The 115,343-nt window shown below is 68.6% G+C and carries 93 protein-coding genes and 1 pseudogene (1 of these 94 only partly in view); 44 read left to right on the top strand and 50 right to left on the bottom strand.

Annotated features, from left to right (window positions below; all coding sequences use genetic code 11):
- Positions 1 to 235, top strand: the 3' portion of a protein-coding gene (locus CAL29_RS13175) for an SDR family NAD(P)-dependent oxidoreductase (protein WP_094853452.1). It extends 746 nt beyond the left edge of the window; 235 of the gene's 981 nt are visible here — the last part of the coding sequence; its start codon lies off the left edge, out of view; the stop codon is at positions 233 to 235.
- Between the two features lie 81 nt (positions 236 to 316).
- Here the strand turns inward: CAL29_RS13175 and CAL29_RS13170 are convergent, their stop codons facing one another.
- A complete protein-coding gene (locus CAL29_RS13170) occupies positions 317 to 1,261 on the bottom strand; it encodes a LysR family transcriptional regulator (protein ID WP_094853451.1) in 945 nt (314 codons plus the stop codon).
- 138 nt (positions 1,262 to 1,399) lie between these two features.
- Between CAL29_RS13170 and CAL29_RS13165 the strand changes: the two genes are divergently transcribed.
- Complete coding sequence (locus tag CAL29_RS13165; protein WP_094853450.1) at positions 1,400 to 2,395, top strand: Bug family tripartite tricarboxylate transporter substrate binding protein; 996 nt, start codon at positions 1,400 to 1,402, stop codon at positions 2,393 to 2,395.
- A gap of 120 nt (positions 2,396 to 2,515) precedes the next feature.
- Positions 2,516 to 3,679, top strand: coding sequence for a mandelate racemase/muconate lactonizing enzyme family protein (locus CAL29_RS13160; RefSeq protein ID WP_094853449.1), 1,164 nt, complete (start codon positions 2,516 to 2,518; stop codon positions 3,677 to 3,679).
- Positions 3,680 to 3,773: 94 nt separating this feature from the next.
- On the opposite strand, the gene CAL29_RS13155 is transcribed toward CAL29_RS13160, so the two are convergent.
- Positions 3,774 to 6,245 carry a phosphocholine-specific phospholipase C gene (locus CAL29_RS13155; protein ID WP_094853448.1) on the bottom strand — a complete coding sequence of 824 codons (2,472 nt, stop codon included), beginning with the start codon at positions 6,243 to 6,245 and terminating at the stop codon, positions 3,774 to 3,776.
- A gap of 178 nt (positions 6,246 to 6,423) precedes the next feature.
- Between CAL29_RS13155 and CAL29_RS13150 the strand changes: the two genes are divergently transcribed.
- The 3 genes from CAL29_RS13150 to CAL29_RS13140 all read left to right on the top strand — a co-directional run bounded on the left by CAL29_RS13150 (position 6,424) and on the right by CAL29_RS13140 (position 9,779).
- A complete protein-coding gene (locus CAL29_RS13150) occupies positions 6,424 to 7,329 on the top strand; it encodes a glycosyl transferase (RefSeq protein ID WP_094853447.1) in 906 nt (301 codons plus the stop codon).
- 212 nt (positions 7,330 to 7,541) lie between these two features.
- On the top strand, positions 7,542 to 8,459 hold the full coding sequence (locus CAL29_RS13145) for an amidohydrolase family protein (protein WP_094853446.1): 918 nt from the start codon (positions 7,542 to 7,544) through the stop codon (positions 8,457 to 8,459).
- Between the two features lie 90 nt (positions 8,460 to 8,549).
- Positions 8,550 to 9,779: an MFS transporter gene (locus CAL29_RS13140; protein ID WP_094853445.1), complete on the top strand. Its 1,230-nt coding sequence runs from the start codon at positions 8,550 to 8,552 to the stop codon at positions 9,777 to 9,779.
- 32 nt (positions 9,780 to 9,811) lie between these two features.
- Here the strand turns inward: CAL29_RS13140 and kefC are convergent, their stop codons facing one another.
- Both kefC and kefF read right to left on the bottom strand, forming a co-directional pair.
- Entirely contained in the window at positions 9,812 to 11,683 is a 1,872-nt protein-coding gene (gene kefC / locus CAL29_RS13135) for a glutathione-regulated potassium-efflux system protein KefC (RefSeq protein ID WP_094853444.1), read from the bottom strand.
- Positions 11,676 to 12,236, bottom strand: a complete 561-nt coding sequence (kefF, locus tag CAL29_RS13130; RefSeq protein WP_094853443.1) for a glutathione-regulated potassium-efflux system oxidoreductase KefF — start codon at positions 12,234 to 12,236, stop codon at positions 11,676 to 11,678. The genes kefC and kefF overlap by 8 nt, the downstream gene beginning before the upstream one ends.
- A 73-nt stretch (positions 12,237 to 12,309) precedes the next feature.
- On the opposite strand from kefF, the gene rocF reads away from it, so the two are divergent.
- The 5 genes from rocF to CAL29_RS13105 all read left to right on the top strand — a co-directional run bounded on the left by rocF (position 12,310) and on the right by CAL29_RS13105 (position 16,815).
- The gene (gene rocF / locus CAL29_RS13125) at positions 12,310 to 13,227 is read left to right on the top strand and encodes an arginase (RefSeq protein ID WP_094853442.1); all 918 of its coding nucleotides are present in this window, start codon (positions 12,310 to 12,312) and stop codon (positions 13,225 to 13,227) included.
- Between the two features lie 154 nt (positions 13,228 to 13,381).
- Positions 13,382 to 13,786, top strand: a complete 405-nt coding sequence (locus CAL29_RS13120; RefSeq protein ID WP_094853441.1) for a DoxX family protein — start codon at positions 13,382 to 13,384, stop codon at positions 13,784 to 13,786.
- A 281-nt stretch (positions 13,787 to 14,067) separates the two neighbouring features.
- Positions 14,068 to 14,208: a hypothetical protein gene (locus tag CAL29_RS31590; RefSeq protein WP_179284006.1), complete on the top strand. Its 141-nt coding sequence runs from the start codon at positions 14,068 to 14,070 to the stop codon at positions 14,206 to 14,208.
- An 83-nt stretch (positions 14,209 to 14,291) separates the two neighbouring features.
- Positions 14,292 to 16,112 carry a YXWGXW repeat-containing protein gene (locus CAL29_RS32000; protein WP_256977437.1) on the top strand — a complete coding sequence of 607 codons (1,821 nt, stop codon included), beginning with the start codon at positions 14,292 to 14,294 and terminating at the stop codon, positions 16,110 to 16,112.
- Between the two features lie 151 nt (positions 16,113 to 16,263).
- Complete coding sequence (locus CAL29_RS13105; RefSeq protein ID WP_094853440.1) at positions 16,264 to 16,815, top strand: peroxiredoxin; 552 nt, start codon at positions 16,264 to 16,266, stop codon at positions 16,813 to 16,815.
- A 12-nt stretch (positions 16,816 to 16,827) separates the two neighbouring features.
- Here the strand turns inward: CAL29_RS13105 and arsC are convergent, their stop codons facing one another.
- From arsC to CAL29_RS13090, 3 genes are all read right to left on the bottom strand, one after another.
- Positions 16,828 to 17,181 (bottom strand): arsenate reductase (glutaredoxin), encoded by a 354-nt coding sequence (arsC, locus tag CAL29_RS13100; protein WP_094854068.1) that lies wholly within the window; start codon positions 17,179 to 17,181, stop codon positions 16,828 to 16,830.
- A 143-nt stretch (positions 17,182 to 17,324) separates the two neighbouring features.
- Positions 17,325 to 18,776 (bottom strand): CoA transferase, encoded by a 1,452-nt coding sequence (locus CAL29_RS13095; protein ID WP_094853439.1) that lies wholly within the window; start codon positions 18,774 to 18,776, stop codon positions 17,325 to 17,327.
- Between the two features lie 259 nt (positions 18,777 to 19,035).
- The gene (locus CAL29_RS13090) at positions 19,036 to 19,383 is read right to left on the bottom strand and encodes a hypothetical protein (protein WP_179284005.1); all 348 of its coding nucleotides are present in this window, start codon (positions 19,381 to 19,383) and stop codon (positions 19,036 to 19,038) included.
- Positions 19,384 to 19,662: 279 nt separating this feature from the next.
- On the opposite strand from CAL29_RS13090, the gene CAL29_RS13085 reads away from it, so the two are divergent.
- Positions 19,663 to 20,157 carry a glutathione peroxidase gene (locus CAL29_RS13085; protein ID WP_094853438.1) on the top strand — a complete coding sequence of 165 codons (495 nt, stop codon included), beginning with the start codon at positions 19,663 to 19,665 and terminating at the stop codon, positions 20,155 to 20,157.
- A 119-nt stretch (positions 20,158 to 20,276) separates the two neighbouring features.
- Here the strand turns inward: CAL29_RS13085 and CAL29_RS13080 are convergent, their stop codons facing one another.
- The 3 genes from CAL29_RS13080 to CAL29_RS13070 all read right to left on the bottom strand — a co-directional run bounded on the left by CAL29_RS13080 (position 20,277) and on the right by CAL29_RS13070 (position 23,248).
- Entirely contained in the window at positions 20,277 to 21,305 is a 1,029-nt protein-coding gene (locus CAL29_RS13080; protein WP_256977436.1) for a Bug family tripartite tricarboxylate transporter substrate binding protein, read from the bottom strand.
- A gap of 160 nt (positions 21,306 to 21,465) precedes the next feature.
- Positions 21,466 to 22,179 carry an RraA family protein gene (locus CAL29_RS13075; protein WP_094853437.1) on the bottom strand — a complete coding sequence of 238 codons (714 nt, stop codon included), beginning with the start codon at positions 22,177 to 22,179 and terminating at the stop codon, positions 21,466 to 21,468.
- Between the two features lie 73 nt (positions 22,180 to 22,252).
- Positions 22,253 to 23,248, bottom strand: coding sequence for a hydroxyacid dehydrogenase (locus CAL29_RS13070; RefSeq protein ID WP_094853436.1), 996 nt, complete (start codon positions 23,246 to 23,248; stop codon positions 22,253 to 22,255).
- Positions 23,249 to 23,432: 184 nt separating this feature from the next.
- Here CAL29_RS13070 and CAL29_RS13065 point away from each other — a divergent pair, with 184 nt between their 5' ends.
- Positions 23,433 to 24,341, top strand: coding sequence for a LysR family transcriptional regulator (locus tag CAL29_RS13065; protein ID WP_094853435.1), 909 nt, complete (start codon positions 23,433 to 23,435; stop codon positions 24,339 to 24,341).
- A 73-nt stretch (positions 24,342 to 24,414) separates the two neighbouring features.
- Here the strand turns inward: CAL29_RS13065 and CAL29_RS13060 are convergent, their stop codons facing one another.
- The 3 genes from CAL29_RS13060 to CAL29_RS13050 all read right to left on the bottom strand — a co-directional run bounded on the left by CAL29_RS13060 (position 24,415) and on the right by CAL29_RS13050 (position 27,741).
- Positions 24,415 to 25,335 (bottom strand): SMP-30/gluconolactonase/LRE family protein, encoded by a 921-nt coding sequence (locus CAL29_RS13060; RefSeq protein WP_094853434.1) that lies wholly within the window; start codon positions 25,333 to 25,335, stop codon positions 24,415 to 24,417.
- A 29-nt stretch (positions 25,336 to 25,364) separates the two neighbouring features.
- On the bottom strand, positions 25,365 to 26,351 hold the full coding sequence (locus tag CAL29_RS13055) for a Bug family tripartite tricarboxylate transporter substrate binding protein (protein ID WP_306430685.1): 987 nt from the start codon (positions 26,349 to 26,351) through the stop codon (positions 25,365 to 25,367).
- A gap of 115 nt (positions 26,352 to 26,466) precedes the next feature.
- Positions 26,467 to 27,741, bottom strand: coding sequence for an RNA-guided endonuclease InsQ/TnpB family protein (locus CAL29_RS13050; protein WP_094853433.1), 1,275 nt, complete (start codon positions 27,739 to 27,741; stop codon positions 26,467 to 26,469).
- 86 nt (positions 27,742 to 27,827) lie between these two features.
- Here CAL29_RS13050 and tnpA point away from each other — a divergent pair.
- The 5 genes and pseudogenes from tnpA (at position 27,828) to CAL29_RS13025 (ending at position 31,595) form a co-directional block, all read left to right on the top strand.
- Positions 27,828 to 28,197, top strand: a pseudogene (gene tnpA, locus CAL29_RS13045) (IS200/IS605 family transposase).
- A 264-nt stretch (positions 28,198 to 28,461) separates the two neighbouring features.
- The gene (locus tag CAL29_RS13040; RefSeq protein WP_094853432.1) at positions 28,462 to 28,743 is read left to right on the top strand and encodes a biotin--protein ligase; all 282 of its coding nucleotides are present in this window, start codon (positions 28,462 to 28,464) and stop codon (positions 28,741 to 28,743) included.
- A 41-nt stretch (positions 28,744 to 28,784) separates the two neighbouring features.
- Positions 28,785 to 29,561 carry a lipoate--protein ligase family protein gene (locus CAL29_RS13035; RefSeq protein ID WP_094853431.1) on the top strand — a complete coding sequence of 259 codons (777 nt, stop codon included), beginning with the start codon at positions 28,785 to 28,787 and terminating at the stop codon, positions 29,559 to 29,561.
- A gap of 176 nt (positions 29,562 to 29,737) precedes the next feature.
- A complete protein-coding gene (locus CAL29_RS13030; protein WP_094853430.1) occupies positions 29,738 to 30,562 on the top strand; it encodes an RsiV family protein in 825 nt (274 codons plus the stop codon).
- 301 nt (positions 30,563 to 30,863) lie between these two features.
- Positions 30,864 to 31,595: a DUF2239 family protein gene (locus CAL29_RS13025; RefSeq protein ID WP_256977434.1), complete on the top strand. Its 732-nt coding sequence runs from the start codon at positions 30,864 to 30,866 to the stop codon at positions 31,593 to 31,595.
- 109 nt (positions 31,596 to 31,704) lie between these two features.
- Here CAL29_RS13025 and CAL29_RS13020 read toward each other — a convergent pair whose 3' ends face one another.
- The 8 genes from CAL29_RS13020 to CAL29_RS12985 form a co-directional block, all read right to left on the bottom strand.
- On the bottom strand, positions 31,705 to 32,994 hold the full coding sequence (locus CAL29_RS13020; RefSeq protein WP_094853428.1) for a Glu/Leu/Phe/Val family dehydrogenase: 1,290 nt from the start codon (positions 32,992 to 32,994) through the stop codon (positions 31,705 to 31,707).
- A 316-nt stretch (positions 32,995 to 33,310) separates the two neighbouring features.
- Positions 33,311 to 34,018, bottom strand: a complete 708-nt coding sequence (locus CAL29_RS13015) for an ABC transporter ATP-binding protein (protein WP_094853427.1) — start codon at positions 34,016 to 34,018, stop codon at positions 33,311 to 33,313.
- Between the two features lie 4 nt (positions 34,019 to 34,022).
- Positions 34,023 to 34,745, bottom strand: coding sequence for an ABC transporter ATP-binding protein (locus CAL29_RS13010; RefSeq protein WP_094853426.1), 723 nt, complete (start codon positions 34,743 to 34,745; stop codon positions 34,023 to 34,025).
- Positions 34,732 to 35,730, bottom strand: a complete 999-nt coding sequence (locus CAL29_RS13005) for a branched-chain amino acid ABC transporter permease (protein WP_094853425.1) — start codon at positions 35,728 to 35,730, stop codon at positions 34,732 to 34,734. Before CAL29_RS13005 ends, CAL29_RS13010 begins: the two co-directional genes overlap by 14 nt.
- A 1-nt stretch (position 35,731) precedes the next feature.
- Entirely contained in the window at positions 35,732 to 36,583 is an 852-nt protein-coding gene (locus CAL29_RS13000) for a branched-chain amino acid ABC transporter permease (RefSeq protein ID WP_094853424.1), read from the bottom strand.
- Positions 36,584 to 36,690: 107 nt separating this feature from the next.
- A complete protein-coding gene (locus CAL29_RS12995) occupies positions 36,691 to 37,941 on the bottom strand; it encodes an ABC transporter substrate-binding protein (protein WP_094853423.1) in 1,251 nt (416 codons plus the stop codon).
- Between the two features lie 300 nt (positions 37,942 to 38,241).
- Positions 38,242 to 39,051 (bottom strand): putative hydro-lyase, encoded by an 810-nt coding sequence (locus CAL29_RS12990; RefSeq protein ID WP_094853422.1) that lies wholly within the window; start codon positions 39,049 to 39,051, stop codon positions 38,242 to 38,244.
- 225 nt (positions 39,052 to 39,276) lie between these two features.
- Entirely contained in the window at positions 39,277 to 40,212 is a 936-nt protein-coding gene (locus CAL29_RS12985) for a LysR family transcriptional regulator (RefSeq protein ID WP_094853421.1), read from the bottom strand.
- Between the two features lie 242 nt (positions 40,213 to 40,454).
- Here CAL29_RS12985 and CAL29_RS12980 point away from each other — a divergent pair, with 242 nt between their 5' ends.
- Positions 40,455 to 41,429, top strand: a complete 975-nt coding sequence (locus CAL29_RS12980; RefSeq protein WP_094853420.1) for a DMT family transporter — start codon at positions 40,455 to 40,457, stop codon at positions 41,427 to 41,429.
- Here CAL29_RS12980 and CAL29_RS12975 read toward each other — a convergent pair.
- From CAL29_RS12975 to CAL29_RS12965, 3 genes are all read right to left on the bottom strand, one after another.
- On the bottom strand, positions 41,426 to 41,782 hold the full coding sequence (locus CAL29_RS12975) for an HVO_A0114 family putative DNA-binding protein (protein WP_094853419.1): 357 nt from the start codon (positions 41,780 to 41,782) through the stop codon (positions 41,426 to 41,428). The two genes, CAL29_RS12980 and CAL29_RS12975, sit on opposite strands and share 4 nt — an antisense overlap.
- Before the next feature lies 1 nt (position 41,783).
- Entirely contained in the window at positions 41,784 to 42,152 is a 369-nt protein-coding gene (locus CAL29_RS12970; RefSeq protein WP_256977432.1) for a toxin-antitoxin system TumE family protein, read from the bottom strand.
- 117 nt (positions 42,153 to 42,269) lie between these two features.
- Entirely contained in the window at positions 42,270 to 42,947 is a 678-nt protein-coding gene (locus CAL29_RS12965) for an ABC transporter ATP-binding protein (protein WP_256977430.1), read from the bottom strand.
- On the opposite strand from CAL29_RS12965, the gene CAL29_RS12960 reads away from it, so the two are divergent.
- Positions 42,946 to 43,626: an arylesterase gene (locus CAL29_RS12960; RefSeq protein ID WP_256977429.1), complete on the top strand. Its 681-nt coding sequence runs from the start codon at positions 42,946 to 42,948 to the stop codon at positions 43,624 to 43,626. The genes CAL29_RS12965 and CAL29_RS12960 overlap by 2 nt on opposite strands.
- Before the next feature lie 36 nt (positions 43,627 to 43,662).
- On the opposite strand, the gene CAL29_RS12955 is transcribed toward CAL29_RS12960, so the two are convergent.
- Complete coding sequence (locus tag CAL29_RS12955) at positions 43,663 to 45,630, bottom strand: SurA N-terminal domain-containing protein (protein WP_094853418.1); 1,968 nt, start codon at positions 45,628 to 45,630, stop codon at positions 43,663 to 43,665.
- Positions 45,631 to 45,909: 279 nt separating this feature from the next.
- On the opposite strand from CAL29_RS12955, the gene ugpQ reads away from it, so the two are divergent.
- Positions 45,910 to 46,671 (top strand): glycerophosphodiester phosphodiesterase, encoded by a 762-nt coding sequence (gene ugpQ, locus CAL29_RS12950; protein WP_094853417.1) that lies wholly within the window; start codon positions 45,910 to 45,912, stop codon positions 46,669 to 46,671.
- Between the two features lie 12 nt (positions 46,672 to 46,683).
- Complete coding sequence (locus CAL29_RS12945) at positions 46,684 to 47,541, top strand: 23S rRNA (adenine(2030)-N(6))-methyltransferase RlmJ (RefSeq protein ID WP_094853416.1); 858 nt, start codon at positions 46,684 to 46,686, stop codon at positions 47,539 to 47,541.
- Positions 47,542 to 47,586: 45 nt separating this feature from the next.
- Here CAL29_RS12945 and CAL29_RS12940 read toward each other — a convergent pair whose 3' ends face one another.
- The 3 genes from CAL29_RS12940 to CAL29_RS12930 are packed head-to-tail and all read right to left on the bottom strand — an operon-like array spanning position 47,587 to position 53,548.
- Positions 47,587 to 49,098 carry an efflux transporter outer membrane subunit gene (locus CAL29_RS12940; RefSeq protein WP_094854061.1) on the bottom strand — a complete coding sequence of 504 codons (1,512 nt, stop codon included), beginning with the start codon at positions 49,096 to 49,098 and terminating at the stop codon, positions 47,587 to 47,589.
- A 26-nt stretch (positions 49,099 to 49,124) separates the two neighbouring features.
- Positions 49,125 to 52,325 carry an efflux RND transporter permease subunit gene (locus CAL29_RS12935; RefSeq protein ID WP_094853415.1) on the bottom strand — a complete coding sequence of 1,067 codons (3,201 nt, stop codon included), beginning with the start codon at positions 52,323 to 52,325 and terminating at the stop codon, positions 49,125 to 49,127.
- A gap of 11 nt (positions 52,326 to 52,336) precedes the next feature.
- The gene (locus CAL29_RS12930; protein WP_094853414.1) at positions 52,337 to 53,548 is read right to left on the bottom strand and encodes an efflux RND transporter periplasmic adaptor subunit; all 1,212 of its coding nucleotides are present in this window, start codon (positions 53,546 to 53,548) and stop codon (positions 52,337 to 52,339) included.
- 242 nt (positions 53,549 to 53,790) lie between these two features.
- On the opposite strand from CAL29_RS12930, the gene CAL29_RS12925 reads away from it, so the two are divergent.
- Complete coding sequence (locus tag CAL29_RS12925) at positions 53,791 to 54,681, top strand: LysR family transcriptional regulator (protein ID WP_094854060.1); 891 nt, start codon at positions 53,791 to 53,793, stop codon at positions 54,679 to 54,681.
- 143 nt (positions 54,682 to 54,824) lie between these two features.
- Here the strand turns inward: CAL29_RS12925 and CAL29_RS12920 are convergent, their stop codons facing one another.
- Positions 54,825 to 55,556 carry a pseudouridine synthase gene (locus CAL29_RS12920; RefSeq protein WP_094853413.1) on the bottom strand — a complete coding sequence of 244 codons (732 nt, stop codon included), beginning with the start codon at positions 55,554 to 55,556 and terminating at the stop codon, positions 54,825 to 54,827.
- Positions 55,557 to 55,646: 90 nt separating this feature from the next.
- Here CAL29_RS12920 and CAL29_RS12915 point away from each other — a divergent pair, with 90 nt between their 5' ends.
- Entirely contained in the window at positions 55,647 to 56,309 is a 663-nt protein-coding gene (locus tag CAL29_RS12915; protein WP_094853412.1) for a chorismate--pyruvate lyase family protein, read from the top strand.
- Between the two features lie 19 nt (positions 56,310 to 56,328).
- Here the strand turns inward: CAL29_RS12915 and CAL29_RS12910 are convergent, their stop codons facing one another.
- From CAL29_RS12910 to CAL29_RS12885, 6 genes are all read right to left on the bottom strand, one after another.
- A complete protein-coding gene (locus CAL29_RS12910) occupies positions 56,329 to 56,868 on the bottom strand; it encodes a YaeQ family protein (RefSeq protein WP_094854059.1) in 540 nt (179 codons plus the stop codon).
- A gap of 92 nt (positions 56,869 to 56,960) precedes the next feature.
- The gene (locus CAL29_RS12905) at positions 56,961 to 58,919 is read right to left on the bottom strand and encodes a dipeptide ABC transporter ATP-binding protein (RefSeq protein WP_179284004.1); all 1,959 of its coding nucleotides are present in this window, start codon (positions 58,917 to 58,919) and stop codon (positions 56,961 to 56,963) included.
- The gene (locus CAL29_RS12900; RefSeq protein WP_094853411.1) at positions 58,920 to 59,798 is read right to left on the bottom strand and encodes an ABC transporter permease; all 879 of its coding nucleotides are present in this window, start codon (positions 59,796 to 59,798) and stop codon (positions 58,920 to 58,922) included.
- Entirely contained in the window at positions 59,795 to 60,739 is a 945-nt protein-coding gene (locus CAL29_RS12895; protein ID WP_094853410.1) for an ABC transporter permease, read from the bottom strand. Before CAL29_RS12895 ends, CAL29_RS12900 begins: the two co-directional genes overlap by 4 nt.
- A gap of 72 nt (positions 60,740 to 60,811) precedes the next feature.
- Entirely contained in the window at positions 60,812 to 62,326 is a 1,515-nt protein-coding gene (locus CAL29_RS12890) for an ABC transporter substrate-binding protein (RefSeq protein ID WP_094854057.1), read from the bottom strand.
- Between the two features lie 54 nt (positions 62,327 to 62,380).
- Positions 62,381 to 64,009 carry a gamma-glutamyltransferase family protein gene (locus CAL29_RS12885; protein ID WP_094853409.1) on the bottom strand — a complete coding sequence of 543 codons (1,629 nt, stop codon included), beginning with the start codon at positions 64,007 to 64,009 and terminating at the stop codon, positions 62,381 to 62,383.
- 259 nt (positions 64,010 to 64,268) lie between these two features.
- On the opposite strand from CAL29_RS12885, the gene CAL29_RS12880 reads away from it, so the two are divergent.
- On the top strand, positions 64,269 to 65,159 hold the full coding sequence (locus CAL29_RS12880) for a LysR family transcriptional regulator (RefSeq protein ID WP_094853408.1): 891 nt from the start codon (positions 64,269 to 64,271) through the stop codon (positions 65,157 to 65,159).
- Positions 65,160 to 65,284: 125 nt separating this feature from the next.
- Here CAL29_RS12880 and CAL29_RS12875 read toward each other — a convergent pair whose 3' ends face one another.
- Together CAL29_RS12875 and CAL29_RS12870 are read right to left on the bottom strand one after the other, a co-directional pair.
- Positions 65,285 to 65,623: a P-II family nitrogen regulator gene (locus CAL29_RS12875; protein WP_094853407.1), complete on the bottom strand. Its 339-nt coding sequence runs from the start codon at positions 65,621 to 65,623 to the stop codon at positions 65,285 to 65,287.
- Between the two features lie 32 nt (positions 65,624 to 65,655).
- Positions 65,656 to 67,290 (bottom strand): NAD+ synthase, encoded by a 1,635-nt coding sequence (locus tag CAL29_RS12870; protein ID WP_094853406.1) that lies wholly within the window; start codon positions 67,288 to 67,290, stop codon positions 65,656 to 65,658.
- 83 nt (positions 67,291 to 67,373) lie between these two features.
- On the opposite strand from CAL29_RS12870, the gene argH reads away from it, so the two are divergent.
- Positions 67,374 to 68,807 (top strand): argininosuccinate lyase, encoded by a 1,434-nt coding sequence (argH, locus tag CAL29_RS12865; RefSeq protein ID WP_094853405.1) that lies wholly within the window; start codon positions 67,374 to 67,376, stop codon positions 68,805 to 68,807.
- Positions 68,808 to 68,948: 141 nt separating this feature from the next.
- Here argH and rlmD read toward each other — a convergent pair whose 3' ends face one another.
- From rlmD to surE, 7 genes are all read right to left on the bottom strand, one after another.
- Positions 68,949 to 70,337 (bottom strand): 23S rRNA (uracil(1939)-C(5))-methyltransferase RlmD, encoded by a 1,389-nt coding sequence (gene rlmD, locus CAL29_RS12860; protein ID WP_094853404.1) that lies wholly within the window; start codon positions 70,335 to 70,337, stop codon positions 68,949 to 68,951.
- A gap of 135 nt (positions 70,338 to 70,472) precedes the next feature.
- Complete coding sequence (locus tag CAL29_RS12855; RefSeq protein ID WP_094853403.1) at positions 70,473 to 71,231, bottom strand: TorF family putative porin; 759 nt, start codon at positions 71,229 to 71,231, stop codon at positions 70,473 to 70,475.
- Positions 71,232 to 71,755: 524 nt separating this feature from the next.
- On the bottom strand, positions 71,756 to 72,400 hold the full coding sequence (locus tag CAL29_RS12850; protein ID WP_094853402.1) for a hypothetical protein: 645 nt from the start codon (positions 72,398 to 72,400) through the stop codon (positions 71,756 to 71,758).
- 134 nt (positions 72,401 to 72,534) lie between these two features.
- Positions 72,535 to 73,314: a 3'-5' exonuclease gene (locus CAL29_RS12845; protein ID WP_094853401.1), complete on the bottom strand. Its 780-nt coding sequence runs from the start codon at positions 73,312 to 73,314 to the stop codon at positions 72,535 to 72,537.
- Positions 73,311 to 74,216, bottom strand: coding sequence for a peptidoglycan DD-metalloendopeptidase family protein (locus tag CAL29_RS12840; protein WP_094853400.1), 906 nt, complete (start codon positions 74,214 to 74,216; stop codon positions 73,311 to 73,313). The genes CAL29_RS12845 and CAL29_RS12840 overlap by 4 nt, the downstream gene beginning before the upstream one ends.
- A gap of 17 nt (positions 74,217 to 74,233) precedes the next feature.
- The gene (locus CAL29_RS12835) at positions 74,234 to 75,073 is read right to left on the bottom strand and encodes a protein-L-isoaspartate(D-aspartate) O-methyltransferase (RefSeq protein WP_179284002.1); all 840 of its coding nucleotides are present in this window, start codon (positions 75,071 to 75,073) and stop codon (positions 74,234 to 74,236) included.
- Entirely contained in the window at positions 75,058 to 75,819 is a 762-nt protein-coding gene (gene surE, locus CAL29_RS12830) for a 5'/3'-nucleotidase SurE (protein WP_094853399.1), read from the bottom strand. Before surE ends, CAL29_RS12835 begins: the two co-directional genes overlap by 16 nt.
- A 127-nt stretch (positions 75,820 to 75,946) precedes the next feature.
- On the opposite strand from surE, the gene plsY reads away from it, so the two are divergent.
- Positions 75,947 to 76,594, top strand: coding sequence for a glycerol-3-phosphate 1-O-acyltransferase PlsY (plsY, locus tag CAL29_RS12825; protein WP_094853398.1), 648 nt, complete (start codon positions 75,947 to 75,949; stop codon positions 76,592 to 76,594).
- Here the strand turns inward: plsY and tsaD are convergent.
- A complete protein-coding gene (gene tsaD, locus CAL29_RS12820) occupies positions 76,591 to 77,631 on the bottom strand; it encodes a tRNA (adenosine(37)-N6)-threonylcarbamoyltransferase complex transferase subunit TsaD (RefSeq protein ID WP_094853397.1) in 1,041 nt (346 codons plus the stop codon). The two genes, plsY and tsaD, sit on opposite strands and share 4 nt — an antisense overlap.
- A 148-nt stretch (positions 77,632 to 77,779) precedes the next feature.
- Between tsaD and CAL29_RS12815 the strand changes: the two genes are divergently transcribed.
- From CAL29_RS12815 to queD, 3 genes are all read left to right on the top strand, one after another.
- Complete coding sequence (locus CAL29_RS12815) at positions 77,780 to 79,072, top strand: NCS2 family permease (RefSeq protein ID WP_094853396.1); 1,293 nt, start codon at positions 77,780 to 77,782, stop codon at positions 79,070 to 79,072.
- Between the two features lie 149 nt (positions 79,073 to 79,221).
- Positions 79,222 to 79,854, top strand: a complete 633-nt coding sequence (gene queE / locus CAL29_RS12810; RefSeq protein ID WP_094853395.1) for a 7-carboxy-7-deazaguanine synthase — start codon at positions 79,222 to 79,224, stop codon at positions 79,852 to 79,854.
- 28 nt (positions 79,855 to 79,882) lie between these two features.
- Positions 79,883 to 80,326, top strand: coding sequence for a 6-carboxytetrahydropterin synthase QueD (gene queD, locus CAL29_RS12805; RefSeq protein ID WP_094853394.1), 444 nt, complete (start codon positions 79,883 to 79,885; stop codon positions 80,324 to 80,326).
- Positions 80,327 to 80,345: 19 nt separating this feature from the next.
- On the opposite strand, the gene pdeM is transcribed toward queD, so the two are convergent.
- From pdeM to CAL29_RS12785, 4 genes are read right to left on the bottom strand one after another with little or no spacing between them, the layout of a single operon-like run.
- Positions 80,346 to 81,068, bottom strand: a complete 723-nt coding sequence (gene pdeM / locus CAL29_RS12800; protein WP_094853393.1) for a ligase-associated DNA damage response endonuclease PdeM — start codon at positions 81,066 to 81,068, stop codon at positions 80,346 to 80,348.
- Positions 81,049 to 83,643 carry a ligase-associated DNA damage response DEXH box helicase gene (locus CAL29_RS12795; RefSeq protein ID WP_094853392.1) on the bottom strand — a complete coding sequence of 865 codons (2,595 nt, stop codon included), beginning with the start codon at positions 83,641 to 83,643 and terminating at the stop codon, positions 81,049 to 81,051. The genes pdeM and CAL29_RS12795 overlap by 20 nt, the downstream gene beginning before the upstream one ends.
- Positions 83,640 to 85,313: an ATP-dependent DNA ligase gene (locus CAL29_RS12790; protein WP_094853391.1), complete on the bottom strand. Its 1,674-nt coding sequence runs from the start codon at positions 85,311 to 85,313 to the stop codon at positions 83,640 to 83,642. The genes CAL29_RS12795 and CAL29_RS12790 overlap by 4 nt, the downstream gene beginning before the upstream one ends.
- Complete coding sequence (locus tag CAL29_RS12785) at positions 85,310 to 86,371, bottom strand: ligase-associated DNA damage response exonuclease (RefSeq protein WP_094853390.1); 1,062 nt, start codon at positions 86,369 to 86,371, stop codon at positions 85,310 to 85,312. Before CAL29_RS12785 ends, CAL29_RS12790 begins: the two co-directional genes overlap by 4 nt.
- A 427-nt stretch (positions 86,372 to 86,798) precedes the next feature.
- On the opposite strand from CAL29_RS12785, the gene glgA reads away from it, so the two are divergent.
- From glgA to CAL29_RS12740, 9 genes are all read left to right on the top strand, one after another.
- Entirely contained in the window at positions 86,799 to 88,415 is a 1,617-nt protein-coding gene (gene glgA / locus CAL29_RS12780; RefSeq protein ID WP_373559780.1) for a glycogen synthase GlgA, read from the top strand.
- A 64-nt stretch (positions 88,416 to 88,479) separates the two neighbouring features.
- Complete coding sequence (locus CAL29_RS12775) at positions 88,480 to 91,839, top strand: maltotransferase domain-containing protein (protein WP_094853388.1); 3,360 nt, start codon at positions 88,480 to 88,482, stop codon at positions 91,837 to 91,839.
- A 53-nt stretch (positions 91,840 to 91,892) separates the two neighbouring features.
- A complete protein-coding gene (gene treS, locus CAL29_RS12770; protein ID WP_094853387.1) occupies positions 91,893 to 95,237 on the top strand; it encodes a maltose alpha-D-glucosyltransferase in 3,345 nt (1,114 codons plus the stop codon).
- A gap of 18 nt (positions 95,238 to 95,255) precedes the next feature.
- Positions 95,256 to 97,499 carry a 1,4-alpha-glucan branching protein GlgB gene (glgB, locus tag CAL29_RS12765; protein ID WP_094853386.1) on the top strand — a complete coding sequence of 748 codons (2,244 nt, stop codon included), beginning with the start codon at positions 95,256 to 95,258 and terminating at the stop codon, positions 97,497 to 97,499.
- A 7-nt stretch (positions 97,500 to 97,506) separates the two neighbouring features.
- Positions 97,507 to 99,618 carry a glycogen debranching protein GlgX gene (gene glgX / locus CAL29_RS12760; RefSeq protein ID WP_094853385.1) on the top strand — a complete coding sequence of 704 codons (2,112 nt, stop codon included), beginning with the start codon at positions 97,507 to 97,509 and terminating at the stop codon, positions 99,616 to 99,618.
- Positions 99,615 to 101,411 (top strand): malto-oligosyltrehalose trehalohydrolase, encoded by a 1,797-nt coding sequence (gene treZ, locus CAL29_RS12755; protein ID WP_094853384.1) that lies wholly within the window; start codon positions 99,615 to 99,617, stop codon positions 101,409 to 101,411. The genes glgX and treZ overlap by 4 nt, the downstream gene beginning before the upstream one ends.
- 36 nt (positions 101,412 to 101,447) lie before the next feature.
- Entirely contained in the window at positions 101,448 to 103,586 is a 2,139-nt protein-coding gene (malQ, locus tag CAL29_RS12750) for a 4-alpha-glucanotransferase (protein WP_094853383.1), read from the top strand.
- A 146-nt stretch (positions 103,587 to 103,732) separates the two neighbouring features.
- Entirely contained in the window at positions 103,733 to 106,516 is a 2,784-nt protein-coding gene (treY, locus tag CAL29_RS12745) for a malto-oligosyltrehalose synthase (protein ID WP_256977423.1), read from the top strand.
- Positions 106,517 to 106,871: 355 nt separating this feature from the next.
- Complete coding sequence (locus tag CAL29_RS12740; RefSeq protein ID WP_094853381.1) at positions 106,872 to 107,855, top strand: Bug family tripartite tricarboxylate transporter substrate binding protein; 984 nt, start codon at positions 106,872 to 106,874, stop codon at positions 107,853 to 107,855.
- 22 nt (positions 107,856 to 107,877) lie between these two features.
- On the opposite strand, the gene CAL29_RS12735 is transcribed toward CAL29_RS12740, so the two are convergent.
- Positions 107,878 to 108,819: a LysR substrate-binding domain-containing protein gene (locus CAL29_RS12735; protein ID WP_094853380.1), complete on the bottom strand. Its 942-nt coding sequence runs from the start codon at positions 108,817 to 108,819 to the stop codon at positions 107,878 to 107,880.
- Positions 108,820 to 108,996: 177 nt separating this feature from the next.
- Here CAL29_RS12735 and CAL29_RS12730 point away from each other — a divergent pair, with 177 nt between their 5' ends.
- Genes CAL29_RS12730 through CAL29_RS12710 form a run of 5 tightly spaced genes read left to right on the top strand, consistent with a single transcriptional unit; the run spans position 108,997 to position 115,267 of the window.
- Positions 108,997 to 110,619: a hydantoinase B/oxoprolinase family protein gene (locus CAL29_RS12730; protein WP_094853379.1), complete on the top strand. Its 1,623-nt coding sequence runs from the start codon at positions 108,997 to 108,999 to the stop codon at positions 110,617 to 110,619.
- 14 nt (positions 110,620 to 110,633) lie between these two features.
- Positions 110,634 to 112,793, top strand: coding sequence for a hydantoinase/oxoprolinase family protein (locus CAL29_RS12725; protein ID WP_094853378.1), 2,160 nt, complete (start codon positions 110,634 to 110,636; stop codon positions 112,791 to 112,793).
- A complete protein-coding gene (locus CAL29_RS12720) occupies positions 112,777 to 114,000 on the top strand; it encodes a CaiB/BaiF CoA transferase family protein (RefSeq protein ID WP_094853377.1) in 1,224 nt (407 codons plus the stop codon). The genes CAL29_RS12725 and CAL29_RS12720 overlap by 17 nt, the downstream gene beginning before the upstream one ends.
- Before the next feature lie 14 nt (positions 114,001 to 114,014).
- Positions 114,015 to 114,461 carry an acyl-CoA thioesterase gene (locus CAL29_RS12715; RefSeq protein ID WP_179284001.1) on the top strand — a complete coding sequence of 149 codons (447 nt, stop codon included), beginning with the start codon at positions 114,015 to 114,017 and terminating at the stop codon, positions 114,459 to 114,461.
- A gap of 14 nt (positions 114,462 to 114,475) precedes the next feature.
- Entirely contained in the window at positions 114,476 to 115,267 is a 792-nt protein-coding gene (locus tag CAL29_RS12710; protein WP_094853375.1) for an enoyl-CoA hydratase, read from the top strand.
- Positions 115,268 to 115,343: the final 76 nt, after the last annotated feature.

Raw genomic sequence — 115,343 nt, 5'->3', positions numbered from 1 at the left:
GACGCCGCAACAAGGCGCCGCGACGCAGGTATGGGCCGCGACGTCGCCGCGGCTGGCGGGCATGGGCGGCCTGTATTGCGAGGACTGCGACATCGCGCGGATGGACGACGGCGAACCGCCCTCCTTCACCGGCGTGCGCCCCTACGCCGCCGACCCGGAGCAGGCCGAACGCCTCTGGGCGCTGTCCGCGCGCCTCACCGGCATCGACGCCTTCCGCGACTCACCAGGTGGTTGACGGGAAAAAAAGCCGCCCACTGCCATGAGGCCACGCCGGCCTGATCGAGCCTAGTCCCGCGTCGTCCCGCCTCACCCGGCCTCACCCCGCCTCACTCGGCCGCGCGGGCGGCGCATGCAGCGGCCCGCGCGCATTCGCGAAGGCCTCGCGCAGGAAATCGACGAAGGCGATGACGCGCCCCGCGTACTGGTGCTGCGGCGAATACACCGCATAGATGTCCGCCGGCGGCGTGCGATAGCGGCCCAGCACCTGGCGCAGCCGCCCCGCGGCCAGGTGCTCCGCGATGTCCCATTCGGCGCGCAGGATGATGCCGTGCCCGTCCAGCGCCCAGTCCACCGCGATCTCGCCGTCATTGGTGCTCATGTGCACGTCGACCTTGACGGCGTGCTCGCGCTTGCCTTGCCGCAGCCGCCACACGCCGTGCGTCTCGCTGCCGTGCCGGATATCGATGCAGACATGCCGCGCCAGGTCCGCCGGCTGCAAAGGCTCGCCGTGCTTCGCCAGGTAGGCCGGCGCCGCGCACAGCAGGCGCCGGTTGGCCGCGATGGGCCGCGCGATCACGCGCGCCTCGGGCGGTTCGCCGAAACGCACGCAGACGTCGAAGGCGTCCTCGGTCAGCGGCAGCGGCGCCACCGTCAGTTGCAGTTGCACGTCCACCTCGGGATAGCGCCGGCGAAAGCGCGACAGCAGCGGCGCCACGTGGTTGCGGCCGAACCCCAGCGTGGCATTCACGCGCAGCAGGCCCTTGGGCTCCTGCCGCGCGCGCGACACGTGGCGCTCCATGTCCTCGATGTCGGCCAGGATGCGCCGCGCGTGCATCAGGTAGATCTCGCCCTCCTCCGTCAGGTGCATGCGGCGCGTGGTGCGCGTGAGCAGTTGCACGCCCAGCCGCGCCTCCATCTGCGCCAGCCGCTTGGTCACGGCGGGCGGGCTGACGCCCATCTCGCGCGCGGCCGCGGCCAGGCTGCTGCAACGCGCCAGCATGCTGAAGAACGCCATTTCGGTGGGGGCCAGGGGCGTGCTCATTATTAACCAGAAAGAAATGATGGAATTACTTCGGCCTTGTTCCTTGCCATTCTAGCTGGCTTAGAGTGGCCCCTTCCCCTCGGGAAGCCGCGTCCGCCGCTGCGGCGGGCCATCCATAACAAAGACCAAGGAGACTCCATGTTCACCCCTCGCCTGCCGCGGCATGCCCGCGGCCTGCTCGGCGCGCTGGCGCTATTGACCTTGCCATTGGCCGCGCTGGCGCAGACCGCCTACCCGGGCGACCGGCCCGTGTCCATCCTGGTGCCCTACTCGCCGGGCGGCGCCACGGACGCCGTGGCGCGGCTGCTCAGCACCAAGCTCACCTCCGGCATGAAGGGCACCTTCATCGTCGAGAACCGGCCCGGCGCCAGCGGCACCATCGCCATGTCCTCGGTGGCGCGGGCACGGCCCGACGGCTACACGCTGTTCATGAACGAGATCACCTCCACGGTGGTGTCCGAACTGGTGCCCAACCTGACGTTCGACCCGGTCAAGTCGCTACAGCCGGCGGTGCTGGTGGCCGAGACGCCTTTCGTGCTGGTGATCAACAGCGCCGTGCCGGCGCATTCGCTGCGGGAGTTCGTGGACTATGCGCGCGCCAATCCCGGCAAGATCACCTACGGCTCGGGCGGCGTCGGCAGCGGCCCGCACCTGGCCGGCGAACTGTTCAAGCAATTGACCGGCGCGGACATCCTGCACGTGCCGTATCGCGGCTCGGGCCCCGCGCTACAGGACCTGCTGGGCGGCCAGATTCAGATGCTGATCACCGCCGCGCCCACCGTGGCGCCCTTCATCAGCGAAGGCCGGCTGCGCGCGCTGGCCGTGGCGCGCGGCGAACGCATCAAGGCCCTGCCCAACGTGCCCACCGCCAAGGAAGCGGGCCTGCCGGGCTTCGAGATCAGCAACTGGTTCGGCCTGGCCGCGCCGCGCGGCACGCCGCAACCCGTGCTGGACGCCATCGCGCAGGGCGTGAACCAGGCGCTGAAGGACCCGGACTTCCTGGCCAGCCTCGAAACCGCGGGGGCCGTGCCGCTGGGAGGCACCTCGGCCGCGGCGCGCGAACGGGTCGCGCAGGAAACCCGGCGCTGGAGCGCGATGCTGCAGGCCAGCGCGACGCAGGGCGCGAAGCATTGACAAGGCAGGAAGGCGCGTGCCCGCACACGGGCGCAAATACAGGCGCAAACACAGGCACGAGCACCGGCACGCGTTTCGGCACAACCGCCATATCCATGGCTGCAACAGAGAAGGAAAGCAATGAAGATAAAGCGCATCGTCCCACTGCACGTGGGCCAGTTCATGTATGCCCGGGTCGAGACCGATTCCGGCCTGGTAGGCATCGGCGAGGCCGGCACCTGGGGCCACCTGCAGGCCGCCGGCGCCGCCATCCAGCGCTTTGCCGAATACCTGGAGGGCAAGCCCGCCTTCGACATCGAGCATCACTGGAACGTGATGCACCGCTTCAGCTATTTCCAGGGCCTGGCGATCAACGCCGCCATCTCGGCCATCGATATCGCGCTGTGGGACATCAAGGGGCAGGCGCTGGGCGTGCCCATCTATGAGTTGCTGGGCGGCGCCGTGCGCAAGAAGGCGCGCATCTACGGCCACGTCTACGAAAGCTCCATCGAGAAGATCCTGGTCGAATGCCAGGCCAAGATGGAAGCGGGCTTCAACGCCTTCGGCCACCTCAATCCCTTCCTGGACGAGGGCAACGACCAGGTCTGGTTCAAGACCCACGTCAAGAAGATGCGCGACGCCATCGACAACGTGCATCGCATGCGCGAAGTGGTGGGCGACCGCGTGGACCTGCTGATCGAGCTGCACCGCCGCCTGACGCCGCCCGAGGCCATCACCTTCACCAATGCCATCGAGGACACCTACCCCATGTTCGTCGAGGATCCCATCCGCCCCGAGGGCCCGGATGCGATGGCGCGCGTGGCCGGGAAAATCAACGTGCCCATCGCCACCGGCGAGCGCTTCGCCACCATCTACGAGTTCCAGGCGCTGCTGGCCCGCGACGCGGTGGAGTTCGCGCGCGTGGACCTGTGCCTGTGCGGCGGCATCACGGGCGGGCGCAAGGTGGCGGCCATGGCCGAGGCGCACCACGTGCAGATCGTCCCGCACAACCCGCTGTCGCCCATCGGACTGGCCGCCTGCCTGCAGTTGGCCGCGGCCGCGCCCAACTTCGCCATCCAGGAATACGCGACCGGCTTCGAGGCCGGCATCTTCGAGTCGAGTCCCATCCACCTGGGCAGCGACGTGGTCGACGAGGTGCCGCGCCCGAGCCAGGGTTTCGTCGACATCCCCAGCCGGCCCGGCCTGGGCATGTCGCTGCTGCCGGACGCGCAGAAGATCCGCCCGCCGCTGTCCAAGCCCATCTCGATGCGCCCGCACCTGGACGGTTTCGTGATCGACCAGTAAGCAGCGGCCAGGCGGGCCGTGGCGGCGGGCGGCAGAACAGTCCCTGCCCCACCGGCACGGCCCGGGCCGAACGCGCGCGGCGTCAGCCGCGTCCTCAGCGCCCCATCGCCGGATCGGTCGACCCCGGCTTGCCGGTTTCGATCCGCCCCGCCAAGGCGTACATCAGCTCGGCGTCCGCCGGGCTGGTGATGGCGACGTCGTACCACATCGCCGTGGGCGCCAGGTCGAACACGGCTTCCTGCGTGCTGCCCGGCGCCAGGCGCAACACGCGCGTCTCCTGTCCGGCCATGGCGCAGCGGACCTCGATGGTCCGGGGCCCATGCTGGGTCAGCCGCAAGGCCAGGCCGTGTCCGTCCGCGGGCGCGGCGGCGCATGCCACGTCGAGGGCGAGGCCCGTGCGCCGTCCCTTGAAACGGCGATAGAAGCCATTGGGCGCATGGACGATCACGTCGTAGCGGCCGGCCGCGAATTCGGCGGCGTCGAAGGCCACGTCCAAGGCATCGCCGGCCGCCACCGCATAGGTCCCGGCCTGCATGCCGCCCTCCCGCGACAGGCCATGGCGATGGACATTGAACGGCGCCCCGGCCGACCGCTCGCCGAAGATCGCCCGGCCCGCCTTGAAGCGGAGCCGGACCTGGCGGCCATCGGGCGCCAGGCCGCCGTCGGCATACAGCTCGTAAGGCAGCGCGCAAGACGGACGCGTTCCGGGCTCCTGCCTGACGGTTTCCCGCAGCCGCCCGGGTTGCGCGCGCAGCGCGGCGACGGCTTCGGCGTCCAGCGCGCGGAAGCCGCCCGGCAGGGGCTGCTCGCGCGCGTCTTCGATTTCCTGGAAATAGGTGTCCCGGTCCAGCACGGGCAGTTTCGGATCCCGGCCGTCGTAAGGCCGGAAACAGGAAGTGAGATCGCCGCTGATGGCGCGGCGCCAGGGCGAGATATTCGTCTCCGTGACCTGCTTGCCGAATTTGCGCGCGATGAACGTTTCCAGGAAGCGCAGCGTGGACGTGTGTTCGAAAAGCTGGGAATTGACCCATCCGCCCCGGCTCCACGGCGAGGCCACGATCATCGGCACCCGGAAGCCCAGCCCGATCGGGCCGCCGCGGGCCAGCCGCGCCGGCACGCCGAGGGCGATCTCGTCCTCGCGGCCGGTGTATTCCAGGCCGTCCGGCCCGATCGCGGCGGAAGACCGGCCCGTTTCCGGGCGGCGCGGGTCGGGCGCGGCATACGTGCAGCCATGGTCGAAATACCCGTCGTTTTCGTCGTAGGCGATGATGAAGATGGTCTTCTTCCAGATCTCCGGATCGGCGGTCAGGATGTCCATCACCGCCGAGACGTACCAGGCGCCGTACCACGGCGATTGCGGATGATCCGAGAAATGCTCGGGGGCCGCCAGCCAGGATACGGTGGGCAGCTTTCCGTTGCGCACATCGTGGCGGAACTGGTGCAGGACGTCGCCGCGCGGCGCCTCCATGCTTTTGCCGCCGCCGGGCAGGGATATCTTCTCCAGCTTGCGGTAGTGCTTGTCCGCCCGGTTGCTGACGAAGGCTTTGTCGAACAGCGCCCGTTGCCTGGGCGTAAGCTGCGCCGGCGTGCGCAGGGGCGCGTTCTTCTCGCGCATCAGCGCGTCCAGCAAGGCATGCGCCTCGGCAAGCTGTTCGGTCCGCGTCCCGGCATCCAGCATTTCCTGCTTCGCCAGCTTTTCGAGGTGGTCCTGGCCGTCCTTGATGTGCTCGTCCAGCCAGTCCCGGAAGCCGGGATAGGCCGCCACCTGGTAGTTGTCGAAGCACTCCAGCACGTTGCAACTGAAATTGGACAGCCAGGCGCGTTCGTGGCCTTTCATGCCGCCGGTGCGCGAAATCTCGTTCTGGTAGAACTTCCAGGAAACGCCGGCGTCTTCCAGGCGTTCCGGGAAGGTCGTCCACTTCATGCCGCCGCGCAGGATCTCGGCGTTGCGCATGTAGACGGACGAGTCCGCCGCCTGCCTGTCGCGCACCGTTCCCGTCCAGAAGATGAGCCGGTTGGGCGTGGTGCTGGTCATGGCGCCGGCGTGGTACTGGTCGCAGATGGTGAAGGCGTCGGCCAACGCGTAGTAGAACGGCAGGTCCTCGCGCGTGTAGTACCCCATGGTCAGGGGATACCGCGCATAAGCCTTGCGATGCGATTTCTTGACGTCGATCCAGCGGTCATGCCGCCCTTCGTTCCAGGCGTCGGCCTGGCTGTCGCGCGTATGGGGAATCGAGCCCATCCAGGTGGCCCGCGTATCGCGGATGTTCAGGCGCCAGGGCAGGTAGCTTTCCCCCGCCGCGCCCGATTGCAGGAAGACCGGGTTGCCGTCGGGCAGCCGCATGGCGCGGGGGTCGCCGTATCCCCGCACGCCCTGCAAGGTGCCGAACATGTGGTCGAAGGAGCGGTTCTCCTGCATCAGGATCACGACGTGCTCGGCATCCAGATAACTCGTCCCGGGATCGGGGGCGATGGCGAAGGCCCGGCGCACCGCCGCCGGCAGCATGTTGGCGGCGCCGGCCGCCCCCGACAAGCCAGCGAATTTCAGAAGGTCCCTGCGGTTCATCGATTACTCCCTGCTCTGCCATGCGGACGCCGTTTGAGAGCGTAGCACTCCACCGTCCTCCGCCGCGCGGGTCCGCCCGAGGATGGACGCCCCCGCCGCCCGGCCGACAGGCACGATGCTTGCTACCCATGCGCGCTTCGCCCCATCCACCAGATCAAAAGGGCGAGGGGGAGACGACATGGACGGCCCCATCAGGATTTTCGTCGGATGCGATCCGAACGATTGCGACCTCGAGCAGATGATGGTGCTCGACCATAGCGCGCGCAAGCACAGCTCCCTGCCCATCGAGATCACCTGGATGCGCCTGTCGCGCGACCCCGCCAGCCCCTGGTATTGCGACCCGGCGCGCCAGCTCGGCTGGCGCACCGAAACCTGGTCCACGCCCTTCTCGGCCCTGCGCTGGGCCATCCCGGCGGCATGCGGATTCCAGGGCCGCGCGCTCTACCTGGACGCCGACATGCTGGTGCGCTGCGATCTGGCCGATATCTGGAACATGCCCATGGCCGCGGGCACGCTGGTCGCCGCCCGCCGCGTGGGAGAGCGCTGGCTGTCCTGCGTATCGCTGTGGGATTGCGCCCGCGCGCGCGGCCATCTCCCCACGCTGGAGGCCTTGCGCGCCGATCCCGCGGCGCACAAGAAGATGAAGCGCCTGTTCGCCCGCCGCCCGGACCTGATCCATCCGCTGGACGCCCGCTACAACTGCGTCGACGGCGACGGCCTGCCCCTGGACGACATCCGCATCCTGCACTACTCGGACATGGGCACGCAGTTCTCCCATCGCTACGCCGTGCCGCGCCTGCGCGCCGAAGGCCGGACGCACTGGTTCGACGGCGAGGTGCTGCCCCATCCCCGCCAGGACCTGGCCGAACTCTTCGACCGCTATTACCAGGAAGCCCTGCAAGCGGGCCGCCGCCTGGACGACTACCGCAACGCGCCGCCATTCGGGGCCCTGATCAAGGCCTCGCAAAAGGACTACACCGGCAACCGGCCCAAGCCCCGGCGCCGCAACTGGCTGGAAAGGCTGGCGCGCCATCTCGCCCCCGGCCGCTCGCCGGATTCCCGCGAACCGGCCGCGCATCGATAAACTGCACATCGGTAAACTGCGCAGCGGTAGACTGCACATCGTTAAACTGCACGTCGATAAGCCGCGTTCCCGGCCGTGCCCTCACCGCTTCCCCGCGCGACGGCGCGGCCGGGCTCGCGTTCGCACGCCCCGGCCACGCAGCCTGTCGCCGCTCGTCCAGCCTCGACCGCCGCCGGGTCCACGCTGAATTCCTCTTTGGAGACACCCGCGCCATGAGCAACCGGAACACGCCCCAGACAGACGCCCCCGAGGTCCAGGTCCCCTACTGCCTGCCGCCGCTGCCGCTGGACGCGCAGCAACCCGCGGCCTTCGACATCCCCGCGGGCGCCTGCGACACCCACGCCCACGTGGTCGCGGCCGACGACGGCGCCTATCCCATGGTGCCGAACCGCACGTATACCCCCCACCCCGCCACCGAGGATGCCTACCTGGCCATGCTGGCCGCCAACGGCATGTCGCGCGGCGTGCTGGTGCAGATCAGCGTCTACGGCACCGACAACCGCTACATGCTGGAAGTGCTGCGCCGCCATCCGGACAAGCTGCGCGGCATCGGCGTGGTCGACGCCGACGTGGCCGATTCGGAACTGGAAGCCATGCACGCGGCCGGCGTGCGCGGCCTGCGGATCAACGTGCTGTTCGGCGGCGGCATCGGCTTCGACGCCATGGAAACGCTGGCGCACCGCATCAAGGACCTGGGTTGGCACATGCAGTTCCTGATGGACGCGCGCCAGTTGCCGGAGATGCTGCCGCGCATGCAGAAGCTGCCGGTGCCCGGGGTGGTCGACCACATGGGCCACATGCCCGTGGCCGAAGGCACGCGCAGCGCGGGCTTCCAGGCCTTGCAGCGCCTGGTCAGGGACCATGGCTGGTGGGTCAAGCTGTCCGGCGCCTACCGCATCAGCAGCCGGTTCGACGACTACCCGGACGTGACGCCCTGGGCCCAGGCCCTGATCGAGACCGCGCCCGACCGCATGGTCTTCGGCAGCGATTGGCCGCACGTGCACATCTCGCCCATGGTCAATACCGGCAAGCTGCGCAACCAGTTGGCCGCATGGGCGCCGGACGCCGCCCTGCGCCGCCGCATCCTGGTGGACAACCCGCAGCGCCTCTACGACTTCCCCGCCGCCTGAGCCGGGACCGAGGCCAGGGCTGGACGGCCGCCGCGCCGTCCCCTGCCTTTACGCATACGCACGACAACGAACAACAATCAGAGAGACATCATGCAATGGTATAGAGAACTAAGCGTCACTGAACGCCGCACCTTCGTCGGCGCGTTCGGCGGCTGGGCCATCGACGCGCTGGACTTCATGGTGTTCACCTTCGTCATCTCCACGCTGATCAACCTGTGGGGCATCGACAAGGGCCAGGCCGGCATGCTGGGCACGGTCACCCTGCTTTTTTCCGCGGTGGGCGGCTGGCTGGCCGGGATCCTCGCCGACCGCTATGGGCGCGTGCGGGTGCTGCAAGCCACCATCCTGTGGTTCTCGGTGTGCACGGTGGCCATCGGCTTCACGCAGAACTTCGAGCAGATCTTCGTCCTGCGCGCGTTGCAAGGGCTGGGCTTCGGCGGCGAATGGGCGGTCGGCTCGGTGCTGATGGGCGAAATCGTGCGCGCCGAACACCGCGGCAAGGCCGTGGGCACCGTGCAGAGCGGCTGGGCCATAGGCTGGGCCGTCGCCGCCGCGCTGTACACGCTGGCGTTCTCGTGGCTGCCGCCCGAATGGGCCTGGCGCACGCTGTTCTGGATCGGCGTGCTGCCCGCCATACTCGTGCTGTACATCCGCAAGCACGTGCCCGAGCCGGAGATCTTCCAGCGCACCCTCAGCAAGCAGGAAAGCACGGCGCAGCGTCCTTCCTTCTGGGCGATCTTCTCGCCGGATCTGCTGAAGACGACCATCGTCACCTCGCTGCTGTGCACCGGCGTGCAAGGCGGCTACTACGCCATCACAACCTGGCTGCCCACCTTCCTGAAGACCGAGCGCAACCTGTCCGTGCTCAACACCGGCGGCTACCTGGGCGTCATCATCCTCGGCTCGTTCTGCGGCTACATCGCGGGCGCCTATCTGTCCGACAAACTGGGCCGGCGCGCCAATCTGCTGATTTTCTCGGTGCTGTCTGCCATCAGCGTCTACGTCTATACCCTGCTGCCGCTGAGCAACGAACAGATGCTGATCCTGGGCTTCCCGCTGGGCTTCGCGGCCTCGGGCATTTTCAGCGGCGTCGGCGCGTATCTCACCGAACTGTTTCCGTCGGCGCTGCGCGCCAATGGCCAGGGCTTCGCCTACAACTTCGGCCGCGGCGTGGGGGCGCTGTTTCCCAGCCTGGTGGGTTTCCTCAGCAAGACCCACGGCCTGGCCTGGGCGATCGGCGCCTTCGCGGCCGGCGCCTACGCCATCGTCATCCTCACTGCCTTCCTGCTGCCCGAAACCAAGGGGCGGGTGCTGGACTGACCGGTGAATGCATTCCCTGGCGAACGCGTTCCCTACGGGGCGGAGCGATCCGCCGCCGCCATTTCGCCGTCGCGCGCCTCGGTTTGCCCACCGGTCTCCCGGGACTGCGGTCCCCAGGAGTCCCGGTGCGTGCTCAGCGCGAGCCGGCGGTCGCGCGCGATGGATTTCTCCAGCGTCTCCTGCGCCCGCTTGGCCACCGTGATGCGCAGGCCTTCGTCCTCGAAATTGGCGGTGGTCTCCTCCAGCATGGTGACGTTGTTGCGCCGGAAAGCATCCGCCACCTCGCGCGCTTCGTAGGGGTCCATGCCCAGCGCCTGCAAGGCATGGCGCCCGGCGGTGAGCGCCGACTCGAACAGCTCGCGCTCCACCACCTCCACGCCGCGCTGGCGCAACTGGTAGTAATGCACCGCGTCGCGCGCCCGCGCGACGATGCGCAGATTGGGAAACTGTTCCCGCGCCAGGTCCACCAGCCGCAGGTTGTCCGGCACCGTGTCGATGGCGTTGACCAGCACCCGCGCGCGCGCCGCGCCGGCGGTCTCCAGCAGTTCGGCGCGGGTGGCGTCGCCATAGAACACCTTCATGCCGAACTTGCGCAAGGTCTCGATGTTGTCGGGGTCGTGGTCCAGCACCACCACCTTCACGCCGTTGGCCAGCAGCAGGCGGCCGGCGATCTGGCCGAAGCGGCCGAAGCCCGCGATGATGACGCTGGCGCCGTCGTCGTCGATCTCGTCGTCGGCGCGCTGCCCGCGCGGCCGCCGCCGTTCGAGGGCGTCCAGCACCGCCAGCACGATGGGCGTCGCCGCCATCGACAAGGCCACCGCCAGCGTCAGCAGGCGCGCCCAGTCGTCGGGCAACACCCCCGCGTCGTGCGCGCTGCCGAACACCACGAAGGCGAATTCGCTGCCCTGCCCCAGCAGCGTGGCGAACAGCACGCAGCGGCCGCCGCCTATGCCCAGCACGTGGGACAGCAGCCACAGCAGGACGAACTTCAGCACCAGGAAGGCCAGCAGCAGCGCCAGCACCTGCAAGGGATGGGACAGCAAGGTGCCGAAGTCGATGGACATGCCGACGCCGATGAAGAACAGGCCCAGCAGCAATCCCTTGAACGGCTGGATGTCGCTCTCCAGCGCGTGCCGGTACTCCGAGCTGGCCAGCAGCACCCCGGCCAGGAAAGCCCCCATGGCCATGGACAGCCCGGCGCTTTCCATGAGCTCGCCCACGCCGATCACCAGCAGCAGCGCCACCGCGCTGAACACTTCGCGCAGCCCGGAACGCGCCACGAAACGCAGCAGCGGCCGCGCCAGGTAGCGGCCGCCGACCACCGCGATCGCCAGCGCGACGACGATCTTCAAGGTCGCCGCGCCCAGCGTGTCGCCCTCGCCGCCCTTGCCGCCGGCCAGCAGCGGGATCAGCGCCACCAGGGGAATCGCCGCCAGGTCCTGGAACAACAGCACCGAGAAGGCGCGCTGCCCCAGCACGGTCTGCTGCAGGCTGCGTTCGTTCATGGCCTGCACGGCGATGGCCGTCGAGGACAGCGCCAGCGTCATCCCCGCCAGCAGCGCCACGCGCCACTCCAGGCCTTGCCACCAGACCAGCGCGCCCAGCGCGGCGCCGCACACGCCCATTTGCAGCGCGCCGCCGCCGAAGACCGGCACCCGCAGGTTCCACAGGCGCCGCGGGTCCAGCTCCAGGCCGATCAGGAACAGCATCAGGACGACGCCGATCTCCGCGAAATGCAGGATCGCCGCCGGATCGTCCACCACCCGCAGCCCCCACGGACCGATCACGCAACCCGCGATCAGGTAGCCCAGCACCGACCCCATGCGCGCCCGCACGGCCAGCGGCACGAACACCACCGTCACTCCCAGGTAGACCAGCACCTGCAACAGCAATTGATCATTCATGGACGGCTCCCTCGACGCCGCCGGCGTTCGCATAGCGTTCCGCCAGCGCCTCCAGCCGTGCGCGATAGCGCGCGCCGGCCCCGGCCAACTGGTCCTGCGTCAGGGCGGTCACGCCGTGCAGGGAAAACGGCGCCAGCCAGCGCATGCCGCATTGTTCGGCGGCGCTGCGCAGCGGCTGCCCCAGCATGCCCAGGTGATTCTCGCCGCAACAGGTGAAATTGCCCTCGTCGCCGCCGGTGGTCACCGTCCACATCAGGTCCTTGCCGGCCAACATGCCCGCGCCCTTGCCGTAGGCCCAGCCGTATTGCAGCACCTTGTCCAGCCAGAGGCGGAACAGCGCCGGCGAGCCGTACCAGTGCATGGGGTGCTGCCAGATCACCAGCCGGGCCGGCGCCAGCGCCTCCTGCTCGGCCGCGACGTCGATGCTGAAGTCGGGGTAGAGATCGTAGAGCGAGCGCACCCGCACGCCGCCCAGGCCCTCCAGGGCGTCGAGCAAGGCGCCGTTGGCGCGCGAATGGCGGGGATAGGGATGGGCGTAGACAATGACGATCATCGGGGATCCTGGAAGGGCGACAGCGCGACAGGAAACGATGTTAGCCTTGGCCTTTGTATTTCGCGAGGCTGGCATGGCAATCACGCAAGTGGATCTTATCGGCGCGCCCACCGATGTCGGCGCGAGCATCCGTGGCGCCTCGATGGGCCCCGAGGCCCTGCGCGTCGCCAGCCTGCCCCTGGCCCTGGAGCGCCAGGGCATGCGGGTCGTCGACGCCGGCAACCTGGCGGGCCCCACCAATCCCTGGCACCCGCCGCGCGACGGCTTTCGCCACCTGGAAGAAGTGGCGCAGTGGAACCGGTCGGTCCATGACGCGATGTGGGACGCCTTGCAAGCCGGGCATTTTCCCATACTGATGGGAGGCGACCATTGCCTGGCGATCGGGTCCATCAGCGCCGTGGCGCGGCATTGCCGAGCCGCCGGCCGCAAGCTGGCCGTGCTGTGGCTGGACGCCCATGCCGACGCCAATACCCACGACATCACGCCGACCGGCAACATCCACGGCATGCCGGTGGCCTGTCTGTGCGGCCAGGGGCCCGACGCGCTCACCCGCCTGAGCGACGCCTATCCGGCGGTAGAGGCGAAGTCCATCCGCCAGGTCGGCATACGCAGCGTCGACGCGGAAGAAAAGCGCCAGTTGCGCGCCCTGGGGCTGCGCGTGTTCGATATGCGCCACATCGACGAGAACGGCATGCGGCTGACCATGGAACAGGCCCTGGCCGACGTCGACGAAGACACCCACCTGCACGTCAGCTTCGACGCGGATTTCCTCGATTCGGCGGTGGCGCCGGGCGTCGGCACGCCGGTCCTGGGCGGCCCGACCTACCGGGAGGCGCAACTGTGCATGGAAATGATCGCCGACACCGGCCGGCTGGGCTCGCTGGACCTGATGGAGCTGAACCCGGCGCGCGACGTCCGCAACCAGACGGCCGAAGTGGTCGTCGACCTGGTCGAAAGCCTGTTCGGCAAGTCCACGCTGATCCGCAAGTAGGCAGGCGACCGGGGCGGTCCCGCCGCCCGCCGGACCTGGACGTGGCCCTTGAGTGCTTCACACTCTGTTGCGATAATGGCCGACCTTCGGTCCGCCGGCCGCGCCGGCGGACGTCGATGCCCCCCAACGACACCGTTATCCAAGAGACTCCGCCATGAACCGAACCGACGACGCCGGCAAGCTGATCCTACGCCTGGTACTGGGCATCCTGATCCTGCTGCACGGCATCAGCAAAATGACGCATGGCGTCGGCTTCATCGTCAACCTGGTCCACGAGCATGGCTTGCCATCCTTCGTGGCCTACCTCGTCTACATCGGCGAGGTCATCGCCCCCATTCTTATCATCGTCGGCATATTCACCCGCATCGGCGGCCTGATCATCGCCGTCAACATGCTGTTCGCCTTCGGCCTGGTGCATACCAGCCAGTTGTTCCAGATCAACAGCCAGGGCGGCTGGCAACTGGAACTGCAAGGCATGTATCTGGCCGCGGGCCTGGCCATCGCGCTGTTGGGCGCGGGCCGCTTCAGCCTGGGCGGCGCCGGCGGCCGCTACAACTGATACCCGGACCGAGGCCGAACCGAGGCCCGGTCTCCCCTCCCCGCGCCACGCCGCGGGGAGCGACGCCCGCCGTCCAAAAGACGCGATACGGCGCAATGCCCTGAATCGAACGAACCCTTCGGATACGTGAAGGGGCATTTCAGATACGCTCGGCGACATGGGTAGGAATTGGTAACCCCGTCCGCGTTTCAAACCGGTTTCAGACCGCCCACATGCTTCACGCGCCTCCCTACACTGGAATCGTCCGCATGCCTGTGCGTGCGTTCCCGAAGGAGTCCAACATGAAGAAGCTCATTGCCCTGGTTGCCGTTGCCTGCTCGCTCAGCGGCTGCATCGTGGTTCCCGCCGATGGCGGCCATTACTACCATCGCGGCGGCTACCGCTACTATCCCGCCCCGGCCCACTATTACTACGGCTATTGAGGCGGCCCGGGCAAGGATGCAGGCCGGGACCGGCACCGAGACCATGACTACAGGGCGAACGGCGTGAGCCGCTCGATGCTCGTATGAAAAAACAAGAATCCTTCCTCTCCGGCGACGGCGAGCCGGCGGCGCGCCGCGCCGGCCGCGCCCGGCCGATGACGGCGGCCTCTTCCCGGGGCGCCGGTCCGATGGCGCGGATCGCGGGGCCGCGGCACGCCGGCATCGCCGTCCTGGCCTTGGCGCTGGGCTTGTCCGCCTGTGCGCCGGCGCTCACGCAGGCGCAGTCCTCGGACCCCTACCCGTCCAACTATCCGGCGTATCCGTCCAATCAGGTTCCCGCCCCGCAGACCGACCAGAACGGCTATCCGGTGGACGCGCAAGGCCAGCCCTATCCGGCCGATGCGCAGGGACAGCCGTACCCGCAAGGACAGGCCTATCCCGCGCCGCAGCAGGCGCAGGCTTCGCCCGATCCCTCCGACGCCAACCTGGCGCCGGTGACGACCACGCAGGACGCGCCGCCGCCGCTGCCGGTCTACGACCAGCCGCCGGTGCCGGGCGACGGCTATATCTGGGTGCCGGGATATTGGGCGCGCAACGCCTACGGCTTCTACTGGGTGCCCGGCGCCTGGGTGCTGGCGCCTTATGAAGGCGCGCTCTGGACGCCCGGCTACTGGGCCTTCGATACCGGCTACTACCGCTGGTTCCCGGGGTATTGGGGACCGCACATCGGTTTCTACGGCGGCATCAACTACGGCTTCGGCTATTTCGGCACGGGCTACGTGGGCGGCTACTGGCGCGACCGGCACTTCTACTACAACCGGTCCGTGACCCGGATCGGGCCGTCGCGCATCACCTACGTCTATAACCACAACGTCGTGATCAACCAGCACAACCGCGTGAGTTATCACGGCGGCCCCGGCGGCATCGACCGGCGTCCCGATCCCCATGAACTCGCCGCCCAGCGCGAGCGGCACATGCCGCCCCTGGCCTTGCAGAACCGCCATGCCTTCGACGCCGGCCGCGAGCGCCAGCAATTCATCAACGTCAACCACGGCCGTCCGCCGCAAGCCGCGTTCAGCCACCCGATGGGGAGCGGCAACAACTGGCGCCAGCCGCCCGGCAGCGATCGTCCGGGCGGGCCAGGCGGCCCGGGGCAGCGGCCCGGCGGTCCCGGCAGTGCCGGCGCGCCTAACCAGCGGCCCGGCGGACCGCAGCAGCCGGGGGGCGGCCCGATGAATGCCGCGCAGCAGCGCCAGTTCCAGCAGCAGCAAGGCGACCGGCAGCGGCAGTTCCAGCAGCAGCAGGCCGACCAGGCCCGCCAGCAGCAGCAACGGACGGCGGACCAGCAGCGCCAGCAGGCGCAGGGCCTGGGCCGCCAGCAGGAAGCCAACCAGCGGCAGCAGCAGATGCAGCGCGAGTCGGCGCAGCAACAGCAATTGCTGCAACAGCAGCAGAACCAGCAGCAGATGCAGTTGCAACAGCAGCAGCGCGCGCGCCAGCAGGAGGCAAACCAGCGCCAGCAGAACCTGCAGTCGCAGCAGCGGCAGAACCAGCAGCAATTGCAGCAGCAACAACAGGCCCAGCAGCAACAGCAGCAACGCATGCAGCAGATGCAGGACCAACAGCGCCAGCAGCGCATGCAGCAAGACCAGCAACGCCAGCAGCAGCGCACGCAGCAGATGCAGGAACAGCAGCGCCAGCAGCAACAGCAAATGCAGCAGCGTCAGCAACAGCGCCAGCAGATGCAGCAACAACAGCAGCAAATGCAGCGCGAGCAACAACAACAGCAACGCCAACAGCAGCAGCGCGAACAGCAACAGCGGCAGCAGCAATCGGACCGCCGCGAGCAGCACCAGGAGCGTCACGAGCAACGGCGGGAATCGCGCCCGTCGCAAAACGGCTGAGGTCCGGAAAACCGCTCGTCATGGCGCGGCTGGGTCCTGTCGGACCAGCCCCGGCATCAGGGGTGTCTTACCGGGCCAGCCGCTCCTATAATCGATTGATCCGGATCGATGCGACCCGTCCGTCCTTTCCGCTCATCCATGAGATGCGATCATGAAAAAACGTTTGACTGCCGCTCTTCTCGCTTGCTCGCTGGCCGCGCTGCCGACGGCCTGGGCCGCGCTGCCCAACGGCGCCAGCGCGCCGGAATTCAAGACCCAGGCCGCCCAGGGCGGCCGGGCTTTCCAGTTCGACCTGAAGGATGCCCTGCGCAAGGGGCCGCTGGTGCTCTACTTCTTCCCGGCCGCATTCACGAAGGGATGCACGATCGAGGCCCACGACTTCGCCGAAGCGGTGCCGCAGTACGAGCAACTGGGCGCGCGCGTCGTCGGCGTATCCGCCGACAGCATCGACGTGCTCAAGCCCTTTTCCGTCAGCGAATGCCAGAGCAAATTCCCGGTCGCCGCGGACGGCGACGGCAAGATCATGCGCGCCTATGACGCGGTGCACGAACGCAACGCGGCGCGCGCGCAGCGCATCTCCTACGTCATCGCGCCGGACGGCAAGGTGATCTATTCCTACGCCGATTCGGACCCGGACAAGCACGTGGCGAACACGCTGGAAGCCCTGCGCGCATGGCGCGCGCAGCATCCGGCGACGGATTGAGCGGCTCCGACCTCAACCCGGCAGGATTTCTTCCAGCACGTCCGCCGGCCGGCACAGGCGCGCCCCGCGCTCGGTGACCACGAAAGGACGGTTGATCAGGATGGGATGGGCGACCATCGCGTCCAGCAACTGGTCGTCGCTCACGCCTTCCGCGTCCAGGCCCAGTTCCTGGTAGACCGCTTCCTTGGTGCGCACGGCTTCGCGCACCGTCAGCCCCGACTGCTTGATCATGGCCGCCAGCACCTCGCGCGTGGGCGGCGTCTTCAGGTATTCGACGACGATGGGTTCGATTCCCGCCTGCTGCAGATGTTCGAGAACGGTGCGCGACGTCCCGCAGCGCGGATTGTGATAGATGGTCGTGGACATGATGGACACCTGGCTGTCGTGATGAAGGATGCGCCCGCGCGGGCAGCGGCGGGCAGGCGTGGGCAGGCGCCGGCGCCGATGGCGAGACACCCGCGGGCGATTGCCGGCGCCGCAAGTCTACCGAAAATCCGCCCGCGGCGGCTTCAACTGAAAGGCCAGACCGTGGGATGGGTGCCGGGCGGCACGGACGGCCGCACCCAGCGCGCCGGCGTCACGGAGAAACGCGCCGCGTGGCGCACGGCGGTCAGGCGCCCGAAGCCGGAATCGGTGGTTTCCAGATAGGGATCCAGCGAGGGCAAGGCACAGTCCAGCCCCGCCGCCACCCGCGGCAAGCCGCGCAGCCAGCGCCCGGTCTGCGCCAGCGAGACCCGCACGTGCCAACTGCCGCCCTCGGTCGCCTGCCGCGCCAACGCCGCCTGCGCGCCGAACGCCATCAGATAGCCCGTGGCATAGTCGAGAATCTGCGTGGGCAGCGGCCGCGGCGCTTCCTGATACGCGGCCTGGGCCTCGGCATGGTTGAAGCCGGTGGCCGTCTGCACCACCGAATCGCAGCCGCGCCGCCCCGCCCACGGTCCCACGTGGCCATAGGCGGACAAGGAAACGTAGACGATGCCCGGCCGGATGCGCGCCACGTCCTCCACGCCGAATCCCAGGTCGGCCAGGGCGCCGGGCCGATAGGCCTGCATGAAGATATTGGCGCTGCGCAGCAGATTGCCCAGCGTGATGCGGCCGGTGGCCGTATCCAGGTCGGCCAGCACCGACAGCTTGCCGCGGCTGGTCTCGGCGATCGCGTCGATGTTCGGCAGATTGGGAGAATTCAAAAGCATGACGTCCGCGCCATAGCCCGCCAGCGTGCGTCCGCCGACCGGGCCGGCCAGCACGCGCGTCAGATCCAGCACCCGGATGTCCTTGAGCGGGCGCGGGTCCGCGCCGTAGCTCGCCAGCGCGCGCGGCGGCGCGTCGCCGATGCGCTCGATGCTGACCACGGGCAGTTGCGACACCGCGATCCCTTGCGGATGGCGGTCCCACTCGTCGAAAGAGCGCATCGCCGCCACCACCAGGCCGGCGTCGGCCGCCGCCTGTTCAAATTCAAAAGCGTTCCGGCGCAACAAGGCCTTCTCGACCATGCGGCGGTCGACCGTCGCCCCGGTCGGACAGCCCAGCAGCGCCAATACGCCGTCGCGATGATGGTCGAAGCTGGCGTGTATGCGAACCCAGTTGCCGTCGCCGCAGCGGTAGACGCCGGTGATCTTTTCGTAGCGCGTGGAGGGGACGCCGTCGAGGGTGTAGTAGCCGCGGGTTTCCTGCGCCGCGTGCCGCATGTCCACCGTCACGCGCTGCCGTCTGCCGCCGCCGCGCAGATGCCAGATTTCCGCCGCGGCCAGCGCCGCCGCGCCCATGCTGTACTGCGCCGCCATGCCGACGGAAAAGGAGGAAGGAAGCACCGGGTCGGCCCCCGGCAGGTCAATGTAGTCCAGCGCTTCTTCAGGCAAATCCATCAGCCGCCACAATGCGTCCAGCGCGCCGTGTGCGGCTTTACGATTGGAAAAGCCCCCTCTGAAGAAGGGCGGACGAAAATCCATCAAATATCCCATTGCGGCTGCCAAGGCTGGTCCCATTGCATTACAAGTCGCCCGCAACATGAGCGTCAACCTGGTACGGCGTCACGCGTGTTTCACGGTTTGACCGAGGCCGCGATGCGCAATGGAGAAGCGCTGTGGAATCAAGCGAAGGCCGCCGCTAGGCCGTCACATCTGTTTGCGTTTTGTGGCTCATCCCTACGCCTCGCATGGGAACCCTGTGACGTCCGACCAACACTTTCGATGGCGCCGTCGCGGCGCCCGGCCGCCGGGCTCAGCCCGCCCCCGGGCCGCCCTCTTCGCGATCCAGCCGCTTGAGGAAGACGCCCAGTTCCTTGACGATCTGCGCGTCGCCGCGTTCGCGCGCGGCGGCCAGCCCCCGGTCCCAGGCTTCGCGCGCGCCGGCGCGGTCGCCCGCCCCCAGGCGGGCCTTGCCGAGCCATTTCCAGGCCACCGAGTAGGTATCGTCGAACGCCAGCGCCGCGCGCAGATGTTCGGTGGCGGCCTCGTAGTTTTCCTGCTCCGCGTAGGTCTTGCCCAACGTATAGCGCAGCAGCACATTGTCCTTGCCCGCCGCCAGCATCCCCTGCAACCGATCCACCATCTGGGTCGCCCGTATCATGCCTGTCTCCCTGTCTCCGTCCCTGCCACCGGCTGTCTCGTGCGGCGCATCCCGCCTCGACGCCTTTTCTCAATGCATCTCTTTATGGGTGCACTATACCCGCCGGCGCGGGCGGGGCCGGGAGAACCCCGCCGCGTCGCGGGCCATTGCGGGCATCCCGGCCCCGCGCGCTGCTACGCTACTATGATGCACGCAGCTCACGGCCGCCGGCCGCCATCCGAATGGCCTAATGCGGCGCTGGCCCGATGCGGCGCCGCAACCAGGAGTTCCCCCTACCCCATGACCTCGATCTACGATTTCTCCGCGCGCGACATCGACGGCGTCGAACGTTCGCTGCGCGATTACGCGGGCCAGGTGCTGCTGGTGGTCAACGTCGCGTCCAAGTGCGGCTTCACGCCCCAGTACGCGGGCTTGCAGGCGCTGCACCGCACGTACCGGGAGGCCGGTTTCAGCGTGCTCGGTTTTCCCTGCGACCAGTTCCGCCACCAGGAGCCCGGCGACGAGGCGGAGATCCGCAACTTCTGCACGTTGAACTACCAGGTCGATTTCCCCCTCTTCGCCAAGATCGAGGTCAACGGCGAGCAGGCCCACCCGCTCTATCAGTGGCTCAAGCGGGAAAAACCGGGATTGCTGGGAACGCAGGCGATCAAATGGAATTTCACCAAATTCCTGGTCGACCGCGACGGCCGGCCGATCCGCCGCTACGCGCCGACCATCAAGCCGGAATCGCTGGCGGGCGCCGTGCAGGCGGCCTGCGCCGGCGGCACGGCCTGAAGCGGCGGCGGCTTCCGCACCCAAGGAGCGTTGCGGCGGAAGGCCGCGCCCGGCGCGCCTTGCCGCCGATCCTACGGCGATAGGCGATAGCCGGCCGCGCAGGCCGGCTACCCTGGGCCTTATTCCACCTTGATGCCGGCGTCGCGTATCAGCTTGCCCCACTTGGCATGTTCGGCCCGCACCACTTGCGCGAAGTCTTGCGCCGTCCCGCCGACAGGCTCGTTGCCTTCGGCCAGCAGGCGGTCCTGGACGTCCTTGCGCGCCAACACGGCGTTGACCGCGCCGTTGACCACCGCCACCACGTTCTCGGGCAGGCCGGCCGGCCCGACCAGGCCCAGCCAGGTCGTCGCCTCGAAGCCGGCATAGCCCTGTTCGGCCACCGTGGGCACCTCCGGCAGGCCCTGCAGGCGGCGCGACGAGGTGACCGCCAGGGCGCGTATCTTCCTGGCATGCAGTTGCGGCATCACCGACGCCGCGCTGCCGAAATACGTGTCCACCTGGCCGCCCATCAAGTCCGTCATGGCCGGACCCGCGCCCTTGTACGGGACCTGCATCATCTGGATGCCGGCCGCGCGGACCAGCATCTCGCCCGCCAGATGGCCCACCGTGCCCAAGCCGGCCTGCGCCACGGTGTACTTGCCGGGATCGCGCTTGGCGGCCTGGACGAGATCGGTCAGGCTCTTGAAGGGCGACTCGTTGCGCACCACCAGGACCACGGGCTGCGCGCACACCTCCACGATAGGCGTCAGGTCCTTCAAGGGATCGAAAGGCATGCTGGCGTACAGCGCCGGGTTGATCGCCATGTTGGAGGTCTGCGCCATGGCCAGGATATAGCCGTCGGGGCGCGCCTTCGACGCCTGGTCCAGGCCGATATTGCCCGCGGCGCCCGGCCGGTTGTCGACGATCACCTGCCATTTGTCCAGCACGGTCAACTTCTCCGCCACCAGCCGGGACACCGTATCGGTGCCGCCGCCCGGCGGAAAGGGAACCACCAGTTTGATGGGCGACTTCGGCCAATCCGCGCCTTGCGCGTGGGCCCCGGCGGACGCGAGCGCGAGCGGGATGGCGGCGGGGATGAAGGGGGCCGACGCGGCGGCCCGCAGAAAAGGCCCCCACGCCGCACGGCTGCGCCGCTTGCTGCCCCCCAAGGGGGCTTTTTTGCCTTGGGGCGGCCCGGCGGCAAAAAATGGCGTCCATCCATTGCTTGTCTCCTGTTTTTATCTTGACTGTTCCACTGTTCTTTCTACTGCTCTATTTCCCCGCCAAGGCCGGGATGGCCTCGGCAAGGCAACGATACGCGCTCAGGCCTCAGACCGGCAGGCCCTTGGCGCGCAGCACGGCGTCGAAGCGTTCCGGATCCGCGGTTCCCGAGCGATTCGTTTCGCGTATCCTGGCTTCCTTCTCCAGATGGGCGCGCGTGCGCGCCAGGATATCGGCGGCGTCCTCGGCGCGCACGGCAATCACGCCGTCGGCATCGGCGACAATGAGATCGCCCGGCAAGACCGCCATGCCGGCGCAGACGATCGGCACGTTGATCTCGCCCGGGCCGTCCTTGGTCGGACCGCGATGCGTATGGCCGCGCGCCCAGATGGGCATGCCGTCCTCGGCCCACTCGACCAGGTCGCGCACGGCGCCGTCGATCACCAGCCCCGCCAGCTTGCGCGCCACGCAGGTGGTGCGCATCAGGCCGCCCACCAGCGCCTGCGTCACGTCGCCGCCGCCGTCGATCACCAGCACGTCGCCGGGACGCACCATCAGCAAGGCCTTGTGGATCATCAGGTTGTCGCCGGGACGCACGCGCACGGTGAAGGCCGGCCCGCAGATCGTCGTATCCAGGCGGGCGTGATATTGCCTCAGGCCCAGCGTGCCGACGTGGCGGCTCATGGAATCGCCGACGGCCGCGGCCGGCAGGCCTTGAAAGCCTTGCACGATATCGGCGGCCGGCCCCGCCGCGCGCGGGTTGATGCGAAAGCCCGCGGGCCAGGAAGGTTGAGAGGAAGCATTCGTTGTGGTCGGTTCCAAGATTCGCTCCTGTGGAAACTGGATAGGGATAAAGCGAGGATCGCGGCGCAGCCATGCCGCGGTCACGATGCAGTCACGCACCGGCGGTTCCGCCGCGCGCCAGCACCGCCGCGTTCACGCACGCCGCCGCATCGGCCGGTTCTCCGCGCAGCCAGCCAAGCACGTTGCGCGCGGCGCCCGACGCCATGGCCGCCAGCGCGGCCGGCGTCGAGCCGCCCACGTGCGGGGTCAACACTACATTGCGCAGCCCGGTCAGCGGGCTGCCGGCCGGCAAGGGCTCCACCGCCATCGTGTCGAGCCCGGCGGCATGGAGCTGGCCCGATTGCAAGGCGCGCACCAGGGCGGCCTCGTCCACCACTTCACCGCGCGCGGTGTTCAACAGGATGGCGCCCTTGGGCAGCCGGGCCAGGCGGGCGTCATCCAGCAGATTGCGCGTATGGTCGTTCAAGGGCACGTGCAGGCTGAGCACGTCGCAATGCGGCAGCATCTCGTCCAGCGCGTCCCACAACCTGACGCCCTCCACCGGACTGCCCGCCCCGCGCAGCGCCGGATCGTGGGCATGCACCTGCATGCCCAGCGCCAGGCACACGCGCGCCACGCGTTGCCCGACCTGGCCGAAGCCCACCAGGCCGAGCGCGCGGCCGTGCAGCTCCAGGCCATCCTGGGCGCGCGACCAGCGCCCCGCGCGCAACTCGCCGTCCATCCAGTTGATGCGGCGAGCCGCCGCGAGCATCAGTCCCAGGGTCAGCTCCGCCACGGACTGCGCGTTGGCGCCCGGCGTCATGTAGACGGGGATACCGCGCGCGGTGCAGGCCGCCACGTCGATATTGCTGACGCCGACGCCGTGCTTGGAAACCACCTTCAGCGTGGGGCAGGCGGCGATAGCCTGCGCGTCCAGCGCCACGGTGCGGGAAATGACGGCGTCCACGGGCTCGGCGGCCAGGATGTCGCGCACGCCCTGGACGTCGTCGGCGTCGGGCAGGTAGATCACGCGCGCGCCCGCGGCCCGCAGCAGGTCCACGCCGGCTGGCGCGAGTTTGGGGGCGGTGACGAAAACGGTGGGCGTCATGGCAGGCGCTCCACGCGGATGGAAGGGATGGGAGGAGTCGCGCCCTGGCGGGCGTCCAGCGAGGCAGTCACGATATCGTCTCCGTTCAATTGTTCTTGTCGTGAAGGCAAAATTGTCGGCGCCGACGATTGATGCCGTCTACTGTAAAATTTTGATCAATTGATTCCCATGGGAAATCAAACTCGTGGACCTGCGTGATCTCAAGTACTTCGTGGCGCTGGCGCAAGCCGGCAATACCCGGCGCGCGGCCTCGGCGGTGCATCGCTCGCAACCGGCCCTGGTGAAGGCGATCACCCGCCTGGAAGCCTCGGTGGGCGCGCGCCTGTTCGAACGCGTGGGACGCAGCCAGCGCCTGAGCGCCGCGGGCGCGGCCCTGTTGAAGCGCGCCACGCCGCTGCTCAATGCCGCGGACGCCGTGCGGGACGAAGTCGCCGCGCTGGGACAGGGCACGGCGGGCATCGTGCGCCTGGGGTGCGGCCCGCTGGGCGCCGAGTACCTGCTGCCCACCATCTCGCAACGCCTGCTGCGGGAAGCGCCCGACGTGCAGCTCAAGCTGCTGATCCGGATGAACTACGAATCGCGCATCGAGCTGCGCGACGGCAACCTGGACCTGGTGCTGGGCTTCGTGCCGGACCACGACGACGACGAGTTCGTCTACGACACCCTGCTGGAGGACATCGTGGTGGTGGCGGCGGGCGCGGGGCATCCCATCCTGCGGTCGCGCAAGGCCGTTACGCTGGAGCAGATGACGCGTTATCGCTGGGCGCTGCCCAACGTCAGCGTGGCCAGCCGCCTGTGGCTCGACCAGGTCTTCGAATCGCGCGGGCTGGCCGCCCCGCGCACGCAGATCGAGACCAACTCCATCCCCCTCATTCCGCGCGTCATCGCGGACACGCATCTGCTCAGTTTCGTCTCGCGCCGGACGATACAGGCCAGCCGCGGCCGCCTGCGCGAAATTCCGCTGGAGGCCACCACGCTGGTGCGCAACTTCGGCCTGACGTATCCGAAGGACGTCAGTCTCTCGCCCGCGGCGGAGAAGCTGGTGAAGCTATTGCGCGAGCACGGGCAGGCGCTGTTCCATCGGATGGATTGATCCTGCCGCGTGCCCGCGCGGCCACCTCGCGCGGCTTCACATGCACCGCCGCGCGGGAAGCCGTGCGCAAGGCCTAGGCGTGCGAGAACAGCGGCAGGCCTTCGTGCGGCAGCGTCGCCGTCAACAGCGTGCCGGTCTGGGACTCGACCATGATCAGTTCCCGCGTCCCCGGCCGGTAGGCGAGATTCGTCAGCGTGGCGCCGACGGGGCTGCGGACGTAATGCGTGATCTCGCCGTGCGCGTTGAGGACGAAGGCGCCGCGCAGGCTGGCATGCCCCACGGCCACGCCGCTCTGGACGTCGACGGCCAGGCCGTCCGGCCCGCTGGTGCCGAAGAAGGTCTGGAACTGGCCGACCTTGGCCGTGCCGCCGGTGGCCGGCAGGGGCGCGCGCCAGACGGCGTTGCCCCGCGTCACCGCCAGATAGAGCGCGCTGCCGTCGGCGTTCAGCGCCAGGCCGTTCGGGCTGGGGGCGTTGCGAATCAGCGCTTCCAGCCTGCCGTCGGTGTCCAGGCGGTAGACGTGGCCGGTGGGATCCTGCATCCCGGTCTGCCCCTGGTCCGTGAACAGCAGCCTGCCCTGGCCGTCGAAGGTCAGGTCGTTGATGCCCCTGAACGATTCGCTATTGCGATGCGGCAGGACGGGCTCCGGGGCGTCGGCGCCCGGCTCCAGGCGCAGGATGCCGCGCCGGTAATCGGCGATCCACAGGCTGCCGTCCCGATGGAAGGCGCTGCCGTTGGGCCAGCCGTCGTACTGCGCCGCCAGCGTCCAGTTCAAGGCGGTATCGATGCGGAAAATGCGCCCGTTGGGAATATCGGTGACCCAGAGATTGCCGTCGCGGTCGAAGGACGGCCCTTCGAGGAAGCTGTCCAGCAATTGGCCGGGCTTGTTGGCGTCGCCCCAGGCCGTCTTGCGCGCCTCCCGGAAGCGATCCGGCAGCCTGGTGAGGACGGTGGCGTCGATGATTTCGGGCGGGGTAAAAGTCAGGTTCCACATGGCAGGATGCTCGTTTCGGCTGTTGATGCTCAATGCGGCGTAATGCCGGCGCTGAGCGCGATGTCCGACCACGCCGCGGTTTCCTTGGCGATGCGCGCGGCGAACGCCGCCGGCGACAGGCCGCCTGGTTCCGCGCCCTGCTCAGCCAGCCGCTTCTTCAAGTCCGGATCGTCCAGCGCGCGCTTGACGTCCTTCGCGATGGTGTCGATGACGGCGGGCGGCGTCCCCTTGGGCGCCGCCAGCCCGAACCAGTTCACCACCGCGTACTCGGGCAGGCCGGCCTCGGCGAAGGTCGGCACGCCGCTCAGCGCCGGCAGCCGCTGCGCGCCGGTCACCGCCAGGGCGCGCGCGCGGCCGCCGCTCACCTGGGGCAAGGCCGTGGGCGCCGCGGTGACCAGCACGTCCACCTGGCCCGCCACCAGGCCCATCATGGCCTCGCCGGCGCCCTTGTACGGCACGTGCGTGATGTCGATCCCCGCGTCCTTGCCGAACAGGGCGCCTTGCAAATGGGTCGAGCTGCCCGCGCCGCCCGAGCCGAAATTCAGTTTTCCCGGATGGTCGTGCGCGTAGCTTCGGAGTTCGGCCAGCGTCTTGAAGGGCGAGCTGGACGGCACCACCAGCACCACCGGCGTCTGCACCAGGGTCGTCACCGGTATCAGGTCATGCTCGTGGTCCCAGGGCAGTTTCGCGAACAAGGCCGGCAGCATGGCGTACGACGTATCGCTGGCCAGCAGCGTCGCGCCGTTGGGCTCGCTTCGAACCACCTGCAGCGTGCCTATGGTGCCCGAGCCGCCGGCCTTGTTCTCCACGATGAAGGACCCATGGGTCTGCTCGGACAGCTTCTGCGCGATGAGCCGCGCCGAGAAATCGGTGGTCCCGCCCGCCGCATAGGGCACCACGATGCGCACCGGCCGGTCCGGCCAACGCTCCGCCGCCTGCGGCGCCGCCATCGCCATGAAGCCCAGGCACAGCCCCAGGCCGATCGCGCGCGCCTTCCGCCACTGTTTCTTCTGCATGCTTGTCGTCTCCGTTGTCGGACGGGCACGGCGCCCGTCTCCTGTTTTTCGGGGCATTGTGGCGTTGCCGGACGAGGTCTGTCCGCTCGAAAGTTGTGTTGACATCCTCCCCCGCCTAAAGGCAGGGGATTCCTACGGCGCTCATTGCAGGCACAGTGCCTGAACAAGTCGCTTCGGTGGGTTCCTGCTTCACAGAGGCTGCACGCTCGGCCTTTGCAGGCGTTGCGTGGCTGACATCCTCTCCACAGGCTAGCCGGGCGTGCCCCGCCCTTAAAACATTGATGGCGCCGACTTCATCGGCGTTGGCTTCGTGACCGCATTGCACACATCGGAACTGCGCTTGCGTTTTGCGGTTCTCTGCTGACACATGGCCGCAACATGGGCAGGTACGGCTGGTGTTTTGCGGCGGCACGGCAATGAGCATCCCGCCGTTCCAGGCCAGCTTGTATTCAAGCTGCCGCCTGAACTCGAACCAGCCTTGATCGAGGATGCTTTTGTTCAGGCCAGACTTGGCCCGGACGTTTTTTCCCGGTTTCTCCATACTCCTCGCCGCCGACCGGGACATATTCCGTACCTGCAAGTCCTCGATACACACCATCGCGTGGTTTTTGCTGATCGTGGTCGTGGCCTTGTGCAAGTAGTCGCGGCGAGCATTGCCGATGCGCGAATGGATACGCTGGACGCAGGCCTTCGCTTTCTTCCAGTTGTTGCTGAACCTGGCCTTGCGGCTCATTGCCCGCTGGTAGCGGCGCAGGCGGGTTTCGTGTCTCTTGAAACTGGCCAACGGCGCCAGGTATGTGCCATCGGAGAACGTGGCGAAGCGGGTGATGCCCATGTCGATACCGATTGCCGACGTGGCTTGCGGCACGGGTTGATCCACTTCACGCTCGGTCTGGATGCTCACAAACCACTTGCCGCCCGACTGGCTGACGGTGGCATTGCATAACTTGCCCAGTACCGGACGCGACAGCCGCAACCGCATCCAGCCAAGTTTCGGCAGGAAGATACGGGCGTTGCCTGGGTCGAGCTTGAACTGCTTGGCGTCCGGGTAACGGAAGCGCTCGCTCTGGCCTTTGCGTTTGAACTTCGGGAAGGCTGCGCGTTTGGCGAAGAAGTTTTTGTAGGCACGCTCCAAATCCTTGAGTGCGTGCTGCAACGGATGCACGGGCGCATCCTTGAGCCACGGCGTTTCATCGCCATTGCGCCACGCTGTCAGGTGATTTGCCATGGCGACATAGCCGATGAACTTGCCACCCGCTTCGTGATTGGCCTTCTGCAACGCCAATGCCTTGTTGAACACGAACCGGCATGAGCCGGCAAAGCGCCGCATCTGGCGCTGCTGCTGGCCGTTCGGACACAGTTCGAATTTGAAGGCTTGGAGGCGTTGCATGCGCACAGTATAGGTTTGCCTATGCGCAACGACAACGTCACGACAACGACAACGACATCGGACACGGAAGACACTGCGTATTCTTGATGCGCGTCCATCTGGACTTCGTGACCAAATATCGGCGTGGGGTGTTCACCAAGACCATTCTCGATGACCTGCGCGGCATCTTTGCCGAAATGTGCGCCCGACTTCGAGGCGAAACTGGTGGAGTTTGAGGAAGAAGATGGGCATGTGCGCCTGCTGGTGAACTATCCGCCAAAGGAGTCCGTTTCTGCGCTGGTCAATAGCCTCAAAGGCATCTCCAGCCGCATGATCCGCAAGATAAACCATCCAGGCATCCGCAAGAGGCTATGGGGCGGTGCGCTGTGGTCGCCGTCTTACTTTGCGGGCAGTTGCGGGGGTGCCCTCATCGCAGTGATCCGCCGATACATCGAGCAACAGCAAACGCTCCATTAGGTGCAGTCTGCGGCATCGAGCCGCAGACTGCGCCACATTATCCTTCCTCCCCATGAAGGGCGAGGGGCGCCGTGCTATCCGATCAATTGATTCCCGCCCGTTATCAGAACGGAAAGCCCGTTCCGCGGGCAATCCCGGCGCAAAGCCGTTAAGATTCCAGGCGGCGCACGCGACGGAACGCGCGGTGCGCGCGCAGGCTGCGCACGCGGCAATGCCCTTGCCCACGCGGCATTTATTGAACACGAGGCCAGGACGGTGCAAGCAATGAACGGACACGGCGAATACAAGGTTCCGGGCGGCAAGCTGGTTGTCGCCGACGTCGGTGTACAGGCCGGGCGCCTGGCGCGCGTGCAGATCAGCGGCGACTTCTTCCTGGAGCCGCCCGAGGCGCTGGCCAGGATAGACAAGGCGCTGGTCGGCCAGTACGCCGACGCCGGCGAAACCGAACTGGCGCTGGCGGTGGCGGCGGCGCTGCCGCCCGAGGCCGAGATGTTCGGCTTCTCGCCCGAAGCGGTGGCCATCGCGGTGCGGAGGGCGCTGGCGTGATCGCGCCGGGCCGCTCCCAAGCGTGACAGGGGGATACATCCATGACCCGCAGCACATGGCGCGATCACGACTGGCAGTTGATCCATGAAGGGCCCCGCCCGCCCTTGCAGCACATGGCCCTGGACGCCGTCCTGTGCGACGAGGTCGCTGCCGGCCGGCGGCCGCCCACGCTGCGTTTCTGGGAATGGTCGGCGGGCGCGGTGGTGATCGGCCGCTTCCAGTCGGTCAGGAACGAAGTGGATCCCGAGGGCGCGCGACGGCACGGCATCGAGCTGGTGCGCCGCGTCAGCGGCGGCGGCGCGATGTTCGTCGAACCGGGCAACACCATCACGTATTCGATCTACGCGCCCCTGTCCCTGGTCGAGGGCATGAGCTTCCAGGAGTCCTATGCCTTCCTCGACCAATGGACGCTGGAGGCCTTGGAATCGGTGGGCATCAAGGCCTGGTACCAGCCGCTGAACGACATCACCTCCGCCAGCGGCAAGATAGGCGGCGCCGCCCAGGCGCGGCGCGGGGGCGCGGTGCTGCACCACGTGACCATGGCCTACGACATCGACGCGGACAAGATGGTGCAGGTGCTGCGCATCGGCCGCGAGAAACTGTCCGACAAGGGCACGGCCAGCGCCAAGAAGCGGGTCGATCCGCTGCTGACGCAGACGGGCATGCCGCGCGAGCAGATCATCGCGCGCATGATCGAGGTCTTCAAGGCGCGGCATGGCCTGACCGCGGGCGCGATCGCCGCCGACGAACTGGCGCAGGCCGACCGGGAGGCGCGCGAGCGCTTCGGCACGGAAGCATGGCTGTACCAGGTGCCATGAAGAAAGCGCCATGACGAAGATGCCATGAAACATGGCGCCATGAGGAAGATGCCGTGAAGCAGGCCATGACGCGCGGCGCCGGCCGACGCGCGCCGGCCGCGCCCGCCGATTCCGCTATCATCACGCGGCGGGGCGTCGAGACGCCACGCACGCGATCCCCGCAGGAATGACCGACGATGCCGAACCCCTCCCCCTTCTCCCGCCGCGCCGCGCGCGCCTTCCACGCCGCCGGCGCCGCGCTGTGCCTGGCCCTGCTGGGCGCCTGCGGCAGCGCTCCTCCGGACACCATCAGCCTGCCGTCGAAGCAGGCCGGTCCCGTCGTGCAGCACGGCGACGTCGACGTGAAGTCGATCGAGTGGAAGCGCACTAAGCCGCACTGCAAGGGCGACACGTGCCCGCGCATCGAGGTCGACTCGGTGGCCTTCCCCGCCATTCCCCGGCTGACCCAGTTGATCGACCACGTGCTGGCCTACATGACGGGCACCGACCAGCGCCTGCGCGGTCCCTACGAAACCCTGGACGAGTACGCCGACTGGTTCTGGAAGACCGCCCAGCCGGGCGACGCCACCGACTTCAAGGCCAGCGTGAAGGACACGGTGGGCGACATCATCGCCATCGAACTGCACACCCAGCAGTACTTCGCCGGCGCGGCCCACGGCATTCCGGCCACGCAATACCTGAACTGGCAACGCACGCCCGGCCGCGTGCTGGCGCTGGACGAAGCCATCATCCCCGGCCGCCACGATCAATACACCGCCGCCTTGCGCAAGGTCTACGACCAGTGGCTGGCCCGCAACGACGACGCCAAGCGCGACCCCGCCGGCTACGCCCGCGCCTTCCCTTTCGAGGAAAGCGACAACTTCGCCCTGACGCGCGACGGCGTGGTGGTCAAGTTCGACGCCTACAGCATCGCGCCCTACTCGTACGGCGAACCTGAACTCACCATCCCCTACGACGCGCTGGTGGGCGTGTTCAAGCCGGAGTTCCTGCCGAAGAAATGAACGGGCGCCGGCAGGGCCGCGTTCCGCCGCGCCGCGCTTCATGGCGCGCCGCTCACACCCGGCCATAGCGCAGGACAAGGACCGGACCCAGGCGCATCGGGGCTACGGGGCATCGTGCGGCCAAAGCGTGAAGCGCTGCCTGGCGCTCACAGGGCTGTACTTTTCATTTAAGAATAATTATCGTTCTCGATATAAGCATTCCGGCTTGCCGGACGCTTGCTCGATCGCAGGATGCCTGCGTCTCGATTTAATTTAACCCGGGTAATTTGCAATTAATTTGTACCCGGATAATAATATCGAGATGTTTATTACACCGCCCTCCTACACGCCCATGCCCTCCTCGTCCCCCGTGTCCAAGACCGCCTCGTCCCCCGCGCCGGATCCCGCCCTGGCCGCTTCTTCGTTCACCAGTTTCGACGGCCATCGCCGGCTGGCCAGCGGCTCCATCCAGGACGCGGCCATTGCCTTGAAGCAGGCGCTCGACAAGGGCGCCGCCGGCCCCTTGCTGCTGTTCGACGACAGCAACGGACGCACGGTGGACATCGATACGCGAGGCACCGCGGCGGACGTCGTCTCGCGGCTGGCGGCGCACCCCGTGGTGGTGGCGATGGCGTTGGCCGCCGAGGCGGCGGCGTCGGCGGTCGCGGCCGAGGATGTGGCAGCCGCCGCCCAGCCGCGCGGCCGGGGACGTCCCCGGCTCGGCGTCGTGGCGCGCGAAGTGACGCTGCTTCCCCGCCATTGGGAATGGCTGGCCGCGCAACCCGGCGGCGCGTCCATCGCGCTGCGCAAACTGGTGGAAGAAGCGCGCCGGTCGGGCGGAGAGAAGGCGCGTATCCGCAAGGCGCGCGAATCGGCATATCACTTCATGCTCGCCGTCGGCGGCGACCTGCCGGGCTTCGAGGAAGCCAGCCGCGCCCTCTTCGCCGACGACCGCGCCGCCTTCGCCGCCCATATCGATGCCTGGCCGGCGGACGTGCGCGATCACGCCCTGCGGCTGGGTTTCGACAACGCGGCGGAAAGCGCCGCGCAATGAAAACGCCCCCCCTTCTGGGGGGCGTTTTGCACCGCGGAGCGGGTACGGAGCGGGCTTTCTACAGGATGAGCTTTCCTTCCCGGCTATCGACCACCATGGCGCGCGTACATCACGGATACAGGCCGCGCACCTGGCGCGCCTGCAGGATGCGCGTGCAAGCGACGATGAACGCCGCGGTGCGCAGCGTGACTTTCTGCTCGCGCGCCACCTGCGATATCGATGCGTAGGCTTCGCGCATGATGCGTTCGAGGCGCTGGTTGATCTCTTCCTCGGTCCAGAAGAAGCTGGAGAAATCCTGCACCCATTCGAAGTAGCTGACCGTCACGCCGCCGGCGTTGGCCAGCACGTCCGGCACCACCAGCGTGCCCTTGTCGAACAGGATGTCGTCGGCTTCCGGCGTGGTCGGGCCGTTGGCGCCTTCCACCACGATCTTCGCGCGGATCGAAGGCGCGTTCTCCGCCGTGATCTGCGATTCCAGCGCGGCCGGGATCATGAACTCGGTTTCCAGCTTCCAGAATTCCTTGGGATCCAGCGCTTCGGCCTTGCCGAAGCCGCCCACGCCGCCGTTGCGCGAGACATGCACCAGCAGTTCCGGCACGTCCAGGCCGGCGGGATTGTGGATGGTGCCGGTGTGGTCCTGCACCGCGATGATCTTGGCGCCCACGTCATGGAACAGGCGCGCCGCCGTGCCGCCCACATTGCCGAAGCCCTGCACCACCACGCGCGCGCCGGCCACCGGGATGCCGGCGTCGCGGGCGGCCTCGCAGCCGACCACGAACACGCCGCGGCCCGTGGCCTCGACACGGCCCAGGCTGCCGCCCAGCGTGATCGGCTTGCCGGTGACCACGCCGGTCGCCGTGGCGCCTTCGTTCATGGAATAGGTGTCCATCATCCACGCCATGATCTGGGCGTTGGTGTTGACGTCCGGCGCGGGAATGTCCTTGGAGGGTCCGATGATGACGCCGATCTCGCTGGTGTAGCGCCGCGTGATGCGCTCCAGCTCGCCCTGCGAGAGCGTGCGCGGGTCGACGCGGATGCCGCCCTTGGCGCCGCCGTAGGGCAGGTTGACGGCGGCGTTCTTGATCGACATCCAGGCCGACAGGGCCATCACTTCCGACAGCGTGACGTCCTGGTGAAAACGCACGCCGCCCTTGCCGGGGCCGCGCGAGGTGTTGTGCTGCACGCGATAGCCCTCGAAATGGGCGATGCGGCCGTTGTCCAGTTCTACGGGCACGTCGACGATGAGCGCGCGCTTCGGGCGCTTCAACGTTTCCACCCAGCGGCCCAGGGCGCCCAGGTAGGGAGTGACGCGGTCGACCTGCTGGAGGTAGACGCCCCAAGGTCCCAGATGCTGCGGGTCCAGATACGAGGGCAAGGCGTGGGTAGGCGTTTGCGACATGGGCAGTGGCTCCGTAGGAAAGGATGCCGCCATTTTGCCAGAGATCTTTGTCTCGTCCCTAATAATATTTAATAAAACAAAATTAGGGACAATACATAAATACCCTGCTGTGCGGCATTGACGCGACGTTTGTCACGGACCGGGCTCCGTGATTCCCTGTACTTCACAAAACTTACATAAACGCCCCACAGGAAAGGAAGGCGGAATCCCTTCCGCAGCGCTCACCCTCGCGGCGGAACGAAGAAAAAAAACGGCGGCGCCTGGAAGGCACCGCCGGTTCCTTCGACGCCGCGGGGCGCCGCGCGGCCCCCTCCCGTCACATGCCCAGATAAGCCCGCCGCACCTCGTCCGAGGCCGCCAGTTCGACGGCGCTGCCCGACAGCGCGATGGCGCCGCTCTGCATCACATAAGCCTGCGTGGCGACTTCCAGCGCCGCCGCCATGTTCTGCTCGACCAGCAGCACCGACAGCTTCTCCTCGCGGTTCAGCGCCGCCAGCGCGTCGAACACCTGCTCGACCAGCAGCGGCGACAGGCCCAGGCTGGGCTCGTCGATCAGCAGCAGGCGCGGTCCGCTCATCAGGGCGCGGCCGATGGCCAGCATCTGCCGCTCGCCGCCGGACATCGTCCCGGCGAGCTGCTCGCGCCGCTCGCGCAGGCGCGGAAACAGCGTGTAGACGTGCTCCAGCCGCCGCTTGTAGACCGCCTCGTCGCGCACCGTGTAGGCGCCCAGCCGCAGGTTCTGCTCCACGGGCTGGCGCGCGAAGACGCGCGCGCCCTCCGGGATCAGGGCGATGCCGCGCGTGACCAGCGTCTCCGGCCGCGTGCCGGTGATGTCCTGGCCCTCGAAGACGATGCGGCCGGACGCCGGCTTGACGTTGCCGATGATGGCCGCCAGGGTGCTGGACTTGCCCGCGCCGTTGGCGCCGAGCAGGGCCGTGATCTGCCCTTCCCGCACTTCCAGGGAAATATTGCGCACGGCCTGCACGCCGCCGTAGGCGACGCTCAGGTTCTCGACTTTCAACATCACATCAGGCACGGTGCTTTCTCCCCAGGTAGGCCTCGATGACGGTGGGATTGCGCACGATGTCCTGCGGCGGTCCCTCGGCGATCATCTGGCCGAAGTTCAGCACCATGACGCGCTGGGCCAGCCGCATCACCACTTCCAGCACGTGCTCGACGATCACCAGCGTGACGCCGGCCTGGTGGATGCCGCGCAGGATTTCCGCCAGCGCGATGGCCTCGGTCGGGTTCAGGCCGCCGGCCACTTCGTCCAGCAGCAGCATGCGCGGGCTGGTGGCCAGCGCGCGCGCCAGTTCCACCCGCTTCTGCCCCGCCACGTTCAGGCCGGCCGCCTTGACGTCGGCGCGCTCGCCCAGGCCCACCAGGTCCAGCACGTCGCGCGCCGCCTCGCGCGCGTCCGCCAGGCGCGGATGGCGCAGCAAGGCGCCCACCATGGCGTTCTCCAGCACCGTCATCTGGCCGAAGTTGCGCGGAATCTGGTAGGTGCGCACCAGGCCCATGGCCGCCACCTGCTCCGGCTTCAGGCCCAGCATGGACTGGCCGTTGAAGGTCACCGAGCCGGAGGTCGGCGCGTGATAGCCGACCAGCCCGTTGAACAGCGTGCTCTTGCCGGCGCCGTTGGGCCCGATGATGGCGACGATCTCGCCCTCGCCCACCGACAGGTTGATGTCCTTGTTGGCGACCAGGCCGCCGAAGCGCTTGGTCAGATCCTTTACTTCAAGCAGAGCCACGGCGCCCCCTCAACGTCACCAGACCGCCGGGCAGGAACATCGTCACCAGCAGGATAGCCAAACCGAACACCAGCAGGTCCAGGCCCAGGCCCGAACTGCCCCACATGACGCGCGTGCCTTCCGACAGCGGAAGCAGCAGCGCCGCGCCTATCCACGGACCGACCAGGCTGCCCACGCCGCCGAGGATGGCCACCAGCACCATCTGCACGGACATGGTCAGGCTGAACATCGAATCGGGATCGATGAAGCCCACGTACATCGCGAAGAAGCCGCCCCAGGCGCCGGTCAGCGCGGCCGACAGCACGAAGGCCAGCATCTTGTAGCGATCGGCCGGCACGCCCAGGCTGCGCGCCGCGCCCTCGTCGCCGTTGATGGCGCGCCAGTAGAAGCCGACGCGCGAGTGCACCAGGAAATAGGTCACCAGGAAGGTCGCCAGGCCCAGGCCCACCGCGATCCAGTAGTACGGCACCTTGCTGCGGAACTGCAGCATCCAGGGCGCGTCGCCGATCGGCGATTCCAGGCCGACGGCGCCGCCCGCCCAATCCCAGTTGATCATCAGCAGCAGGCCGATCTGCAGCAGCGCGATGGTGGCCATGGCGAAGTAATGGCCCGACAGGCGCAGCGTGGGACCGCCGACGACGTACGCCAGCAGCGCCGAAATCAGCGCGCCGACCGGGATGCCGATCAGGGGCGTGAGCTTCAGGTGCTGGAGCAGCAGGATGGTGGTGTAGGCGCCCACCCCGACGAACACGCCATGCCCGAAGGAGACGCGGCCGAGGAAACCGCCGACCAGGTTCCAGGCCGCGCCCAGCGCGCCGAACAGCACGATCTGCAGCAGCACCTGGATGGTGAACTGGTCCTTGATGACCGTCGGCGCCAGGGCGAACAGCACGGCCAGGACGACCGCCACGACCAGCGGCGCGCGCGAATGAACGGCCTTGGCGGGAGACGCCGCGACCGGATCGAGTTTGTTTTCTATCGTCATATCACCACCGCCCGAACAGGCCGCGCGGCCGGTACCAGAGAACCAGGATGAAAAGGATGAAGATGCTGACCGTCTTCAGCGCCGGGGCCACGAAGTAGCCCGTCATCGCCTCGATGATGCCGATCAGCACGCCCGCGATGAAGGCGCCCGGCAGCGAACCGAACCCCCCCATGCACACCGCCACGAAAGCCAGCAGGCCGAACACCAGGCCCACCGAGGGGAACACGTAGAAGAAGGTCGTCAGCAGCGCGCCGGCCAGGCCCACCGCGGCGCTGCCCAGCATCCATACCTGGGCATTGACGCGGTCCGGCGAGATGCCGACCAGCGCGGCCACGTTCCGGTCCTCCGCCACCGCCTGAAGGGCGTGGCCCCAGCGCGTGCGGTAGACCAGCCAGAACAGCGCGATCACGACCACCAGCGCCACCAGCCCCGTCACCACCTGCGGGCGGCCGATGGAGATGCCCAACAGGCTCACGCTGCCGGACACCAGCGTGTCGGGCAGACTGCGATAGTCGGGCGTGAAGGCGATGAAGGCGAGCTGGCGCAGCACGATGCCCAGGCCGAAGGTGGCCAGGATGACCGCCATGGGCGGCCCTTTCTGCAGGCGCTTGATGATCAGCGCGTAGGTCAGGAAGCCGACGAAACCCAGCAGGATGGCGACCAGCGGCGCCGACAGGGTCGGGTCGACGTGGCCCAGCGTGAAGAGCCAGTAGGCGGCGTACATCGCCAGCATCAGGAATTCGCCGTGGGCGAAGTTGATGACGTCGGTGATGCCCCATATCAACGCCAGGCCGACGGCGACGGCGGCGTAGATCAAGCCGTTGAACAAACCGGCGGTGAGTGCTTCGAACATGCGGTACTCCCACGGCGGACCAACGAGAATCCGCCGGCGGTTGCGGTACAGGCGGGCGCGGCCACGCTACGATCCATGCGCGGCGCGCGCCCGGGCTTACCCGAAAATCACTTCCAGGCGAACGGCAGCGTCGGCAGCGACGCGTCGGTGCGGTACTTCTCCGGCCACACCGGCACGTAGCCGCTTCCCTTCAGTTCCAGGATCAGGCCGGCGCCCAGCGTGTTCTGGCCCTTGTCGTCGAACTTCACGCCTTCCCAGGGCATCGCGATCTGCGAGGCGTTCAGGTTGGTGGCGACGAGCGCCTTGCGGATGGCTTCCGGATCGGTCGAACCGGCGCGGTTGATGGCGTCGGCCAGCACCAGCACGCCTTGCATCGAGCGGGCGCTGTTGCCGTTCAGGTCCTTGCCGGTCTTCGCCTTGTACAGGTCGTTGATCTTCTTCAGCCCGGGCTTGCCGGCGGTGACGTCGTTGCTCCAGACGTCGCGCGTCAGCACGCCCTGCACTTGCGGACCGACTTCCTGCACGAAGCGCGAGTCGATGAAGCCGGCGTCGTTGGCCAGCAGCACCGGCGGCGCGTACTTGCTTTCGCGCATGGTGCGCACGAACAGCATGGCGTCCGAGGTGTAGCTGGCGAACAGCGCGACGTCGGGCTTGGACGCGGCCAGCTTCTGCACTTCGGCGGTCACCGAGGGCGAACCGGCGGCATAGGCGATGTTGGCGACGATCTCGTGGTTGTACTTCTTGGCGAAGCGCTCCACGGCCTTGTAGGTGTTCACGCCGAAATCGGTGTTCTCGTAGACCACGGCGATCTTCTTGGTCGGCACCTTCTTGATGCCGTCCAGGAACTGCATCATGTTCTCGATGAACGTGTCGTCGGTGGGCGAGGTGCGGAAGAACCACTTGTAGCCGCGATCGGTCAGGTCCGGGCTGCTCGACTCGCCGTTCACGTAGGGAATGCCGCTCTGTTCGGCCACCCGGCTGGCGGTCTTGGTCACGGCCGATTGATAGGCGCCGGTCAGGGCCACCACCTTTTCCTGCTGGACCAGGCGCTGGGCGTCGGCCAGGCCGATTTCGGGCTTGCCCTGCGAATCGCCGAAGACCACTTCGAGCTTGGCGCCGCCCAGGTTGGGCAGGCCCGAACCGGCGGCCAGGGGCAGGCCTTCGAGCTCCGGATGAGGATTGTTGACGATGTCGACGGCCAGTTCGATGGCGGCCTTGATTTCCGCGCCGGTGGACGCCAGCGCGCCGCTGAGCGGATAGATCGCGCCGATGCGAACCGTTTTTTCCTGCGCGGCGGCCGGCTGGCCGAACGTCAGGGCCAAGCATGCCGCGACGCCGGCGATCAGCTTCATCTTCATTACGTTGCTCCTGGGAGAACTTTAAGGACTTGGAGGACTTACAAAAAGAGTTACGAGGTCTTGCACTTCGCAGACTAACTTACCTGTAGAGGCGGCGTTATTGCGACGGTAGAAACCCTGACGAGATCCTGGTTGCGCCAACGCGCGGATCGGCGGCATACGGCAGGCGCGCGACGCATGCGCGATGCGCGCGGCCTGGCATACGCGCGGTTGCGCAGCCGCGCGCGACGGCGCCGGATCGTCAGGGCCGTCTGCCTGGACACCCGGACACCCGGCGCGCAGGCATGGCGGCCAGGCGCGTCAAAGCGCCGCCACGCGGCTGTTGACGAGATCCGTGACCAGCATGTGGCCCGGCGCATGCGTGATGCAGAATTCCGGCTTGACGGCGGCGACCACCGATTGCGGCGTCACGCCGCAGGCCCAGAACACCGGCACCTCGCCGGGACGGATTTCGACGGCGTCGCCGTAATCGGGGCGGGCGATGTCCTGGATGCCGATCGCCGCCGGGTCGCCGAAGTGCACCGGCGCGCCGTGCACCGACGGGAAACGCGAGGTGACCTGGATCGCGCGGATGGCGTCGGCCGGCTTGAGCGGACGCATCGACACCACCAGCGGCCCGTGGAAGCGGCCGGCCGATTGCGTCGGAATGCTGGTGCGGTACATCGGCACGTTGCAGCCCTGCTCGATGTGGCGCACCGGCAGGCCGTTGTCCAGCATCGCTTCCTCGAAGGAGAAGGAGCAGCCGATCAGGAAGGAGACCAGGTCGTCGCGCCATACGCCGCGGACGTCGGTGGGCTCGTCGACCAGCACGCCGTCCTTCCATACGCGATAGCGCGGAATGTCGGTGCGGATGTCGATGTCGACGCCCAGTTCCGGCAGGCTGGGATCGCCCGGCTCGGACACCGCCAGGATGGGGCACGGCTTGGGATTGCGCAGGCAGAAGCGCAGGAATTCATCGGCCATGGCCTTGGGCAGGATGGCCAGGTTGGCTTGCACGTGGCCGGGCGCCACGTTCGCGGTGGGACCGGTGGCCACGCCGTTGCGGGCGTCCAGACGGGCCTGGTACGAGGCCGGATGGGCGGTGCTGCTGACCGAGGCTGGCGACAACATGAAACGCTCCCCTTGAGCTTGGTTGAGCCTGAGCTTGACCCGCATGCGCCGGCCGGCTTGCAGGCCTGGGCGGGCGTCGATGCGATATTTTTTCGATCCGGTATTCCATCGCATCGGGCCGGGGGTGTCCAATCATATGTTGCGATGAAAGGTGATAAGAATGATTTATCACCCCGATAGAAAAAATATTCGGGTTAGTACTGATCGGGTTATTACTTAACCGCCCTATTTGATCGCCCGCGCCGGCGCGTCGAATCCCGGGATGCCTTCGCCCGCCTCGTCCCGCGCGATGTACTGGGCCGCCTGCGCGATGGTGCGGGGGATGTGGCTGTCGGGCCCCTGCATCCAGCTCGCGGTGAAGCTCAGGGGCGGCAGTTCCGGCGCGCGGACGTCGAGCAGGCGCAGTTCTCCCTGCGCGAGTTCGCGGCCGAGGAAAACGGGCGCGATGGCGGCGGTGCCGATGCCGTCCATCGTCATGCGCACGATGACGCTCAGCGCCGAACTGCCGTACATGCGCGGCGCGGTCACGCCGGCTTCCACCAGCATGCGGCGCACGGCGCGATGCGGCTCGGTGTTGGAGGAATAGGTCAGGACCGGCCACTGCCCCAGCCGCTTCAACGGCACCGGCTCGCGCCCCAGCTTGAGCCGCGGGCTGGCCAGCCAGGCCAGCGGATAGCGGCACAGGTGGATGTTGTCCACGCGCGGCTCGTCCATCGGTCCCAGCAGGAAGGCCAGGTCGATCTGGTGGGAGGTCAGCAGGCTCTTGAGCGCGGGCGTGGTGTCCACCTGGATCTCCACCATCAGCGCGGGATAGGCCTCGTGCATGTATTCCATGAGCCGCGGCAGCCAGGTGTGCACGATGGTCTCGGCCACGCCCAGGCGCAAGGTGCCGCTCATGACGTTCTGCGCGCGGGCGGCCTGCTGCATGTCGGTGCGCATCTGCAGCATGCGTTCGGCGTGCGACAGCAGTTCCTGCCCCTTGGCCGTCAGCTTGATGCCGCGCGCGTCGCGCTCGAACAGGCGCACGCCCAGGCCGGACTCCAGCGAGGCGATGCGTTGCGAAATCGCCGGCTGGGTGGCGTTGAGTTTTTCGGCGGCGGCGCGAAAACCGCCCAGGCGGGCAACCCAGAAGAAGGTCTCGATGTTGCGCAGATCGATCATGCGGGGATGGCCTGGAGGCGAGCGATGGCTACTGTCGGAGGATGGCCCGGAAAGGGCCCTCGATGGATCTTGCCGGAAGATGGCGAGGCCGCACGGGGATGGCGGCGCGCACTGAGCGTATCATGACGCCCGGACGAAAAGACGAGAGGGAAGCGCCGCGCGCGATGCATGCGCGAACCGCGCGCCGCCCCCGCCGCGCCGGCCGGATGCCGGACTGCCAGGATGCATAGAGGAGACTTGCCATGACGCGGGCCCAGGCCATCGCGCGGACCACGGATGCGACGCCGCCACGCGCCAGGCCCGGCCCGCCCGCGACCAGTCATTTCGCGGGCATCGCGCTGCTCCTGCTCTCCATGTGTTTTCTGTCCACCCTGGACGCCAGCGGCAAGTGGGCGATGGCGGGCGGCGTGTCCCTGCTGATTCTTTCCTGGGTGCGCTATGCCGTGCACCTCGCGCTGGCCCTGGCGCTGATCGTGCCCTTGCGCGGCTGGGGCGTCCTGCGCAGCCGGCGGCCGCGCGAACAGGTGCTGCGCGGCACGGCCATGCTGGGCGCGACGCTGATGTCCTTCACCACCCTGCACTTCCTGCCGCAGGCCGAAGCCACGGCCATCAATTTCCTGGCGCCGCTGATCGTGCTGGCGTCCGCGCCCTGGGTGCTGGGCGAACCGCCGCGGCTGTCGCGCTGGGTCGCCGCGGCCATCGCCTTCGGCGGCGTGCTGCTCATCATCCGTCCCGGCGGAGGCCTGGACGGCACGGGCGTCGTCTGCGGCCTGCTGGCCGCCTGCTGCTTCGCCGGCCAGTACATCGCCACGCGGCGCGTCGCCGGCGACGATCCCTTGACGTCGGTGATCTGGAGCGGCGGCATGGGCGCCATCGCCCTCACCTTCACCCTGCCCTTCGCGGTGCCCGCGGCGCTGCCGATGCTGCACGCCCTGGACCTGCGCCACTGGCTGGTGGTGGTCTCCACCGGCTTCACCGGCTGCGTGGGCCACCTGCTGCAGATCGGCGCCTATCGCCGCGCGTCCGCCTCGACGCTGGCGCCCTTCGCCTACCTGCAGATCGTCACGTCCACCACCACCGGCTGGCTGATCTGGGGCCACTTCCCCGACGCCGTCACCTGGCTGGGCATCGCCATCATCTGCGGCAGCGGCATCGGCATCGCCCTCCTCGAATGGCGCCGCGCCCGCCGCCCCGCCACGCCCGCGTACCAGCGCTAGAACGCCATCTCCAGCGAAATGCCGCTGTAATTCGCCCGCGGCGCCAACTGGCGCCCCGGCCCCTGCTCGAAGTGGATAAGGCCGTATTGCTCCAGGGTCCGCAGCGTGCGGGATAAATTGGACTTGGCCCTGCCGCTCTTCAAGGCCAGTTCGTTGACGGACTGCGGCTCCATCGTCGCGATAAGCGCGAGCAAGGCGCGGTTCTTGTCGGACAAAACCTGAGCCAGGCTCTCGATGGACTGAAACCAGACCTTCGGCTCCCCGGGCGCGGGCACGTATTCCCCGCGGGCAATGGCGAGCGTCCTGGCTTTGTACTGTTCCAGCGAGGCGATACCGACTTTCAACATTTTCATGTCAGAGACTCCTCTCTTGCACTATTGATTCAACCTCTTTCCAGAAATCGCTCAGCAGGGCAAAAGCATCCGTATAGCAATAAAAACGAACCCGCTCGCCTTCGTGTTTATGGTCGTATTCGATCTTCGTCTTCGCGCCCGGACCAGCGCCTATCCTTATAGGGTGCGCATTATCGAAACCGAGAATTCGATGCCCGTCCTCGTCATGCAGGGTCAACGAGTACTTGAGCCCATGCGGACGTCGTACGCAGGGCTCGACGGCTTTCACCTCAAACTTGACCCATAGCGTGCCTGCTCTGTCGGCGACGAACGATTCGCCATCGAGAACCAGCAGATTTTCCAGGCCTGGATCGCTGTTTGGCTTTATCAATGTTATCACCTGTTAATAACAACATCAAGATCATTACTCTTGAGTGTTATCAGCCAGAGATAACGTTCCTTTGCGCGCGGCGCCCGCGTATTGATGTCGGCTCGACCGCCCAGGCGGTCAGTTGCCGTTCGCCACGCGGCCGGCGGCGAGGGTGAGTTGGCGGTCGCAGCGCGAGGCCAGGGCGGGGTCGTGGGTGACCAGGACCAGCGTGGCGCCCTGTTCGCGCTGGAGGGCGAACATCAGGTCGATGACGCGGTCGCCGGTGGCGGCGTCCAGGCTGCCGGTGGGTTCGTCGGCGAAAAGCAGTGCCGGCTCGACGACGAAGGCGCGCGCCAGGGACACGCGCTGCTGCTCGCCACCCGACAGGGTGCGGGGATAGTGATGCAGGCGCTGGCCCAGGCCGACCCGGTCCAGCATGGCCTCGGCCGCCTCGCGCGCCGGCAGGCCGGCCAGCTCCAGCGGCAGCATGACGTTTTCGAGCGCGGTCAGGTTGGGCAGCAACTGGAAGGACTGGAACACGAAGCCCACGTGGCTGGCGCGCAGGCGGGCGCGGCCGTCCTCGTCGAGGGCGAACAGGTCGTGCCCCGCCAGCCGCACGCTGCCGGACGAGGGAACATCCAGGCCCGCCAGCAGTCCCAGCAAGGTCGACTTGCCCGAGCCGGAACTTCCCGTGATGGCCAGGGCCTCGCCGGCGCGCACCGTAAAAGCGATATCCTCCAGGATGGCCAGCCGGCCGCCCGCGTCGGCGACGTGCTTGCCCAGTCCCTTGACCTCTATCGAGTTGCCTGTGTCCATGCGCCTGTTTTTCCGTTCCTTGTATTTCCGTCTCGGGTTCGCGGCGGCGGCCTTGCTGGCCGCGCCTTGCCTCGCCCAGACGCCCGCTACCGGTCAGACCGCCCCCGCCGCGCCGGGTTCCGCCGCAACGCGCATCATACTGGTCCTGGGCGACAGCCTCTCCGCCGAGTACGGCGTGGCGCGCGGCAGCGGCTGGGTGCCCCTGCTGCAAAAGCGGCTGGATGAAAAGAACCTTGGCTACAAGACGATCAACGCCAGCATCAGCGGCGACACCACCAGCGGCGGCGTCACGCGCCTGCCGGCCCTGCTGGCGCAGCACCATCCGGCCGTCGTCATCATCGAGCTGGGCTCGAACGACGCCCTCCGCGGCCTGCAATTGAACATGACCGAGCGGAACCTGCGCACCCTGGCGGAGGAATCGAAGAAGGCCGGCGCCGAGGTCGTCCTGGTCGGCATGCAGATACCGCCCAACTACGGCCGCGACTACACCACGCGCTTCGCCGCGCTATTCCCGAAAATCGCCCGGGAAACCCAATCCAGCCTGGTGCCCTTCCTGCTGGACGGCATCGCCACCGACCGCGAGTTGTTCCAGGCCGACGGCCTGCATCCCAACGAAGCGGGCCAGCCCAAGCTGCTGGACAACGTGTGGCCGGCGCTGGCGCCCTTGCTGAAGAAGTAAAGACAAAGACGCGAAAAAGACGTCCCGCGGACGCGATCAGCCCGCGTCCGTCTGGATGTCGTCGCCCTTCAGCACTTTCGCCGCTTCCGGCGCGATCTGCACCTTGTACTGCTCGCGCAGCACCTTCAGCACGGCGGCGTCTTCGGCCTGGCCCCAGGCGGAGGACAGTTGCTGGTTCAGGGTCGCGGTGACGGAAGGATCGTTCTTGCCGGCCTCGACCTTCTCAACGCGCGCGATCACGTAGTCGCTGGACTCGCGGGCGCCGGCGTAGGCCGGCAGCGGCTTGGCGGGCGCGCGCATGACGGCGTCGAGCACCGGACGCGACAGATTCTGCGGATTGTCGCGCGACACGTCGACGGCCGGCGCGAAACCGTCCAGCGACGCCGCCGGGTCCTTGCGCAGCGTTTCCAGCGCCTGCTCGCCCGCCTTGGCGGCCGCGTCGGCGGCGCGCTCGTCGACCAGCTTGGCGCGGATCTTGTCCTTCAACTGGTCCAGCGGCGGCACGTGGGCCGGCGTCAGGCCGGCCACGCGCACCACCAGCATGGTGTCGGGCGACAGTTCGATGACGCCGGAATTCTGCTTGTCGCGCAGCACCTCGGGCGAGAACAGCGCCTGGCGCAAGCGCGGGCTGTCCAGCAGGGACGAATCCGGGCTGGCGGCGGCCGACCCCGGACCCGCCTGGTCGGGCGGCAGCAGTTCGGTGCGGCCGATGCCGCCGGCTTCCCGCAGCTTCAGGCCCAGCGCGTCCGCGGCCGGTTGCAGGCTGTCGCGCTGGTCGTAGACCAGCGAGGTCAGCTTGGTCGCCATGTCGGAAAAGCGCGAAGCGGCGATCTGCTTGCGGATCTCGTCGACGATCTGCGACTTCACCTCGGCCAGCGGCTTGAACTGCGCGGGCTGGATGTCGGTCAGCTTGAGGATGTGCAGGCCGTAGGGGCTCTGCACCACGCCCGACACCTGGTCCTTCTTCAGGCCGTCGATGGCCTTTTCCAGCGCGGGCGCGATCACGCCCGGCGCCAGCCAGCCGAGGTCGCCGCCCTTGGCGGCCGAGCCGGCGTCCTGCGAATTCTTCTTGGCCAGTTCGGCGAAGCCGGCCGGATCGGCGGCCGCCTGCTTGGCCAGGTCCTCTGCCTTGGCCTGCGCCGCCTTGCGCTGCGCGTCGGTGGCGTTGGCCGGCAGCTCGATCATGATGTGGCTGGCGCGACGGCGTTCCGGCTGGCCGAAGCGGCTCTTGTTCTGGTCGTAATAGCGCTGGATGTCCTCGTCCTTGACCTCGATGCCGGCGCTGGCGGCCGCCTCGTCCAGGACCAGGTATTGCGCCTTCACCTGCTCGGGCACCTGGAATTGCTGCTTGTTGGCGTCGTACCAGGTTTGCAGGTCGGCGTCGCTGACCTGCACCTGCGAACGGTAATCGGTCGCGGCATAGCGGCGCAGGCGGACGCTGCGGCTCTCGGTCAGGGCGTTTTCGACGTCGGCGGTGACCGTGCCCGGCACGCGCGCCGATTGGCCGACGGGTTGCAGCACGCGGTCCACGGCCAGTTGGGCGCGCAGATTGGCCTCGAAGGCGGCCGGGCTCAAGCCCTGGGCGGCCAGCGCGGCGCGGTAGCGCTCGGCGGAAAAGCGGCCGTCCTCCTGCACCGCGGGATTGGAGGCGATGGTATTGCGCAGGGTCTCGTCCGACACCGAAAAACGATTGTCGGCGGCGGCGGCGGCCAGCACGCGCTGGTCGATCATCTGGTCGAGCAGGCGCTGGCGCATGGCCGGGTTGTCCAGGGCGGCGGCGTCGAAGCGCGCGCCCATCATCTGGCGGTACTGGTCCAGTTGGTTGCGGCGGGCCTGGTCGTACTCCCGCTGGGTGATCGGGTGACCCGCGACCGTGGCCATCTTGGGTTCTTCCGACATGAAGCTGCTATAGCTCTGCACGCCGAAGAAGGCGAAGGACGGCACGATCAGGATCAGCAGGATAAGTTGCATCCAGCGCTGATGATTGCGAATGAATTCGAACATGGAGTACCCGAGAACCAATGCGGCCGCCGCGACGGGAAATCGACGGCATGCCACACAAAACGCATAAAAAAAGGCGAACGGATTCGCCTTGCTCTCATACTACGCAGCCGACACTGCATACTATCGGATCAGCGGGCAAGCAGTTTACCACCACTGGCAGGGGCGCCGAGCGCCGCCGCGGCCGCCTGCGGTATCCTTGGCGGCTTGTCCGTGTCACGCCGCCGCCCGCGACACCCGCCCCGGGCGGCGCGCGTCCGTTTTCACCCAGGTTCCTTCCCCATGACCGCCTCCTCCTTTTCCTGGCCCTACCCGTCCCTGATCGCGCACCGCTGCGGCGGCAAGCTGGCGCCGGAGAACACCCCCGCCGCGATGCGGGTGGGCGCCGAGCACGGCTTCGCCATGTTCGAGTACGACGTCAAGCTCAGCAAGGACGACGTGCTCTTCCTGCTGCACGACGACGATCTCGACCGCACCTCCAACGGCCACGGGCCGGCGCAGGCCCGGACCTGGGCCGAACTGTCGGCCCTGGACGCCGGCTCCTGGTTCTCGCCCGCCCATGCCGGCGAGCGCATGGCCAGCCTGGACGAAGCCGCCGCCTTCACCCTGCGGCACGGCATCGCCAGCAACGTGGAAATCAAGCCCTGCCCCGGCCGCGAGGCCGAGACCGGCACCGCCGCGGCCCTGGCCGTGCAGCGGCTGTGGCGCGACGCCGCCACCCCGCCCCTGCTGTCCTCCTTCTCGGAGGAAGCCCTGGCGGCCGCCCACGTCGCCGCGCCCCTGCTGCCGCGCGCCCTCCTGGTCGAGCAGATCCCGGCCGACTGGCGCGACCGCCTGGTGCAGCACGACTGCGTGGCCCTGAACGTCAACCAGAAGGACGTCACGCCCGAGCTGGTGCGCGAGGTGCACGAGGCCGGCTACCGGCTGTGCGCCTGGACGGTCAACGACCCCCAGCGCGCCCGCGACCTGCTGGCCTGGGGCGTGGACGCCCTGTTCACCGACATGCTCGATACGATCCGCCCGCCCTTCCCGGCGCAGGCCTGACGGGGACGCCGCGTGTTCAGCTACCGCCACGCCTTCCACGCCGGCAACCATGCCGACGTGCTCAAGCACGCCATCCTCCTGCACGTCCTCGATTACCTGAATCGCAAGGACACGCCCTACTGGGTGGTCGACACCCACGCCGGCGCCGGGCTTTACCGCCTGGACAGCGACTGGGCCAACAAGAACGCCGAATATGCCGACGGCATCGCGCGCCTGTGGGAGCGCGACGACCTGCCGCCGCTGTTCGCGCGCTATGTCGAGCGGGTGCGCGCCCACAATCCCGACGGCCGCCTGCGCAACTACCCGGGCTCGCCCTGGCTGACGCTGGAGGCCCTGCGCGAAAGCGACCGCCTGCGCCTGTTCGAAATGCACCCCAGCGAGGCCGAGGTCCTGGTCCGCAACCTGGAGCAGCAGGGCCGCGTCGCCCTGCGCCAGACCACGATCTACGACACCGACGGCTTCGAGGGCGTGAAGGCCCTGCTGCCGCCGCCGCCGCGCCGCGGGCTGGTGCTGATCGACCCCTCCTATGAGGACAAGCAGGACTACCGGCGCGCGCTGACCACGGTGAAGGAAGGCGTCAAGCGCTTCGCCACCGGCACCTACGCCGTCTGGTATCCGCAGGTGCAGCGGCGCGAGTCGAACGACCTGCCGCGCCAACTGGAGCGGCTGGAGGTCAAGAGCTGGCTGCACGTCGCGCTGTCGGTCAGGAAGCCCGCCGCCACCGGCTTCGGCCTGCACGGCAGCGGCATGTTCCTGGTCAATCCGCCGTGGACGCTGCACGCGGCGCTGAAGGAAGCCATGCCCTGGCTGACCGGGCTGCTGGCGCAGGACGAGCGCGCCCATTTCGTGCTGGAGCAGCGCGAAGGCTAAGCGCGCCGGACGCCGGGGCGGCCTCCGCTCGCGCCCAGCCTGCCCTCACTGCGCGGCCTGGGGCTCTTGCGCGGCGGCTTGCGCCTGCACCGTCTTGTCGGTCCAGCCTCCGCCCAGCGCCTTGTACAAGGTCACCAGATTGGTCAGGCGCGTCAGGCGCGTCGCCACCAGGGTCTGTTGCGCGCTGTACAGGGAACGCTGCGAGTCCAGCACCGTCAGGTAGTTGTCCACCCCCTGGCGGAAGCGCTGCTGCGACAGGTCGTAGGCGCGCTGGTCGGCCTGCACCAGCAGTTGCTGCGCCTGGATCTGCTGGTCCAGCGTGCCGCGCCCGGCCAGGGCATCGGCCACTTCGCGGAAAGCCGTCTGGATGGCCTGCTCGTACGTGGCCACCTGGATCTGCTTCTGCAGCTTGGCCACGTCCAGGTTCGCCAGCAGCGAGCCGCCGGCGAAGATGGGCGTGGTGATCTGCGGTTCGAAGCTCCACGCGCCCGAGCCTCCCTTGAACAGGCCGCCCAGCGAGGCGCTGGCGGTGCCCGCGCTGCCGGTCAGCGAGATGGTCGGGAAGAACGCCGCGCGCGCCGCGCCGATATTGGCGTTGGCGGCCAGCAGGTTGTGCTCGGCCGCGCGGATGTCCGGACGGCGCTCCAGCAGGTCGGACGGCAAGCCGGCCGGCAAGGCGGTGGGGATCAGCGCGTCGTCCAGGCGTCCCGGCGTTTCCAGCCTTGCCCGCACGTCGGCGGGCAAGGGATTGCCCAGCAGCAGCACCAGCGCGTTCATGTCCTGCGCCACCTGCCGCGAGTACTGCGCATGGTTGCTTTCCGCGGTGCGCACGGACACCTCGGCCTGGCTCAGGTCCAGCGCCGTCGCCACGTCGTTGTCGTAGCTCTGCTTGGTCAGGTTGTAGGAATCGCGCTGGCTTTTCAGCGTGTCCTCGGTCAGCTTGAGCAGTTCCTGGTCGGCGCGCAGCGTCAGGTAGGCGTTGGCCACCTCCGCCACCAGCGTCAGTTGCGTGGCGTTGCGGGTCTCGTCCTGCGCCATGAAGGTCTGCAAGGCCTCTTCCGACAGGCTGCGGATGCGGCCGAACAGGTCCAGCTCCCAGGACAGCGAGGCGCCGACCTGGTAGGTGTGCGAGGTCACCGCCTTGCCGCTGGACGTCAGGTCGTGCGGCGTGCGCTGCGCGGTCTCGGTCGCGCCCAGGCCCACCGTCGGCATGAGATCGGCGCGCTGGATGCGGTACTGCGCCTGCGCCGCCTGCACGTTCAGGGCGGCGATGCGCAGATCGCGGTTGTTCGACAACGACAGGTCCACCAGTTGCTGCAACAGCGGATCGGGGAACATGTCGCGCCAGCCGATATCGGCCGTCGCCACGCCGGCGTTGCTGGCGGGCTTGGCGGCCGCGCCGGCCGGCGTGTCGTAGGCCGGGCCGGACGGATAGGCCGCGTCCACCGGCGCCGCGGGGCGCTGGTAGTCGGGGATCAGCGTGCACCCGGCCAGCGCGCTGGCCAGCGCGACCGCCACGGCCAGGCGGCCGGGACGGAAGGAGCGCGGGGACGACATCTTGTTGTTATGCATGACTGGTGCGTTCATTCGGCATGCCCTCCCGACGGCTCGGACGCGGGCTGCTGCCGGGGTTGATTCCGGACATCGTTGGGATCGTGCGGATCGCCGCTTTCGCTCTGGCGCTTCACGCGGAAGAGCTTGAGCATGACCACGAAGAACATCGGCACGAAGAAAATGGCCAGGAAGGTCGCCGACAGCATGCCGCCGATCACGCCGGTGCCGATGGCGTTCTGGCTGCCCGAACCGGCGCCGGTGGAAATCGCCAGCGGCACCACGCCCAGGATGAAGGCCATCGACGTCATCAGGATGGGCCGCAGGCGTTGGCGCGCGGCATGCACCGCCGCCTCGACCAGGCTGGCCCCCTGCTCGTAGTGCTCCTTGGCGAATTCCACGATAAGAATCGCGTTCTTCGATGCCAGGCCGACGGTGGTCAGCAGGCCCACCTGGAAGTACACGTCGTTGGAAAGCCCCCGCAGTATGGTCGCGGCCAGCGTCCCGATAATGCCCAGGGGCACCACCAGCAGCACCGAGGTCGGAATCGACCAGCTTTCGTACAACGCGGCCAGGCACAGGAACACCACGATCAGCGAGATCGCGTACAACGCCGGCGCCTGCGAACCCGACAGGCGTTCCTCATAGGACAGCCCGGTCCACTCGAAACCGACGCCCGGCGGCAGCTTGGCGGCGATACGCTCCATCTCCGCCATCGACTGGCCCGTACTGTAGCCGGGCGCGGGCTGGCCGAGGATTTCATACGCCGGCACGCCGTTGTAGCGGTTCAGCTTCTGCGGGCCGAAGGTCCATTCCGCCGTCGCGAAGGACGAGAACGGGACCATGCCGCCGCTGCTGTTGCGCACGTACCACTTGTTGAGATCGTCGGGCAGCATGCGGGAGGACGGTTCGCCCTGCACGTACACCTTCTTGACGCGGCCGCGGTCGATGAAGTCATTGACGTAGGACGAGCCCCAGGCCGTGCTCAGGGTGCTGTCGATGTCGGAGATCGACAGTCCCAGCACCTGGGCCTTCTCGCGGTCGATGTTCAACTGGTACTGCGGCGCGTCTTCCACGCCGTTGGGCCGCACGCCCGCCAGGATCTTGCTCTGCATGGCCTCGCCCAGCAACTGGTTGCGCGCGGCAAGCAGCTTCTCGTGGCCCACGCCGGCGCGGTCCATCAGCATGAAGTCGAAACCGGTGGCGTTGCCCAGTTCCAGCACGGCGGGCGGCGCGAAGGCGAAGGCCTGGGCGTCGCGGATGTTCTGGCCGAACCAGGCCTGGGTCCGCGCGGCCAGGGCCCCGACCTTCTGCTTGGCCGAGCCGCGGTCGGCCCAGTCGTGCAGCTTGATGAACATCAGGCCCGCGTTCTGGCCGCGGCCGCCGAAGTTGAAGCCGTTGATGGCGAACACCGACTCGACCGTGTCCTTCTCGTCCTCGAGCAGGTGCTTGGTCGCCTGGTCCAGAACCTGCTGCGTCTGCTCGGCCGTCGAACCGTTGGGGCCCAGCACCTGCGCGAACAGGATGCCCTGGTCCTCTTCCGGCAGGAAGGAACTGGGCACGCGCATGAACATGAAGACCATGCCGGCCACCAGCAGCAGGTAGATGAGCATCAGGCGCTTGGGCCGGTTCAGCCCGCGCGACACCGTGTTCGCGTAGCCGTGGCTGCCGCGGTCGAAGGTGCGGTTGAACCAGCCGAAGAAGCCCGTCTTGGCGCCATGATGGCCCTTGGGGATGGGCTTGAGCAGGGTCGCGCACAGCGCCGGCGTGAAGACGATGGCCACCAGCACCGACAGCGCCATGGAGGCCACGATGGTGATGGAGAACTGGCGATAGATCACGCCCGTCGAACCGCCGAAGAACGCCATCGGCACGAACACGGCGGCCAGCACCATGGCGATGCCGACCAGCGCGCCGGTGATCTGCTCCATGGACTTGCGGGTCGCCTGCAGGGGCGTGAGCCCCTCCTCCGCCATCAGGCGCTCGACGTTTTCCACCACCACGATGGCGTCGTCCACCAGCAGGCCGATGGCCAGCACCATCCCGAACATGGTCAGCGTGTTGATGGTGAAACCGGCGGCCGCCAGCACGGCGAAGGCGCCCAGCAGCACCACCGGCACCGCCAGCGTCGGAATCAGCGTCGCCCGGAAGTTCTGCAGGAACAGATACATCACCAGGAACACCAGCACGATGGCTTCGCCCAGGGTCTTGAACACTTCCTCGATGGACAGGCTGACGAAGGGCGTGGTGTCGTACGGATACACCACTTCCATGCCGGACGGGAAGAAGGGCTTGAGACCGTCGATGGTCGCGCGGATGGCCTTGGCGGTGTCCAGCGCGTTGGCGCCCGGGGCCAGCTTGATCGCCAGGCCCGCCGCCGGACGGCCGTTGTACTGGCTGTCGATGGTGTAGGACGAGGCGTTGAGCTCGGTGCGGCCGACGTCGCGCACGCGGACCTGCGAACCGTCCGGGTTGACCTTCAGCAGGATGTTGCCGAACTGCTCGGGCGTCTGCAGGCGCGTCGGGCCGATGATGGTGGCCGTCAACTGCTGGCCGCGCACGGCGGGCAGGCCGCCCAACTGGCCGCTGGAGATCTGCACGTTCTGCGCGCTGATGGCGTTGACCACGTCCACCGTGGTCAGGCCGTAGTTCAGCAGCTTGGCCGGATCCAGCCAGATGCGCATGGCGTACGACGAACCGAACAACTGGAAGTCGCCCACGCCGTTGGTGCGGCTGATGGGATCCTGCACGTAGGACGCCACGTAGTCGGACAGGTCGGCGCGCGTCATGCTGCCGTCGCGCGAGATGAAGCCCGCCACCATCAGGAAGTTCTTGGTGGCCTTGGTCACGCGGATGCCCTGCTGCTGCACTTCCTGCGGCAGCAGCGGCGTGGCCAGCGACAGCTTGTTCTGCACCTGCACCTGGGCCGTGTCGGGGTTGGTGCCCTGGCGGAACGTGAGGGTCATCGTCACGCTGCCGTCGGCGGCGCTTTCGGAATACATGTATTCCATGCCGTCGATGCCGTTCATCTGCTGCTCGATCACCTGCACCACGGTGTCCTGCACCGTTTGCGCGGAGGCGCCCGGGTAGGTCACCTGGATGGCGATGGAAGGCGGCGCGATATTCGGGTACTGCGAGACGGGCAGGCCGAAAATCGACAGGGCCCCCGCCAGCATCATGACGATGGCGATCACCCAGGCGAATACCGGCCTATCGATAAAAAACTTTGCCATGCTGCGGGCTCCTAGCTGGCTTGCGCCGCCGCGGCCGGAGCCGCCTTGTTCTGACCGGCCGGCGCCGCGTCGGCGCTGACTTCATTGGCCGTGACTTCCGCGCCGGGACGCGCCGTCTGCACGCCTTCGACCACGACGCGGTCGCCGGCCTTCAGACCGTCGGTCACCAGCCAGTTGCTGCCGATGGCGCGGTCGGTCTTGATCTCGCGCAGTTCGATCTTGTTCTGGGCGTTCACCACCAGGGCGGTGGGCGTCCCGTTCTGGCTGCGCGCGACGCCCTTCTGGGGCACCAGCAGGCCTTGCTGGGCGATGCCGTCGACCAGGCGGGCGCGCACGAACATGCCGGGCAGCAGGCGATGGTCGGGGTTGGGGAACACCGCGCGCAGCGTCACCGAGCCGGTGCTCTGGTCCACCGTGATTTCGGAGAACTGCAGCTTGCCCTGCTGGTTGTACTGGCTGCCGTCTTCCAGCGTCAGGCCGACCTGGGCCGCCTGCTCGCCTTCCGCGCGCTTGATCAGGCCCTTGGACAACTGGTCCTGCAGGCGCAGCAACTGGGTGCTGGACTGGACGACGTCGACGTAGATGGGGTCGATCTGCTGCACGGAGGCCAGCGCATTGGTCTGGTTGGCGGTCACCAGCGCGCCCTCGGTCACCGTGGAACGCCCGATGATGCCCTCGATGGGCGACAGCACCCGCGTGTAGACCAGGTTGATGCGCGCCGTGTCGACGGCGGCCTTGGCCGACTGCACGTCGGCGGCGGCCTGGTCGCGCGAGGCGACGGCGTCGTCATAGGTCTGGCGGCTGATGGCGCGGGTCTCGACCAGCGGCTTGTAGCGCTGGGCCAGCAGGCCCGCGGTCTTCAGCGTCGCCTCGGCGCGCGCCAGCGCGGCGCGGTTGCTGTCCAGGGTCGCCTGGTACAGCGCCGGGTCGATCTGATAGAGCTGCTGGCCGGCCTTCACGCTGCCGCCTTCGGTGAACGTGCGCTTGAGCACGATGCCGTTGACCTGGGGCCGCACTTCGGCGATGCGGAAAGCGGAGGTGCGCCCGGGCAATTCCGTCGTCAACGAAACCGGCTGGGTCTTCAGGGTCACCACGCCGACGGTGGGCTTGCCAGCCTGCGGCGCCTGATCCTGTTTACCGCATGCAGCCAGCGCGAGCGTGAGTGCAGCGATAGCCGCTACCGCGCCCGTGCGCGCGGCGGTCTTTTTCTTCAGTTGTTGCATTTCCTGGTTCCAACGTAAGCGGGGCTCGGACGCCTGCGGGTCGCAAGCCGAAGCGGGTTAGGCTCTACTACTCGTTTATTAGGCGAAACAACGCAAACCCTGATTTTTACCACTTGCTAGATTTGTTGCGGCGCAAAAGGGTGCATTGTGCACTATTCCACTGGGGTAACGCAGCTAAGCTACTACGAAAACATAGTTCCACTCATGGGATAATCTCGGACATGAGCAAACAGTTACAAACCATGGAATTGTTCGTCGAGGTCGCCAAGGCGAAAAGTTTCAGCCGCGCCGCCCTGGCCCTCGGCATCCCCAAATCCACCCTCTCCCGACAGGTGGCCGACCTCGAACGTTCCCTGGGCCTGCGGCTGCTCAGCCGGACCACGCGCAAGGTGGAGCTGACCGACGCCGGCGAGCGCTATTACGCGCGCTGCCAGCATATCGTGGCCGAGGCGCAAGTGGCGCACGAAGAAATCATGGACCTCGCCAGCACGCCCTTCGGGCCGCTGCGGGTGAACATGCCGGCGGACTTCGGCACCGACTTCCTGGCGGAGATCTTCATGGAGTTCTCGCGCCGCTATCCGGATGTCACGTTTCGCCTGGACCTGGCGGCGCCCGAGCACGCCGGCCAGGTGTTCCAGACCTGCGACGTCGCCATCGAAATCGGCGAACAGCCCGCGCAGACCCGCATCGCGCGCCAGTTGGGCGCCATGCACGCCCATCTCTACGCCGCCCCGAGTTACCTGGCCGAGCATGGCACGCCCTCCCATCCGGCGGACCTGGCGCGGCACGAATGCATCGAATTCCGCGCCACGCAGGGCTCGCGCGTCACGCGCTGGCCGCTGCACAGCCGGGGGGAGCACATCGAGTTCCATCCTGGCAAGCGTTTCTCCCTGAACAGTACCGGCATGATACGACGGCTGGCCGTGCTGGGCGCCGGCATCGCCATCCTTGCCGAGGACAGCGCCCGCCCGGAACTGGCGGCCGGAACGCTGCAACGGGTGCTGACGGACTGGGAAGCGGGTCCTTTCCCGGTCTACGCGGTGACCGAGACGCGGCTGCTGCCCGCCAAGACGCGCATCTTCGTCGACTTCCTCTCCGAACGGCTGCGCAGCGGGCTGAGCGGCCCGCGCTGATAGGATCCCCGGGCCCGCGCCAGCCTACGCGACGCATATGACAGCAAGCTGGCGCGGCCCCGCGGCCGAAATCGCCTGAAAGAACTGTCGCCGATCTAGAAGTTTTCGTGAGTAGAACTTTTAGTGACTAGAATTCTTCGTGACTAGAATTTTTCGTGATCGCGCAGATAGCGCCACTGGCCCAGCGGCAGGTCGGCCAGGGCCACGCGGCCGATGCGCACCCGCTTCAGCCCCACCACCTTCAGGCCGACCAGTTCGCACATGCGGCGGATCTGCCGCTTCTTGCCTTCCTTGAGCACGAAGCGCAACTGGTCGTCATTCTGCCACGTCACGTGCGCCGGGCGCAGCGGCTTGCCGTCCAGCGCCAGCCCGTGATTGAGCAGGGCCAGGCCGTGGGGCGACAACCGCCCCTGCACGCGCACCAGGTATTCCTTTTCGACGTCCGAATCCTCGCCGATCAGTTGCCTGGCGACGCGGCCGTCCTGCGTCAGCACCAGCAGGCCGGTGGAATCGATGTCGAGCCGGCCGGCCACGGCCAGGCCCTGGAGATGGGCGCGCTCGAAGCGCAGCGGGGACCGGTCGTTGGCGGCGCGGCCGCGCGGCGTGACCAGCACCACCGCCGGCTGGTAGCCGTCCTCGGCCTGGCCGGAGACGTAGCCGATGGGCTTGTGGACCAGGATGGTGACGCGCGAGGTCTGGCGCGCCTGCGCGGCGCGTTCCAGCGTGATGACCTGGTCGGGATAGGCGCGCGCGCCCAGTTCGGAGACGACCGCGCCGTCGACCCGGACCCAGCCCCGCTCGATATAGCTGTCGGCCTCGCGGCGTGAACATAGCCCGCGTTCGGACATGAGCTTGGAGATGCGTACTTTTTCCATGGGGACGGCGGCGTGCAAAAGACGCATTTTACGTTGGCGGGCGGCCGCTCGATTTTGCGGCGCGGCGATCGGACGGGATAATACGCCGCCATGAAGACCTCGCATCTGCCCGCGGGCGGCTGGCTGGCCGCGCCCCCGCCCTCCCTCACCGCCGTCCAGAAATACTGGCTGTTCCGTCCCGGCGCCCTGACGGCCGGCCTGCGCCGATTGGGGCAGGTGCGGCTGCGCGTGCTGGCCGAGTACGCCGAAGGCGCGCGGCCCGACGAGGCGCTGGCCTTGCGCCTGGCCCCCGGCGCGGCGGTGTGGGTGCGCGAGGTGTTGATGTCGGTGGACGGCGTCGACAGCGTGGTGGCCCGCAGCCTCACGCCCCTGGCGGCGTCGCGCGCCATGTGGCAAGGCATGCGGCGGCTGCGCACGCGGCCGCTGGCCGACATGCTCTACCACGACAGCGGGGTGCGCCGTTCGCGGTTCGTCTGCCGCCGCCTGGCGTCGCCCGTGCCCTTTCATCGCACCGCCCTGGCGGCGCTGCGGGCGGGGCAGGCCGATGGGCCGGCGCCGGCCGCGGTCCCTACCCTGACGCTCGCCATCGTCGAGGCCGAGGCCGGCGCCCGTGCAATGCCGCCGCCCGGCGTCCTGGCGCGCCGCTCCGTCTTCTGGCGCATGGGCCAGCCGCTGCTGGTGGCCGAGGGCTTCCTGCCCGCTTTCTGGGAACGCGCGCGCGTCCTGCGCGACGCGCGGCCTGCCCTGCCGTAGTGGCGGGGCCGGTCCCGTATCAGCGCCAGATCTGGGGCGACACCGTCACCTCGCCGCCAGGCGCGGTGACGTACAGCTCGCCGTCCTGCACGTTCACGTGCAGGTCCATGGTGCGCTGGGCCAGGCGGCCCAGTTCCTGCGTCGCGGTGAACGGGAAATAGACCACGCTCAGGTTGCGCGCCCGCTCCACCTTGTTGCGGATGCCGTTCCACCAGATGTCGCTGGCGTGGCCGTAGCAATACACCACCACGCGGTCGGCGCGGCCGCTGGCCTTGAGCAGGCGGCGTTCGTCGGGCTGGCCGATCTCGATCCAGGACTGGATCGCGCCGGTCAGGTCCTTGCGCCACAGATCGGGCTCGTCGGCATCGCTCAGGCCCTTGGTGAAGGCCAGCGTCTCCTCGGCGTCGGCGTTCAGCGCGTAGGCCAGCAGGCGCACCATCAGCCGTTCGTCCGTCTCCGAAGGATGGCGCGCCACGGTGCAGGCATGGCTGCCGTAGTAATGCCGGTCGCCGTCCGCGATGTGCAGATCGGCCTTGTAGATGGTGGCGCGTAATGCCATGAAATCGAATCCGAGAAACGCGACCGGCGCCAGCGGCGCCCGGTGCCGGCGCAAAGGCGCCATCATAGCGCCTTGCCCCGCCGCGCCGTCGGTCAATAGACGCCGACCGAGTGGCGCGCCACGTAATGCCCCGGCCCGACCTCCACCAGCGGCGCCACCACCGGATCGTCGCCGACCTTGCGCACCGGGCTGGGAATCTCGTCCACCAGCAGGGAGCGCTGCCGATGGCGGCGCTGCGGATCGGCGATGGGCACGGCGGCCATCAGCTTCTTCGTGTAGGGATGCTGGGGATTCTCGAAGATGGCGCGGCGCGGGCCGATCTCGACGATCTGCCCCAGGTACATCACCGCCACGCGATGGCTGATGCGCTCCACCACCGCCATGTCGTGGGAGATGAACAGGAAGGACACGCCCAGTTCGCGCTGCAGGTCCAGCAGCAGGTTGACGATCTGCGCCTGGATGGACACATCCAGCGCCGACACCGATTCGTCGGCGATCACCACCTTGGGATTCAGCGCGAGGGCCCGCGCGATGCACACGCGCTGGCGCTGGCCGCCGGAGAATTCATGCGGGTAGCGGCCGATCATCTCCGGCAGCAGGCCGCACTTGTCCATCAGCCAGCGCACCCGGTCCCGCGCCGCCTGGCCCTTGGCCGCGCCGTGGATCAGCAAGGGCTCCATGATGGAATCGCCCACGGTCATGCGCGGGTCCAGCGAGCCGAAGGGATCCTGGAAGATGAACTGGATGTGCCGGCGCAGGGTCTGCATGGCCGCGCCGCGCAGCGCGCCGATGTCGCGCCCGTCGAACTCGATGGAGCCGCCCTGGCTCTTGACCAGTTGCAGCAGCGAGCGGCCGGTGGTGGTCTTGCCGCAGCCCGATTCGCCGACCAGCGAAAGCGTCTCGCCGGGATAGAGATCGAAACTGACCTTTTCCACGGCGTGCACGCGCCGCTGCACGCGGCCCAGGACGCCGCCGGCGATGTCGAAGCGCGTGACCAGGTCGCGCACCTTGAGCACCGGGCCCTGCTCGCGCCGGACCGTGCTGGGCTGGGCGCCCGCCTGGATCGCGGACGATTCGGCCGATGCGGCCGGCGCGGCCGGCGCGGAAGCGGCAGCCGTGGCCGTCGTGCCCATGCCCGTATCCGCGCCTGCGCTCGCGGCCGCACCCTCCGCCTCCGCGTCGCCCACTTTCAGCAGCGGAAACGGCGCCGGCTCATCGGTGCCGTGCATCGCCCCCAGGCGCGGCACGGCCGACAGCAGCGCGCGCGTATAGGGGTGCCGCGGCTCGGCGAACACCTCGTCCGCCCCGCCCTCTTCCACCTTGTCGCCGCGGTACATCACCAGCACCCGGTCGGCGACCTCCGCCACCACGCCCATGTCGTGGGTGATGAAGATCACGCCCATGTCCATTTCCTCCTGCAACTGGCGGATCAATTGCAGGATCTGGGCCTGGATGGTCACGTCCAGCGCGGTGGTCGGCTCGTCGGCGATCAGCAGTTGCGGCTTGCACGACAGCGCCATGGCGATCATCACGCGCTGGCGCATGCCTCCGGACAATTGGTGCGGATAGCGGTCCAGCACCGATTTCGCTTCCGGGATGCGCACCCGCTCCAGCATGCGCAGGGCCTCGGCGCGGGCCGCGCCCGCGTCCAGCCCCTGGTGCAGTTGCAAGGCCTCGGCGATCTGCCGGCCCGACGTGAAGCTGGGGTTGAGCGAGGTCATGGGCTCCTGGAAGATCATCGCCACGTCCGCGCCGCGCACGCCTTGCAGCGTGCGCTCGGCGGCGGCGGTCATGTCCAGGACGTCGCCGTTGCGCCGGCGCAGGTGGATGCGGCCGTTGGCGATCGTGCCGCCGCCGTACTCCACCAGGCGCATCAGCGCCAGCGAGGTCACCGATTTGCCGGAGCCGGACTCGCCCACGATGGCCAGGGTCTCGCCCCGGTCCACGTGGAAGGAAACGTTGCGCACCGCCTCGACGGTGCGGTCATGGGTCTGGAAGCGCACGGTCAGGTCCTCGACCTGCGCCACGCGCCGCGTATCGATCATGGCCATTTACTTGTCCTGACGGGGGTCGAGGGCGTCGCGCAAGCCGTCGCCCAGCAGGTTGAATCCCAGCACCGCCAGGAAAATCGCCGAACCCGGGAATATCGACATCCAGGGCGCCTGCGTCATGAAGTTCTTCGCCGTGTTCAGCATGGAGCCCCACGAAGGATTGGGCGGCTGCAAGCCCAGGCCCAGGAAGGACAGGCTGGCCTCGGCGATGATGGCCGTGGCGATGGTGATGGTGGCCTGCACGATCAGCGGCGGCATGATGTTCGGCAGCACGTGGCGGGCCAGGATGCGCAGGTCCGAGGCGCCCAGGGCGCGCGCGCTCTGCACGTAGTCCTCGTTGCGCACCGCCATGGCCTGCCCGCGCGCCAGCCGCACGAACTTCGGCGCCGCCGAGACCCCGATGGCGATCATGGCGTTGACCAGGCTGGGCCCGAGGAAGGCGGCCAGCGCGATCGCCAGGATCAGGAAGGGAATCGCCAGCAGCGCTTCGGTGACGCGCGAAATGGCGCTGTCGGTCCAGCCGCCGAAATAGCCGGCGGCCAGCCCGAAGGGCACGCCCACGACCATGGCGATGACCACCGACGCCAGGCCCGCCATCAGGGACGCGCGGGCGCCGTAGACCATGCGGCTGAAGATGTCGCGGCCCAGCTCGTCGGTGCCCAGCCAGAATTTGGCCGAGGGCGCCTTGCGGATGGTCGAGAAGCTGGTCTGGAAAGGATCGTGGTTGGCGATCAGCGGCGCCAGGATGGCGACCGCCACGAAGAACAGGACGATCGCCGCGCCCACCATGGCGATGCGATTGCGCTTGAATTTGCCCCAGGCCCGGTTGCCGCTGCGAGGCGGCGTGCCGGGCGCGGCCGCGGCGGAAGATGCGCTCATGAATGCCTCAGACGGGGATTGACGACGATGTAGAGAATGTCGGCCAGCAGGTTCATCAGGATGAAGCCCACGGCGACGCACAGCACCACGCCCTGCACCACGGCATAGTCGCGGTTGAACACGGCGTCGACCACCAGCTTGCCGAAGCCGGGAATGGTGAACACCTGCTCGGTCAGCACGGCGCCGGCGAGCAGTTCGCCGAACAGCAGCGTGACCAGGGTGATGATGGGCATCAGCGCGTTGCGCAAGGCGTGGCGCAGGACCACGTTGCGCGGCGACACGCCCTTGGCGCGGGCGGTGCGCACGTAGTCGGCGCCCAGCGCCTCCAGCATGGACGAACGGGTGTGGCGCATCAGGTAGGCCGCCAGCGAGGTCGACAGCACGATGGCGGGCATCAGCATGGTCTTCATCGACAGCCAGAAATCCTCGCCGGGCGACACGTAGCCGGACGCCGGCAGCCAGCGCAATTGCACCGACACCACCATGATCAGGATGATGCCCAGCCAGAAATTGGGAATGGACATGCCCGACAGCGCCGCCACGTTGGCGCCGTATTCCGTCAGCTTGCCCTTGCGCACGGCCGCCAGGATGCCGGTGGGGATGCCGACGATCAAGGCCAGCACCATGGCCATGGCGGCCAGTTGCAGGGTCACCGGCAGCTTCTGGGCGATCAGCTCGGTGACCGGCACGTCGGTGCGCAGGGACTTGCCCAGGTCGCCCGTCATCACCTGCCCGACCCAGGCCACGTATTGCATGGGCAGCGGATCGTTCAGGTGGTATTTCTCGCGCAGGTAATTGAGCACGGCCGGATCGCGCTCCTCGCCGGCCAGGGTCAGCACCGGATCGCCCGGCAGGAGTTTTTGCAGCGCGAAGACGATGATGGACACCAGTATCAGTGTCGGTATCGCGACGATCACGCGGCGCAGGATGAGCTTGATCATGGGTCGGACCGAAAAATGCCAAACGCGCGGCCATCTTCCGGCCAGGGAAGACGCCGCGCGCCGGGACTTGCCTTACTTCGTGGCGAAGGAAACGCCCTTCAGGCGGATCATGCCGTCGGGATACGGCAGGAAGCCCTGCACCTTGCGCTGCATGGCGAAAGGCCACGGCTGGAAGTACAGGAAGGCGTCGGCCACGTCCTTGCGCAGGATGGCCTGGGCCTGGTCGTACAAGGCCTTGCGCTTGGCCTCGTCCGGCACCTTGCGGGCATCGAACAGCAGCTTGTCGACCTCGGCGTTGCAGTAGTGGCCGTCGTTCAGCTCGCCCTTGCAGCTCACGAACTGCGTGATGTTGCCGTCGGGGTCGGGACGGCCGGACCAGCCGCGCAAGGCCAGCTCGAAATTGCCGTTGTGCATCTGGCCGAGCAGCGCGGCGTAGTCGGTGGGCCGCAGGCTCAGCTCGATGCCGGCCTCGCGCTCCATGGCCTGGATCATTTCGGCGATCGCGGCGGTGGTCGTGTTGTTGCCGAAGGCGAGCTCCGCCTTGACCTGGGTCTTGCCGGCTTCCTTCAGCAACGCCTTGGCCTTCTCGACGTCGCGCTTGACCAGCGGGAACTTGTCGCTGTGGTACGGGCTGGCCGGCGGGAACGGCTGGTTGGCAGGCTCGAAAATGCCGCCGCCCACCACTTCGTTGATGGCGTCGCGGTCCAGCGCCAACTCGAAGGCCTCGCGCACGCGCGGATCGCGGAAGGGATTGGCCTCGCCGCGCTTGCCGTTGTTCGAGTTGAACACCACTTCCTGGAAGCCCAGGCCGGCCACCGACGAGAAGTGCAGGCTGCTGTCCTTCTTGACGTCCGGCGCGTCCGACGGGCTCAGGCGTTCCAGCATGTCCAGGCCGCCGGCGCGCAGGTTCTGCAAGCGCACCGTGGTGTCCGGGATGGGCAGGAAGGTGATGCGGCTGAAGTGGTAGTCCTTGGCGTCGTAGTACTGGTCGAACTTGTCCAGGACGATGCGGTCGTTCTGCACGCGCTCGACGAACTTGTACGGGCCCGAACAGATGGGCTTGCGGCCCACCGCGTTGGGATCCTTGGGATCGAAGGACGCCGGCGACAGCATCATGCCGGCGCGGTCGCTCAACTGCGCCAGCAGCGAAGCGTCGGGGCCCTTCAGCGTCAGCACCAGGGTATCGGCGTCGGGCGCCTCGACCTTCTCGACCGAGGCCAGCTCGCCCTTGCGGAAGCTGTCCGGCAGCGTGCGGGCGCGGTCCAGGTTGGCCTTGGCGGCCGCGGCGTCGAACTTGGTGCCGTCATGGAACACCACGTCCTTGCGCAGCTTGAAGGTCAGCACCGTGTTGTCGGTGTTCCAGTTCCACGACTCGGCCAGTTGCGGCACGATGTGCAGGCGCGGGTCGATGTCGACCAGCTTGTCGCACAGCGACGTGAAGACGATGCGGCCGACGTAGGTGCGCGCGCGATGCGGATCGAGGACGTCCGGATCCTCCTGCAAGCCGATGCGGATCTCCTGGGCCAGCGTCGCCCCGGAGGCCAGCAGGAGGACCGCGGCGCCGATGGCGCTTGCCAGTTTCTTCATATTGCCCATTCCCCTAGTCTAGTGTGCTGGTGTGATCGCCGGCGCGGGCGCCGCTCAGAACCCGACGGCCTGGCCGTCGCGGCGGCTGTCGCTGGCCGCCACGTAGCCCAGCTCGCGGTCGTTCTCCGACATGCGCCAGATGAACTGGCCCGAACCGAAGTCCATGTAAGGATCGTTCACGCTCTTGAGCGAGTGGCCCAGGTTCTTCAGCCCTTCCACCGTGGCGGCGGGCATGGTCGACTCCAGGTCCAGCGTGAAGTCGCGGTTGACCTTCCAGCGCGGCGCGTCGCACGCGGCCTGCGGGTTCTGATGATAGTCCAGCATGCGCGAGACGGTCTGCAAGTGGCCTTGCGGCTGCATGTCGCCGCCCATGACGCCGAAGCTCATGACGGGCTGGCCGTCGCGCGTCAGGAAGCCGGGGATGATGGTGTGGAAAGGACGATGGCCGCCCTTGACCACGTTGGCCGCCTTCGGGTCCATCGAGAAGCCGACGCCGCGGTTCTGCAGGCTGATGCCGGTGCCCGGCACCACCACGCCCGAACCGAAGCCCATGTAGTTGGACATGATGAAGGACACCATCATGCCGCTTTCGTCGGCGGTGGTCATGTAGATGGTGCCGCCGGCATGCGGACGGCCCGCGGCGAAGTGCGTGGCGCGGTCCATGTCGATGAGCTTGGCGCGCGAGGCCAGGTAGGCGTCGTCGAGCATCTGCTCGGGCGTCACTTCCATGGTGCGCGGGTCGCCGACGTACTTGTACAGGTCGGCGAAGGCCAGCTTCATGGCTTCGATCTGCAGGTGCTGCGCGCGCACCGAGTCCAGCGGCAGGCCGGCCTGGTCGAAATGGTCCAGGATGCCCAGCGCCATCAGGGCGGCGATGCCCTGGCCGTTGGGCGGGATTTCATGCACTTCGTAGCCGCGGTACTTGCGCGAGATGGTCTTGACGAAGTCGGGACGGTAGTTGCGCAGGTCGTCCAGCGTCATCGAGCCGCCGCATTCCTTGCTGTGCGCCACGATCTTGGCGGCGATGTCGCCTTCGTAGTAGTCGCGGCCCTTGCTCTCGGCGATGCGGCGCAGCGTCCAGGCGGCTTCCGGGATGCGGAAGTGCTCGCCCACGGCCGGCGCGCGGCCGTTGGGCATGAAGGCCTGGGCGAAGCCGGGCTGGTCCTTCAGCTCGGCCACGGCGGCGTCCCACTTGCGCGCGGTGATGGGCGGCACGGAATAGCCGCGCTCGGCGATCTCGATGGCGGGCTCGAACAGGGTTTCGAACGGCAGCTTGCCGAACTTCTCATGCAGGGCGGCCCAGCCGGCCACCGCGCCGGGCACCGTCACGCTGTCCCAGCCGCGCTTGGGCTGCACGGCCAGGCCGTCCGAGCCCGTGCCGTACTTCTTCTTGAAGTAATCGACGCTCCAGGCGGCCGGGGCCACGCCGGAGGAATTCAGGCCGTGCAGCTCCTTGCCGTCCCACACGATGGCGAAGCAATCGCTGCCCAGGCCGCAGGAAACCGGCTCCGTCAGGGCGATGGTGGCCGCGGCGGCGACCGCCGCGTCGATGGCGCTGCCGCCCTTGAGCAGCATACGAAGGCCCGCCTGGGCCGCCAACGGGTGCGACGTCGACACGATATTGCGGGCGAACAGCGGCGCGCGTATGGTCGGATACGGGTTTTCCCAGATGAAGTTCTTCATATGACGCTCGGCTAAAAGTAAATGGCGTAGGGGCAGACAAACCACGCAAGGTACACGCGTGATCTAATTAAATCAATTTGATTTTTTTTCGCGTCATACAAGAAAATTTTATGAGTCGTCGGGGAGGCGATTCGGGCGTCATGCCGCGCGGGGCGCGGGCAGCCGGCGCCGGCTCTCCGTACCCATCTCCGAATCGAGCATGCGCCCGAGTATGCGCCGCCCGCCGCCGGCGGGCCAACCCCGTATTTGCGAGTCCTTCATGAGCACCATCCGTTTCCTGCGCACCTTCGTCGCCGTCTCCCGCTACGGGTCTTTCTCGGAGGCCGCCGAGCGGGTGGCGCTGACCCAGGCGGCGGTCAGCTTCCAGATGCGCGCGCTGGAGGAAGAACTGGGCCGCGAGCTGTTCGACCGCAGCGGGCGGCTGGCCATCCTCAACGCCGCCGGCCGCGACCTGCTGCCCGAGATCAAGCAATTCCTGGATCTGTACGACCGTATCCGTTCCCCGCGCCGGCCCGGGCCGGGCGAGCTGGCGGGCTCCGTGGCCGTGGGCGCCATCGTGTCCTGCATGGGCCTGCTGTCCAAGGCGGTCTCGGCGCTCAAGCGCGAGCACGACGGCCTGGACGTGCGCCTGTTTTCCGGCAAGTCCAGCGAACTGGCGGGCAAGGTCGAGAACGGCGAGCTGGACGCCGCCCTGGTGGTGGAATCGGGCCGGCGCATGGCCAGCACGCGCTGGACCCCGCTCTATGAAGAACCGCTGGTGGCGATCGCCCCGCCGAGCGCGCCGGGCGACACCCTGCACGAACTGCTGGAGCGCAACCCTTTCCTGCGCTTCGACCGCACCCAGCGCACGGGCCTGCAGATCGACCGCGTGCTCCGGCGATTGAACGTGCACGTGCACGAGTTCCTGGAATTGAACTCGATCGAAACCGTGGTGGAATTGGTAAGACAGGAAGTGGGCGTGACGCTGCTGCCCCTGCTGAAGGCCGCGCAATGGGCGACGGCGCCCGACCTGCGCGTATTGCCCCTGCCCGAAGACATCGGCCCCGTCACCCGGGCCGTCGGCCTGATAGACCGGCGCGAACATTCGCGCCAGGCCATCACCGATTCAATATTCCAGCGCTGTGCGCAACTGCAAGATGAAAAGCTATAGCTATGGATAGCTATAGCTGTAGCTAAAGAACTCAAACCAATCGAGGACACCGCGGATCCGGGTCCCCCGGTCCGCCGGTGTCGCCCCCTTGGGGGGCCACGCTCCGCGCGGTACGGGGGGGCCTTCTACAGCGCTTCGTCGTCGGCTTCGCCGGTGCGGATGCGGATGGCTTGCTCGACGGGGCTGACGAAGATCTTGCCGTCGCCGATCTTGCCGGTCCGCGAGGCCTTGACGATGGCTTCGATGGCCGATTCGACCAGCTCATCCGGCAGCACCACTTCGACGCGGATCTTGGGCAGGAAATCGACGACGTATTCGGCGCCGCGATAGAGCTCGGTATGGCCTTTCTGGCGGCCGAAACCCTTGACCTCGGTGACGGTCAGCCCGCTGACGCCCACTTCGGCCAGCGCCTCGCGCACTTCGTCGAGCTTGAACGGTTTGATGATAGCGGTGACTTGTTTCACTTGAGTCCTTTCTGCTCTTTATTTATCGAGGCTCACACGGTTTCGCGAAAGCCGTTGGTGACAGGATAGCGCCAATCCCGGCCGAACGCCCGCGGCGTGATGCGCGGTCCCGGAGGGGCCTGGCGGCGCTTGTATTCATTGATGCGGATCAGGCGCACGACCTGCTCCACCGCTTCCCGCGGAAAGCCCGCGGCGACGATCTCGGCGGCCGATTCGTTGCGCTCCATGTAGCGCTCGACGATGCCGTCGAGGATGTCGTAGGGCGGCAGGCTGTCCTGGTCCTTCTGGTCTTCCCGCAGCTCGGCCGAAGGCGGCCGGGTGATGATGCGTTCCGGGATGATTTCCCGCTGCCGGTTGCGCCACACGGCCAGGCGGTAGACCAGGGTCTTGGGCACGTCCTTGATGACGGCGAAGCCGCCGGCCATGTCGCCGTACAGCGTGCAATAGCCGGTGGTCATCTCCGACTTGTTGCCGGTGGTCAGCACCAGCCGGCCCGTCTTGTTCGACAGGGCCATCAGCAGCGTGCCGCGCACGCGCGCCTGGATGTTCTCTTCCGTCGCGTCCACCGGCAGCCCGGCGAAATGCGGCGCCAGCATGGCCTCGAAGGAATCGACCACCGAACCGATGGTGATGACGTCGTACTGCACGCCCAGGCGCTTGGCCATGTCCTCGGCGTCGATCTGCGAAATGTCCGCGGTATAGCGCGACGGCATCATGACGGCGCGCACGTTCTCCGCACCCAGCGCGTCCACCGCCACGGCCAGCACCACGGCCGAATCGATGCCGCCGGACAGGCCGATGATGGCGCCCGGAAAGCGGTTCTTGCCCAGGTAGTCCCGCACGCCCACGACCAGCGCCTGCCACACCTGCGCCTCGGGTTCGGGCACGGCGACGGCGGCCTGCGGCGTGGCCGGGCGCACGTTGCCCTGCGCATCGACCAGCACGGACTGCACGTCCTCGGCGAAATCCGGCAGGCGCGCCGTCACCTGGCCGGCGCGGTCCATGGCGAAGGACGCGCCGTCGAACACCAGCTCATCCTGTCCGCCCACCATATTGGCGTAGACCACCGCGCAGTCGCCGACGCGCACGCACTCGCGCGCCACGCGCAGGCGATCGTCCTGCTTGCCGGTGTTGTAGGGCGACGCGTTGGGCACCAGCAGCACCTGGGCGCCGGCCTGGCGCGCGGCCGCCGGCGCGCGGTCGAACCACATGTCCTCGCAGATCACCACGCCGAAGGTGACGCCGGCGACCTCGAAGATCAGCGGCGCGCCGTCCGCCTTGAAGTAGCGCTGCTCGTCGAATACCGAATAATTGGGCAGCTCGCGCTTGCGGTAGGTGCCCAGCGTCTCGCCTTCGAGGAACACGCTGGCGGCGTTGTACAGCGACCGCCCTTCGCCGTCGACGTGGCCGACCACCACCCGCAGGCCCTTGAATTGCGCCAGTTCGCGGCGCAGGCCATCCAGTTCCCGCAGTTGCGCCTGCACGAATTGCGGCCGCAACAGCAAGTCCTCGGGCGGGTAGCCGGTCAGCACCAGTTCCGGCGTCAGCAGGATGTCAGCGCCCTGCCCGTGCGCCTGGCGGGCCGCCGCCAGCACGCGTTGGACGTTGCCGGACAGGTCTCCGACACAAGCGTTGATTTGCGCGATAGCGACTCGGGCTGTGCTCATTGCGGGGGATGCGGGAGGCTGAAAAGGAGGGATGAAATTATCGCATGCCGCGTTCGCGGGCGGGTTCTATAATCCCCCCCACTATGGCAAACACCCCCGCAAACACCTCGTCTCCCGCCCAGGACCAGTTCGCCAACAAGGCCCAGGCCTGGTCCGCCCGCTTCTCCGAGCCGGTTTCCGATCTCGTCAAGCGCTATACCGCCTCGGTGGATTTCGACAAGCGCCTGGCACGCCACGACATCCAGGGTTCGCTGGCCCACGCCGACATGCTGGCGGCCCAGGGCATCATTTCCGCCCAGGACCTGGCCGACATCCAGCGCGGCATGGCGCAAATCCTGTCCGAAATCGAGGCCGGCGGCTTCCAGTGGCTGCTCGACCTCGAAGACGTCCACCTGAACATCGAAAAGCGCCTGGTGGAGCTGGTCGGCGACGCCGGCAAGCGCCTGCATACCGGCCGTTCGCGCAACGACCAGGTGGCCACCGACATCCGCCTGTGGCTGCGCGGCGAAATCGACATCCTGCTCGACCTGCTGCGCCAGTTGCGCCATGCCCTGGCCGGGGTGGCCCTGGAAAACGCCGGCACCATCATGCCCGGCTTCACTCATCTGCAGGTCGCCCAGCCGGTGACCTTCGGCCACCACCTGCTGGCCTACGCCGAAATGTTCGGCCGCGACGCCGAGCGCCTGGCCGACTGCCGCCGCCGCGTCAACCGCCTGCCGCTGGGCGCGGCCGCCCTGGCCGGCACCAGCTATCCCATCGATCGCGAGCGCGTCGCGCGCACCCTGGGCTTCGACGGCGTCTGCCGCAATTCGCTGGACGCCGTGTCGGACCGCGATTTCGCCATCGAGTTCTGCGCCGCCGCCGCGCTGGTGATGACCCACGTGTCGCGCTTCTCGGAAGAGCTGGTGCTGTGGATGAGCCCGCGCGTCGGCTTCATCGACCTGGCCGACCGCTTCTGCACCGGCAGCTCCATCATGCCGCAGAAGAAGAACCCGGACGTGCCGGAACTGGCGCGGGGCAAGACCGGCCGCGTCAACGGCCACCTGGTCGCCCTGCTCACGCTGATGAAGGGCCAGCCCCTGGCGTACAACAAGGACAACCAGGAAGACAAGGAAGGCTTGTTCGACACGGCGGACACGCTGCGCGACACGCTGACCATCTTCGCGGACATGGCCGGCGGCATCAAGGTCAAGGCCGACAACATGCGCGCCGCGGCGCTGCAGGGTTTCGCCACGGCCACCGACCTGGCCGACTACCTGGTCAAGCGCGGCCTGCCCTTCCGCGACGCCCATGAAGTGGTGGCGCACGCGGTGCGCGACTGCGAACAGCGCGGCTGCGACCTGGCCGACCTGACCCTGGCCGAACTGCAGGCCTACAACGCCGCCATCGGCGAGGACATCCACCAGGTGTTGACGCTGGAAGGCTCCGTGGCCGCCCGCGACCACGTCGGCGGCACCGCGCCGGCGCGCGTGCGCGAGGAAGCGCAGCGCGTGCTGGACGAGACGAAGCCGGCCTGATTCCCGGATTTCACCTCGGGGCCATGAACAAAGGCACGCTGACGCGTGCCTTTGTTTTTGCGGGCTCGGTACGGTGCACGCTCCGCAAGGAAACAGGCCGCGGGTGGCGCCAGCATGCGGACGCAGCGCGGTCCGGAAACCTTATGCCGCGGCCTGCTGCTCGGCCAGCAGCCGTTTCTCCGCCGCCTGCTTCTGCGCCGCCAGCACGCTTTCCTCGTCCAGCGATTCGAACACGGCGATGGACTCGACGTGGCCCGTATGCGGGAACATATTGATGACGCCCGCGCTGCGCAGCACGTAGCCGCCTTCATGCACCATGATCGCCGCGTCGCGCGCCAGGGTGGCCGGATTACAGGACACGTAGACGATGCGGCGCGGCCGCTCCTGCGGCGTTAGCAGCGCCAGGGCTTGCGCCACCGCCTGCGCGCCCTCGCGCGGCGGATCGATGAGCATGCGGTCGAAATAGCCCAGGCCGCGCAGCCACTTCACGTCCACCTCGAACAGGTTGAGCGTGGAGAAACTCGTCGTCGCGCCCAGGCCATGGCGCCGCGCCGCTTCCATCGCGCGGTCGGTCAGCGCCTTGCTGCCCTCCACGCCCACCGCCTCGCGCGCCAGCGTCGCCAGCGGCAGCGTGAAATTGCCCAGGCCGCAGAACAGGTCCGCCACGCGATCGGTCGGCTGGACCTCCAGCAGCGTCAAGGCGCGCGAGATCAGGGCCCGGTTGATGGCGTGGTTGACCTGCGTGAAGTCGGTGGGCTTGAACGGCATGCGCAGCCCGAACTCCGGCAGCGAATACGCCAGGGCCTCGGCGTGCTCGCGCTCCAGCGGATGACAGGTGTCCGGCCCCTTGGGCTGCAGCCACCATTGCACGCCATGGTGCGCGGCGAACGCGCGCAGGATGGCGATGTCGTCGTCGGTCAGCGGCTCCAGGTGGCGCAGCACCAGCACGGTGGCCACGTCGCCCACGGCGACCTCGATCTGCGGCATGTGGTCGGGCTGCGACATGCCGGCGATCATGGCGCGCAGCGGCATCAGCAAGGCGGCCACGTGCGGCGGCAGCACATGGCACTCGCGCATGTCGGCCACGTAGCTGCTCTTGCGCTCGTGGAAACCGACCAGGACGCCGCCCTTCTTGAGCACCAGGCGCACCGACAGGCGGGCGCGGAAACGGTAGCCCCAGGTGGGGCCGTGCAGCGGCGGCAGCACGCGCGCGGGGCGCAGCTTGCCGACGTGCCAGAACGTGTCCTCCAGCGAGCGCTGCTTGATGGCCACCTGGGCCGAGGGCTCCAGATGCTGCATGGCGCAGCCGCCGCAGACGCCGAAATGCGGGCAGCGCGGCGCGACGCGCTGCGACGACGGCCGCAGCACGTCGACGGTGCGCGCGATTTCGTAGGACGGCTTGCGGCGCACGGTTTCCACGGTGACCTGTTCGCCGGGCAAGGCGCCTTCGACGAACACGACCTTGCCGTCGCGGCGGGCGATCCCCCGGGCTTCCAGATCCAGGGATTCGATATCGAGAACTTCGGCCATTAATTAAGCATCCAGATGACATTTCAAAGCAGGCCGAATTATAGGGTGGGACGGAAGCCGAAAAGACAACGCCCGCCGGTGAAGGCGGGCGTTGGCCCCTTGGGAGCTGGCGGACTCGGGTCCGCTCGGAAATCGTCAGAAAGTGCGCTGGATGGAAGCCAGCAGGCCCAGGCGGCCCGCGGGGTGGCCGTACTTGGTGTTGTACCAATTGTCCTTGGAGGCGCCGACCGCGGCCAGGCCGAAGACCCAGCCCTTGATGTCCTTGGTCACGCCCAGCTTGTAGTCGACGTAGTGGCTCAACTCGTCGCCATCGGTGTCGGTCGAATTCTTCAGCTTCTGGAAGCCGACGTGGCCCACCAGGCCCCAGCCGTCGCCCAGGTCGAAGTTGGCCGAGGCATCCAGGTACCAGGTGCCCTTGGAGTTCGGCGTGCTGAAGAAGTCGCCGGGGGTATAGGAATACTTCAGCGAGTAGTTGGCGTAGCTGCCGCCGATATAGAGATCCGTGTTGTTGTAGTTGCCGCCCTTGGGGGAACTGGACCCCGGGTAGTAGTAGTGCAGCACGCCGACGTCGAGGCCGAAACCATGGCCGACGTCGCCCTTCCAGCCGCCGTAGAAATCCATTTCCAGGTTGCCGTCCGTATAAACGGAGCTGGACACGTTGGAGTTCCAGTTGCCCAGGTAGAAGCCCGACGAGTGCGTCAGGTCCAGGCCCAACTGCGCGGCCGGGCGGAAGTCCGTCTGCGAATAGCCGCGAAAACGGTAGTCGTTGGTCACCGTGGCATTGCCGCTCAGGGAAAAGCCGGCCCCCAGGTCGGTGGCGTCCGCGGCATCGGCCGTGCCGGCGGTCAGGCAGGAAGCCAGGGCAAAGGGTACAGCGAGCAGCGTCTTCTTCATGGTTCGGATCCTGGTGAGAGAACAAGTTGAGACTTGGAAACGGCGGCGGCGCGGGCCCCCATCCGTCGTGCTTGGAAACTGCCGTACAAGCCAGCGAGGTCCTCTGCGGCGGTCTCCCCTCCTCCAGAAGACGCCGGACCGGACTGGCCCTACTTTCCTGAAAGCACGATCCATGCCAACTTTTTCACTTGGTTAAGAATCTGACCAAATCATTCAATACGCACCACATTGGTGCCATTTAGTGTGCATCGACGAATTTTTTTCGCACGAAAATGAAAAAATGCCCCCACGCCGCGCGGCTGCACCGCTTGCTGCCCCCCGAGGGGGCGCTTTTCATCTTGGGGCGGCCCGGCGATGAAAAATGCCCGGTCCGGCAAGCCGGATCGGGCATTTCGCGGTGCAGGCGCCGCGTCCCGGGATCTGCGAACTTCCGGGACGCGGCGTGGGAAGCCGCCCTGCCGCCGCCGGCCGGAGGGTTACCCCCCGGCCGGCATGGCGGCGTCAGGCGTGGTGTTGCGGGACGATCAACCCGCCGGCTTGTCGGCCGGCGCCGGGGCGCCCGCGGGCGGGGGCGGCGGACGGTGGCCGGCGGGACCGCGGTGCTCCTTGCGGTCCGCCTCCCAACGCGCCTGGCGCTGCTTGACGAACTGGGTCACCTGCCCGCGCTGGGTGTCGTTCAGGCTATCCCAGACGGCCAGCCACTTCTGCTTGACCTGGTCGACCTGGCCCTGGAACTGCTGGCGGCTCTGGTTTTCCTGGTCCATCAGGGCGTGCGGGTCCAGCTTGCCGGCCTTGATCTGCTCGTCGAGCAACTGGTGGCGGCTGCGGCCGGCCTCGTGCATGGACTTGCCCAGGTCGCGCTGGGCATCCTGCGCCGTCTTGAACAGGCCTTGCTGGTCGGCGTTCAGCTTGAGCTGGTCGACTTCCTGCTTGCCGATGGGGCCCAGGCCGGGGATCCAGAGGGAGTCGCGCATGCCCTCCCAGCGGCGGTGTTCGCCGGGACCGGCGTGCGGGCCCTTGCCGGCGGGACCGCCGTGCGGCGCCGTGGCCGCGGGCGCGGCGGCGGGCGCATCAGTGGCGGCGGCGGCCAGGGCCGTGCCGGACAGGGCGCCGGCGGCGAGGGTCAGCGACAGGCCGGCGATGATAGGACGAAGTGCGAATCGGGACATCTTGGTCTCCTGTGGAGTGGGAACGCGAGACCATTGTCTGTCCTGGCGGATTACGAGTTGGTTTCTTATCCGAGGATGATTATTTCAGTCGGTTGCGAAATTGGGGGTTTTCGCCCGGATTTCGCAATCCCTCCTCAATTCGCGTCCCAGGCGGCCAGGTATTCGCGCCAATGCGGCGCCGGATTGTTGGCCAGCGACTCGCGCACCAGCGCGATTTCCTCGTCGTAGGAAACCCGGTCCAGCTCGCCGCGCAGGAAGCGCCAGCGGCAATAGACCAGCCAGGTGTTGACGACGTCGGTTTCGCAATAGGCGCGCACCTCGTCGGCGCGCCCCTGGCACCACGATTCCCACACCTTGCCGCCGTCCATGCCCAGCTTGCCGGGGAAGCCGCACAGCTTGGCCAACTGGTCCAGCGGCGCGTTGGCGCGGCCGTTGTACTTGGCCAGCACGTCCATCAGGTCGACGTGGCGGGTGTGGTAGCGGCCGATGTAGTTGTTGAACTTGAACTCGCGGTCGTCCTCGCCCATGTCCCAGTAGCGCGGCGCCGGGACGCCATGGATCAGGCTGCGATAGTGCAGCACGGGCAGGTCGAAACCCGAGCCGTTCCAGCTCACCAGCTTGGGCGTGTAGCGCTCTATGGTCTTGAAGAACTGCGCCAGCAGGGCCGGCTCCCCATCGTCGGGATTGCCCAGCGTGCGCACGCGAAAGCCCTGCTCGTCGCGGAAGACGCAGCCGATCACCGCGACCTGGTGCAGGTGCAGCGGCAGGAAATCGCCGCCGGTGGCCTCGCGGCGCGCGGCGAAGGCGCGCTCCGCCACCCCCAGGTCCGGCACCTCCGGCCCCCAGCCGTTGAGCCGCCGCAGACCCTGCACGTCCGGCAGGGTCTCCAGGTCGAAGACCAGGGTCGGCGTCATCGCGGCGGCAGGTACTGCAAGGGATCGACCGGCGTGCCCTGGCGGCGGATCTCGAAGTGCAGGCGCGGCGAAGCGGCGTCGGTCTGGCCGATCTCCGCCACCTTGGCGCCGCGCTTGACCTCCTGGCCGGTCTTCACCAGCAAGGCGCGGTTGTGGGCGTAGGCGGTGATGAAGCCGTTGTTGTGGTTGATGATGATCAGGTTGCCCAGGCCGCGCACGCCGTTGCCGCTGTACATGACCTTGCCGTCGGCGGCCGCCGTGACGGGATCGCCGGCGTTGCCGCCGATATCGATGCCCTTGGTGTTGGCGTTGAAGGTCTGGATCAACTGGCCGCTGGCGGGCCAGGCCCAGTTGATGATGCTGGCGTCGGCCGCGCGCGAGGGCTTGGGCGTCTCGGGCACCGAGGGCGGCGGCTGCGTCGCCGGGGTGGTGGCGGGCGGCGCCGCCGGCGTGGCCGGTTGCGGCTGCTCGCCCGGCGGCGGCAGCGGCGTGGGCTCCGTGCTCTGCTCCGAAGGCTTGAGGACCGGGCGCGACCCGACGGGAGCGGCGGCGGCCCCGGCCGTCGGCGCGGACAGCTTGAGCACCTGGCCGACGGACAGGACGTTGGAGTCGCTCATGCCGTTCCAGTGCTTGAGGGTGTCCACGTCGACGCCGTTGGCGCGCGCGATCTTGTACAGCGTATCGCCGGGCTTGACGACATAGGTGCCGCCGGGCGCGCCGCTGGCCGCCGGCGTGGGCGGCGCATTGGTCAGGTCGACCACGGGCGCGCGCGGGCCGGTCGTGCAACCGGCAAGAACCACGCAGCCGCACAGGGCCGCGTAGATGACGCTGCGTTGCGCGCGCATGAAGGAAGCGCCCGCGAAATGACTGATTCCGGTCAGTGACAACTGCCCGTTGAGCATATGATTCTCCTGGTTGCTCAAGATTGTATGCCGGCCCTTAGCGGAACAAAACGCACCGCTTCCAATTCCGTTCGTTTCCACGCCGTCGCGCCGGTGCGCTCGACCAGCACCAGGCGCTGGCTGGACGTGCCCTCCGGTGCGATCAGGCGGCCGCCCGGCGCCAATTGATTCAAAAGCGCCTGCGGGATGGCGATGCCCGCGGCGGCCACAACGATAGCATCGAATGGCGCGGCGTTAGGCAGGCCCAGCATGCCGTCGCCATACGTTAGCCGCACCCGCGTATTCAGGCGCAGCGAGCGCAGGTGATCGCGCGCCAAATCAAAAAGCCCGCGTATCCGTTCAATGGCGAAAACGTCCCGCACGACGTGCGACAGCACGGCCGCCTGGTAGCCGCAGCCGGCGCCGACCTCCAGCACGCGGGTCGGCGCGCGCCCGTCGCAGACGGCGGCGATCATGCGCGCCACCACCCACGGCTGGGAAATGGTCTGCGAATGGCCGATCGGCAAGGCGGCGTCGTCGTAGGCGCGGCTGGCCAGGGCCTGGTCGACGAAGATGTGGCGCGGCACGGCCTCCATGGCGGCCAGCACGCGCTCGTCGCCGATGCCCTGGTCGCGCAGCCGCTGCACCATGGCCGAACGCAGGCGGGCGGAATTCAGGCCCAGGTTGCTGGCCGGGCTGCGCGCAACGGGCGCGGCCGCGGGCCGCTGCAACGTGGCCGACGAAATCCGCGTATTGCTGTTGGCGGGCGTCACGCCCTTGGGCGCCTGTCCGTGGCTGCCCGCGCCCGCGGCCGCGCGGCTGCGCGCCGGCCCCGGCTGGGCCGCCGGCGCCGCTTGCGGGTTCACCGGCTTGCGCATAACGGCTCCGCCCAGGTCCGCACCGGGTCGAGTTGCCCCTGGTGGGTGAGATCCAGGCGCAAGGGGGTGATGGAAACCTTGCCTTCGGCGACGGCGTGGAAATCGGTGCCCGGCGTCGCGTCGGCGGCGCCGCCGGCCGGGCCGATCCAGTAGACCGTATCGCCGTAGGGCGTGGCGGTGCGCACGACCGGCTCGGAGGGATGGCGCTTGCCCAGGCGGGTAACCGACCAGCCGGTCATGGCTTCCAGCGGGCGATTGGGGAAATTGACGTTCAGCAGCACCGGCGCGGCCAGCGGCCGGGCGATCTGGTGTTCGACCACCCGGCGCGCCATGGCGGCGGCCGCGTCCAGGTTCTCCCAGCCTTTTTCGGCCAGCGAGAAGGCGATGGCGGGAATGCCGAACAGATACCCCTCGGTCGCCGCGGCGACCGTGCCGGAGTACAGGGTGTCGTCACCCATGTTCGCGCCGTTGTTGATGCCGGACACCACGAGATCCGGACGCGCCGGCACCAGGCCGCCGGTCAGGGCGACGTGGACGCAGTCCGAGGGGGTGCCGTTGACGTACAGGAATCCGTTGGCCGCCTCGCGCACGGACAAGGGCCGGTTCAGCGTCAGGGAGTTCGACGCGCCGCTGTGGTTGACCTCCGGCGCCACCACCGTCAATTCGCCCAGCCCCCGCAACGCCTCGACCAGCGCCACCAGGCCGGGCGCCGTATAACCGTCGTCGTTGGATACGAGAATCCGCATTGTGCTTCCAAAAGAAAATAAAGCGCCGGAGCGCGTCGAATTGTACCCGCTGCGCACCCCGGACGCCGGCCCGCGATGCGACCGAGGGAGTAGAATCCGCGGCTGTCGCCCTTACGGAAACATACACATGGTGCAGGAACCGCATTCCTTCTTGTTCAGCCTGGGCCTGGTCCTCCTGGCTTATGTGATCGGGTCCATCCCTTTCGCGGTCGTGGTGAGCAAGCTGATGGGGCTGCAGGATCCGCGCAGCTATGGCTCCGGCAACCCGGGCGCGACCAACGTGCTGCGCTCCGGCAGCAAGACGGCGGCCGCGCTGACGCTGGTGGGCGACGCCGCCAAGGGCTGGTTCATGGTGTGGCTGGCCCAGCGGCTGGGCACGCCCTCGTTGTCCTGGAACGTGGTGGCCCTGGTGGCGCTGGCGGTCTTCCTGGGGCATCTGTTTCCGCTGTTCCTGCGGTTTCGCGGCGGCAAGGGCGTGGCGACCGCGCTGGGCGTGCTGCTGGCGATAGAACCGCTGCTGGCCCTGGCCACCGTCCTCACCTGGCTGATCGTGGCCGTGTTCTTCCGCTATTCGTCGCTGGCCGCCCTGGCCGCGGCGGTCTTCGCGCCCTTCTACTACATCTTCGGCAGCGGCCTGGCCTGGTATGCGCAGGCGCCCCTGAGCGTGGCCATCATCATCATCGTGCTGCTGCTGATCGTGCGGCACCGCGCCAACATCACGCGGCTGCTGAACGGCACCGAATCGCGCATCGGCGAGAAGAAGAAGGCGACCTAGCAGGCCGACACGTCCGCCAGGTCCCAGCGCGGGCGCACCGTGAAGGCATGTTCGTCGCGCCGCAGCGTGACCAGCCCCGCCTTGACGCGCTCGGCGGCGGCGAAGGCGATCATCGCGCCGTTGTCGGTGCATAGTTCCAAGGGCGGGAAATAGGCCCGCGCCTTCAGGCGCGGCAGGGATTGCGCCAGCCGCGCGCGCAGGCGCTTGTTCGCCCCCACCCCGCCGGCCACCACCAGCCGCTTCAGGCCGGTCTGCTTCAGGGCCTTTTCCGCCTTGGCCGCCAGCACGTCGACGATGGCGGCCTGCGTCGCCGCCGCGAGATCGGCGCGCGCCTGCTCGTCCAGCGCGCCGCCGTCCTTTTCGGCGGCCTTGACCCGCGTCAGCACCGCCGTCTTCAGGCCGCTGAAGCTGAAATCCAGGTCGCCGCTGTGCAGCATGGGACGCGGCAGCTCGAAGCGGCCGGCGTCGCCCCGTTCGGCCATCGCCGCCAGGGCCGGACCGCCTGGGTAGCCCAGGCCCAGCAGCTTGGCCGACTTGTCGAAGGCCTCGCCCGCGGCGTCGTCCAGCGTCTCGCCCAGCAGTTCGTAGCGGCCGACGCCGTCGACCCGCATCAACTGCGTGTGGCCGCCGGACACCAGCAGGGCCACGAAGGGAAACTCGGGGCGCGGGTCGGCCAGCAGCGGCGACAGCAGATGGCCTTCCAGGTGATGGATGGGGATGGCGGGCAGGTCGCGCGCCCAGGCGAAGGCCTGGGCCACGCTGGCGCCGACCAGCAGCGCGCCGGCCAGGCCGGGGCCGGCGGTGTAGGCCACGGCGTCGACGTCGGCCACGCCCAGCCCGGCGTCGGCCAGGGCCTTGCGGGTCAGCGGCAGCACGCGCCGCACGTGGTCGCGCGACGCCAGTTCCGGCACCACGCCGCCATACTCCCGGTGCATGGCGATCTGGGTGTGCAGGGCGTGCGCGAGCAGGCCGCGCGCGGTGTCGACCACCGCCACGCCGGTCTCGTCGCAGGAGCTTTCGAAGCCGAGAATGATCATGATGCGCCGGAGTTTACCTTGCGGCGGCGGGGGAAAGGCCGGGCCGGCCGGGAAGCGGGGCGATACGATACGCACGTTGCCTATCGCCGGGAATATCCGTACCATCGCGCCCGGCCCCAGGGATGGCGTAACCACAGACGGAGAGAAGATGCTGGAAAGACTGTTTCACTTGCGCGCGCACGGCAGCGACGCGCGGACCGAAGCCGTGGCCGGCCTGACAAGCTTCCTGACGATGTCCTACATCATCTTCGTCAACCCGACCATCCTGTCGAGCACCGGCATGGACCGCGACGCGGTCTTCGTCGCCACCTGCCTCGCCGCGGCCCTGGGCACGCTGGTCATGGCGCTGCTGGCGAACTGGCCCATCGGCCTGGCGCCGGGCATGGGCCTGAACGCCTTCTTCGCCTTCACCGTGGTCAAGACCATGGGATTCAGTTGGCAGCAGGCCCTGGGCGCCGTGTTCATCTCGGGCATCATCTTCCTGCTGCTGACGGTCACCGGCATACGCGCCTGGCTGGTGCGGGGCATTCCCAACTCGCTGCGCAGCGCCATCGCCGCCGGCATCGGGCTGTTCCTGGCCATCATCGCCCTGTCGAATTCCGGCATCGTGGTCGCCCACCCGGACACCAAGGTGACGCTGGGCAACCTGCACGCCCCCGGCCCGCTGTTCGCCATCCTCGGCTTCTTCATCATCGCCACGCTGGACGCGCTGCGGGTGCGCGGCGCGATCCTGATCGGCATCCTGGCGGTGACCGTGCTGTCCATGCTGCTGGGCCTGAACCAGTTCAAGGGCATCTTCTCCGCCCCGCCCAGCCTGGCGCCCACCCTGCTGCAACTGGACATCCGCGGCGCCCTGCACGGCGGCCTGTTCCACGTCATCCTGGTGTTCGTGCTGGTCGAGGTCTTCGACGCCACCGGCACCCTGATCGGCGTCGCCAAGCGCGCCGGCCTGGTCCCGGAAGGCAAGCCCAACCGGCTCGGCCAGGCGCTGTTCGCCGACAGCGCGGCCATCGTCGCCGGCTCCATGCTGGGCACCAGCAGCACCACCGCCTTCGTGGAAAGCGCCTCCGGCGTGCAGGCCGGCGGCCGTACCGGCATGACGGCCCTGGTGATCGCCCTGCTGTTCCTGGCGGCGCTGTTCATTTCGCCGCTGGCCGGCTCGGTGCCGCCCTACGCCACCGCCCCCGCCCTGCTCTACGTGGCGGGCCTGATGATGCGCGAACTGATCGAGGTCAACTGGAACGACGTCGCCGAAGCCACCCCGGCGGCCCTGACCGCCCTGGTCATGCCCTTCACCTACTCCATCGCCAACGGCCTGGCCTTCGGCTTCATCAGCTACGTGGTCCTGAAGACGCTGACCGGCCGGGCGCGGGAGATCCACGCGGCGACCTGGCTGGTGGCCGCGCTGTTCGTCGTGCGGTTCGCGTTTTTTCCGGCGTAGCGTTCTTCCCGGCGTCGCGTTCATCGCCGGCCGACGGCGCCGGACTCGACGCGGATAGGGTCGTTCCCGGGGACGGATCGCGGGGGCGCCGGGAAAAATGGCGCAAGGCTTGCTAAAATAATCGGTTCGCCCCGTTTTTCCGCTTCGCCATGACCTACGCCGCCAAAGAGATTTTCAAGACCCTGCAGGGGGAAGGCGCCCAGGCCGGCCGCGCCGCGGTGTTCTGCCGCTTCGCCGGCTGCAACCTGTGGTCGGGCCGCGAAAGCGACCGGGCCGGCGCCGCCTGTACCTTCTGCGATACCGATTTCGTCGGCACCGACGGCCCCGGCGGCGGCAAGTTTTCCACCCCGCAGGCGCTGGCGCGGACCCTGGCCGCCACCTGGGGGCCGGAACGCGATCGGCGCTACGTCGTCTTCACGGGCGGCGAGCCCCTGCTGCAGCTCGATGCCGCCCTGCTGGACGCGGTCCACGCCGAAGGCTTCGAGGTGGCCATCGAAACCAATGGCACGCTGCTGCCGCCGCCCGGCATCGACTGGATCTGCGTCAGCCCCAAGGGCACGGCGCCGGTGGCGCTGCGGGCGGGCAACGAACTGAAGCTGGTCTATCCGCAACTGGACGCGCCGCCGGAATCCTTCGCCGGCCTGGACTTCGAACATTTTTTCCTGCAGCCCATGGACGGCCCGCAACGGGTCGCCAATACCGAGCGCGCCGTGCGCTACTGCACGCAGCATCCGCAATGGCGGCTCAGCCTGCAAACCCACAAGTACATAGGCATTCCATGATCACCGCCCCCCAGGCCCGGAGCCTGGCATGATTTCCGTCACCCGCAAGCTGGAGTTCGACGCCGGCCACCGCATTCCCGACCACCGCAGCCAGTGCCGCAATATGCACGGCCATCGCTACGTGCTGGAAATCACGCTGCAAGGCGACGTGGTCAACACGCCGGGCAGCTCCGACAACGGCATGCTGATGGATTTCTCCGACATCAAGGCCATCGCCAACAAGGAGCTGGTGGAGCGCTGGGATCACGCCTTTCTCGTCTATGCCGGCGACCGGGCGGTGCTGGATTTCCTGCAAAGCCTGCCCAATCACAAGACGGTGGTGCTGGACCGCATTCCGACCGTCGAAAACCTGGCGCGCATCGCCTTCGAGACGCTGGCGCCGCACTATCACAGCCATTACGGACTGGACCTGCGCCTGACGCGGGTGCGCCTGTACGAAACGCCCAATTGCTGGGCCGACTGCGACGGCTGAGCCGCGCCGCGCGTAGCGCTCAGGCGGCGGGCGTCGGCGCCGCCAGCACACGATCTTCGGCGACGACGAAAATCCGGCGGCCCGCGCGGCATTGCACCGGCCAGGTGCCGGTGAACGCGCCGAAGGCCGGCAATACGCCGTGATCCTCGTCCAGCACGAAGCAAGGCAGGCGCGCGCTATCCCGGCCGCGGCCGCGCAAGATATGGGACGGGTGCAGGTGGCCGGCCCACGCGTACCGTCCCACGGAAGCCGTACCCGGCGCCGGCGGATGGTGCCGGCAGTCGAAAGAACCCAGGCGATACGGCTCGTCCACCACCTCGAACCCCAGCTCCGCGGGCGGATCGCCGGCGCGGCTGTCATGGTTGCCGCGCACCAGCACGCACGCCAGGCGCGGATGCCGCTCGCGCCACGCCCGCAAGGCCGCCAGCGTGGCGGGCGCGCGCGCGGCCCGCGCATGCAGGAAATCCCCCAGCACCACGCAGCGCCGCACGGGCAGGACCGATAGCAAGGCGTCCAGCCTGGCCAGCGTCGCCGCGGTGGTGCCGGCCGGGACCGGCTGCCCCAGCGAACGGTAGGCGGCCGCCTTGCCGAAATGCGGATCGGCCAGCAGCAAGGCGCCGCGGTCCGGCCACCATAGCGCCCGCGCCGGCAGCAGGTAAACGCGCTCGCCGGCCACGTCGACCGCTGCCGCCCCTGCCCCGGCCTCCGCTTCGCCCGTCGTCTCACGCCTTGCGCCGGACATTGCGCTTCCTCCCCGCTTCGGCCACCGGCGGCGCGTCGGCCGCCTTCTCCAGGTCCGCCAGCATGCGCGCCACGCGCTCCGCCAGTTTCTCGGTCGACAGTTTCTCGCGCAGGCGCTCCACCATCAAGGGAAAGGACAGCGGCGTGGCGCGCGCCAGCGGCTGCCATTGCAGGCGGCTGGAGCGCATCCGCGCCAGCACCTGGCGCAGGCGCCGCAGCTCCAGCTCCTGCGCCAGGACCTCCCGTTCGGCCTGCGTCAGCAGCAGGTTGCGCGGGTCGTATTCACGAAAGACCTGGTAGAACAGGCTGGACGAGGCCTGCAGTTGCCGCGCGCTCTTGTGCGCGCCTGGAAAACCCTGGAACACCAGCCCGGACACCCGCGCGATCTCGCGGAAACGCCGCTGCGCCAGTTCGGCGGCGTTCAGGCTGGCCAGGACGTCCTCCAGCAAATCGCCCTCCTCCAGCAGTCCCGGCGCGGCCTCCGCGAACAACGCCGGCCAGTCCTGCGGCTCGGGGCACAGCAGTTCCAGTCCATAGTCGTTGACCGCCAGCGTGAAGGTCGCCGGCGCGCGCCGCGCCACCCGCCACGCGATGAGGCTGGCCACGCCCAGGTGGACGTGGCGGCCGCCGAAGGGATACAGGAACAGGTGCGAGCCCTCCCGCGAACGCAGCGTCTCCGCCAGCAGGACGCCGGGCCGCGGCAGCGCCGACCAGCGCGCCTGCAAGGCCAGCATGGGCTCGGCGCGGGCAAGCTCGGGGCTTTCATAGCGCCCCTGCGCCGCCAGCGCGAACTGTTCGACGACGGCGTCGGCCAGCTCGCTGGACAAGGGCATGCGGCCACCGTTCCAACGCGGCACGGCGGGCCGGCGGCCCTGGGCGCGGCGCACATAGGCCGTCATTTCATGCACGCGCACCAGCTCCAGCAGGCGGCCCGCGAAAAGAAAGCAGTCGCCCGGCCGCAGGCGGGCGATGAAGCCCTCCTCCACCGTCCCCAGCCGCGCGCCGCCGCCGCGGCCGGACCAGTAGCGCACCTGCATGGCCGCATCCGCGACGATGGTGCCGATGCTCATGCGATGCCGCCGCGCCAGGCGCGCGTCCGGCACGCGCCAGACGCCCGCGCCGTCGGGCGCGACGCGCCGGTAGTCCGGGTAGGCGCCCAGCGAACGGCCGCCGCTGGCGACGAAGTCCAGGGCCCATTGCCATTCATCGGGCGACAAATGCCGGTAGGCATGCGTGCGCCGCACTTCCGCGTAAAGGTCGTCCGGCCTGAAACCGCCGCCCAGCGCGATGGTCACCAGGTGCTGCACCAGCACGTCCAAGGGGCGGTCCGGCGGGTCGCGCGCTTCGATGCGGCCCGCCTCGGCGGCCGCGCGCGCCGCGCAGGCCTCGACGAGTTCCAGGCTGTGCGTCGGCACCAGGGTGACGCGCGAGGGCCGGCCCGGCGCATGCCCCGAACGGCCGGCGCGTTGAAGCAGGCGCGCCACGCCCTTGGGGGAGCCGATCTGCAGCACCCGTTCGACCGGCAGGAAATCCACGCCCAGGTCCAGGCTGGACGTGCAGACCACCGCCTTGAGCAGGCCGTCCTTCAGGCCCGCTTCCACCCACGCGCGCGTCTGGCTGTCCAGCGAGCCATGGTGCAGCGCCAGCACGCCGGCCCATTCCGGCCGCGCGTCCAGCAAGGCCTGGTACCAGAGTTCGGCCTGCGCGCGGGTGTTGACGAAGACCAGCGTCGTGGCGCTGGCCTCGATCTCGGCGCAGACCGCCGGCAGCATGGACATGCCGAGATGGCCGGCCCATGGGAAGCGCAAGGGATCCGGCGGCAGCAGGGTGTCGATGATCAATGCCTTGGGCAAGGCGCCGCGGACCAGAAGGCCCGGCGCATCGGCGCCGGCACGCGGCGGAAGGCGTGCGCCGGCATCGGCGCCGTCATGCCCGTCTTCGCCCAGCAGGACCGCCATCGCCTCGCGCGGGTTGCCCAGGGTGGCGGACAGGCCCCAGGTGCAGAGCCCGGGATTCCATCGCCGCAGGCGCGCCAGCGCCAGTTGCGCCTGCACGCCGCGCTTGTTGCCGAGCAGTTCGTGCCATTCGTCCACCACGACGGCGCGGACCCGGCCCAGTAGTTCATGCGCGTTGGAACGCGACAGCAGCAGGGACAGGCTTTCCGGCGTGGTCACCAGCGCCGTCGGCAGGGTGCGGTCCTGCGCGGCGCGGACCGTGCTGGGGGTGTCGCCGGTGCGCACGCCCACCGTCCAGGCGCAGCCGAAATCCGCCAATGGTCGCGCCAGGGCCTGCGCCGTATCGGCCGCCAGCGCGCGCATGGGCGTCAGCCAGAGGACAGTGAGGGGCGGCGGCTTGCTCGCGCCGCCCGGCGCATAGGCCGCCAGGGCGCCCAGCCACACCGCATACGTCTTGCCCGCGCCGGTGGTCGCATGCAGCAGCCCGCTCTCCCCGCGCGCCATGGCATCCCAGATTTCGCGCTGGAAATCGAAAGGCCGCCAACCTTGCCGCGCCATCCACGCCTCGTTGCGGGCGACAGGATCGTCCGGGGCTTGCGTGCGAGAACGGGCGGGCGTCATGACGGCAGCAGCTCCGCCAGGGTCTGCAAGGTATCGGCGTCGGCCACGCCCTTGTCCTGGCGCCAGCGCAGCATGCGCGGGAAGCGCACCGCGACGCCGCTCTTGTGGCGCGCGCTGCGCGAGATGCCCTCGAAGCCCAGCTCGAAGACCTGCGTCGGCGCCACGCTGCGCACCGGCCCGAACTTCTCTATCGTGGTCTTGCGCACGATGGCGTCGACCGCGCGGATCTCCTCGTCGCTCAAGCCCGAATACGCCTTGGCGAAGGGCACCAGCCGCCGCTCGGGCGCCTCCGGCGGTGCGTCCCACACGGCGAAGGTGTAGTCGGTGTAGAGGCTGGCGCGGCGTCCATGGCCACGTTGCGCGTAGATCAGGACGGCGTCGACGGAATAGGGATCGATCTTCCACTTCCACCAGATGCCCGTCTCGCGCGTGCGGCCGACGCCATAGGCGGCGCCGGCCGCCTTCAGCATCATGCCCTCCACGCCCAGTTCGCGCGACCGCGCCCGCTGCGCCTCCAAGGCCGCCCAGTCGTCGCCGTGCAGCAAGGGCGACAGGACCAGGGAGGACGACGGATGCGTCTCCCCGGCCCGCGCCCGCTCCTCCACCTGCGCGGCCAGCCGCTCCAGCGCCGCGCGGCGCGCGGCCTGGGGTTGGGTGCGCAGGTCCACGCCTTCCAGCTCCATCAGGTCGTAGGCCAGCAGCACCACCGGCACGTCGGCCAGCAGGCGCGCGCCGACGTTCTTGCGGCCGAGCCGCCGCTGCAACTGCGCGAAAGGCTGGACGCGGTCCTCGCGCCAGACCACGATTTCGCCGTCCAGCACCGTGCCGTCGGGCAACAGTTCCCCGAGCCGCAGCAGCTCCGGAAACCGCTCGCTGACCAGTTCCTCGCCGCGCGACCACACCCACGTCTGTCCCGCCCGCCGCACCACCTGCGCGCGGATGCCGTCCCATTTCCACTCCACCAGCCAATCGCCGGTCGGCCCGAGCAGGGACGGCAGGCGGTCGAGGGGGGCCGCCAGCGGATGGGCGAGGAAGAAGGGATAGGGCCGGCCGTCGGCCCGCGCCCGGGCATCGAAGGACACCGGCGCGAGCAGGTCCAAGTAGGCCTGCGGCGCCGGCCGCGCGCCGATGTCCGTATAGCCGATCAGGCGCTGCGCCATGTGCGCGGTTTCGATGCCGGCCACCGCCGCTAGCGCGCGCGTGAGCAGCAGCTTGGACACGCCGACCCGCATGCTGCCGGTAATCAGCTTGGCGCAGACGAAGCGCCCGTGCGCGTCCAGCCGCTCGAACAAGGCGGCCAGGCGTTCCAGCGCCTGCTCGGGCGGCAAGCCGCGCAGGGGCAGCAGGCGTTCCTCGACCCATTGCGCCAGGCCCGCGTCGTCGGGCTCGCCGGGCGCGGGCAGCAACAGGGACAGGGTCTCGGCCATGTCGCCGACGGCCTGGTAGCACTCCTCATACAGCCATTCCGTGATGCCGGCGGCCGTCATGATGTATTGCCGTAGCAGCTTCACCGGCACCAGTTGGCGGGGCTTGCCGCCGGCCAGGAAGTAGGCGGCCCAGGCCGCGTCCGCCGGCGGCGCCGCGCGGAAGTAGTCGCTCATGGCGGCCAGCTTGGCGTTGCTGGACGTGGTCGCGTCCAGGCGCGCATAAAGATCGGCGAAAGCCTTCATTGCCGGCCCTCCGGCCCGGGCGGCACGACCGGCGCGTTGCCGGTCTCCACCTCGGCGGCCTCCCCGCCCGTCCCCTCGTCGTCCTCGTCGCCATAGGCCGTCTCGAAGGCCTGGGCGGCGATGCCCAGTTCATTCAGCCAGCGCACCAGCACCGCCACCTGGCCGTGCGTGACGATCACGCGGCTGGCGCCGGACGCGCCGATGGCCGTTTGCAAGCCTGGCCAATCGGCATGGTCCGACAGCACGAAGCCGCGGTCCACGCCGCGGCGGCGGCGCGCGCCCCGCACCTGCATCCAGCCGCTGGCGAAGGCGTCCGCATGATCTCCGAATCGCCGCAGCCAGCCGGTGCCGCGCGCGGAAGGCGGCGCCAGGACCAGCGCCCGCCGCAAGGCAGTCGCCTCCACCTCGTCCGCCCGCGACACCGGGGGCAGCGCCACCCCGGCCGCGCGATAGCCGCGGTTGACATTCTCCACCGCCCCATGCGCGACGACCGGCCCGATCGACGTATCCAGTCCGCACAGGATGCGCTGCGCCTTGCCGAAGGCATAGCAATAGAGCACCGACGTGCGCCCGGCGGCGGCGTTGGCGGCCCACCAGGCATTGATCTGGCGGTACAGGTCCTGGCCCGGCTGCCACCGGTATATCGGCAGGCCGAAGGTGGACTCGGTGATGAACACCTCGCAAGGCACCGGCTCGAAGGGCGCGCAGGTGGGATCGTCCCCCAGCTTGTAGTCGCCGGACGCCACCCAGACCTCGCCGCGGTATTCCACCCGCACCTGGGCCGAACCGAGGACGTGTCCCGCCGGATGCAGGCTGACGCGCACGCCGTTATGCGTCACCGCCTCGCCGTAGGCGACGGCCTGCAAGTCGATGTCGCCCAGCCGCTGCCGCAGCACGGCCTCGCCCGCGCGCGCCGCCAGGTAATGCGCGCTGCCGGCGCGGGCGTGGTCGGAATGCGCGTGCGTGATCACGGCCCGGTCGACCGGCCGCCAGGGGTCGATATGGAAATCGCCCGGCGGGCAGTACAGGCCTTCGGGACGGGCGACGATCAAATCCATCGGATAAGCATCTCGCGTAATGGCGTAATGGCGTAATGGCATCAGGGGCGTGCGGGCACGGTGCCAGGCGGACATGCGGTCATCCGGCCGCGGCATCTCGGCACAGGATGCACGGCCCGCGCCCGCCGCAAGCAAATAACACGCCGCCACCGACCCGGCCCCGATATTGGAATGCAGAAATTTGGTAACCATTCAATTCGGAACCTACCCGGCGCTACCCGTTTCCTCCTATGAAAAGCCCGGGCACGAGGCTTGCGCACCAAACAAAAATTAAAGGGCCGGCGATATTCAAACCGAAATATTCGGCGTAGAAATTGTCCTGTCACCGCTTTTCCTTGCGCCGCAGCATGGCGCGTGGCGGTGGCCCGCAGCCGGCCTCCGTCATTTGGCTATACGTCCCCATCATTGCCGTCGCCCTGGAGCAGGTATCGTGTCGATGAAAATCTTGGCTGTAACGTCGGAAGCATTTCCCCTGGCGAAAACCGGGGGCCTCGGGGATGCCGTCAGCGGCATGGCGCGCGCCCTGCATGCCGCGCCCGGCGCCTCCATCCAGATCCTGATGCCCGCCTATCGCGGCGTGCTGGCCCAATTGCCCAATGCCCGCGAAATCGCGCGCTTCACCGCCCTGCCCGGCGGTCCCGCGCGCCTGTGGCGGGCGCCCTGCGCGGCCTTGGGCGGCGTGCCGGTGCTGCTGCTCCAGAACGACGCCCTGTACGACCGCGATCACCTCTACGTCGACCGCGACGGCCGCGAATACGCCGACAACCCGCTGCGCTTCGGCGCCCTGGCCCATGCCGCGACCCTGATCGCGGCCGGCCGCGCCGGCGTCGACCGGCCCGACATCGTGCACGCGCACGACTGGCATGCGGGCCTGGTGCCGCTGCTGCTGCGCGACGCCGGCCTGCACGACGTCAAGAGCGTGCTGACCATCCACAACATGGCTTTCCAGGGTCTCTACGACATGGAGTGGGCGGCCTCGCTGGGCGTGCCCGACAAGTACCTGACCTGGGACGGCGCCGAGTTCTGGGGCAAGCTCAGTTTCATGAAGGCGGGCCTGCGCTACGCCGACCGCATCACCACGGTCAGCTACACCTACGCCCGTGAAATTCTTACCGAGCGCTTTGGCTGCGGCTTGCAAGGCCTGCTTGCCTCGCGCCAGCATGAACTGCTGGCGGTCCCCAACGGCATCGACGCGCGCGAATGGGACCCCGCCACCGATCCGCACCTGGGCGTCTATCGCTACCACGCCGGCGACATGGCCAACAAGGCGCACAACAAGCGGGAGCTGCAACGCCGCTTCGGGCTGACCCTCGACGCCGACGCGCCCCTGCTGGTCATGGGCAGCCGCCTGACGCACCAGAAAATGGCCGACGTGGCGCTGCAGGCCGTGCAGCGCGCGCTGGACCATCATCCCGAACTGCAGGTCGCCGTGCTGGGCCAGGGCGAACGGCCGCTGGAACAGGAATTCCAGCGCCTGCCGCACCGCTACCCGGGCCGCTGCGGCGTGCGCGTCGGCTTCGACGAGGACGCGGCGCACAGGCTGCATGCCGGCGGCGACATGCTGCTGCACGGCAGCCGCTTCGAGCCCTTCGGCCTGACGCCGCTCTACGCCATGCGCTACGGCACCATCCCCATCGGCTCGCGGGTCGGCGGCATGGCCGACACCATCGTCGACCTGGGCGCCGGTTCCGGCCGCGACGCCATGCGCGCCGCCACCGGCATCCTGTTCGACGGCGAAACCGTCGACGCCATGGCCGCCGCCATCACCCGCGCGCTGGGCCTCTATCGCCGCCCCGAGATCTGGCGCGCCATGCAGCACAAGGCGATGGCCGCCGATTTCAGTTGGGAACGCGCGGCGCCGCTCTATATGACGCTATACCGCTCCATCCAGCCCGACCGCGTCGCCGCCGAAAGCCTGGCGCCCGCCGAGGTCACCGCGGTCGGCCGCCCCAGCCTGCTCGACCAGGTCAGCGCCGCCGCGCGGCCGCTGAAGGCATTGACTGTCGCGCAACCGGCGCCGCTGGCCGCCGGCGCGGGAGACTGATGCCGCGGACCGCCCCGCCCATACCTTCAACTCTTCCAACGCCGACGTCGAACTAGGCCTGCTCATGCGTATTTACTATGTCCATCCCTTGCACGTTGGCTCCCTCTCCGGAGACAGCCTCAGCCACTGGCAGGCGCGTTGCGCGCGCGTCGCGTCGCTGGGCTTCGACACCTTGATGACGGCGCCCCTCTGGACGCCCGACCCCGCCGGCAATCCCTACGTCCCCGCCGATCCCGACCGCCTCCATCCCGCCCTGGGCGAGATGGACCTGGCGGCCGCCATGACCACGCTGTCCCGCCTGTGCGGCCAGCATGGACTGGCGCTGATGATCGACCTGCCGCTGGACAAGGTCGCCATGGGCGGCGCCGCCGCGCAAGCCCACCCCCATTGGTACGAGGACGACGGCGACGAAGCCGCGCGCGATCCGCGCCGCCCCTGGGAAGACCGCCATGCCCTGGCGCTGCGCCGCGACCAGGGCCGCGCGCCCGCCGGCTTCGTCGACCACTGGGTCGAGCGCCTGGGGCTGTGGGTGGAGAACGGCGTGGCGGGCTTCCGCTGCGAAGGCCTGGCGCACCTGGCGCCGGCGGACTGGCGCGACCTGATCCAGGGCGTGCGCGCCGTCCGGCAGGATTGCCGCTGGCTGGCCTGGACCCCCGGGGTGGCGCCCTGGGACCTGGCGCCGCTGGCCGGCGTCGGCTTCGATGCCGTTTTTTCGTCCTTCCCCTGGTGGGACTACCGCGCCGAATGGCTGCTGGAAGAAACCGACCGCCTGCGCGCCATCGCCCCGGTGATCGCGCCCGTGGAAGCGCCCTACGCGAAGCGGGTGGCGTCCTGGCGCAACGATCCGGCCGACCGCTATCGCAACGCCGCGCGCGCGGTCTGGACCGCCGCCGTGATCGGCGACGGCCTGCTGGTGCCCATGGGCTTCGAGGACGCCGCCACCCATACGCTGGAACGCGACGGCAGCGGCGTGCGCGAGAACCCGCAGGGCGACCCCGGCCTGCACATCGACATCGGCCGCGCCAACCAGTGGCTGACGCGCACCGCGTCCGCGCGCGGCCCGCTGCACAGCCTGCAAGGCCCGCATACCGGCGTCACCGCGCTGTTTCGCGGCGACGGGGCGGCGACGGCCCCCGCGGGCAACGGCCGCAACAAGAGCAGCGGCCGGCTGGTCGTGCTCAATCCCAACGACGACCAGGCCGCCTCGCCGGACTGGGACGCCATCCGCGCGCGCCTGCCCGAAGGCTACAGCCGCCTGGACCAGTGGGACGCCGACCGCCCGGCGCAGGACCTGCCGCCCACGCTGGCGCCGGGCGACATGCTGCGGCTGGGCGCCAGCCGCCTGCCGCCGGTCACCGTGCCCGGCTCCGACGACGCGCGCCTGGCGGTGACCGCGGCGATGCGCCAGCCGCGCCTGGCCATCGAGCAGGTGGCGCCGGCGGTCGACGGCGGCGCCTTCCCGATCAAGCGGGTGCTGGGCCAGACCATCACGGTCGAGGCCGACGTTTTCTCCGACGGCCACGAATACATCGCCGTGGCGCTGCTGTGGCGCGCCGCGGACGAAAAGGAATGGCAGCGCGTGCCCATGACGCTGCGCGAGAACGACCGCTGGACGGCCAGCTTCGCGCCCGCGCGCATCGGCCGCCATTACTACGCCGTGCAGGGCTGGGACGACATCTGGACCACCTTCCGCAGCGGCTTCGAGAAGAAATACCGCGCGGGGGTCGACATCGCGCTGGAGACCGCCGAAGGCCGCATCCTGGTGCAAGAAGCGCTGGACCGCCTGCCCGACACCGACAAGGAAAGCGAGGCGGTGCTGCGCCAGGTGCTGGACACCCTGGGCGCCGCGCCGGCCGACAAGCCGCGCCGCGGCCGCAAGAAGGCCGCCGACGAGGACGCGCCGCCGCGCTTCCCGCCGCCCACGCCGGACCAGGTCGCCGCCCTGCTGGATCCCGCCACGGCGCGCGCGATGCACCGCGCCGACGAACGGCGTTTCGAAACCACCTCCGCCGAATATCCGGTCACCGTGGACCGGCCGGCGGCGGTCTTCTCCAGTTGGTACGAGATCTTCCCCCGTTCGCAGAGCGGCGACCCGCGCCGCCACGGCACCTTCGACGACGTCATCGCCGCGCTGCCGCGGATACGCGCGATGGGTTTCGACACGCTGTACTTCCCGCCCATCCATCCCATCGGCGCGCGCAACCGCAAGGGGCGCAACAACAGCCTGCAAGCCGGTCCGGACGATCCCGGCAGCCCGTATGCCATCGGCGCGGCCGAAGGCGGCCACGATGCCGTGCATCCGGAACTGGGCACGCTGGAGGATTTCCGCCGCCTGGTCGCGGCCGCGCGCGCGCATGGCCTGGAACTGGCGCTGGATTTCGCCATCCAGTGCTCGCCCGACCATCCCTGGCTGAAAGCGCATCCGGAATGGTTCGACTGGCGCCCCGACGGCTCGCTGAAGTACGCCGAGAACCCGCCGAAGAAATACGAGGACATCGTCAACGTCGACTTCTACGGCATCAAGCCCGGGGCCTCGCGCCAGGCGCCGCTGTGGCGCGCGCTGCGCGACGTGGTCCTGTTCTGGGTCACCCAGGGCGTGCGGGTCTTCCGCGTCGACAACCCGCACACCAAGCCCCTGCCCTTCTGGCAATGGATGATAGGCGACGTGCAGGGCCGCCACCCCGACGTGCTGTTCCTCTCGGAAGCCTTCACCCGGCCCAAGATGATGTACCGCCTGGCCAAGGTCGGCTTCACCCAGTCCTATACGTATTTCACCTGGCGCGAGACCAAGCAGGAATTCACCGAGTACCTGACCGAGCTGACGCAGGGACCGCCCGCGGATTTCTTCCGCCCGCATTTCTTCGTCAACACGCCGGACATCAATCCGCGCTTCCTCCAGCAGTCCGGACGCGGCGGCTTCCTGATCCGCGCGGCGCTGGCGGCGACGCTGTCCGGCCTCTGGGGCGTCTACAACGGCTTCGAACTGTGCGAGGCGGCGGCGGTGCCCGGCAAGGAGGAGTATCTCGATTCCGAGAAATACGAGATCCGCGCCTGGGACCACGAACGTCCCGGCAACATCGTGCGCGAGATCACCCGCCTGAACGCCATCCGCCGCGCCAACGCGGCGCTGCATACGCACCTGGGCCTGCGCTGGCACACCGCCTGGGACGACCAGGTGCTGTTCTTCTCCAAGTCCACGCCGCAGCGCGACAACGTCGTGCTGGTCGCCATCAGCCTGGACCCGCATCGCCCGCGCGACGTCGCGCTGGAGATCCCCATGTGGGAATTCGGCCTGCCGGACGACGGTCCCTTGCAGGCGGAAGACCTGATCGACGGCAACCGCATGGTATGGCGCGGCAAGCAGCAGGGCGTGCATCTGAACCCCGACCAGCCCTACCGCGTCTGGCGCGTGACGCCTGCGTGAGTTTCCGTCCGGGCCGGGCCCTGGGGCCGGCAAACCCATAAAAGGATATCGGTATGTCAGATAACCGCGTGAACAGCCCGAATCGCGACGATCCGCTCTGGTACAAGGACGCCGTCATCTACCAGTTGCACGTCAAGTCCTTCTTCGACGCCAACAACGACGGCGTCGGCGATTTCGCCGGGCTGATCGAGAAACTGGACTACATCGCGTCGCTGGGCGTGAACACCATCTGGCTGTTGCCCTTCTACCCGTCGCCGCGCCGCGACGACGGCTACGACATCGCCGAGTACCGGGGCGTGCACCCCGACTACGGCACCCTGGCCGACGTGCGCAAGTTCATCCGGGCGGCGCATGCGCGCGGCCTGCGCGTGATCACCGAGCTGGTGGTCAACCACACCTCGGACCAGCACCCCTGGTTCCAGCGCGCCCGCGCCGCCAAGCCCGGTTCGGCGGCGCGCAACTACTACGTCTGGTCGGACAACGACCAGGCCTACGCCGGCACGCGCATCATTTTCCTCGACACCGAGAAGTCCAACTGGACCTGGGATCCGGTCGCCGGCGCCTATTTCTGGCACCGTTTCTATTCGCACCAGCCCGACCTGAACTTCGACAATCCGCAGGTGCTGAAGGAAGTCATCGCCGTCATGCGCTACTGGCTGGACCTGGGCGTGGACGGCCTGCGGCTGGACGCCGTGCCCTACCTGGTCGAACGCGAGGGCACCAACAACGAGAACCTGCCGGAAACCCACGCGGTGCTGAAGAAGATCCGCGCGCAACTGGACGCCGAGTACCCCGGCCGCATGCTGCTGGCGGAGGCCAACCAGTGGCCCGAGGACGCGCAGGAATACTTCGGCCAGGGCGACGAATGCCACATGTCCTTCCACTTCCCGCTGATGCCGCGCATGTACATGGCCATCGCGCGGGAAGACCGCTTTCCCATCACCGACATCATGCGGCAGACGCCGGACATCCCGGACATCTGCCAGTGGGCCATCTTCCTGCGCAACCATGACGAGCTGACGCTGGAGATGGTCACCAGCAACGAACGCGACTACCTGTGGGACACCTACGCGGCCGATCGCCGGGCCCGCATCAACCTGGGCATCCGCCGCCGCCTGGCGCCCCTGATGGAGCGCGACCGCCGCCGCATCGAACTGATGAACAGCCTGCTGCTGTCCATGCCGGGCACGCCGGTGATCTACTACGGCGACGAACTGGGCATGGGCGACAACATCCACCTGGGCGACCGCGACGGCGTGCGCACGCCCATGCAGTGGTCGCCCGACCGCAACGGCGGCTTCTCGCGCGCCGATCCCGAACGCCTGCCGCTGCCGCCGCTCATGGGCCCGCTGTACGGCTACGAGGCGGTCAACGTGGAGGCGCAGCAGCGCGATCCCCATTCCCTGCTCAACTGGTCGCGCCGCATGCTGGCCACGCGCGCCAAGACCCAGGCCTTCGGACGCGGCACGCTGCGTTTCCTGTTCCCCGGCAACCGCAACATCCTGGCCTATCTGCGCGAATACGAAGACACCACCATCCTGTGCGTGGCCAACCTCTCGCGCGCCTCGCAGCCGGTGGAACTGGACCTGTCCTCGCTGAGCGGCCGCGTGCCGGTGGAATTGCTGGGCGGCACGCCCTTCCCCGCCATCGGCGAGCTGACCTATCTGCTCACCCTGCCGCCCTACGGCTTCTATTGGTTCGACCTGAGCGCCAGCGCCTCGCCGCCCGAATGGCACGCCACCCATCCCGAACGGATGCCGGAGTACTACACCCTGGTGCTGCGCGGCCGCACCGGCTACGAGCTGACCGAGGGCGCCATCCGTTCGCTGCGGCAGGACGTGCTGCCGCTGTATCTCTCGCGCCAGCGCTGGTACCCCAAGGACCGCAAGGTCAACATGGCGCAGGCCGCCTACGCCGCGCAGCTCCACGGGGCCGACCACGAGTGCTTCATCACGGAAATCCAGGTCGATTTCGACGGCAAGCCCGCGCGCTTCCTGCTGCCGGCGGCGCTGATCTGGGACGAAACGCTGCCGCCCATGGCGCAGCAATACGCCCTGGCCCGCGTGCGCCGCGCCGCCGAGATGGGCTACGTCACAGACGCCTATACGCTGCCGTCCTTCATCCATGCCCTGGTGCAGGGGCTGCGCGAGCGGCGCGAGATCCCGGTGCCGCAAGCCCATCCGCCCGCGGTGCTGCGCTTCCGCGGCGAACCGACGCTGGACAGGATAGAACTGCCGCCCGACGCCGAGGTCCAGTGGTTCACCGGCGAGCAGTCCAACAGCTCGGTCACCATCGGCGGCGTCATGATGCTCAAGCTGCTGCGGCGCATCGTCCCCGGGGTGCACCCTGAGGCGGAGATGACGCGCCGCCTGACCGAAGTCGGCTACGCCAACGGCGCGCCGCTGCTGGGCGAAATCCTGCGCGTCGACGAAGACGGCACGCCGCACACGCTGGCGCTGATGCACCAGATGATCACCAACCAGGGCGACGCCTGGAGCTGGACGCTCAACTACCTGAAGCGCACGCTGGAGTCGGCCGCGCTGACGGCCGAAAGCGCGGAAGACTACGACGAGGACCTGCGCGGCTACATCAACTTCGCCCACACCATGGGCAAGCGCCTGGGCGAACTGCATGCCGCCCTGTCGCTGCCCACGGACGACCCCGCCTTCGCGCCGCACCGCGCCACGCGCCGGGACGCCGAGCGGCGCGCCGCGGACGTGCTGGCCATGCTGGACCGGGGGCTGTCCACGCTCAAGTCCAATCTCGGCCGCCTGGACGCGGCCAACGCCGAACGCGCGACCTGGCTGTTCGAGCATCGCGACGCCCTGGCCGACGTCGTGCGCGACCTCGCCGCCAATGAGGAAGGCACGCTGCACATCCGCATCCACGGCGACTTCCACCTCGGCCAAGTGCTGACGGCCCAGGGCGACGCCTACCTGATCGACTTCGAGGGCGAACCCGCCCGCTCGCTGGAGGAACGGCGCGCCAAGACCAGCGCCGCGCGCGACGTGGCCGGCCTGCTGCGTTCCTTCGACTACGCGGCCGCCACGCTGGCCGACGGCGCCGGCAAGGGCAAGGCAGAGGAAACCGGCGAGGCGCAGGTCGCCGAGCAGGAACTGCGCACGCGCCGGCTCGGCCTCATCGAGCGTTTCCGCGCCACCGCCGGCGAGTCCTTCCTGGCGGGCTACCGCGAGGTGGCGCAAGCCACCGAGCATCCGTGGATGGCGCCCGAGGCCGAGGCGCCGCTGATCGACCTGGCGCTGATCGAGAAGGCCGCCTACGAAGTCCGCTACGAAGCGGCGCACCGCCCAGACTGGGTGGGCATCCCGCTTGCCGGACTGGCCAGCCTGGCCGGCCGCCTGCTGTCCGGCGGCAGCCCTCCCGCACACCATTCTTGATTCCAGGAAACCGCCTTTATGACTTCCGGCTCTTCGTCCTCATCCGGCGCCCCCCAGACCGATACGCCCGTCGACCGCGGCGCGCACGACGCGCTGGACGAGTTGCTCGCGGGGCGCCATCCCGATCCCTTCCATATCCTGGGACCGCACGCCGACGGCACGCGCAGTTGGGTGCGCGTGCTGGTCCCGAATGCCGAGCAGGTCACGGTCCTGCTGGGCGCCGACGGCAAGCAATGGCCGCTCACGCATGTGCGCCACGGTATGTACACCGGCCTGGTCGACGGCCTGGCGCCCGGCCGGCCGTCGGCCTACCGGCTGCGCATCCAGTGGCCCACCGGCGAGCAGGTCACCGAGGATCCTTATGCCTTCGGCCCGCTGCTGGGCGACCTGGACCTGCACCTGATCTCGGAAGGCCGCCACGAAGACCTGGCGGACTGCCTCGGGTCCCACGTCATGGAAATCGAAGGCGTGCGCGGCGTGCGCTTCGCCGTGTGGGCGCCCAATGCCCGGCGCGTTTCGGTGGTGGGCGATTTCAATTCCTGGGACGGCCGCCGCCATCCCATGCGCCTGCGCCACAGCGCCGGCGTCTGGGAAATCTTCATCCCCCGCCTCGAAGCCGGCGCCCGCTACAAGTACGAAATCACCGGCGCCGAAGGCAACCTGCTGCCGTTGAAGGCCGACCCGCTGGCGCGCCAGACCGAAGCGCCGCCGGCCACGGCCTCCATCGTGGCCGACCCCGCGCCGTTCACCTGGACCGACCAGGCGTGGATGGCCGGGCGCGGCGCGCGCCAGGCCGTCGAGGCGCCCATTTCCATCTACGAGGTGCATGCCGGCTCCTGGCTGCCGCGCGACGGCGAGAGTGACAGCGGCGAATGCGTCTGGCGCCGCCTCGCCACCCGCCTGGTGCCCTATGCCCGAGACATGGGGTATACGCACCTGGAGCTGATGCCCATCATGGAGCATCCTTTCGGCGGTTCCTGGGGCTACCAGCCGCTGGGCGTCTTCGCCCCCACGGCGCGCTACGGCACGCCGCGCGATTTCGCCGCCTTCGTGGATGCCTGCCATGCGGCGGACCTGGCCATCATCCTGGACTGGGTGCCCGCCCACTTCCCCACCGACACCCATGGCCTGTCCCGCTTCGACGGCACGGCGCTGTATGAATACGAGGACCCGCGCGAGGGTTTCCATCCCGACTGGAACACGCTGATCTACAACCTGGGCCGCACCGAGGTGCGCAACTTCATGGTCGCCAGCGCGCTGGAATGGGTGCGCCGCTACCACATCGACGGCCTGCGCGTCGACGCCGTGGCGTCCATGCTCTACCGCGACTACAGCCGCGCGGCCGGCGAGTGGATCCCCAACCGCTACGGCGGCCGCGAGAACCTGGAAGCGGTCGAATTCCTGCGCGACATGAACGCCACCGTGCACCGCCTGTGCCCGGGCGCCATCACCGTCGCCGAGGAATCCACGGCCTGGCCGGGCGTGTCGGCGCGCACCGAGGACGGCGGCCTGGGCTTCTCCTACAAATGGAACATGGGCTGGATGCACGACACGCTGCGCTACATGCACAACGATCCGGTGCACCGGCGTTACCACCACAACGACATGACCTTCGGCATGGTCTACGCCTATTCGGAACGCTTCATCCTGCCGCTTTCGCACGACGAAGTGGTCCACGGCAAGGGCTCCCTGCTGAACAAGATGCCCGGCGACCGCTGGCAGCGCCACGCCAACCTGCGCGCCTATTTCGGCTTCATGTGGAGCCACCCCGGCAAGAAGCTGCTGTTCATGGGCGGGGAAATCGCCCAGGAACGCGAATGGAACCACGATGCCTCGCTGGACTGGGCCGCGCTGGACGACGGCCTGCATCGCGGCGTACAAAGACTGGTGCGCGACCTCAACCGGGTCTATGCCGAGCTGCCCGCGCTGCATCGCCGCGACCACGATGCCAGCGGCTTCGAGTGGATCATCGGCGACGACTACGGCAACAGCGTCTTCGCCTTCCTGCGCCGCGACGGCGACGCGCTGGCGCTGGCCGTCAGCAACTTCACGCCGGTGCCGCGCGAAGGCTATCGCATCGGGGTGCCGCGCGCCGGCCGCTGGCGTGAACGCATCAACACCGACGCCGGCGACTACGGCGGCTCGGGCGTGGGCAACGGCGGCGGGCGCGACACCGAGCCTGTCGCCGCGCATGGGCAGGGTCAATCGCTGGCCCTCGTCCTCCCTCCCCTGGCCACGGTGATTTTCCAATTCGAAGGATAAAAGGCCCATGTCCGGCGTGCTTCCCGATCGGCTCGCCCCCGGCCAGCCCTATCCGCTGGGCGCCACCAGCGACGGCCTGGGGGTCAACTTCGCCGTCTTTTCGGCCAATGCCAGCCGCATCGACCTGTGCATCTTCGACGAGCGCGGCCGCAAGGAACTGCAGCGCCTGCCCCTGCCGGAGTGCACCAATGAAATCTGGCACGGCTACCTGCCGGACGCCGCGCCGGGCCTGGTCTACGGGTATCGCGCCTACGGCCCCTACGACCCCAGGAACGGCCACCGCTTCAATCCCCACAAGCTGCTGCTCGACCCTTACGCCGCCGAGCTGACGGGGCCGCCGCGCTGGACCGACGCCCTGTTCGGCTATCGCCTCGGCGGTCCGCGCGGCGACCTCACGCCCGACCGGCGCGACAGCGCGCCCGCCATGCCCAAGGCCGTGGTCGCCGACAACGCCTTCCACTGGGGCGAGCGGCGCAAGCCGCCCACGCCGTGGGAGCACACCGTCATCTACGAGGCCCACGTGCGCGGCGTCTCGATGCGGCGCGACGACGTGCGCGCGCATCTGCGCGGCACGGTGGCGGCGCTGTCCAACCCGCGCTTCATCGAGCACCTGCACAAGATCGGCGTCACCGCCCTCGAACTGCTGCCGGTGCAGGCCTTCCTCCAGGACAAGTTCCTGGTGGAAAAGCAATTGGGCAATTACTGGGGCTACAGCACGCTGTCCTATTTCGCGCCCGAGCCCGCCTACCTGCGGCAGGGCGGCCCCAACGACCTGCGCATGGCGATACGGCGCTTGCAGGCGGCGGGCATAGAAGTCATCCTGGACGTCGTCTACAACCACACCTGCGAGGGCGACGAGACCGGCCCCACCCTGTCCTGGCGCGGCCTGGACAACGCCAGCTACTACCGCCTCATCCCCGGCGACGAGCGCTACTACATCAACGACACCGGCTGCGGCAACACGCTCAACCTGTCGCACCCGCGCGTGCTGCAGATGGTGATGGACTCGCTGCGCCACTGGGCCACGGCCTATCGGGTCGACGGCTTCCGCTTCGACCTCGGCGTCACGCTGGGCCGCGAAGGCCACGGCTTCGATCCGGGATCCGGATTCTTCGACGCCGTGCTACAGGATCCCGTGCTGGCGCGCCTGAAACTGATCTCCGAACCGTGGGATGTCGGTCCCGACGGTTATCAACTGGGACGCCAGCCGCCGGGCTTCGCCGAATGGAACGACAAATTCCGGGACACCATGCGCCGCTTCTGGCGCGGCGACGCCGGACAGCGCGGCGAGATGGCGGAACGCCTGGCCGGCTCCAGCGACCTGTTCGACCGGCGCCACCGGCGTCCCTGGGCCTCCATCAATTTCGTCGCCTCGCACGACGGCTTCACCACGCGCGACGTCGTCACCTACGCCCGCAAGTACAACGAGGCCAACCTGGAGGACAACCGCGACGGCCACAGCAACGACTACAGTTGCAATTGGGGCGCGGAAGGACCCAGCGACGATGCCTATATCGAGGAAATCCGCGGCCGGGTGCAGCGCTCGCTGCTGGCGTCCAGCTTCCTTTCCTACGGCACGCCCATGCTGCTGGCCGGCGACGAGTTCGGCAACAGCCAGCAAGGCAACAACAATGCCTACTGCCAGGACAACGCCGTCTCCTGGCTGGATTGGCAGCAGGCCGCCAGCCCCGAAGGCCGCGCGCTCATCGATTTCATCGGCCGCCTGGCGGCCGTGCGCCGCGACCATCCCAGCCTGCGCGTCGACAACTACGGCAACGGCCGGCGCGAAGTCGCGCCCGACAGGGAAGGCATCGCCTGGTTCGACGTCGACGGCCAGCCCATGACCTTCGAAGGCTGGCATGACGGCGAGGGCCGCGCCCTGGCCGTGCGCCGCATGGTCGCCACCGAGGAGGGGCTGGACGTCACGCTGACCCTGCTCAACGGCGGCTACGAAGACCTGCTCTTCGTCCTGCCCGACGAGGGCACGGCATGGCGGATGCTCATCGACTCCAGCCGGCCGGAGGCGCCCGCCGAACAGGTGCACGGCCACCACTTCAATCTGCACGCGCACGGCATCGCGGTCTTCAGCGGCGGCCCGCGCGGCAAGGAGCATTCATGACATCCCCGGTTCCCGCCGTTTCCTACAGCCACGGCGCCGTCCGCCTGGCCGACGGCCAGACCCGTTTCCGCCTCTGGGCGCCCAATGCCCGGCACGGCGTCGGGCTGGAAATCGCCGGCCGCGAACCCTTGCCGATGCGGCAGGCGGCCGACGGTTTCTACGAACTCGACGTCCCCTGCGAGGCCGGCGCGCGCTACCGCTACCGCGTCGCGCCCGATCTCGCCGTGCCCGACCCCGCCTCGCGCCTGCAAGCCCACGACGTGCACGACGACAGCGTGGTGGTCGAGCCCGGCGCCGCCTATGCCTGGCGCCATCCCGAATGGCGCGGGCGGCCGTGGAACGAAACGGTCTTCTACGAAGTGCATGCCGGCCTGGCCGGCGGCTACGCCGGCATCGAGGCGCGCCTGTCCGAGCTCGCGGCCCTGGGCATCACGGCCGTCGAGCTGATGCCCATCGCCGACTTTCCCGGCCCGCGCAACTGGGGCTATGACGGCGTGCTGCCGTACGCGCCCGACCGCGCCTATGGCGAGCCCGACGAACTGCGGCGCCTGATCGACACGGCCCACGGCCTGGGCCTGATGGTCTTCCTGGACGTGGTCTACAACCACTTCGGTCCCGACGGCAATTACCTGAACGCCTACGCTTCCGACTTCTTCCGCGCCGACGTGCAGACGCCCTGGGGCGCGGCCATCGATTTCCGCCGGCCGGCGGTGCGCAGCTACTTCGCCGAGAACGCGCTCTACTGGCTGGCCGAATACCGCTTCGACGGCCTGCGCCTGGACGCGGTGCACGCCATCAAGGACGTCGGCTGGCTGGAGGAAATGGCGGCCTTCGTGCGCGCCCGCATCGACCCCGCGCGCCACGTCCACCTGGTGCTGGAGAACGACGACAACCAGGTGCATCCCCTGCTGCACGGCTACCAGGCGCAATGGAACGACGACGCCCACCACGTGCTGCACCACCTGCTCACCGGCGAAAGCGAAGGCTATTACGAAGACTACGTCGAGCAGCCGGCCCAGCGCCTGGCGCGCGCCCTGACCGAGGGCTTCGTCTACCAGGGGCAGCCGTCGCGCCACCGCGGCGGCGAGCGGCGCGGCGAACGCAGCCACCTGCTTCCGCCCACCGCCTTCGTGCTGTTCCTTCAGAACCACGACCAGACCGGCAACCGCGCCCTCGGCGAACGGCTGGGGCCGCTGCTGCGCGATGCCCGCGTCCTCAAGGCCGCCACCGCCCTGCAGTTGCTGGCGCCGCAGATCCCGCTGATCTTCATGGGCGAGGAACGCGGCGCGTCCACGCCCTTCTATTACTTCACCAGCCACGCGGACGCCGAACTGGCGCAGGCGGTGCGCGACGGCCGGCGCAAGGAATTCCAGCGTTTCCGCGCCTTCGCCAATCCGGCCATGCGCGAGCGCATTCCCGACCCCAACGACCCCGCCACCTACGCCGACGCCAATCCCTACGTCGGCCAGCCCGACCCGGAGGTCGCCGCCGCCTATGCCGAACTGCTGGCCCTGCGCCACCGTGAAATCGTGCCGCGGCTGGACGGCGCGCGCGCCATCGGCGCGCACGTGCTGGGCATGCGCGCGGTGGTGGCGCAGTGGCGCATGGGCGACGGCGCGGTCCTCTCGCTCTACGCCAACCTGGGCGGCGTCGACCTGCGCCCGGACTGGCTACAGGTCGACCTGGTCGATCAAACGGTGCTATACGAAAGCCAGGCGGGCGCGGGCGCCGCGTTGCACGAAGGCCTGCTGCGGCGCGCATGCACGATCGCCCTGCTACAGGCTCCCGTATGACGATGGACGCATGACGATGGACGGAAAGGAGTACGCATGACAAGCTCTGGCATCGATAGTCCGGCGGACGCGGACCTTGCCGCCCTGGCCTCTCAGGCCGGCATCGCGGTGGACTGGGTGGACGCGCGCGGCCAGCCGCGACGGGTGGCGGACGACGTGCTGCGCGCCATGCTGGGCGCGCTGGGGCTGCCGGCGGCCGACGCCGCGCAGATCCGGGACAGCGCCGCGCGTCTGCACGAAGAGAACGGGCAGCCCGCCGGCCTGCTGATCGTCGACGCCGGCGCGCCGATCGAATTCGACGCGCGTCCGGACGACGCCTATCTGCTGCTGGGCGAGGACGGCGAGCAACGCACCCTGGCGGCGCACGACACCGACGACGGCCGCACCCGCCTGCCGGCCGTCGACACCCCCGGCTATTACGTCCTGGAGGCCGGCGACTGGCGCCGCAACCTGGCCGTGGTGCCGCCGCGCAGTCCCAGCGTGGCGGAGTTGCTGGAAACCCCGCATCCGCGCGCCTGGGGCATCTCCGCCCAGCTCTACAGCCTGCGCCGCCACCATGGCGGCGACCCGGCGCAAATGGCCGGCATGGGAGACTTCACCGCGCTCACGCGCCTGGCCACCGCCGCCGGCCAGCGCGGCGCGGCGGCGCTGGCCATCAGCCCGGTGCATGCGATGTTCGCCGCCGATCCGGGCCGCTACAGCCCCTATGGGCCCTCTTCCCGGCTGTTCCTCAACAGCCTCTACGTCGATCCTTCCGCCGTGCTGGGCGAAGCGGCCGTGGGCGCGGCCCTGCGCGGCCTGGGCCTGGGCGACGAGGCCTTGCGCCTGGACGGCCTGTCCCTGATCGACTGGCCCGCCGTGGCGCGCCTGCGCCTGAAAGTGCTGCGCCGCCTGTACGACGATTTCCGCGACGACGCCCACAGCGAATTGCAGGATGCCTTCACCCGCTTCCGCATCGCCGGCGGCGAGGCCCTGGAAAGCCATGCCCGCTTCGAGGCCCTGCACGCGCGCCACCTGCCGCCGCTGGGCGACGCCACCGACTGGCGCCTCTGGCCGGCCGACCTGCGCGATCCGGCCGGCAGCGGCGTGCGCGCCTATGCCCACGCGCACGACCGCGACGTCGCCTTCCACATCTTCCTGCAATGGCTGGCCGCGCAAGGCCTGGCCGGCGCCCAGCAGGCGGCGCGCGCCGCCGGCATGGGCATCGGCCTGATCGGCGACCTGGCGGTCGGCACCGATCCCGGCGGCAGCCACGCCTGGAGCCGCCAGGCCGACATCCTCGAAGGCCTGTCGCCCGGCGCGCCGCCCGATATCTACAACCCGCTGGGCCAGTGCTGGGGCCTGACCGCGTTTTCGCCGCGTGCCCTGCACCTGAGCGGCTACGCGGCCTTCATCGAAATGCTGCGCGCCGCCCTGGCCCATACCGGCGGCCTGCGCATCGACCACGTGCTGGGCCTGGCCCGCATGTGGCTGGTGCCGCAAGGCGCCCCGGCCGCGGACGGCGCCTACCTGCGCTATCCGCTGGACGACATGCTGCGCCTGGTGGCGCTGGAGGCCTGGCGCCACCGCGCCCTGATCATCGGCGAAAACCTGGGCACCGTGCCCGAGGGCTTCAATCACCGCATCGAGCAGGCCGGCATGCTGGGCATGGACGTGCTCTGGTTCCAGCGCGACGGCTGGGCGGGCAATCCCGCCCCCTTCCAGCAGCCGCGCTACTGGCCGGGCGCGGCCATCGCCACCACCACCACCCACGACCTGCCGACCGTCGCCGGCTGGTGGCGCGGCGCCGACATCGGCTGGCGCGACGGCCTGAAACTGCTCGGTCCCGGCGAAACCGGCGAATCCCTGCGCCACGAGCGCGAGCGCGACCGCGGCGCGCTCTGGCACGCCTTGCGCGAGGCCGGCTGCATCGGCCACGACCAGCCGCCGGCGCCGCCCGCCGACGCGCCTGTCGAGGCGGTGCTGCGCTTCGTCGCCGGCACCCCCGTCCCGCTGATGCTGGCGCCGCTGGAGGACCTGCTGGCCCAGGAGGAACAACCCAACCTGCCGGGCACCATAGACAGCCATCCCAACTGGCGGCGCCGGCTGGAGCCGGAGGTCGAGCACGTCTTCGACCTGCAACCCGTGCGCCTGCGCGTGGACGCCATCGAAGCGGGACGCCGGGGGCATGCATGAGCGCGCCGGGCCGCCCCAAGCGCGAGTCCTCCCTTGGGGAGGCAGTCGCGCAGCGACAGGAGGGTACAACCATGCACGCGCCGGGCCGCCCCAAGCGCGAATCCTCCCTCGGGGAGGCGGTCGCGCAGCGACAGGAGGGTCGTTCATTGACATCAAAACGCTCCCGTTTTCATCCGCACGGCGCGCGCGCGCAGGGGCCGGCGAACGCGGCCGCGCGCGCTGCGCCCGGCGCTTCCGTGCCCGCCGACGCCTTATCCACCGGCACGCCGCGCGCCACGGTGCGCCTGCAATTTCACGCGGGCTACACGCTGGACGACGCCGTCGCGCAGGTGCCGTATTTCGCGCGGCTGGGCGTGAGCCACGTCTATGCCTCGCCGTTGACGCGCGCGCGGCGCGGCTCCACGCACGGCTACGACGTGGTCGACCACGGCCAGGTCAACCCGGAACTCGGCGGCGAAGCCGCGCTGCGCCGCCTGGTCCAGGCGCTGCATGCGCACGGCATGGGGCTCATCCTCGACATCGTGCCCAACCATATGGCCACCAGCGCCGACAATCCCTGGTGGTGGAGCGTGCTGCGCGACGGCCGCGCCAGCCCGCACGCCACCTGGTTCGACATCGACTGGGAACCGGCCGACACCGGCCTGCACGGCAAGGTCCTGGCGCCCTTTCTCGGCAAGCCCTATGGCGCGGCCCTCGCCGACGGCGACATCCGGCTGCGCCTGGGCGACGCCGGCTGGTATATCGACGCGGCCGGGGCCCCTTATCCGCTGGCCGACGGCAGCCTCGACGCCAGCCTGCCCGATCCCGCGCACGCGCACGACCCCGCCACGCCGGCGGGACGCGCGCGCCTGCACGAATTACTGGAACGCCAGGCCTACCGCCTGGCCTGGTGGCGCAGCGCCGCCGATGAAATCAACTGGCGGCGCTTCTTCGAGATCACCGACCTGATCGGCGTGCGCGTGGAGCAGCCCGCGGTCTTCGACGCCGTGCACGCCATGGCGCTGCGCCTCTACGAAGAGGGCCTCGTCGACGGCCTGCGGGTCGACCACGTCGACGGCCTGGCCGACCCCATCGCCTATTGCGCGCGCCTGCACGCCGAACTCGCCGACCGGTCGGCGCGGCGGCCCGGCGCGCGGGCCGGCCAGGCGCCCTACCTGATCGTCGAGAAAATCCTCGGCAACGACGAAGTCCTGGACGAACGCTGGATGGTGGACGGCACGACCGGCTACGACTTCATGGACCAGGTCGGCGCGGTGCTGCACGACGCCGCCGGCGTGGGGCCCATCACCGAACTGTGGCAGACCCTGGCGATCGACACCCGGTCCTTCGCCGAGGTCGCCGACGAGGCGCGCGAACTGATGCTGCTGCGGCACTTTCCGGCCGAGCGCTACGCCACCGCGCGCGCCCTGCACCGCGTCGCCGCCCTGGATCCCATGACGCGCGACTGGGGCCAGGCCGCCATCCTGCGCGTGCTGTGGCAGTTGTTGCGCGCCTTTCCGGTCTACCGCACCTATGCGGATGCGCAGGGCCGCCATGCGCTGGACCAGCTCCGTTTCGACGCGGCCGCCGCCACGGCCCATGCGCGCATCCGCGCCGACCGCGACGGCGACGACGGTCCGCTGCTCGAAGCCATGGGCGACTGGCTGGGCGGCCAGCCCTCGCGCGGCCTGCCGCCCGAGCAAAGGGAAGCGCGCGAGCTGGCCACGCGCCGCTTCCAGCAACTGACCCCGCCGCTGACCGCCAAGTCCCTGGAAGACACCGCTTTCTACCGCTACGGCCGCCTGCTCTCCCGCAACGAGGTCGGCGCCGATCCGGCCGTCTTCCACCTGCCCGTCGAGGCTTTCCACCGCCGCTGCGCGGCACGCGCGCGCCGCCTGCCGCGCGCCATGGTGACCACCGCCACGCACGACCACAAGCGCGGCGAGGACACGCGCGCGCGCATCATGGCGCTGAGCGAAGTCCCCACGGCCTGGAGCCGCTTCGCCCACGACTGGATGCACGCGCACGCGCCCGCCGCCTACAACGGCAACGGCCAGTTGGCCCCGCATCCGGCCGACCTCTACATGCTGCTGCAGACCCTGGTGGGCGCGTGGCCGCTGGACCTGCGCGCCGACGACGCCGACGGCCTGCGGGCCTATGCCGAACGGGTCGGCGCATGGCAACTGAAGGCCTTGCGCGAGGCCAAGGTCCGCACCAGTTGGGTGGCGCCGGACGAATCCTACGAGCAGGCCTGCGCGTCGACGCTGGAAGCCCTGATGCAACCCGGGGAAGCCGACGACGTCGCGGCCTTCGCGCATCGCATCGCCGCCGCCGGCGCCGTCAACAGCCTGTCCCAGACCCTGTTGCGCCTGACCGTGCCGGGCGTGCCCGATCTCTACCAGGGCACCGAATTCTGGGACTTCAGCCTGGTGGATCCGGACAATCGCCGTCCCGTGGATTACGCGGCGCGCGCCGCGGCGCTGGACGCCCACGACGCCGGCGACGTCGATGGCCTGCTGGCGGGCTGGCGCGACGGCCGCATCAAGCAGGCCATCGTGCATGGCGCCCTGGAGGCGCGCCGGGCGCGTCCCGGACTCTATGCGCAGGGCAGCTACGTGCCCCTGCCGGTGCTGGGACCGCGCGGCGACCACATCGTCGCCTTCGTGCGCAGCCTGGGCGACCAGCACGTCTTCGTGCTGGCGCCGCGGCTGGTCGGCAGGCACCTGCGCGCCGACGACGGCGACGCCGCCAACGCGGATGCGGGACTGTGCCTGCCGCGCATCGACGCCGCATTCTGGGAAACCACCGCGGTGGTGCTGCCTCACCGCTATGCGGGCGCCGTCCTGCGCGACGCCCTGAGCGGCCGCGAACGGCGCGTCGGCGCCGACAGCATCCTGCCGCTGGCCGAGGCCCTGGCGGATTTCCCGGTGGCGCTGCTGCCGGCCGATTGAGGCGGCATCGCCGCTGCGCGCCAACGCCACCCGGCCACCGGGTGGCGTGCCTCACCTTCCTCACGTGCCGTGCCTCATGCGCCTCATGCGCCTCCCGCGCCACGGGTAAACACGCATGATCGTTTTGCATAGGGTGCGGGCATAAAAGCATTATGCGCATGCCCCGCCCCTGCCCATAATTCGCCCATAAGAAACAGCGCGGCGGCGAAGCAGCTCTCGCTCTCAAAGGGACCGGAAGCTGCCAGCCTCGGAGCGCGCGCCGTGCGCGCGCCCGGCCCCATGCCGCCGCGGGAGGAGCCTGCCCAATCCGGGCGGAAGACGTCTCTTCGACAACGACTCCATACAAGGCGGAATCATGAAAAAACTTCTTGCGGCCGTGGCCGCGGCCGCGTTCGCGGCAATGCTCGCCTGCGCCGCGCCGGCGGCGCGCGCCGACACCTATCCCTCGCGGCCCATCCGGCTGGTCGTGCCGCTGGCGCCCGGCGGCAGCGCGGACGTGCTGGGCCGGCTCATCGCCCAGAAGCTGTCCGAGAAATACGGCCAGAGCGTCATCGTGGAAAACCGTCCTGGCGTGGGCGGCAATATCGGCGCGGAGAACGTCGCCCGCTCGGAACCCGACGGCTACAGCCTGCTCTTCGGCACCATCGGCATCCACTCCACCTACAAGATCTATCCGAACCTGAAATACGACCCCTCCCGGGACCTGCAACCGGTGGTGCTGCTGGCCGAACTGCCCAACGTCCTGGTGGTGCCCGCGAACAGCGAACTGACCGATACCCGCGCCGTCATCGCCGAGGGCAAGGCGCATCCGAACACGCTGTTCTTCGGCTCCGCCGGTTTCGGTTCCTCCACGCACATGGCGGGAGAACTCTTCAAGTACCAATCCCACGCCGCCATCTCGCACATCCCCTACAAGGGCAGCGGCCCGGCCCTCACCGACCTGGTCGGCGGCCGCCTGCAACTGATGTTCGAGAACCTGCCCACCGCGCTGCCGCTGATCAAGTCCGGGCAGCTTCGCGCCCTGGCGGTGACCAGCCCGACCCGCGCGCCCAGCCTGCCCGATGTCCCCACCATCGCCGAGGACGGCCTGCCCGGCTACGCCTTCACCGCCTGGTTCACCATCGCCGCGCCGGCCCATACCCCGGAGGCCATCGTCGCCAAGCTGAACCGCGACATCCGCGAGATCATGCTGTCCAAGGACATGCAGGCCAAGCTGGCCGACCTGGGCGTCACGCCGGTGCCGGGCGACCGCGACGTGAAGGCGACCGCCACCTTCATTGCCGGCGAGACCCGGACGTTCAGCCAGATGATCCAGGCGGCGCACCTCACCGCGCGCTGACGCCGCCGTCGCCTATCCCCCTCTATCCCCACGTCTCGCGCAAGGGCGCCATCGCCTCGTGCAGGCGCTCGATGAACATCGCGGCGATGCGCGAGGGCGGCGTGTCGATGGCGGTCATCAGCATCAGCTCGATCGGCAGGCTGGGCTCGAAGCGCTTGACCGCCAGCCCCGCGCGCCGCAAGGGCAGCGCCGCGAAGGGGCTGACCAGCGCCACGCCCGCCCCTTGCAGCGCAAGCACGCACATATTCATGCCGTAGCCGGTCTCGACCACCACCTCCGGCTCCACCTGCTCGCGCGCGAACATGGCCGCGACCGAGGCATGGGAAGCGCTGTCGCGCGAAGGCACGATCATCGGCACGCCTTGCAGGTCCCTGGCCCGGATGACGCGCTTGCCCGCCAGCGCATGCGCCTTGTGCATGACGCAGACCGTATTGACCTGCACCAGCGGCGCCGCGTTCACGCCCGCCACGTCGATGGACCGTTCGGCGATCCCCAGGTCGGCCTTGCCCGAAATGACGCTATGCCGGATCAGGCCCGAGGTCACCGTCTCGATCTGGATCTGGATGCCCGGCCTTTCCTTCAGGAAGGCCGTCGCGATGCTGGCGAGCGGCCCCATGCCGAAGGAAGGCTGGCTGCCCACGATCAACTTGCCGCTATGCCCGCCGCGCAGTTCCGCGATGGTCTGCGCGATGTGCTCCATGCCCACGTAGGTGCGCTCGATGGTGTTGAACAGGATGCGGGCCTCGGGCGTGGGCACCAGCCGGCTCTTGTGCAGCTCGAACAGCTTGATGCCGATGTGGCGCTGGAAGCGCGAGATAAGCTTGCTGATCACCGGCTGCGAAGTATGCAGCAGCACCGCCGCGTCGGTCGCCGTGCCGCGGATCATCACCGCGCGAAAGGCCTCGACCTCGTGGATCTTCAGCGTCTGCGCGCCGCGCGGGTCGGCCGTCGCCGTCGTCTTCATGGAATTTCCCCTTGCGCCGCCGCGTCCACGGGGCCTGGCGCGGCGGCTGTGTATGTCCGTTTGGTATGCCCTGTAGCGAAATAAATATTAGGACGACATAGTCTAAACCGCCAGAATCGTCCTGTGTCATCGATTACGCCGCGGCCATGCAAGCGCGGCGCACACAAGGGAACCGTGATGAGTAAAACCTTAGACGCGATCACGCTGGAGCTGCTCTGGACCCGCATGATCTCCATCGTCGACGAAGCCGCCGCCGCCATGGTGCGCACGTCCTTCTCCACCATCGTGCGCGAATCCAACGATTTCGCATGCGTGCTGACCACCGCCGACGGCCGCTCCGTCGCGCAGGCGACCAACAGCATCCCCTCCTTCATGAACACCATGCCGCGGACCATCCGGCACTTCCTGGAGGCGTTCCCGCTGGACCGGCTTGAACCGGGCGACGTGTTGATCACCAACGACATCTGGCAAGGCACGGGACACCTCCCGGACATCTCCGTGGCCAAGCCCATATTCCTCGACAGCAAGGTGGTCGCATGGGCCGGCTCGGTGGCGCACGCGCCCGACATCGGCGGCCGCATCCGTTCCGCCGACGCGCGCGAGGTCTATGAGGAAGGCCTGCAGATTCCCATCATGAAGGTGATGCGCAAGGGCGAGATCGACGAGACCTTCGAACGCATCATCCGCAAGAACGTGCGCGAGCCCGACCAGGTCATGGGCGATCTCTTCGCGCAATTCACGGCGCTGCGCATGATCGAATCGCGCATGCTGGCGTTGATGGCCGAACGCGGACTGAGCGAGATCGACACGCTGGCCGGCGAAATCCACGCCCGCTCCGAAAAAGCCATGCGCGACGCCATTCGCGGCCTGCCCGAGGGCGTGTACCGCCGCAGCGCCATCAGCGACGGGCTGGACCATCCGATCAAGCTGGAACTCACGCTGACGATAAAGGACGGGGAAATCACGGTCGACTACGCCGGCACCGATGCGCAGGTGCCGCGCTCCATCAACGTCTGCCTGGCCTACACCATCGCCTACACCTGCTACGGCCTGCGCGCGGTGCTGCTGCCGAACGTGCCCAACAACGAAGGCGTGATGGCGCCCATCCACGTCAAGGCGCCCGAAGGCTGCATCCTCCATTCCAGGCCGCCCGCCGCCGGCGGCGCGCGCGCCCTGATCGGCCACTTCGTGCCCATGATGGTCATCGGCGCGCTGGCCGACGCCATGCCCGAGCGCGCCATCGCGGCGGTCGGCTCGCCGCTGTGGTGCGTCAACCTGTCCGGCGTCCGCGAGTCCGGCCTCCCCTTCACCAACCTGTTCTTCATGAACGGCGGCTATGGCGGCTCGCACCGGCAGGACGGCGCCAACGTGCTTTCCTGGCCCAGCAACATCTCCTCCACGCCGGTGGAGATGATCGAGAAGATGTCGCCGCTGCACGTGCGGCACCGCCGGCTGCGCAGCGGCACGGGCGGCGCCGGCATGCACCGCGGCGGCACGGGCCAGGCGATCGCCTTCGAGAACCGCAACAAGACGCCCATCGTCGTCAGCTTCATGGCCGAACGCACCCGCGACGAGGCCGCCGCGCAGGGCCTGGCGGGCGGCGAGTCCGGCGCGCCCGGCGCCGTCATCCTGAACGGGGCCGTCGTCAACCCCAAGGTCCAGCACGTCCTGAATCCCGGCGAGGTCGTGGAGCTGCTGACGCCCGGCGGCGGTGGCTTCGGCCCGGCCGCGCGCCGGGATCCCGCCGCGACGCTGCGCGATGAGCAGGACGGCTACATCGGCGCCGCCGCCCACCAGTAATCGAGGAAAAAACCATGCAAGCTGGAAAATATGCGCTGGGTATCGACATCGGCGGCACGTTCACCGATATCGTCGTCTACGACACCCAAGGCGGCACGTCGACGTCGCACAAGGAATTGACCACGCCCAAGGCCCCGCACGAAGGCGTCATCCGCGGGGTGCGTACCCTGTTCGAGCGCGAGGTGCTGCCCTATGCGAACGTGGATCGCGTCATCCACGCGACGACGCTCTTCACCAACGCGCTGATCGAACGCAAGGGCGCGGTCACCGGCCTGATCACCACCGCCGGCTTCCGCGACACGCTGGAAATGGCGCGCGAGCACAAGTACGAGCTGTTCGACCTGCACATCGAGCTGCCCCGTCCGCTGGTGCCGCGCCATCTGCGCCTGGAGGCGGCCGAGCGCATCGGCCCCGACGGCGTCGTGCAGCAGCCGCTGGACGTCGCGCAAGCCGTCGAGCAGGCCGGCCGCCTGGCCGCCGCGGGCGCCACGTCCATCGCCATCGTCTTCCTGCACGCCTACGCCAATCCGGTGCACGAGCGCATGGCGCGCGACGCCATCGCCGCGGCCTATCCGGAGTTGTTCATTTCGATTTCCTCGGACGTCTCGCCGCAGATCCGGGAGTACGAGCGCACCTCGACCACGGTGGCCAACGCCTACGTGAAGCCGCTGGCCGACGGCTACCTGGACCGCATGAACGCGCGGATCCAGCAATTGGGCATCCAGGCGCCGCTGTTCATGATGCTGTCCAACGGCGGCCTGACGCACGTCGACGAAGCCAAGCGCGTTCCCATCCAGTTGCTGGAATCCGGCCCCGCGGCGGGCGCGCTGGCCGGCGCCTTCTTCGGCGGCCGCGCCGGCATCGAGGATGTGCTGGCCTTCGACATGGGCGGCACCACCGCCAAGCTCGCGATCATCGAGGCGGGCAAGCCGCTCATCGCGCATCGCTTCGAGGCCAGCCGCGAAAAACGGCTGACCGAGGGCAGCGGCCTGCCGATCTCGATCTCCACCATCGAACTGATCGAGATCGGCGCCGGCGGCGGCAGCATCGCCCATCTGGACGCGCTGGGCCTGCTGAAGGTCGGCCCCGAAAGCGCCGGCTCGCTGCCCGGACCGGCCTGCTATGGCCGCGGCGGCACGCAACCGACCGTCACCGATGCCAACCTGGTGCTGGGCTTCCTGGACCCGGCCGCCTTCGCCGGCGGCACCATGTCCATCGACGTCGCCAAGGCCGAGGACGCCATGCGGCCGCTGGCGGCGCAATCGAACCTGTCGGTGCCGGAATTCGCCTGGGGCATCCATTCCATCGTCAACGAGAACATGGCCGCGGCCGCCCGCGTGCACGTCGCCGAACGCGGCCATCATGCAGGCAAGTTCGCGCTGCTCCTCACCGGCGGCGGCGGTCCCCTGCATGGCTGCGAGATCGCGCGGCGGCTGGGCATGACGCGCGCCATCTGCCCGCCGGGCGCCGGCGTCGCCTCGGCGCTGGGCCTGTTGATGGCGCCGGCGCGCATCGACCGCATGGTCAGCGTCGGCTGGACGCTGGAAACCGTGGACTGGGCCGCGCTGGAAGCCGAATACGGCCGCATCGAGCGCGACGCCCGCGCCGTCATCGATGCCACGCTGCCCGGCCAGGGGGCGGCCGCGCGCAGCCAGCGGGCGGCCGACCTGCGCTTCGCCGGCCAGGGCTTCGAAGTCATCACCGACCTGCCGGCGGGACCTTATACGGCGGACAGCTACGGCGCCATCCGCGAGGCTTTCCTGGCGACCTACGCCAAGACCTTCGGCCAGGTGCCGCCGCGCGGCAATATCGAGATCATCAACATCCGCGCGGCGGTCTCGGCCGGCGGCGGCGAAGGCGGACTGGACGTCGACACCGGCGCCGTCTCGGCCGCCGGCGCCGCGCGCGGCACCCGCCGCATGTACCTGGCCGAGCGCAAGGACTATGCTGAAGTGCCCGTCTATGAGCGCGGCGCGTTCAAGGCCGGCCAGGCCTTCCGCGGCCCGGCCATCGTGCAGGAAGCCTCCTCCACGCTCATCGTGCCGCCACGGGCGACGGTGGAAGTCGACGCCGGCGGCAGCCTGATCGTGCACCTGGACGCCGCCGCCCCGTCCGCGCCGGTCCCCTCTCCCGCCATCGAAGAAAGCGAGAAACAACGTGCATGCGCAAACTGAATCCCTTGCTCCCGCCGGCCACGAACGGCGCGAAGGACCGCTCAAGCGGTTCCGCATCCTGGACCTGACGCGGGTGCGCGCCGGCCCCACCTGCATCCGCCAGTTCGCCGACTGGGGCGCCGACGTCATCAAGATCGAAAGCCCGGAATACATGGAAGTCAGCGACGGCTGGGGCGGCCTGCGCGACGGGCCGGACTTCCAGAACCTGCATCGCAACAAGCGCTCCCTGACCATCAACCTGAAGGATCCCGAGGGCCGCGAGATCTTCATGAAGCTGGTCAAGGACGCGGACGTCGTCGCCGAGAACTTCCGGCCCGACGTCAAGTTCCGGCTGGGCATCGACTACGAAAGCCTGAAGGCCGTCAATCCGCGCATCGTCTACGCCAGCATCTCCGGCTTCGGCCAGGACGGCCCCTATGCGAAGCGTCCCGGCTTCGACCACATCGTGCAGGGCATGGGCGGCCTGATGTCCATCACCGGAGACCCGGCGCACGGTCCCATGCGCACCGGCATCGCGGTGGCGGACACCGGCGCGGGCATGTATTGCGCCATGGCCATCATGACGGCCCTGCTGGAGCGCGAAGTATCGGGCGAAGGGCAATGGGTGCAGGTGTCCCTGTTGCAGGCGATGATCGCGATGTGCGATTTCCAGGCCGCGCGCTGGCTCTTCCTCAAGGAGATCCCGGGGCAGCCGGGCAACAACCATCCGACCTCCATTCCCACCGGCGTCTACCCGACGGCCGACGGCTACATCAACATAGCCGCGGGCGAACAGGCCATGTTCCGCCGCCTGGTCAATGCCATGGGGGTGCCGGAATTGATGGAGCGCGAGGAGTACAGTACCGAGCAGGGCCGCTCCGATCACCGCGATAGCCTGAACGCCGAGCTGAGCGCGCTGACCCGCCAGCGGACCACGGCCGAGTGGATGAAGCGCATGGAGGAAGGCCAGGTCGCGGCCGGCCCCATCAACCGGATGAACGAGGTGTTCGCCGATCCGCAGGTCAAGCACCTGGGCATCGCCACGCCGGTCCGGCATCGCCGCCTGGGCACGGTGGAAATGGTGGGCCAGCCCTTCAGCCTGAGCCGCACGCCCAGCCAGATGCGCACGGCGGCGCCGGACCGCGGCGACGATACCGCCGCGGTGCTGCGCGAGCTCGATTACACGGAGGACGACATCGCGCGCCTGCGGCAAGATGGCGTGATATGAACGGGAGGCCAGGCATGCTGAAAATCATCGACGACGGCGGCGCGCTCTCGGCGCCGCTGCACACCGCGCACCTGGACGTCCGCTGGGGCGACCTCGACGCGGACGGGCACGTCAACAACGCGACCCTGCTGGCGTATGTGGAAGAAGCGCGGATGCAGTGGTCCGGCGCGCTGGGACTGCAACGGTCCGCGCCCGGGCTGATGTCCGTGGTCGCCAGCCAGGCATGCACGTATCGCATGCCGGTCGGCTATCCGGCGCGCCTGGCCGTGACCCTGCGCTGCGGCCACGTCGGCAACAGCAGCGTCGGCCTGGTTTTCGACGTGGTCGATGCCGGCGATGGCGGCATCGACCACGCCCGCGCCGCCATCACCTGGGTCTGGGTCGACCGCGAGGACAAGCGCCCGCGTCCCATGCCGCCCGCCCTGCGCGCCGCCTGCCTGGCGGCTTTCGAAGCCCCCTGAATCCGGAACATTCCATGACGAGCCCCCAACGCATCCTGTCCCAAAAAACCGGCGCCATCGGCTGGCTGATCTTCAACCACCCTGAAAAGCACAACGCCGTATCCCTGGAGATGTCCGCGGCCGTCGCCCCCGTCATCGCGGATTTCGAGGCCGATCCCGATATCCGCGTGGTGGTGGTCAAGGGCGCGGGCGACCGCGCCTTCATCGCCGGGTCGAATATCTCCAACTTCGACGCGGTGCGCGCCAATCCCGAGGAAAACCGCCGCTACCAGGAGATCAGCCAGGGTTCGTACGACGCCGTCTACCGCTGCGCCAAGCCGACCATCGCCATGATCAAGGGCTATTGCATGGGCGGCGGCATGGACTACGCGGCAAGCTGCGACATCCGCATCTGTTCCGACGATGCGGTCTTCGCCATTCCCGCCGTCAAGCTGGGGCTGGGCTACGGCTATCAAGGCCAGATACGGCTCAACCGCCTGATCGGCGCCAGCCGTGCCCGCGACCTGTACTTCACCGGACGCCGCTACGACGCCGGGGAAGCCCTGGCGGCGGGACTGGTGCATGAAGTGGCGCCGGCCGCCGGGCTGGAAGCGCGCGTGCGGGCCTATGCCGAATCGATCGCGGAGAATGCGCCGCTTACCATGCGGGCCTTGAAGCGGGTCTTCCTGGAATTGGAAAGGCCGCCGGCCGAACGCGACATGGACGCCGCGCACGCCCTGATTTCCGCCTGCTACGACAGCGAGGACTATCGGGAAGGCAAGGCGGCGTTCGCCGAAAAGCGCAAGCCGCGCTTTAGCGGCCGCTGAATAGCGGCCACTGAGTACTGGCCACTGAGTACCGGCCGCCGAGGAATATCGCGCGCCCGCGGCGCATCGGAGCTTG

The sequence above is a fragment of the Bordetella genomosp. 10 genome (assembly GCF_002261225.1).
GTDB lineage: Bacteria > Pseudomonadota > Gammaproteobacteria > Burkholderiales > Burkholderiaceae_B > Bordetella_C.
The sequence above is the reverse complement of the archived record's forward strand: the minus strand, read 5'-3'. Positions and strand labels throughout refer to the sequence as shown.

Bases quoted from the DNA above. Each gene is read 5' to 3' on its own strand.
- CAL29_RS13170 (WP_094853451.1), bottom strand. From the start codon at position 1,261: ATGAGCACGCCCCTGGCCCCCACCGAAATGGCGTTCTTCAGCATGCTG.
- CAL29_RS13165 (WP_094853450.1), top strand. From the start codon at position 1,400: ATGTTCACCCCTCGCCTGCCGCGGCATGCCCGCGGCCTGCTCGGCGCG.
- CAL29_RS13160 (WP_094853449.1), top strand. From the start codon at position 2,516: ATGAAGATAAAGCGCATCGTCCCACTGCACGTGGGCCAGTTCATGTAT.
- CAL29_RS13155 (WP_094853448.1), bottom strand. From the start codon at position 6,245: ATGAACCGCAGGGACCTTCTGAAATTCGCTGGCTTGTCGGGGGCGGCC.
- CAL29_RS13150 (WP_094853447.1), top strand. From the start codon at position 6,424: ATGGACGGCCCCATCAGGATTTTCGTCGGATGCGATCCGAACGATTGC.
- CAL29_RS13145 (WP_094853446.1), top strand. From the start codon at position 7,542: ATGAGCAACCGGAACACGCCCCAGACAGACGCCCCCGAGGTCCAGGTC.
- CAL29_RS13140 (WP_094853445.1), top strand. From the start codon at position 8,550: ATGCAATGGTATAGAGAACTAAGCGTCACTGAACGCCGCACCTTCGTC.
- kefC (WP_094853444.1), bottom strand. From the start codon at position 11,683: ATGAATGATCAATTGCTGTTGCAGGTGCTGGTCTACCTGGGAGTGACG.
- kefF (WP_094853443.1), bottom strand. From the start codon at position 12,236: ATGATCGTCATTGTCTACGCCCATCCCTATCCCCGCCATTCGCGCGCC.
- rocF (WP_094853442.1), top strand. From the start codon at position 12,310: ATGGCAATCACGCAAGTGGATCTTATCGGCGCGCCCACCGATGTCGGC.
- CAL29_RS13120 (WP_094853441.1), top strand. From the start codon at position 13,382: ATGAACCGAACCGACGACGCCGGCAAGCTGATCCTACGCCTGGTACTG.
- CAL29_RS31590 (WP_179284006.1), top strand. From the start codon at position 14,068: ATGAAGAAGCTCATTGCCCTGGTTGCCGTTGCCTGCTCGCTCAGCGGC.
- CAL29_RS32000 (WP_256977437.1), top strand. From the start codon at position 14,292: ATGAAAAAACAAGAATCCTTCCTCTCCGGCGACGGCGAGCCGGCGGCG.
- CAL29_RS13105 (WP_094853440.1), top strand. From the start codon at position 16,264: ATGAAAAAACGTTTGACTGCCGCTCTTCTCGCTTGCTCGCTGGCCGCG.
- arsC (WP_094854068.1), bottom strand. From the start codon at position 17,181: ATGTCCACGACCATCTATCACAATCCGCGCTGCGGGACGTCGCGCACC.
- CAL29_RS13095 (WP_094853439.1), bottom strand. From the start codon at position 18,776: ATGGGATATTTGATGGATTTTCGTCCGCCCTTCTTCAGAGGGGGCTTT.
- CAL29_RS13090 (WP_179284005.1), bottom strand. From the start codon at position 19,383: ATGATACGGGCGACCCAGATGGTGGATCGGTTGCAGGGGATGCTGGCG.
- CAL29_RS13085 (WP_094853438.1), top strand. From the start codon at position 19,663: ATGACCTCGATCTACGATTTCTCCGCGCGCGACATCGACGGCGTCGAA.
- CAL29_RS13070 (WP_094853436.1), bottom strand. From the start codon at position 23,248: ATGACGCCCACCGTTTTCGTCACCGCCCCCAAACTCGCGCCAGCCGGC.
- CAL29_RS13060 (WP_094853434.1), bottom strand. From the start codon at position 25,335: ATGTGGAACCTGACTTTTACCCCGCCCGAAATCATCGACGCCACCGTC.
- CAL29_RS13055 (WP_306430685.1), bottom strand. From the start codon at position 26,351: ATGCAGAAGAAACAGTGGCGGAAGGCGCGCGCGATCGGCCTGGGGCTG.
- CAL29_RS13050 (WP_094853433.1), bottom strand. From the start codon at position 27,741: ATGCAACGCCTCCAAGCCTTCAAATTCGAACTGTGTCCGAACGGCCAG.
- CAL29_RS13040 (WP_094853432.1), top strand. From the start codon at position 28,462: ATGAACGGACACGGCGAATACAAGGTTCCGGGCGGCAAGCTGGTTGTC.
- CAL29_RS13035 (WP_094853431.1), top strand. From the start codon at position 28,785: ATGACCCGCAGCACATGGCGCGATCACGACTGGCAGTTGATCCATGAA.
- CAL29_RS13030 (WP_094853430.1), top strand. From the start codon at position 29,738: ATGCCGAACCCCTCCCCCTTCTCCCGCCGCGCCGCGCGCGCCTTCCAC.
- CAL29_RS13025 (WP_256977434.1), top strand. From the start codon at position 30,864: ATGTTTATTACACCGCCCTCCTACACGCCCATGCCCTCCTCGTCCCCC.
- CAL29_RS13020 (WP_094853428.1), bottom strand. From the start codon at position 32,994: ATGTCGCAAACGCCTACCCACGCCTTGCCCTCGTATCTGGACCCGCAG.
- CAL29_RS13015 (WP_094853427.1), bottom strand. From the start codon at position 34,018: ATGTTGAAAGTCGAGAACCTGAGCGTCGCCTACGGCGGCGTGCAGGCC.
- CAL29_RS13005 (WP_094853425.1), bottom strand. From the start codon at position 35,730: ATGACGATAGAAAACAAACTCGATCCGGTCGCGGCGTCTCCCGCCAAG.
- CAL29_RS13000 (WP_094853424.1), bottom strand. From the start codon at position 36,583: ATGTTCGAAGCACTCACCGCCGGTTTGTTCAACGGCTTGATCTACGCC.
- CAL29_RS12995 (WP_094853423.1), bottom strand. From the start codon at position 37,941: ATGAAGATGAAGCTGATCGCCGGCGTCGCGGCATGCTTGGCCCTGACG.
- CAL29_RS12990 (WP_094853422.1), bottom strand. From the start codon at position 39,051: ATGTTGTCGCCAGCCTCGGTCAGCAGCACCGCCCATCCGGCCTCGTAC.
- CAL29_RS12985 (WP_094853421.1), bottom strand. From the start codon at position 40,212: ATGATCGATCTGCGCAACATCGAGACCTTCTTCTGGGTTGCCCGCCTG.
- CAL29_RS12980 (WP_094853420.1), top strand. From the start codon at position 40,455: ATGACGCGGGCCCAGGCCATCGCGCGGACCACGGATGCGACGCCGCCA.
- CAL29_RS12975 (WP_094853419.1), bottom strand. From the start codon at position 41,782: ATGAAAATGTTGAAAGTCGGTATCGCCTCGCTGGAACAGTACAAAGCC.
- CAL29_RS12960 (WP_256977429.1), top strand. From the start codon at position 42,946: ATGCGCCTGTTTTTCCGTTCCTTGTATTTCCGTCTCGGGTTCGCGGCG.
- CAL29_RS12965 (WP_256977430.1), bottom strand. From the start codon at position 42,947: ATGGACACAGGCAACTCGATAGAGGTCAAGGGACTGGGCAAGCACGTC.
- CAL29_RS12955 (WP_094853418.1), bottom strand. From the start codon at position 45,630: ATGTTCGAATTCATTCGCAATCATCAGCGCTGGATGCAACTTATCCTG.
- ugpQ (WP_094853417.1), top strand. From the start codon at position 45,910: ATGACCGCCTCCTCCTTTTCCTGGCCCTACCCGTCCCTGATCGCGCAC.
- CAL29_RS12940 (WP_094854061.1), bottom strand. From the start codon at position 49,098: ATGTCGTCCCCGCGCTCCTTCCGTCCCGGCCGCCTGGCCGTGGCGGTC.
- CAL29_RS12935 (WP_094853415.1), bottom strand. From the start codon at position 52,325: ATGGCAAAGTTTTTTATCGATAGGCCGGTATTCGCCTGGGTGATCGCC.
- CAL29_RS12930 (WP_094853414.1), bottom strand. From the start codon at position 53,548: ATGCAACAACTGAAGAAAAAGACCGCCGCGCGCACGGGCGCGGTAGCG.
- CAL29_RS12925 (WP_094854060.1), top strand. From the start codon at position 53,791: ATGGAATTGTTCGTCGAGGTCGCCAAGGCGAAAAGTTTCAGCCGCGCC.
- CAL29_RS12920 (WP_094853413.1), bottom strand. From the start codon at position 55,556: ATGGAAAAAGTACGCATCTCCAAGCTCATGTCCGAACGCGGGCTATGT.
- CAL29_RS12915 (WP_094853412.1), top strand. From the start codon at position 55,647: ATGAAGACCTCGCATCTGCCCGCGGGCGGCTGGCTGGCCGCGCCCCCG.
- CAL29_RS12910 (WP_094854059.1), bottom strand. From the start codon at position 56,868: ATGGCATTACGCGCCACCATCTACAAGGCCGATCTGCACATCGCGGAC.
- CAL29_RS12905 (WP_179284004.1), bottom strand. From the start codon at position 58,919: ATGGCCATGATCGATACGCGGCGCGTGGCGCAGGTCGAGGACCTGACC.
- CAL29_RS12900 (WP_094853411.1), bottom strand. From the start codon at position 59,798: ATGAGCGCATCTTCCGCCGCGGCCGCGCCCGGCACGCCGCCTCGCAGC.
- CAL29_RS12895 (WP_094853410.1), bottom strand. From the start codon at position 60,739: ATGATCAAGCTCATCCTGCGCCGCGTGATCGTCGCGATACCGACACTG.
- CAL29_RS12890 (WP_094854057.1), bottom strand. From the start codon at position 62,326: ATGAAGAAACTGGCAAGCGCCATCGGCGCCGCGGTCCTCCTGCTGGCC.
- CAL29_RS12885 (WP_094853409.1), bottom strand. From the start codon at position 64,009: ATGAAGAACTTCATCTGGGAAAACCCGTATCCGACCATACGCGCGCCG.
- CAL29_RS12880 (WP_094853408.1), top strand. From the start codon at position 64,269: ATGAGCACCATCCGTTTCCTGCGCACCTTCGTCGCCGTCTCCCGCTAC.
- CAL29_RS12870 (WP_094853406.1), bottom strand. From the start codon at position 67,290: ATGAGCACAGCCCGAGTCGCTATCGCGCAAATCAACGCTTGTGTCGGA.
- argH (WP_094853405.1), top strand. From the start codon at position 67,374: ATGGCAAACACCCCCGCAAACACCTCGTCTCCCGCCCAGGACCAGTTC.
- rlmD (WP_094853404.1), bottom strand. From the start codon at position 70,337: ATGGCCGAAGTTCTCGATATCGAATCCCTGGATCTGGAAGCCCGGGGG.
- CAL29_RS12855 (WP_094853403.1), bottom strand. From the start codon at position 71,231: ATGAAGAAGACGCTGCTCGCTGTACCCTTTGCCCTGGCTTCCTGCCTG.
- CAL29_RS12850 (WP_094853402.1), bottom strand. From the start codon at position 72,400: ATGTCCCGATTCGCACTTCGTCCTATCATCGCCGGCCTGTCGCTGACC.
- CAL29_RS12845 (WP_094853401.1), bottom strand. From the start codon at position 73,314: ATGACGCCGACCCTGGTCTTCGACCTGGAGACCCTGCCGGACGTGCAG.
- CAL29_RS12840 (WP_094853400.1), bottom strand. From the start codon at position 74,216: ATGCTCAACGGGCAGTTGTCACTGACCGGAATCAGTCATTTCGCGGGC.
- CAL29_RS12835 (WP_179284002.1), bottom strand. From the start codon at position 75,073: ATGCGCAAGCCGGTGAACCCGCAAGCGGCGCCGGCGGCCCAGCCGGGG.
- surE (WP_094853399.1), bottom strand. From the start codon at position 75,819: ATGCGGATTCTCGTATCCAACGACGACGGTTATACGGCGCCCGGCCTG.
- plsY (WP_094853398.1), top strand. From the start codon at position 75,947: ATGGTGCAGGAACCGCATTCCTTCTTGTTCAGCCTGGGCCTGGTCCTC.
- tsaD (WP_094853397.1), bottom strand. From the start codon at position 77,631: ATGATCATTCTCGGCTTCGAAAGCTCCTGCGACGAGACCGGCGTGGCG.
- CAL29_RS12815 (WP_094853396.1), top strand. From the start codon at position 77,780: ATGCTGGAAAGACTGTTTCACTTGCGCGCGCACGGCAGCGACGCGCGG.
- queE (WP_094853395.1), top strand. From the start codon at position 79,222: ATGACCTACGCCGCCAAAGAGATTTTCAAGACCCTGCAGGGGGAAGGC.
- queD (WP_094853394.1), top strand. From the start codon at position 79,883: ATGATTTCCGTCACCCGCAAGCTGGAGTTCGACGCCGGCCACCGCATT.
- pdeM (WP_094853393.1), bottom strand. From the start codon at position 81,068: ATGTCCGGCGCAAGGCGTGAGACGACGGGCGAAGCGGAGGCCGGGGCA.
- CAL29_RS12795 (WP_094853392.1), bottom strand. From the start codon at position 83,643: ATGACGCCCGCCCGTTCTCGCACGCAAGCCCCGGACGATCCTGTCGCC.
- CAL29_RS12790 (WP_094853391.1), bottom strand. From the start codon at position 85,313: ATGAAGGCTTTCGCCGATCTTTATGCGCGCCTGGACGCGACCACGTCC.
- CAL29_RS12785 (WP_094853390.1), bottom strand. From the start codon at position 86,371: ATGGATTTGATCGTCGCCCGTCCCGAAGGCCTGTACTGCCCGCCGGGC.
- CAL29_RS12775 (WP_094853388.1), top strand. From the start codon at position 88,480: ATGCGTATTTACTATGTCCATCCCTTGCACGTTGGCTCCCTCTCCGGA.
- treS (WP_094853387.1), top strand. From the start codon at position 91,893: ATGTCAGATAACCGCGTGAACAGCCCGAATCGCGACGATCCGCTCTGG.
- glgB (WP_094853386.1), top strand. From the start codon at position 95,256: ATGACTTCCGGCTCTTCGTCCTCATCCGGCGCCCCCCAGACCGATACG.
- glgX (WP_094853385.1), top strand. From the start codon at position 97,507: ATGTCCGGCGTGCTTCCCGATCGGCTCGCCCCCGGCCAGCCCTATCCG.
- treZ (WP_094853384.1), top strand. From the start codon at position 99,615: ATGACATCCCCGGTTCCCGCCGTTTCCTACAGCCACGGCGCCGTCCGC.
- malQ (WP_094853383.1), top strand. From the start codon at position 101,448: ATGACAAGCTCTGGCATCGATAGTCCGGCGGACGCGGACCTTGCCGCC.
- CAL29_RS12740 (WP_094853381.1), top strand. From the start codon at position 106,872: ATGAAAAAACTTCTTGCGGCCGTGGCCGCGGCCGCGTTCGCGGCAATG.
- CAL29_RS12735 (WP_094853380.1), bottom strand. From the start codon at position 108,819: ATGAAGACGACGGCGACGGCCGACCCGCGCGGCGCGCAGACGCTGAAG.
- CAL29_RS12730 (WP_094853379.1), top strand. From the start codon at position 108,997: ATGAGTAAAACCTTAGACGCGATCACGCTGGAGCTGCTCTGGACCCGC.
- CAL29_RS12725 (WP_094853378.1), top strand. From the start codon at position 110,634: ATGCAAGCTGGAAAATATGCGCTGGGTATCGACATCGGCGGCACGTTC.
- CAL29_RS12715 (WP_179284001.1), top strand. From the start codon at position 114,015: ATGCTGAAAATCATCGACGACGGCGGCGCGCTCTCGGCGCCGCTGCAC.
- CAL29_RS12710 (WP_094853375.1), top strand. From the start codon at position 114,476: ATGACGAGCCCCCAACGCATCCTGTCCCAAAAAACCGGCGCCATCGGC.